The organism is Psychroflexus sediminis, from assembly GCF_900099815.1.
Lineage (GTDB): Bacteria > Bacteroidota > Bacteroidia > Flavobacteriales > Flavobacteriaceae > Psychroflexus > Psychroflexus sediminis.
The window spans coordinates 172,705-276,209 of sequence record NZ_FNCW01000005.1; the positions used below are offsets into that span (position 1 = coordinate 172,705).

Genomic DNA, 103,505 nt, shown 5'->3' on the forward strand with positions numbered 1-103,505 from the left:
AAAACCAACCCTAATAGTCGCAGAATGATGGTTTCAGCTTGGAATCCAAGCGTGATGCCTGATACTTCAAAGTCTTTTGAAAACAATGTAGCTAACGGAAAAGCTGCACTTCCGCCTTGCCATGCCTTTTTTCAATTTTACGTAGCAGACGGGAAATTATCCTGTCAATTATACCAAAGAAGTGCCGATGTTTTTTTGGGTGTTCCTTTCAATATTGCTTCTTACGCCTTATTTACGATGATGGTTGCGCAGGTTTGTGATTTGGAATTAGGTGATTTCATACATACTTTTGGTGATGCTCACATTTATAACAATCATTTTGAACAGGTTGAACTTCAGCTTTCCAGAACGCCCAGAGCCTTACCAACAATGAAGTTAAATCCCGAGGTAGAGTCCATTTTCGATTTTAAATTTGAAGACTTTACGCTTGAAAATTATGACCCTCACCCACATATCAAGGGTAAAGTCGCTATTTAAATTTTGGTTAATTGTTCAGTGTGAACTATATCAACTACAGACTTTTTTAGTAAATTCAAAAAATAACCTATTTCATGATTCAGGAATTTATTGAAACAAGGGCATATTCAGAAAAACTCTGTAAACCTTTGCAAACCGAAGACTTTGTCATACAGCCTGTTGAATTTGTATCTCCTACTAAATGGCATTTGGCGCATACTACCTGGTTTTTTGAGGTATTTATCTTAACTCAATTCAAAACAGATTATAAGCTTTACCATAAAGATTATCCTTACCTCTTCAACAGCTACTATGAAGCCAAAGGAGATCGAGTGTCCAGAGCTCATCGCGGAAACTTATCTCGCCCCACTGTAGACGAAATTTTCCAGTACAGAACCTATGTCACCAAAGCTTTGAAGGAACTACTTAGCTCTTCAGAAGAAAAAGAACTTTTAAACCTTGTTGAAATTGGTATTCACCATGAAAAACAACACCAGGAACTCCTTTTGATGGATATCAAGTATTGTTTTGGTCATCACCCCCTTCACCCTGTTTATGACAGCAATTTTGATGAAAAATCCTCTGAGGATGCTACACAAAACTGGCTGAGTATAAAAGAGGGACTTTACAAAATTGGTCACCAGGGAGACGGGTTTTGCTATGATAATGAGACTGAAAGGCATCAGGTATTTTTACAGGATTTTGAAATAAGTAAGCGTTTGGTAAACAACGGGGAGTTCCTGCAGTTCATGGAAGACGGGGGCTATAAAGATCCCCTGCTATGGCATGCGGAGGCCTGGGACTGGCTTCAAAATGAAAACATAGAACATCCGCTCTATTGGCATAAATCCGAAGGAACCTGGAAAGAATTTAAATTAAGTGGTCTAAACCCGCTTGATCTGAAGGAGAACCTGAGTCACGTCTCTTATTATGAAGCGGCTGCTTTTGCCCAATGGAAAGGCTGCAGACTTCCAACAGAATTTGAGTGGGAAGTTGCTCAGGTTCAGTTTTCCTGGGGAAAACGCTGGGAATGGACCGAAAGCGCCTATCTCCCTTATCCCAACTATAAAAAAGCGCCTGGAGCCCTTGGAGAATACAATGGTAAATTTATGGTCAACCAAAAAGTACTCCGGGGAGGTTCGGCATTCACCTCAAACAACCACACCAGAAAAACATATAGAAATTTTTTTCATCCCTATATGAGATGGCAACAAAATGGTGTAAGACTAGCTAAATAATTCGACAAAAACTACATGGAATCTACGAGAAAACCAACCACCCTTACCGCATTTGAAAAAGATGTCATCTCAGGACTTAATGATTATCCGAAGCACCTGTCCTCCAGATTTATTTATGATCAAAATGGAGACAAATTATTTCAGGAAATCATGGCTATGCCAGAATACTATTTGACTGAATGTGAATACAATATACTAAAAAATCAGTCGGATTTAATTGCTGAAAAATTCAATCTAAAAAGCGGCTTCGATCTCATAGAACTGGGCGCCGGGGATGGAAAAAAAACAAAATTACTTTTAAGCCATTTATCTGAAATTGACGCAAACTTCACTTATCTGCCCGTAGATATAAGTCAGAATGCACTGGATGAACTTGGAACTGCCCTGGAAAGAGAACTTCCAAAAGTGAATTTTGAACTCTTGCAGGGAAGCTACTTTGACGTCTTAAATCAGTTATCCAGTTACAATAAAAGACAAAAGATCGTTTTGGTATTGGGCTCAAACATTGGAAACCTGATGCATAGTGATGCCATTGATTTTCTGAAAAAGATTCAGAAAAACATGTCTTCTGAAGATTTGCTTTTTATGGGGTTTGACCAGAAAAAGCATCCACAGATTGTACTGGATGCCTACAATGACTCCAAAGGCATCACTGAGGCCTTTAATAAAAATTTACTGGTAAGAATTAACCGCGAATTAGATGCAGATTTCAACCTTGAAGCTTTCTTTCACTGGGAAACCTACGATCCGGAAACTGGCACAGCCAAGAGTTTCCTGGTAAGCAAAGCAGATCAGGACGTGAGAATCGCCAATCTGGACCTTGATGTCCACTTTAAGGCCTGGGAAACAATACATACAGAAATATCTCAAAAATATGATGATGATACGGTAGAATGGCTGGCTTCTAAAGCCAGTCTGAATATTGACAAGATTTTTGAGAGCGAGAATGGGTTTTACAAAAATTATACCTTTAAAAAAATATAAGTATGAAAGCGATTTGGAATGGAGAAATCATAGCAGAAAGCGAAGATACCATCGTTATTGAAGGAAATCATTACTTTCCGCCTCAAAGCATCAATACCTCTTATTTTGAAGCATCAGATTACCACACCCATTGTCCCTGGAAAGGAAAAGCATCATATTATACAATTTCGGTAGGTGGTAAGAAAAACGAAAATGCAGCCTGGTATTACCCGGACCCAAAACCGTCAGCAGAGGAAATTAAAGATTACGTGGCCTTTTGGAAAGGTGTCGAAGTTAATGATTAATCAAATCAACTGAGTTCCTTTAAAGCTTTAAGCAAAGTCTCCAGGTCTTTATCAGTATTGAAATATTGAAAACCAACCCGGATTCTTCCGCCTCTAAAAGCTGATAGAATTCCTTTGTCTTTCAGTTTATCGATATGGGATTCTTCTCCCTTTAAGCTAAATATATTTTGATGAGCCTGCTTATCAATTATTTCCATGTCTAATAGATTTCGATTTATAAATTCTGCTTTTGCAAGTATAGAAAGCGCTTTGATTCTCGACTCTATAAAATCTATTCCAAGCGTTTTATAATGAAATTCCAAGGCAAATTTTAAGCTTGCCACAGCAATCACATCATGATGACCAGGCTCTAAGAATCCCATAACTCTGGGCTTGCCATCTGGTTTAATGCTTAACGAGTTACTGCCAATTGTTCTGAACTCGTACCTTTCTAAAAAACTGCTTTTGAATAAGAAAAAAGCATTGCCAAGTCCGGCGTTTAACCACTTATAGCCACTGGAACCAAAGACGTCGAACGGGGAATTGCCGAAATCGAAGGCTTCACTTCCACAGTACTGGGTCGCATCGGCAATAAAACTGATGTCTGGAAATTCATCCTTTAATTCTTTTAAAGCTTTTACATCGAGTTGTAAGCCACTTATATATTGCGTCATGCTGAATATGAAGAAATCAGGCTTAACTTCCGCAAACGCTTGCCTTAAGTTTTCATAAAGCTTGAGATCGATATCAACTTCAAAAACCTCAAAATTTCTGGATTTCACCGGTAAATTGACCGAGGGATAATCCTGAGCTAGCAAGACTACCTTGGACTGTTCGGGAAGATCATTCAATATAAAATTAAGTCCGGTTGAAAAGTTATTTAAAAGGCCAACAGCATCTTTTTTAGCATTATAAATTTCAGCAATGAGTTGTTTAGTATCCTCGACCAAAGACTCTTCATATTCATTACTAAAAAGACTCCCACGCAATCTGAAATCTTCTTCCAGTTCATGTATTTTAGACTGAACACTTGAAGACAGAATCCCGGTAAAAGGAGTATTGAGATAGGTGTAAGAAGATATGATCGGAAATTCTTTTTTTAAATTTGTCATGGGTAAGTAAACAAAGTATTAGTAAATTTGAACTTCTAATATACTTTAAAATGGACTCGAAAAAAACGATTGACCCAGAGATTAAAGAACTTTACGAAAATGCGCATCAGCGTGTTAAGCAAAAGAAAAAATTAATGACCCATGTGGTGATTTTCATTGCTGGGGCTGTTATTTTCATCGTTTTAAATGTTCTAATAGGCTACAAATCTGACTTTAGACCACTTGGTATGGATTGGTTTGTAACTGCCATACTCATCTGGCTATTCTTCCTTATCATTCATGCCATAAACGTTTTTATGGTCAACAAATTAATGGGTAAAGAATGGGAAGAGAAGCAAATGAATAGACTTGTAGAAAAACAACTTGAAAAAGTAAGCAAACTTCAAAAAAAGGTAGACAAAAAACATCCCATAGAAACAGAAAAAACCAAAAAGGAAGCAGAATAAAGAATATATGAAAATAACGATGGTTGCTGCAGCAGCAGAAAATAATGCCTTAGGCAAAGACAATGAATTGGTGTGGCATCTTCCAGACGACTTTAAGCGTTTTAAGGCCATTACTTCTCACCACCATATCATTATGGGTCGCAAAACTTTTGAAAGCTTTCCAAAATTATTACCCAACAGAAAACACATCGTTATTACGCGCCAAAAAGATTATGAAAAAGAAGGGGCGGAGGTTGTACATAGTCTCGAAGAAGCCTTGAAATTTAGCTCTGATCAGGATGAAGTGTTTATCATAGGTGGCGGTGAAATATACAAACAGGCTTTACCTTATGCGGATAAAATTGAGCTTACCCGAGTTCATGACACCTTTGAGGCTGATGCTTATTTTCCTGAAATTGATGAGTCCAACTGGAAACTTATTCACTCTGAATACCATGGAAAAGACGAGCTTCATAAGCACGACTTTACTTATTTAACCTATATAAAATCCAAAAATCAACCCCAGCCTATCTCGACTATTCAAAATTAAATATTAAAATACCTCTAAAACCTGTTAAGAAGTTTTTATAAGTTTCGTCTTAAAACATTAAAAAATTAGTTTTGACGAATATTTCTAACTTATGAAAAAAACTTACGTATTTCTCATATTCTTAGCTTTCACCTTCAATATAAACGCAATTGCTCAAGATGAAGAGCCTGACAAGGGCACTTTTCAATTCCTGAAAGATTATGTCAATAGAATTGTAAACGATACCGTTTCACAAGAAAAATCTCAATTTTTCTTGTATCCAGTGGTTGGTTATAGACCAGAAACCGGAGTAGAGTTTGGAGTTACTTCACTCTATGTGTACTATGCTAAAGAAGATACAAGTAATCGCTTAAGTGAAATCAATGCTTATGGATTCTTCACATTAAAATCTCAGTTCGGATTACGTGCTGATCATGCCATATATTCACATAAAGATAAGTGGTTTTTTTTAGGTGATCTTAATTTTGAGAAGTTTCCCATAAAATATTACGGTATTGGTAACAATGTCCCCGAAGATAACATTGCTCTGGTAGATGCCACGCAAATAAAAATAAGAGAACGCGTTTTAAGAAGACTCTTCAAAGATTTCTATATTGGTTTGGAAACAGATTTTGTAAGCCTTCGCAATGTCAAATTTGAGGACCCGGACGATAATAGTCAAACTGTCGATTTTTCACTTCCATTTGGTGCGGAAGGAACTACAAACTTCGGAATAGGTGCCGGGCTTGTTTATGATGAGAGAAGAAATGTCCTAAATGAAAGAAATGCCTTTTTTAGTGAAGTTGCTTATTTAAATTACAACACGTTTTGGGAAAGCGAAGTAGAGTACAATAGCATTATTTCGGATACACGATTTTTTAAATCGATGAACAAAAGAGATGTTTTAGCCATGCAACTTTTGGGTGAATTCAATTTTGGAGGTAAAGTTCCCTTCAATCAGCTTTCGAAGATGGGGGGGCAATATATGATGCGCGGCTATTTTCGCGGAAGATTTCGCGATGAAAATCAGATTGCTGCTCAGGTAGAGTATCGATTTCTACCTCTAGATCTTAGTTTTTCCAATCGATTAGGGGCAACTGTTTTTGCAGGAGTCGGAGAGGTATTTTCAGAATGGAATGAACTCCAGGTAAAGGATATCAAATGGTCTGCCGGGGTTGGAGCTAGGTTTTTACTCTTCCAGCAAAAAGATGTATACTTAAGAGTTGATTACGCTATTACACCCGATGAAAACGGATTTTATATTGGCGTTGGTGAGGCTTTCTAGAAAACCTTTAGTCTTTGCCTTCTATCCAGTCGGTGATTTCCTGATCCAGGGGCGAAGTTTGTGGTGAAATCATTTTTTCTAACTCACCGCTTTCATTAAGCAGATATTTTTGGAAGTTCCACTCCACCTGGCTGTCCATTTTTTGATTCCAGGATTTATCAGTCAAAAACTGATAAACATCGTGCTTGTCTTCTCCTTTGACTTTGATTTTACCCATCATTTGAAAAGAAACCCCATAATTATCTACACAAAATCTTGAAATTTCTTCATTGCTTCCAGGCTCCTGAGCCATAAAGTCATTACTGGGAAAGCCGATGATCTTAAAGTTAGTATCTTTAAAAGTATCGTAAAGCTTTTGCAAATCCTCATATTGTGGTGTAAGGCCACATTTAGATGCCGTATTAACAATCATAACTTTATTTCCTTTTAAAGTTGAGAAATCCAAGGTTTCTCCTTTTATGTCTGTAGCGACAAGCTGGTGTATGCTGTTATTCATGTTTTTTTATTCAAATGTAGAATAATCTAGCAACCTCAGTCAAGTGTTTACTTTAATTTATCAATTGTAGCTCGAACTGTTTTGCTGTACCAGTTGGCAGCACCTGTTTTTTTTATGATGATTTCACCTTCAGCATCAATTAGAAAAGTGGTTGGCAAACTCGAACTTTTCAGCACATCCGGCGGACTCGACAAAAAATAATAAACAGGCAAATCGTATTCATTTTTTTTTAAAAAAGAGGTGACGACTTCAGGTTTTTCTGAAGTAATAAAGTAAAAATCGACCTCATCTTTATAATCTGTGTAGAGTTTTTGAAGATCCGGCATTTCTGCAATGCAGGGCGCGCACCAGGTTGCCCAGTAATTGATTAAAACTGGCTTTCCCTTGGATTGTACCAAATTTACAGTGTTGAGGTTTTGGTTTTTGAAATACCAGTCATAATTTTTTAGCTTTTCACGATCCGATTCATCGATTTCGGTAGGACTAAAAGCGATTATTCGATTGAGAAACACCTGTATGGGCTGACGCGTCTGAGGTATGATGATCAATACAATCAGTATCCCAAACAGGATATTGCTCCAGTGTTTCTGTAAAAAATTCTTTTTCTTCTCTGGCATAAGTGGAATAAATAAAAAGGGTCATCTTAAACAGATGACCCTAATAAATATAGTGAAAACTTGGGTATTAAGCCTTGTTTTGCTTTTTAATCATATTTAAGGCAGAACCTTCTCTGAACCAGCCAATCTGAGTAGCGTTGTACGTATGATTCGCTTTGATGCTATCTTTAGACCCGTCAGCGTGAACAATTTCGATTGTCAATGGTTTACCATCTGCGAAATTTTCCAGATCTACAAAGTTGAATGTATCATCTTCCTGAATAAGATCGTAATCGCTCTCGTTATCGAATGTGATTCCTAACATTCCCTGCTTTTTGAGGTTGGTTTCGTGAATTCTGGCAAAGGATTTCACCAGTACCACTTTTACACCAAGATGTCTTGGCTCCATAGCTGCATGCTCTCTGGAAGAACCTTCGCCGTAGTTATGATCACCAACTACTACTGTAGGAATGCCTTTAGCTTTATAAGCCCGTTGCGTTTTTGGCACGGCATCATATTTTCCATCCAGCTGACTTTTTACAAAGTTAGTTTTCATATTAAAGGCATTGACGGCTCCAATCAAACAGTTATCTGAAATATTATCCAGGTGACCTCTGTACTTCAACCAGGGTCCGGCCATAGAAATATGGTCTGTTGTACATTTTCCATGGGCTTTGATAAGCAACTTCGCACCCATCAAATTATCGCCTTTCCAGGGATCAAATGGATCCAGTAATTGGATTCTGTTTGAATTTGGATCTACTTTTACACTGATAGTGCTACCATCTTCCTTAGGAGCTAAAAATCCGTTGTCTTCCACGTCAAAACCAAGCTCTGGTAATTCAATGCCTTGTGGAGCGTCTAGCTTGACTTCTTCTCCGTCTTCGTTGATCAAAGTATCATTCATAGGATCGAAATCCAATCGGCCTGCAATAGCAATAGCGGCGACCATCTCTGGCGAACCTACGAAAGCATGGGTGTTTGGGTTTCCATCGGCACGCTTAGAAAAGTTTCTGTTGAAAGAATGAACGATGGTATTTTTCTCATCGCCTTTTCTATCACTTCTATCCCATTGTCCAATACATGGTCCACAGGCATTGGTGAATATGGTTGCTCCTAAATCTTCAAAAACTTTCAGAAGGCCATCGCGTTCTGCAGTAAATCTAATCTGCTCAGAACCTGGATTGATACCGAAATCTGATTTGGGTATTAATTTTTTATCAACGGCCTGTTGAGCAATAGATGCTGCTCGGGTCAAATCTTCATAAGAAGAGTTGGTACAGGACCCGATGAGTCCCCAGTCTACTTTGATTGGCCAGTCGTTCTTCTTCGCTTTTTCTCCTAATTCTCCAACTGGTGTTGCCAAATCAGGCGTAAATGGACCATTAAGATGCGGTCTTAGTGTACTTAAATCTATTTCAATCACCTGATCGAAATAGTCTTCCGGGTGATCATAGACCTCCTGATCCCCGGTAAGATGTTCTCTTATTTTATTGGCTTCATCTGCTATTTCATTTCTATCTGTTGCTCTCAGAAAACGCTCCATAGAATCATCATAACCAAAAGTAGAGGTTGTCGCTCCTATTTCTGCTCCCATATTACAAATGGTACCTTTACCAGTACAGGATAGGTTTTTAGCACCTTCACCAAAATACTCTACAATACATCCTGTACCACCTTTAACGGTAAGAATTTCAGCAACTTTTAAGATGACATCTTTAGCTGCAGTCCATCCTTGCGGAGCTCCTGTTAACTTCACACCAATCAGTTTTGGAAATTTAAGCTCCCAGGGCATTCCCGCCATCACATCCACGGCATCCGCTCCACCAACACCAATGGCTAACATTCCCAGTCCACCAGCATTCACAGTATGAGAATCCGTACCGATCATCATTCCTCCAGGAAAGGCATAGTTTTCTAAAACCACCTGATGAATAATTCCAGCACCTGGCTTCCAAAATCCGATACCATATTTGCTGGAAACTGATTCTAAAAAGTCAAAAACCTCGTTACTCGTTTCGTTCGCTCTCTTCAAATCTTTAACTGCTCCCTGTTTTGCCTGAATCAAGTGATCACAATGCACCGTTGTAGGTACAGCTACATTTTCTTTACCCGCCTGCATAAATTGCAACAAGGCCATCTGTGCGGTGGCATCCTGGCAAGCGATCCGGTCCGGAGCAAAATCAACATAGTCTTTACCTCTGGTAAATTTTTGGTCAGGTTTGTTTTCCCACAAATGAGAATAAAGAATTTTTTCTGAAAGTGTAAGTGGTTTGCCAACAACTTCACGAGCTTTATCAACGCGTTCAGACATTTGGCTATACACTTTCTTTATCATATCGATATCAAAAGCCATAGTATATATATTTTAGAGTGCAAAAATAAGGTTTTTGCTCGAGTTTGGAAAATATGTAAGATTAAAGCGAAATTTCTAACAATTTTTCATATCTCTGTCATTTTAAATAAACATAATTATCATATTTATATTTTTTTTAAAGCAAAGTTGATGAAATGATAAAAACAGATGCGAAGTAAGACTGCGTAAAAGATTCAGATCAGTAATTTAGACTGAATATCAATAATCATTACATTAACTTTTTGATAATATCTTCGATGGAAATATGCTCAGCCTCAGCTTTGTAATTTCTTACCACCCGGTGCCTTAAAATAGCGATGGCAACCGCCTGGATATCTTCTATATCTGGGGAATATTTCCCTCGGGAAGCAGCATGGGTCTTGGCCGCTAAAACAAGATTTTGTGAAGCCCTGGGTCCAGCACCCCAGTCGACATAGGTATTTATGAATTCTGAGCTTTGTTCTGAATTGGGTCTTGATTTACCGACCAATTTCACAGCATATTCTATCACGTTATCTGCAATAGGCATTTTCCTGATCAGTTTTTGAAGTTGAATGATTTCTGAGGCCGAAAATAAAGCTTCAATGTTTACCTCCCGGTTTTGAGTGGTAGCTTTTACAACCTCTACTTCTTCCTGAAAACTAGGGTAAGTCAAATTCACTTCAAACATAAACCGATCCAATTGAGCTTCCGGCAAGGGATAAGTTCCCTCCTGCTCTATCGGATTCTGTGTAGCAAGAACAAAATAGGGATTGGAAAGCAAATAATTCTTTCCACCAACAGTCACCGCTTTTTCCTGCATGGCTTCCAAAAGTGCCGCTTGGGTTTTGGGTGGAGTCCTGTTGATTTCATCTGCCAGTAAAATATTGGTAAACACAGGACCTTTTAAAAATTTAAAGGCTCTGTTTTCATCCAAAATTTCAGAGCCGATAATATCGCTAGGCATAAGGTCTGGCGTAAACTGAACTCGCTTGAAGTCTAAGCCTAAAGCCTGAGATATAGTATTTACCATTAAGGTTTTAGCGAGTCCCGGCACACCCACTAATAATGAATGTCCCCCGGAAAATATTGATAACAACAAGGTATCCACGACCTTGTCCTGACCTACTATAATTTTAGCAATTTCAGATTTTAAAACTTTGTATTTCTTAACAAATTTATCTAAATCAGCTACATCAGACATATTATTGTTTTATCCAAGACTTAGCAAATTCACAAGCCTTGTAGTCTCCATTTACTTTGATATACGTGTCTTCCGCGTTTTCTGCTTTCCACGCATTGATTTCTTTTAACTTTTTTTGCTGAAGAGCCAACTCGCGAATACGTGTATAATCTTTACTAAATTCAGCTACATGCTCTGGTATTTTTTTAGTGACAGTTATCACTTTAAAAAAGACTTTTGCAGTTCTTGGCTCCGTATCTTTAATAACTGGAGATACTTCATTTTCTTTCAAATCTACAACTTGACCGTAAATTGCAGGATCTATTTTTGTCAGTTCAAATCTTCTATCGCCAGTTGCTGAGTTGATGAGCTGACCCCCGCTTTCTTTGGTTTCTTTCTCGTCGGATACTTCTCTGGCCGCATCTTTAAAACTCACTTCCCCATTCACAATCTTCTCGCGAACTATTTCGATTTCTTTTCTTGCTTTTTCAATAGCTTCTGAACTGATCTCAGGGTAAAGCAGGATATGTCTTACATCCACCTGCTGACCTCTAATCTTATCTACCGTAAGAATATGCCATCCAAATTCAGTTTCAAAAGGCTTACTGATCTCACCTTCTCTTAAGCTAAAGGCTGCATCTTTAAATTCTTTGACATACGGATCTTCTCTGGTAAGTGTAATCTTACCGCCGGAACTTCTTGAACCTCTGTCTTCAGAGTATAATACAGCTTTTGTTGCAAAACTCCCTCCGGCTAAGACATCATCTCTAAAAGAATTCAGCTTATCCACAACGGCTTGTCTTTCCTTTTCTCCAACTTCCGGCTTTACAATAATTTGAGCTAATTCAACCTCATCATTTATCAAAGGGATTTCATCCTCAGGAATAGATTCAAAAAAGTCTCGTGTTTCTTCTGGAGTAATTTCAACCTCATCCACGATAGCCCCCTGCATTTCTTCTGCTAGCATACGTTGAGTATTGATTTCGTTGAGTTGCTCTCTAAGCTCATCTTCAGTATCAATTTTATAAAAGCTAAGCAGCTTGTCCATACTTCCTACCTGACTCACAAATTGATTGATTTGCTGGTCTGTAAAGCTTGCAACGCGTTCTGGATTAAAGGGCAAACTGTCTAGTTTGGCATGATGAGCAAACAACTTATTTTCCATAATCGTTTCTGCAACATCACAATAGGTAATTTCACCTATTTGCTGATTTCTCATATCCAAATAAGCCTTGGAAATATCGCTTTCCAAAATCAAATAATCTCCGACGACTGCCGCCACACCGTCAATTTTAACCCGACCATCTTTGGTCACTTTGGTAGCCGCTAAAATCTCCGGACTAAATTCAGACTCTTTTAAAAGGTTATCCTTTTCATCGATGGTAACCTGCGCTGAAGTCATGATACTCATGAATAAAACACTTGATAAAATACTTAGGTTAATAGACTTCAAATTCATTATTTTTTGTAGCATCTTTTGTAATCTCTTTTTCAATTTTCTTAGAAATATTTGTCTTTTTTCTGTTGAGCAAAATTTGCTCAATCGTAGGCCTCACATAGCTTAAAGGCGCTTCTTCATTGCGTTTTAATATCGAATTTATATAGATAAAATAAATATCATTTCCATCCTCACTTTCAAACTCCAGAAAGTTCCTTTCCTTCAATAACTCAGACTTTTCTAGCTCTATATTTTTGTTTTCTTTGAATTCTGTCATTACGTCTGAAATGCGAACCCAAATAGAATCTTTCAAAGATAAGGATTTGAATTCCAAAGATTTCTCCTGCAATGATAGCATATCTTCAGGATTAAAACGTAAAAATTGGCGTTTTATGTCGCGCAAAGATTTCATTTTCTTATCAAGTTGCAAATAACGCAATTGGACTAAGTCTTCGTTCAATTTAAAATTAGCACTATTGTTTCGATAATACGCTAAAACGCTTGCCGAATCAATCTCCTTGGTCAATTCCCTTCTAATTAGAGCATCTTTATAGGCCTTTTTAAACAACTGCTCCTCGTACCGCTTGGATAATTCTCTGAAATCATTTTGCTGATCTTCTGGCAAATTCAGCTTTGCTCTATCGAGCAAAAGCTTATCTGTAGCCCAGTTTTGAATATAGCTCTTGGCGGTTATAGCACTATCTTCATAAGAAAGATTGTTTGAAATATGATTTCCTAATTCTTCAAACGTCAAATAATGATCATTAACTCTAGCCACATAGTTCGTGTTTTCTTTTTCAGAGAAAAAAGAACACGAAGTGAAAGCCACGGATATTAAAATCAGGATTAAAAAATTTTTAGTTTTCAAGTTTATCTTTTAATATTTTTAAAACGTCATTATTGATAATAACAGTGTAATTTTTTCTCAATTCTGAAATCAATTGTCGTTCCTTTTTTTCTTGTAGAATACTTATAATTTCCCCACTTACTTGATCAAATTCAGGAATTTTAGCCTTTTCAACTTCATTAACCTGCATCATCAAAAACTGATCCGAATGTTTGTAAATTTTACTCAAGCCTTCTTCAAACTTAAAATTTTCAGGAAGTTTTAAAGAAGATTTCTCTAAAAGTACTTCTTCTGAAATAATTTCCTCTGGCAATTGAAATAAACTGTCATTAGTACTTCTGCTTTGTAATTCGGACGCTAAAGATTCTAAGGTTTTTTTGCTTTTCGAAGTATAGAGCTGACCTCTCACTTTTTGTGGAATCTTAAAATCCGACGCATTGGCAGAATAATACTTTTTTTGCAGAAGTGTATCCTCTGCCACAGGTTCCCAGATTTTTTCTTTCATGTAATCAAAAATCAAAACGCCATTTTTATAGCCTTCAATTCGGTCTCCAAACTCTTTGTCAGTTTCTGGTAACCTTGTTTTGTGATAAGCCAAAAGCTCGCTATACACCAAATCGTCAATAGCATTTTCAACAACTACTTTAAAAGCTGGCAAATCTGAAAAGCTACGCTGCTGTCTTTCTAAATAAGCTCCAAAAGTCGCATAATCCACAGTTCTGTCCTCGACTTTTATAATGTACCTGGAAGCTGATTTTTTCTGAGGCTCATATGTCCATTTACCCTGGGTAAAACTGGAATCGATTAAACTCAAGAAATGATCCTTAGCATCTTCATTTATTTCGACCTCATACAAGCTCTCCAGGTCTTCTTTAATCTTAGTAATCAAATATTTAGATCGTGAAGAACTTTTTAACCTTTTCTTGTAGTCTTCCTTTACCTCATCATAAGGTTTTAAGGGAATGCTTTCAATTAATTTGACAATATGCCATCCAAATCGGGTTTTGAAAGGCTTCGTATAATCACCCTCCTTTTCCAAATCATAAGCCTTGTTTTCATATACTTTTGAATTTAATCCCCCTAAACTAAAAACCGGAACATAACCTCCATCACCAGCCGTATTAGGATCTTGACTGTATTGCTTAGCAAGCTCATGAAAATCATCACCTTCTTCTAGCCGCTTATAAATTTTTTGAATTCTCACCTCGGCATCTTGAAGCGAATCACTGGCTAATACCATAATATGAGCCGTTTTGAGCTGACCTTTAGAGAGGCGCTCCCCGGTCTTCTTTATGATATGATAGCCAAAATCTGTTCTTACTGGATTTGAAATTTCACCAACGTCAAGCTTATAAGCCGTATCTTCAAATTCATAAACCATTTTAAATGCATTGAACCAGTTCATATCACCAGCATTGGATTGAACAGAAGGATCATCGGAATACTGTTTGGCTAAAGTTTCAAAATCCTCTCCATTCTCCATGCGTTTCCTTATCATCAATGCCTTCTGATAGACTTCAGTAGTATCTTCTTCATACTTAGGCAAATTCAGTAAAATATGACTTGCTCTAACTTCGGTTTTAGTCCTGTCATAGGTCTCTTTAACCATAGCTTCAGTAACTTCACCATTGGAAATATAACTGTCTGCAATTTGTTTATAATATCTTCCAAATTCCTTTTTGAAAGACGAAAGCGTATCTAATTGAATAGCGTAAGCCGACTTTAATTTTAAATGGAAATTGACATATCGCTCCAGATGTTTTTCGACAGACTCAGAAGAAGCAGAGACGATATCAGAATTCTTTTGGTAGGATGTAATAAACTCATCCACCTTATATTCTTGCCCATCGATTTGGAAAAGAGTTTGGCCCTCAATTTGGGCATTTGCTGCAAAACCAATACATAATGCGCTTAGGCAAAAACTTAAAAGGGACTTCATTTTTTTATTTTGAACGCAAAAGTAAGAAAAATGCTACTGCTCACAACGTTTAAGTTTTGTTTAAAAGATTGAGTTCTTGTTTTGTACTTTTCAGATTAAGATTAAACTTGTAGCATGACATACACGACCGAAATTATCATCGATAGGCCCAGAGAAGAAATCATCAAAGTCTTTGAAGACAGCAGCCTCCTTCCCCATTGGCAACGCGGTTTAAAGCGGAGTCGTGTCATTAGCGGTAAAGAAGGTGAAGTAGGTAGCAAGCGAAAACTCTACATCAGCATTGAAGGCCAGTCCATCAAAATGACAGAAACCATCATTAAAAAGAATCTCCCAGAAGAATGGCATGGCAACTACACTGCTAAAGGGATGGAAAGTATTCAAAAAAATTATTTTGAGGCCATTGAAGACCATAAAACCAAATGGACCTCCTATAGTGAATTCAAATTTTCTGGCTTTATGAAACTTATCAGCAAACTCCTTCCAGACATCTTCAAAAAACGCTCAGTTCTGGTGCAGCAGGACTTTAAAGCTTTTATCGAAGAGGGTAAGAGTGTGAAAACAAATTAAGTAAGGTTTGATTTATAATTAATATTGACTTTATTTGTAAAAAATTTTAAAAATGAAACACTTTATTTGGATTGCATTACTCACAATGAGTCTAACTTCTTTTGCACAGACCAAAGTAGGAACCGTCAATAACGAATACATTCTTTCTAAGATGCCAGAAATTAAGGATGTTGAGGAAAAACTTAAGGTTTATAGTGCTAAGCTTGATAGTACCATTCAGGTGAAATATGAAGCCTACCAAGTAGTTGTAGAAGAATACAACCAAAAAGAACAGGAAGGCATGAACGATGTGATGAAAAAAATTAAACAGAAAGAAATCATCGATCTTGAAGAAGACCTTAAAAATTTACAGCAAAATTCTTCTAAAATGCTTCAAATTCAGCAAGATGAATACTTAAGGCCGCTGTACACTAAAATAGGCAGAGCTTTGGAAGCTATTGTTAAGGAAGAAGGTTATACTCAAATTTTTGATGAAAACAACAGTATTATTTACATCGATCCAAAATTTGACCTAACACTGAAAGTTCTCGAAAGACTGGGTATAGAAGTCCAAGAAAACGCAGAAGTTGTTCCAGAAGAAAAACCTGGAAACTAATAATACCACTTGTGTTCTATAACTTAAAAAGGCTCGAAATGTAAATTTCGAGCCTTTTTAAGTTATATCAATTGTTTAATCGGTGCTTATCGGCTGTAATTGGGTGCTTCTTTAGTGATGGAAACACTATGCGGATGACTTTCCATGATTCCCGAAGCTGTAATTTGAACAAAACCACCAGTTTCCTTAAGGGTTTTGATGTCTTTTGCTCCGCAATAGCCCATACCCGCTCTTAAACCACCTATAAACTGAACCATGCTTTCTACCAGTTCGCCTTTATATGGCACACGGCCTACGATGCCCTCCGGCACTAACTTCTTAATATCGGCTTCCACATCCTGGAAATATCGGTCTTTAGATCCTTTATCCATTGCTTCTATAGAACCCATTCCTCGGTAAGATTTGAATTTTCTGCCTTCGTAAATAATGGTCTCACCCGGGGATTCTTTAGTTCCAGCCAGCAGTGAACCCAGCATCACACAATCTGCTCCTCCGGCAATAGCTTTTGGAATGTCACCCGTATAGCGAATGCCACCATCAGCTATCACAGGAACTCCCGTGCCTTTTAGGGCTTCAGAAACTTCCATTACAGCAGAAAGTTGAGGAAATCCAACACCTGCGACAATTCGCGTTGTACAAATAGAGCCCGGACCAATACCTACTTTTACGGCATCTGCGCCAGCATCCACCAAATACTTAGCAGCTTCAGCAGTGGCTATATTCCCAACTACAACATCGAGTTTTGGAAATTCCTTTTTGATGCGTTTTAAAACATCGACCACACCTTTGGTATGCCCGTGAGCTGTATCGATGACCACAGCATCTACTCCGGCATTAACCAAAGCAGAAGCTCTTTCTACTATATCACTGGTAACACCCAAAGCTGCTGCAACCCGTAATCTCCCGTAGCTATCCTTGTTGGCAAAAGGCTTTTGAGTGAGTTTGGTTATATCTCTAAAGGTGATTAAGCCAACGAGCTTGTTGTCTTTATCGACCACTGGTAATTTTTCGATTTTATGCTTTTGTAAAATAACCTCAGCTTCTTTAAGCGAAGTGCCTTCACTTACGGTGACCAGGTTTTTGGCCGTCATGACTTCTTTGATGGCCCTATCATTCTTCTGCTCGAAACGCAAATCACGATTGGTTACGATACCAATCAATCTATAGGCATCGTCTACAATAGGGATCCCACCAATGCTGTGTTCTCTCATGCTGTCGTTGGCATCTTTTACCGTAGCGGTAATAGGCAGGGTGACCGGATCTATGATCATACCGCTCTCAGCACGCTTCACCCGTCTTACTTTGAGCGCCTGCTCCTCGATTGTCATGTTCTTATGAAGTACACCAATTCCACCTTCCTGAGCAATTGCAATGGCCATCCTGGATTCTGTAACCGTATCCATGGCTGCAGAAACTATTGGAACATTTAGTGTTATGTTTTTGGTGAATTTGCTTTCAATACTTACGGTTCTCGGCAGAACGTCTGAATAAGCAGGTACTAAAAGAACATCGTCATAGGTAAGCCCCAGTCCTTTTACTTTTGAATTTGTCATTGCAATTAGATTTAATTGCGTGCAAATATACATGATTTGTAATTAAGTAACTGAGACTTTAAGGTTTAGTTTAGAAGGTGGAAATTTTGATTCCTTTTTGGATTATTTCCTCTGATTACAATTTCTAAAAATTAATCATAAAATTTGATTTAAAAGGAATTTTCAACATTTAAACTAATGTTGTCTAAGGAGCTTTTCTGCTTACACAAAAGCTGGAATTAAGTATATTTTCCAATTCTGCTGAAAAACCACAACTAATAAAATAGCTTTCCTGACAGATATTTATTTTTAAACCAATGCATTGATTTGCGAAGAGTCCAAACAAAAAAGGCCTGAGATTCTGGATGAATTCACGAGCTCAACCATATCTTCAATTTTCATATCCTCAAATGTGGTAAAAATATTAATATCTGCGCTCCGCCCTCTGGCAACATGCTCTTTCAAATCCCCTTGCCTCACGTCCAGATTTGTATTTTTCGGAAATCTCACCATATAATTTAATCTCTTTATATCATCTGAAGTAAAACAATTCTCCTCTTCACAAACGACATGAACATTGAGCGTTCCTTTCCAGTTTTGAGACATGAGAATTGATGTCAAAATCGACAAATTATTATTTCCAATGTCAAAAGATTCTTTCCAGTCTGACGGAATATTTTTTAACCAAAGGTGAATACTTTTCTCTATAGCCAGGCTTGCCGTAGAATAGGGAATATACAAAAGCATACCGTAGTCATTCTTGCGCGTATCCTGATACAACTTATTTATATTTTCTGGCACATAATCGGAAGAATCCAAACTTACAAAGATTGTATTTGGTTTAAAAAACGCTGCATTTAAGGATTGCATACTTGCATTTACGGTGGGATTAAAGCCTTCATTATCGACCATGGTATAAGAAGCCGATAATTTCAGCTCAGAAAATTTTCTGACTGATTTTATGACAAATGACTGGAGATACCTCTGCTCTTTTTCATCTGTATTTTTCAGCAGCAAAATCTTTGCCGACCCTTGAGGCTTTATGATAGAATAAATGAGTTTAAATGAACTTCTTAAGTCCTTAGCTCTTATAACAGGAACCAACAGGTCCGGCCGCCAGGACCTTACCTCCTTCTCTTTTCTTAGCTCGTTGCTCTTCTTTGTAGCCCATTCTGCTAAAGCTGTAAACAAACCACTTCTGGAGTCACCAGCTTCAGATTTAAGCCTCAGGCTCATCAGGTATAAATAAAAAACAATGATGAATACCAGCGAAAAAATAGCTACCATAACGTTTAAAATAAACATCATAGCAATAGAACCCAAAGCTCCCAGAGCAGGAATAATCATACTCAGCCTGAGTGTAGGCCTAAAGCTAGGTAAATTGAGAGATTGCTCTATCAAAACTATAACATTGACCATAGCGTAAGTAATCATGAAAAACATAGTAATTAAAGGAGCAATGGTATTAAGATTTCGAAGTGACAATCCAATAATAACAATGACTGTTGTAATCAACATGGCATGTACAGGCTCACCTCTTCGTGATGATCGTTTAGCTATAAATTTACTTTTGGGTAGAATATTTTTTTCGCCTAAAGCAAGTAAAATTCTTGGTGCTCCCACAAATGAGCCAAGTGCAGAAGATAAAGTTGCACCCAGTAAACCGGCTAAAACAATAGGAGGATATAGTGATTTTTCAATGAAAATATTATAATTATTCACAAGTTCCTCTGGACTTGCAATTAAAGCTGCTACAAAAGCAAGAGAGATGTATATTATCGTAGTCAAAACCACTGATGTAAGTGTACCATATGGAATGCTTTTTCGGGGATTGGTCAGGTCTCCAGACATATTAGCCCCTGCCATGACACCTGTAACAGCCGGAAAAAACACCGCAAATACTATCCAAAAAGAATCACCTCCCGTACCATCGTCAGAGCCTGCAAAATCTCCGATCCATTGAAAGTCATAATTTAAATCATGAATAAAAAGTGATCCAAAAATAGAAACCAGAGAGAACACTATAATTCCTAAAATAATATACTGGATTTTAAATGCGAAACTTGTGCTGATAAAAGCAATCCCCATGATTACCGAAAAAACAGCTGCATCAAGTATCAAAGGATTAAACTCTGGTAAAAGCATTTGTAAACCTTCTCGAAACCCGAAAACATACATAGCAACAGCAATGGCCTGAGCAAAATAGAACGGTATACCTATGGCACCGCCTATTTCTACTCCCAAAGATTGAGAGATTAAACTAAACGCTCCCCCACTCCCAATACGCACATTGGTTGTAATAGAGGACAAACTCAGCGCTGTGGTGAAAGTGATTGCAACTGCAAGTAAGACAATACCAATAGCACCGCCAACCCCTGCATTACCTACCACCCAGGAATATCGAATGTACATTATCACACCTAAAATTGTGAGCGTAGTTGGTGTAAATACACCAGCAAAAGTGCCAAAGGTTTTTTTAGGTTTTTTACTTTGTTCCAAATTCAAATCAGTCTTTATTTAAGCATATTTTATTCAAGGTATTGCATATACAATACTTATCAGATTATTAAAATTATGATTTTTAACCTAAACCCAAATAGTGAAAACAATAAAATCTGTTTTATTTTAAATCTATTGAAAAACTCTGTGTGAGGGATTGCAGTGGTTAACCATAAAAAAAGCCTGCCCCTGACAGATATCATCAGGGGCAGGCTTTTTTATAAAATATCGAAATCACTTTGTTCATCGGTATAAGTGAATAGCACCCATTTTGCAAGCTTAAGCTTGTAAAACCAAAGTTTCAATAAACTCATCCCGAATCCACTGCGTTCATCGGGATAAGCGATCCGAACACCTTCCAATGCCAAAGCTTTGGGCATTGGAAGATGGCTCACTGCTTACATATTTCTACGGTACTGGCCACCGACCTCAAACAAGGCTTCGGTGATTTGTCCTAAAGAACAGTATTTGGTCGCTTCCATCAATTCTTCGAACATGTTCTCATTCTTGATAGCAGCTTCCTGAATGCGTTTCAGCTGATCCTGAGCTCTGTCTTCATAAACATGATGCAACTTGGTAAGTGTGTTGATCTGGTATTCTTTTTCCTCTTCAGTAGCTCGGATGACTTCCCTTGGTTTTACCGTTGGCGATCCCTTGGAACTCAAAAACGTATTCACCCCGATAATTGGGAATTCTCCCGTGTGTTTAAGGGTTTCGTAATGCAGACTTTCTTCCTGTATTTTGCTGCGCTGGTACATGGTTTCCATAGCACCGAGCACCCCGCCACGCTCTGTAAGCCGGTCAAATTCCAGCAATACAGCTTCCTCGACTAGGTCTGTCAATTCCTCGATGATGAAGGAACCCTGGATTGGATTTTCGTTTTTGGCCAAGCCTAATTCTTTATTGATAATCAGCTGGATAGCCATAGCACGTCTTACGGATTCTTCGGTTGGTGTGGTGATCGCTTCATCGTAGGCATTGGTGTGTAACGAATTACAGTTATCGTAAATCGCATATAGCGCTTGTAGGGTCGTACGGATATCATTAAAGTCGATTTCCTGGGCATGAAGCGATCTTCCTGAGGTCTGGATGTGATATTTCAACATCTGTGCTCTAGAATTCGCGCCATACTTATCTCGCATAGCCTTAGACCAGATACGTCTGGCCACTCTGCCAATCACCGCGTATTCCGGATCGATTCCGTTGGAGAAAAAGAAACTCAAGTTAGGTCCGAATTTATTGATGTCCATGCCTCGGCTCAGGTAATATTCAACGTATGTAAACCCGTTGGAGAGAGTCAGAGCCAGTTGCGTAATTGGGTTAGCCCCAGCTTCAGCAATGTGGTAACCCGAAATAGAAACCGAATAAAAGTTTCTTACTTTGTTTTCGATAAAATACTCCTGGACATCTCCCATCAAGCGGATCGCAAATTCGGTGGAGAAAATGCAGGTGTTCTGGGCCTGATCTTCTTTAAGGATATCGGCCTGAACCGTTCCGCGAACCACTGCTATGGTTTCCATTTTGATCTCCTGGTAAACATCTGCCGGCAGGACCATATCGCCGGTCACGCCAAGCAGCATCAAACCCAGTCCGTTATTGCCTTCAGGAAGTTTGCCCTGATAGGTGGGACGCTCGCTGCCGTTTTCTTGGTATATCTTTTTGATCTTGGTTTCAACTTCTTTTTCAAGACCGTTTTCCTTGATGTATTTCTCACACTGCTGATCGATGGCTGCGTTCATAAAAAAACCGAGCAACATCGGCGCTGGTCCGTTTATAGTCATACTCACAGAGGTCATGGCATCAGCCAGGTCGAATCCTGAGTAAAGTTTCTTGGCATCGTCCAGACAGCAAATAGAAACTCCTGCATTCCCGATTTTACCATAAATATCTGGTCGGTGATCGGGGTCGTTTCCATACAGGGTCACAGAATCGAATGCTGTAGACAGTCGCTTGGCAGGCAGACCGGCACTCACATAGTGAAATCTGCGATTCGTACGTTCCGGACCGCCTTCACCGGCAAACATTCTAGTAGGGTCCTCTCCTGTTCTTTTGAATGGGTAGAGTCCCGCCGTGTAAGGGAATTCGCCTGGTACGTTTTCCTGCAGTAACCACTTGAGCAGGTCTCCCCAGGCTTTGTATTTCGGCAAGGCTACCTTTGGGATTTTTAAATGGGAAAGAGACTCCGAGTAGGTATCAATTTTGATTTCTTTGTCTCTTACTTTGAAGGTGTAAACATCGTCGGTATATTTCTGAACGACATCTTCCCAGCCTAAAATCTTCTCCCAGTTGTAAGGATCGAAATCCATTTTAACCCGGTCAAATTCTTTTTTAAGCAGATCGACTAATGTCTCATTTTCCGGAATAGTCACCTCTTCCAAATGGCTTTCTTCGATGCCATTTTTATCCAGCTGAAGTTTCGAATTGGTGGCACTTTCCAGGGTTTTAAAAATACCGTAAAGCCTTTGAGCGACTTCTACCTGTGCGTTTGCTTTCTCATCGTAAGAGCGGTTGCTTTCTGAAATCTCTGACAAGTAACGTGTTCTTGCAGGCGGAATCACAAATATTTTCTCTGACATCTCATCGGTAATCTGGTAATCACTCTTAAGGCTTGTAGATGTTTTTTCAGACAATTGATCCATGATTCTTTTATAAAGAATGTTCATCCCTGGATCATTGAACTGAGAAGCAATAGTTCCATACACCGGGAGCGTTTCCGGTTTCGCATCCCACAGATTGTGATTGCGCTGGTATTGCTTTTTCACATCTCTCAGGGCATCTTTGGCACCGCGTTTATCGAATTTGTTGATTGCTACCAAATCAGCGAAATCCAGCATATCGATTTTTTCCAGCTGCGTCGCCGCACCAAATTCCGGGGTCATGACATACAGTGAAACATCGGAATGGTCCAGGATTTCCGTGTCGCTTTGTCCAATACCCGAGGTTTCTAAAATGATAAGATCGTAGTTGGCTGCTTTCATGACTTCCACAGCTTCCTGAACATATTTAGATAATGCGAGGTTGGATTGTCTAGTTGCTAATGAACGCATATACACTCTGGGTGAGTTGATAGCGTTCATACGAATTCTGTCCCCTAGCAGGGCACCGCCTGTTCTCCTTTTGGAAGGATCTACTGAGATAATTCCGATTTGTTTGTCATCAAAATCCACTAAAAATCGACGTACTAACTCATCGACTAAAGAGGATTTTCCTGAGCCTCCGGTTCCTGTAATTCCCAAAACAGGAACTTTATTCGTATTCTTCTTTTGGATGGGTTCGAAAACGGCTTTGAATTCATCGTGCCTGTTTTCTGCTAAAGAAATAAGCCTTGCAATAGTATTGACATCTTTCTGGTCTAAATTCTCTTTGGTCTTTTCTGGAGCTTTAAGTTCCGGCGTAGGAAAGTCAGATTTTTTGACCAGATCATTAATCATCCCCTGAAGTCCCATTTCACGCCCGTCATCCGGAGAATAAATTCTGGTAATGCCATAGTCCATCAACTCCTCGATTTCTTCAGTAAGGATAACGCCGCCACCACCGCCGAAGATTTTAATATGTCCGGCGTCTTTCTCCTGAAGCAAATCGTACATGTATTTAAAGTATTCGTTATGCCCTCCCTGATAAGAGGTCATGGCAATGGCATTTACATCTTCCTGAATAGCGGTATTAACGACTTCCTCAACACTTCTGTCATGACCGAGATGAATCACTTCCACGCCTGTGGACTGGATGATCCGACGCATCACGTTGATGGCCGCATCATGACCATCAAACAAAGAGGCGGCAGTAACAATTCGTATTTGGTGTTGTGGGGTATATGGTTTTTGTTGCTCCATTATGATATTAAATTATATATAATTTTTGAGGCGTGAAATTACGAAATATTCAATTTAAAGCTGAGGATTTAAGCTTAGAATAACGAAAAGTTGGATGGATAACGGCTTTAAACATCGTATATTGAGATTTAATGCAAAATAAATTCCATGAAACCTTCCATTTTATTAGTCATAATTGCTTTTTTTGTTTCTTCCTGTGCAGAACTCGGACAAATTTCAAGGGAAATTGCAAAGTCCGGAATGCTGAGCGAGCAGCAGATTGCAAATGGTTTACAGCAGGCTTTATCAAAAGGTGTAAAAGAGCAGGTTTCAAAATTAACTGAAGAGAACGGCTTTTATAACAATGCTCTCGTCAGGATCGGACTCCCGGAAGAATTGTCCACGATAGAAAGTACAATGCGAAGCTTTGGCCTTGATAACCTGGCAGATCAAGGTATTAAAGCTCTTAATGAAACTGCTCAGGAAGCTGTAAAAGAAGCTACCCCCATTTTTTTGAGCGCCATTCAAGACATGAGTTTTGAAGATGCCAGACAAATAGTTTTAGGAGACAAAACAGCAGCAACAGCTTATTTAAGAGAAAGAACAAGAACTGAACTGTATCAAAAATTTAAGCCCATCGTTCAAGAAAACTTTCAAAAAGTGGGTGCCGATCAAATTTGGGATAATTTGATAACTCAGTATAATCAAATTCCATTCACCGATAAGGTGAATCCTAATCTGACTGACTATGTCACCAATGAAGCTTTACAAGGGGTTTATAAAATGATAGAATTGGAAGAAATACAGATCAGAAATGACTTAAATGAAAGATCTACAGAATTGATGAGACGAGTGTTCGCCTTACAAGATTAGCAGGTCTTAAGCGGATAAGACTGATGCTGTAAACTTTTGATGAAATTTATAACCTGTGTATTAAATATAGTGGGCTGCTCTACATTTACAACATGGCCGCAATTTTTTAAAACAAATAACTTGGCTTCTTTGTGGGTTTCAGAAATTTTCCTCACTGCTGGTAAAAACAAATAATCCTGTTCACCCATCATGTATAACGAAGGAATATCAATAGCTTTCTGCCTAAAGAATTTCAGTAAGGGATTGATTTCGGAAGTCAGTTTAAACCAGCGAATAAATTCTTTCTGGTATAGTTTTTTAGCCTCATTCACAAAAAGATTCCTGGATTTCTTATGGTTTTTCCTGGGCATAATAATAAACGCAAACAGCTTATACAAAATCATATAAGGAACAACTGACTTGAATATAACACCCACATTCATCAGAAATCGAGATCTGACGTTCATTTTCATAATCGCCCCACCCATAATCATGCTGGAAACCCGTTCCGGGTAATTCTCTGCTAAATTTCTGATCAGGATTGTTCCTAGAGAAATCCCTACAAAATGGGACTTTCGAATGTTATTGACATCCAAAACTTCAATGATATCGTTGGTGATTGCGTCAAACGTGTAGTTTTCATCCAGGGAATCCTGAAGCTTAGGGTTGGAATTCCCATGCCCTCTCAGGTCGAGAAGCAAAACATTAAATTGAGACTTAAAGGCTCTCAACTGCTTAAACCATATCGAAGAGCTTCCACCAGCACCATGTACAAAAGTCACCCAGTCCTGGGATGATTTATGAATATAAATGGAATGGTGTATCAAGCTTTAATTTTCGCAAATATACACAGATATCTGATTACTGGAATAAAGTCTCCGAATCCTAGCAAAACTTTATAATTTGTCCCTAAGCTGACCGAAGTAATCAAAAGCTTTGAGCAACCTTGACCCATACCAGCTGAAATATTCCCCATCTACAATGTGGATCTGATCAGGATTCATTTCAAACTCCTTTTTATGCTGGTCTTTAAAGGGAAAGGGCTCCGAGGAAAGAAAGATGTAATCCACTGGCTTTAATTGATGGATATCCACTTCAGGATAGCGTGCCGAGTCATCATACACATTATCAAAATTGTTCAGTTTCAGCATATAATCGATAAAAGTAGACGAACCGACAACCATCCAGGGATCTCTCCATATGAAATAAGCTACTTTCAATGTTGGCTGATGCCGGGTTTCTCTGCTGAACTTGATAAAGCTGGTTTGGATGTCATCCGCAAGCTGACTGGACCTTTCCGGTATAGAAAAGAGTTCCCCCAGGTCTCGAATCAACTGAAGTAAATCTTCAATAGAATTAATATCACTGACATATACAGGATGAGATTCAGATAACTGTTCTATATCCTCCAACTCATTTTCTTCCTTATTGGCTAAAATAAAATCAGGACTTAGCGCCTGTATGGAATCGTGTTTGATGTTTTTAGTACCCCCGATGACCTCGGCATGGGTTCGTATATCCTGAGGATGCACACAAAATTTTGTGACGCCCAGCAGTTTATGCTTCACTCCTAAGTCAACCAGCATTTCGGTAAGACTCGGCACCAGGCATACAATGCGTTCGGGAATAGTGTCAACATCCAGGGCTCTGTGTAATTGGTCTTTCATAAATAAACTAAAAAAAATACCAGCAGAAAGTGATCTGCTGGTATAAGTTCAATGCTTTTTACTGAATTATGCTGTCGGTGCCCAGGAAGAACATAACATTCCGGGAGCCGCTTTGGTAGGATGTGCACAAGTTGAAGTGCCATGCTTTTCACAATTCGAACAGCTTCTTTCATTCTTAAGTTCTGCTTTCATATCAAATAAATCGCAGGTATATTTTTGAGACACCAAAACCTCATGCTTACTGCAGAACGTCCCTTCAATTAAATTTTTACAATTGCTGCAATTATTCGCGAATCTAATAGCCATATGATTAAGTTTTAAAGATTATTTCAATTTTTTTACCAATATAAAGAGAAGCAAAAGTAATTCTGTTAAAAATTGAGTAAATCCCTATAATACATTATTAGACTGATTAAAAATAAAAAGCACCTGTTTATCTAAACAGGTGCTTTTCAATTGCGATAATAAGTTAGAATTTATTTGACTTTGTCGACTACGGCTTTAAAAGCTTCTGGATTGTTCATAGCTAAATCCGCAAGGACTTTTCTATTCAATTCGATGTTGTGAGCTTTCACTTTTCCCATAAACTGAGAATAGGATAAACCATGTAATCTCGCAGCTGCATTAATTCTTATGATCCAAAGTGACCTGAAATTTCTTTTCTTGGTCTTGCGGTCTCTGTAAGCATATAACATTGCTTTTTCGACTGCATTTTTGGCTACTGTCCAAACGTTTTTACGACGTCCGAAATAACCTTTAGCTTGCTTCATTATTTTTTTACGTCTGGCTCTGGAAGCGACAGAATTTGTTGATCTTGGCATATTTTAAAGTTTTTTGTAGCAGGCAGTTACGAGTAACATTTTATGAGCCTAACTCCATGGATTAATAATTAACCTTGTTTGCTTATTTTAAGCGTAATTGAGTTTTGATGCTGTGCTCATCGGCTTTGTCTACTAGACCGCTATGAGTTAGCTTCAATTTTCTCTTTTTTGACTTTTTGGTCAAAATGTGACTTTTGAATGCATGTTTACGCTTTATTTTACCTGTTCCGGTAAGTTTGAAACGCTTTTTAGCACTCGACTTGGTTTTCATTTTAGGCATCTGAATGTATTTAGGATTATCGCAATTATTTTTTGGAAACCGGAGCAAGAATCATAATCATTCTTTTACCCTCCAATTTTGGCATCTGCTCTACTTTAGCTATATCTTCTAGATCCTGAGCTAATCTTAAAAGCAAGATCTGCCCTTTATCTTTAAAGACTATAGAACGCCCTTTAAAGAAGACAAAAGCTTTTAGCTTGGCACCATCTTTAAGAAACTTCTCTGCATTTTTCTTTTTGAATTCGTAATCATGGTCATCTGTATTGGGACCAAAACGAATTTCTTTAACCACGACCTGAGTCGTTTTTTGTTTGAGCTGTTTTTCTCTCTTTTTCTGTTCGTACAAGAATTTCTTGTAATCCATAACTTTACAAACAGGAGGATCTGCCTTAGGAGATATCTCTACTAAATCCAGCTCCTGTTCTTCGGCCATGGCCAAAGCTTCTTTGAGTGAATAAATATCTACTTTAACATTCTCACCAACGACACGAACCTTTGGAGCTCTTATCTTCTCGTTGATCTTGTGAGGGTTTTCTTTAATCTGCCTCGGGGCCTGTCTTGATTTTTTTCTACGTATTGCTATGGCTATCTATTTTTTAATTAAACTTCAAATTTATATACTTCTTTATCGGTTTCGACTTGTAAGATCTTGGCAAAACTTTCTATGGGCATTTCTCCCAGATCATCTCCCCCATGCTTTCTTACGGAAACGGTTTCGTTTTCAACTTCCGCTTCCCCTATGATCAGCATATAAGGAATTTTATTCATCTCAGCTTCACGGATTTTCTTACCCATGGTTTCACCTCGATTGTCGAATATGGCGCGAATTTCGTGTTTTTTCAGTAAACTTAAAACTTTTTTAGAATAATTTTCATATTTCTCACTGATTGATAGGATAATAGCTTGTTCTGGCATTAACCATAAAGGGAAATTCCCTCCTGTATGTTCAAGCAAAATCGCTATAAAGCGTTCTAAGCTGCCAAATGGCGCTCTATGGATCATCACTGGTCTGTGCATTTCATTGTCACTTCCCTTGTATTCCAGTTCAAATCGCTCCGGAAGATTATAATCCACCTGGATAGTTCCCAGCTGCCATTGTCTCCCCAAGGCATCTTTGACCATAAAATCCAGTTTTGGTCCGTAGAAAGCAGCTTCGCCGGTTTCTACTTTATAATTAAGCCCTTTTTCTTCGGCTGCATTTAAAATGGCCGCTTCTGCTTTTGTCCAGTTTTCATCGGAACCGATATATTTTGAAGGATTTTCAGGATCTCTCAACGAAACCTGAGCTGTAAAGTTTTCGAAGCCTAAGGCACCAAATACATACAGAACCAAATCGATTACTTTTTTGAATTCTTCATCCAGCTGTTCAGGCATGCAGAAAATATGGGCATCATCCTGGGTAAAACCTCTAACTCTGGTCAGTCCATGAAGCTCTCCACTTTGCTCATAACGGTAGACCGTACCAAATTCTGCATAACGCTGTGGCAAATCCCGGTAACTCCAGGCCTGTGAATTGAAAATCTCACAGTGATGTGGACAATTCATCGGTTTTAAAAGGTACTCTTCTCCATCCTGAGGTGTTTTGATAGGCTGGAAACTATCCTCTCCATATTTTTGATAATGTCCAGAAGTCATATATAATTCTTTCTGACCAATATGCGGAGAAACCACGGGCTGATAGCCTGCTGCTTCCTGAGCGTCTTTCATAAATTTCTCGAGACGGTCTCTAAGCGCCGCTCCTTTTGGCAACCAAAGCGGCAGACCCTGCCCCACCTTCTGAGAAAATGTAAATAATTTTAATTCTTTCCCCAGTTTTCTATGATCGCGTTTTTTGGCTTCTTCAAGCAGCGCGAGATACTCCTTTAATTCTTTTTGTTTAGGAAATGATATTCCATAAATCCGGGTCAACTGTGGATTATTCTCATCACCTCTCCAGTAGGCTCCAGCGATATTCATCAGCTTTACAGCCTTTATAAAACCTGTGTTTGGAATATGTCCGCCTCTGCATAAATCAGTAAAGTCATCATGATCACAAAATGTAATCGTGCCCTCTTCAAGATTCTCTATCAACTCAACTTTAAAAGGGTTGTTTTTGGATTTGTAATACTCTAAAGCTTCAGATTTCGTCACTTCACGCATTTCAAAATCATGCTTGCCTCTGGCGAGCTCCAACATCTTAGCTTCAATCTTAGGAAAATCATTTTCAGAAATAAGCTCCCCGTTAAGATCCACATCATAATAAAATCCATTTTCAATAGAGGGTCCAATGGTGAGATGAACATCCGGATATAATTTTAAGAGCGCTTGCGCCATCAGGTGCGAGGTGGAGTGCCAAAAAGCCTGCTTGCCCTCGTCATCATTGAAAGTCAATAGCACCAAATTACCATCGTCTTGAAGAGGAGTCGTGGTTTCAACAATAGTATCATTAAATTTTGCTGAAATCACATTTCTGGCTAAGCCTGAACTTATGCTTAAAGCAACCTGAAGAGGCGTTGTGCCCTTCTCATATTGCTTTACACTTCCGTCTGGTAAGGTAATATTGATCATTGATATTGATTTTGAGCAAAGATACTAGGTTAATATTTCTTTGCAACATGAAATCCTGTTTGTTTGGGGTTTTGTTGTCTTAAATATTTGATTAGTTAAAGCCTGAATAAGCCTTCTAAAAAGTTAGGATTTGTCAGCTTGAGCCTCTGGAAATTTTAGAAGTCTATTTAATATAAAGTGACGCTTTATACATGTTTTAACATCGAGCCTTTCGGCTTCGCTCAGGACAAGCTAAGTCGAGATGTATTTGGTTCTCGACTCCGCCTGCCTGCGTTCCGCTTAGGAAGGCAGGCTCGAAGTGTCAGTTCTAAATATCATAAAAACACAAAACCACTTCGCTAAAGTGGTTTTGTGTTTCGAAATAATGCTTTTGCTTATTTGATCAGTTTGAAACTTCTTTCTACAAAATTGGTGAGCTCCTCACCTTTTAAGAGATTTTGAGATAGCAACGCTAAATCTAAAGTTTGCTTGATCAGCGTTTCTCTTTTGGAATCTTCTTTTGCTTTCAGAATTTTAGAAATCAATGGATTGTTGGTATTGACAACCAAATTATACATCTCTGGCATATTGCCCATACCAAACATTCCTCCCCCACCGGTTTGCTGCATCTCTTTCATTCGACGCATAAATTCCGGCTGAGTAATCATCACAGGAGCTGTATCAGAATCTAAAGCTTCGAGTTGCACGCTGTATTTTTCCTTAGGTACAACCGTTTCAAAACTAGTTTTGACCGTTTCTTTTTCTTCATCAGAAAGTTTAGAAACCTGCTCAGATTCTTTTTTGATCAAGTTTTCAACATGATCGCTGTCTACTCTCACGAAAGAGACCTTTTGCTCGTTTTCCTGCTCCAGTTTTTGAATCAAGTGAGACACAATTGGGGAATCTAAAAGCAATACTTTATAGCCTTTTGCTTCTGCTCTTTTGATATAACTGTGTTGCTGATCTTTATTGGAAGCATATAAAACTACCAGCTTCCCGTCCTTATCGGTCTGCAGATCCGTTATTTCATTTTTAAGTTCATCAAAAGTGAAATACGTATTGTTTGTGGTTGGATACAATGCAAATTTTTGAGCCTTTTCAAAAAATTTATCTTCAGACAACATACCGTATTCAATCACCACCTTGATATCATTCCACTTCTTCTCGAAATCTTCTCTGTTGTCGTTGAAAAGCGACTTTAGTTTATCTGCTACCTTTCTGGTGATATAACTTGAAATCTTCTTCACAGCAGAATCTGCCTGTAAGTAAGATCTAGACACGTTGAGCGGAATATCCGGAGAATCGATAACACCTTTCAGCATAGTCAAAAATTCTGGCACAATCCCTTCTACATTATCGGTTACAAATACCTGATTCTGATAAAGCTGAATTTTATCTTTCTGAATCGACAAGTCATTTGTCAATTTTGGAAAATATAAAATACCGGTCAAGTTGAACGGATAATCTACATTCAAATGAATGTGAAATAAAGGCTCTTCAAATTGAGTTGGATATAACTCTCTGTAAAATGAATTATAATCTTTCTCCTCAAGTTCAGTTGGCTGTTTAGTCCACGCCGGATCTGGATTGTTGATTATATTATCAACCTTTATCTTTTTTGGTTCCTCATCTTCCTTGGCATCCTCCGCTTTTGGAAGCTCTTTTTCTTTAGTTCCGAATTTGATAGGAACTGGCATAAACTTGTTATACTTAACCAAAAGCTCGTTGATTCTGTGCTCTTCAAGAAACTCTTTCTCATCATCATTGATGTGAAGAATAATTTCAGTTCCTCTTTCAGTTTTATCGCCTTCTTCTAAAGTGAACTGTGTCGTTCCTTCGCAGGTCCAGTGCGCAGCAGGCTCGTCTTTCCAGGATTTAGTCTTGATTTCAACTTTGTTAGCGACCATAAATGCCGAATAAAACCCGAGTCCGAAGTGACCGATGATTCCTGTATCCTTAGCATCAGAATCTTTGTATTTTTCCAAAAACTCTTCAGCGCCGGAAAAAGCAACTTCATTGATGTATTTTTCAACTTCTTCCTTTGTCATCCCCACACCTTCATCAATTATATGAAGAGTTTGGTTGTCTTTATCTATTTTAACTTCAATCTTAGGTTGACCTACGTCAATTTTAGCTTCACCTATTCTCACCAGGTGATTCATTTTAAGAGTCGCATCGGTTGCGTTGGAAATAAGTTCTCTTAAAAAAATCTCGTGATCGCTGTAAAGAAATTTTTTGATCAGTGGAAAAATGTTTTCCACCGAAACATTAATATTACCTGTAGCCATATGAATTGTATTTAATTTTAAACATTAATAACAAACCGAATACCGCATATCGGTTTATGACAAACTGACAGAGATCTGTACATTTAACAAAAGATTTCGTTTAAAGTTGAGGTTTGAAGGTTAAACAATAATTATATTTGTGTATAAAATTTTAATTATGGCAGCTAAGACAAAAACTGAAAAAAAAGTATCCAAGATAGATATCATTACATATTATATGAATCATGTTTTAGAACATGAGCATAAACCGAAATCAGTTTACAAATTTGCTAAAGATCATAAGTTTGAAGAAAAAGATTTTTATAAGTATTTCGGAAATTTTGAGGCCTTAAGAGAGGAAATTTGGGAAAGCTTTTTCGAAAATGCACATACTTTAATGAGTCAAAATGAAGAAGTGGAACATTACAGTAGCAGAGAAAAAATGCTCACGTTTTTCTACACCTTTTTTGAAATATTGACAGCTAATAGAAGTTATGTCCTTTATGTCATTGAAGAAAATGAAGGTCAGCTAAATAATCTAAAACAACTTAAAGGTCTTAGACGACATATTAAATCCTTTGCCAAAGATTTAATTGAAGATGACAATGATGAAAAGAATTACAGTTTCTTAAAACGAAACGAAAGAATTTATTCTGAAGGCGCCTGGATTCAATTTTTGTTTTTGCTCAGATTTTGGAAAGACGACAAATCCGCTGATTTCGAGAAGACTGATGTGGCAATAGAAAAATCAGTAAATACAATTTTCGATGTCTTCGATAATACACCTCTGGAGAAAGTTTTTGATTTTGGAAAATTTCTCTACAAAGAAACAATGAAGTAATAGATGAAAACAATAGATAAAATCCCAACGGGAAAGTTTAGCAGAACCTCAAAACTTATTGGTACTGGCACGAAAGTCGGTGCGAATTATTTAAAATATTATTCTAAGAAGGCTTTTAATCCTGATCTAACCAGAGAAAGTCTGGATGAAGAAAACGCTTCTGATATATACGACGGTTTAAAAAACCTCAAAGGAAGTGCCCTGAAGGTAGCGCAGATGTTATCCATGGAAAAAAGCATACTCCCAAGTGCTTATGTGGAAAAGTTCAGCCTGGCGCAGTTCAGTGTCCCCCCACTTTCAGCACCCCTGGTAAGAAAGACCTTCAAAAAATACAACGGTAAATACCCGGAAGACATATTTGACAAGTTTACATCAGAATCCGTAAATGCAGCAAGCATTGGTCAGGTTCACCGGGCCGAGAAGGATGGCAATAAATATGCTATCAAAATTCAATACCCGGGTGTTGCCGACAGCATCAGTTCAGACCTGGCAATGGTAAAGCCTATAGCTACAAGGATGTTTAACCTGAAGGGCAAAGACTCTGAAAAATATTTCAGAGAGATAGAAGATAAGCTGATTGAAGAAACCGATTATATCCTGGAAGTTGAGCAAAGTAAGCGCATTTCTGAAGCCTGCGCCCTTATTCCGGGTCTTAAGTTTCCAAAATACTATGAAAATCTGTCCAGTGAGCGTATCATTACCATGGACTGGATGGAAGGCAAGCATCTCAGTGAGTTTGTAAAACAGGACTTTACTGAAGAGACTGGAAATGAAATTGGTCAAAGCCTCTGGAACTTTTATATGTTCCAGTTTCATAAATTGAAAGAAGTGCACGCAGATCCACATCCGGGTAACTTTTTGATCGATAAGGACAAGCATTTAATCGCTATTGATTTTGGATGTATCAAAAACATTCCAAATAAGTTTTATACCCCTTATTTTGAATTAGCTGAACCCGAAAACATCAATGATCCAGAGTTTTTCCTTCAAAAACTCAAAGAATTAGAGATTATAAGACCTGATGATTCAGAAAAGGAAATCCAGTATTTCTCCGCTTTGTTTCACGAAATGTTGAGTCTGTTTACGAGTCCTTTTCACAAGGAAACCTTTGATTTTGGAGCTGAAGAATTTTGGAGTAAGGTTTCCGGATTAAGCGAAAAATACAGCAGTGATAAGGAGCTGAGAAAAATGAATGGTAACAGAGGAAGTAAACATTTTCTTTATATCAACAGAACATTTTTCGGACTGTATAATTTACTGCATGATCTAAAAGCAAAAGTCGATATCAACGATTATAAAAAATATATGTAAGGCATTTAAGATGATTGGTTAGGTTGGTTGGAAAACGCTCTTTGAAATTAAGTAAAAGAGCGTTTTCTTTTTGCTTTTAAGATTATGAAATACGCAATAATACTTATCTTGCATTGATAAATACTTAAAAAAATGTATCAGTCTAAAATTATAGGATTAGGGAAATATGTTCCCGAGCAAGTGGTAACTAATGAGGATTTATGCCAGCTCATGGACACCACAGACGAGTGGATCCAGGAGAGAACAGGAATAAAGGAACGCAGGCACATCAAAAAAGGAGATGGCAACTCAACTGCCATCATGGGACTGAAAGCTGCAAAACAGGCCATTGAAAGAGCTGATATTGATAAAGATGATATAGAATTGATTGTCTTTGCAACCCTAAGTCCGGATTATTATTTCCCTGGATGTGGCGTTCAAATTCAAGAAAAACTTGGTATTAAAACCTGTCCGGCATTGGACGTCAGGAATCAATGCAGTGGATTTGTCTACGGACTCTCTGTGGCAGACCAGTTCATCAAAACAGGAATGTATAAAAATGTACTTGTCATTGGAAGTGAGAATCACAGCGGTGGTCTGGATATGACTACACGAAGCAGGCATGTATCTGTAATCTTTGGTGATGGTGCCGGTGCTGCCATTTTGACCAGAAGTGATGATGATTCAGGAATATTATCATCTCATTTACATTCTCAGGGAGAGTATATTGATGAATTATCGCTTAGAGGGCCATCAACAGAGAAGTGGGTGCCAGAAATAATAGCCGAAAACCCACAGGAAGACATCCCCTACTATCCGAAGATGAACGGACAGCTGGTCTTTAAAAATGCGGTCGTCCGGTTTTCTGAAGTCATTCAGGAAGGCTTAGACTTCAATGCTCTTAAAAAAGAAGATATTGACATGTTTATTCCCCATCAGGCCAACTTAAGGATATCCCAGTTTATTCAAAAGAAACTTGGCCTGGAAGACAGTCAGGTCCACAATAACATTCAGAAATTCGGTAATACCACCGCGGCCTCCATCCCCATCGCGCTTACCGAAGCCTGGGAAGAGGGTAAAATCAAAAAAGGTGACTTAGTTGTGCTGGCCGCCTTTGGAAGTGGATTTACCTGGGGCAGTGTGATTATACGCTGGTAAATTCCATAACCCGCTTAAATAAAAAAATCCTGTGAATTGAATTCACAGGATTTTTTTTGTTGGAGGTTTAGACGCCTTTATAGACTTACTTCACCTTCAGGGTCTTCCATTTTTTTGTCAGAAAGATCAATTCCTTTTTTCTTAACCGAGTCGAACATTACAGGAGTAGCTATAAAAACAGATGAATAGGTACCTACTAGCACACCAATGATAAGGGCGAACATAAATCCTCTGATACTGTCTCCGCCAAAAATGAATATAGCGATCAAAACAACGAGCGTGGTTAAAGAGGTATTGATGGTTCTGCTGATAGTTGAACTCACCGCTACATTGATCAATTTGTCCATTTTCCAGGTAGGATGATCATTGAAGAATTCACGAATTCTGTCAAATACAACCACGGTATCATTTAAGGAGTAACCAATCACCGTAAGAATTGCAGCGATAAAGGCCTGGTCAATCTCTAAACTAAATGGCAAGACATTGTATAACAAGGAGAATATACCTAACACTATAATCACATCATGAACAACCGCCGCCACTGCTCCTAGGGAGAATTGCCATCTTCTAAATCTTATCAGGATATAGAGAAACACAGCGATAAGCGAACCTATCACAGCGTAAAATGAAGCGGTCTTGATATCATCTGCAATGGTAGGATTCACTTTCATAGAGGACATGATTCCGTATTCTTTTTCCAAACTACTGTCACCTACTTTGAATTCATCTAAAGCAATTCCGTCTGGAAGGTAAGGCTGTAAATCATTGTATAAAATCATTTGTATTTCATCATCGATGATGGTACCTTCTTCCTCGATTTTATAGTTGGTTGTTATCTTAAGCTGATTGGAAGATCCATAGGTTTTGGCCTCAACACTTTGAAGATTGCCTACCAAAATAGATTCAACCTCGGTAGGATTGACAGCTTGCTCAAACCTAACGACAAAGCTTCTGCCTCCTACGAAATCAACCCCCTCATTCAGGCCTTTGGTAGCTAAGGAACCAATACTGATAAGGATAGCCACAGCAGATATGATATAAGCAACTTTTCGTTTCTTTAGGAAGTTAATATCGATATTAAGGAACCACTTTTTCGTCAGTGCTGTTGAGAATGGAAGTGATTTCCCTTTCTTTCCTCCACCGGCGATAAATAAACGGGTTAAGAATATAGCACAGAATAAAGAGGTTACAATACCTATTAATAAGGTGGTTGCAAAACCTTTAATCGGCCCGGTACCAAACGTGAAAAGGATAAGACCTGTAAGACCTGTCGTGATATTGGCATCTAAAATGGAAGATAACGCATTCTTAAAACCATCACTAATCGCTTCCACCTGGGTTTTTCCTTTGGCGATTTCTTCCCGTATTCTTTCAAAAATAAGAACATTCGCATCTACAGACATACCTATGGTAAGTACAATACCCGCAATACCAGGTAATGTCAGTACCGCTCCAAGTCCGGATAAAACGCCAAAAATGAAGAGTATGTTGACTACTAAGGCAATATCGGCATAAAGACCAGCCTTCCCGTAGTAAAAAATCATGTAAGCCAGCACAAAGATCAAGGCGATCACGAAGGATAAGATTCCACTATCGATAGCTTCCTGTCCTAAGGAAGGTCCTACGATTTCACTTTGAACAATATCAGCAGAAGCAGGTAGCTTACCAGCTCTTAAGACATTAGCTAAATCCTGGGCTTCTTCAATGGTAAATTGTCCGGTAATCTCACTTCTCCCCCCAGTAATAGCACCTGTTGAAACGCCTGGAGCTGAATAGACTAAATTATCTAGAACGATAGCGATTTGAGAACCCTGTGCAGAGGCTCTTCCGGTCATATCTTCCCAGATTTTTGCGCCACGACCATCCATTTGCATGCTTACAGCAACTCTGCCCACCTGGTCGTAGGTTTGTTGCGCATCTGTAATCACAGCACCACTTAACTGTGGTTCATCACTTCTATTTCCTTTTAGTGCATAAAGTTCAATAATTTCTGAATCCTTTGGCGGTTTACCCCATACAAATTCAGCATATTTCTTATCAGAAGGCAACTGCGATCTCACCTGTGGCATAGACAAGTACCTGTTGACCTTAGCTGTATCTTGAATAGCAAAATAAGCGATAACCGGACCCTGTGGTTGTCCAACAGACTGAACAAGACTAAGCAAAGGATTGGTTTTTGAAAAGTCTTCTTCTGCATCTTCCTCGGTAGATAATAAATCTTCCAAATCATCTTCCTTGGTTATTTCCTCATCCTGATCTGTCGATGCAGCGGCTTCATCCTCAACTTTTTCAGTTTCACCTGAGATATTTTCAGCTATAATGGCATCTGCCGTGACTAAGAAATCAGAGAATTCATTTGATTTATACACATCCCAAAACTCAAGTTGAGCTGTACTCTGAAGCAAATTTTGAATTCTGCTGATGTCTTTTGCACCAGGTAATTCAATAAGAATTCTTCCTGAATCTCCTAAACGCTGGATGTTAGGCTGAGTTACCCCAAACTTATCGATACGCTCTCTCAAGACTTCAAAAGCAGAAGTAATGCTTTCATCAATTTTTCTATTGATGATAGGTTTTACCTGGCTATTGGTCATATCAAAACTGATCTCATCAGCAAGAGCTTTGGTTCCGAAAATATCTGGAGAAGCTAATCTAGCACCCTCCTTACGGTCGAATGCTTCAAAAAACAGCTCTAAATAACTATCCTGACTGCTTTTTCTGGCTTCCTGAGCTTCTGCCAGAGCCTGATTAAACGCCGGGTCTTTGGAGTCATTAGCTAAATCTTCTAAAAGATCCTGAACTGAAATTTGAAGGATAACATTTATACCTCCTTTTAAGTCAAGGCCTTTGTTAAGCTCTTTGTCTTTGGCTGTATCGTAAGTTATACCAGCAAAAATGGGCTCATTTCCAATAGAGTCTAAATATTGTTCTACAACAATTGCTCGTTTTTCGGGGAAGTCCTCAACACTTTGAGGAATTTGTCTTTCGGCGTAAGCTTGCGCTTCCTGTTCAACATTATTAGCTATAAATGTAAAGGAGAGTTGGTAAATACTTACCAGTCCAAACAAAATAGCAAATAGCTTAATAAGTCCTTTATTCTGCATTCTTTAAATTATTAGTGGCTGTTATAAAATCAGGCAAATATAGGTTTTCGATATAGAAATGACAATTTTTTTAATAAAGATAATTTTAACTTTTAAAACCTTATTTACACCTGTAAAAATGAGTATTACTGTCATAAAAACATAAACCCGACCTAAGTCGGGTTTATGAAAATTGAAATATTTCTAAGGTTTACAAAAGCGCATTCGTCTTTTTTACAGCTTCTGCACTTTCTTTTAATTTTGCTTTCTCCTCATCGTTAAGATCTATCTCAACGATTTTTTCTATACCGTTTTTACCGATAATCACCGGAACTCCAATACATAAATCTTTAAGACCATATTCACCTTCCAGCAATGTCGAACAAGGGAACATTTTTCCCTGGTCACAGGCTATAGACTGAACAAGAGATGACACCGCAGCGCCAGGTGCATACCATGCACTAGTGCCTAATAATTTGGTTAAAGTTGCTCCTCCTACTTTTGTATCTTCGCTTACCTGAGCCAGTCGCTCTTCTGACAGAAACTCTGTCACACGAACACTATTTCTTGTCGCTAAACGCGTCAAAGGCAACATACCTGTATCACTATGACCTCCGATAACCATACCATCGACATCTGATGCGGGACAGTCCAAAGCCTCACTCAACCTATACTTGAATCGTGCACTATCCAAAGCACCTCCCATTCCGATAATTCTGTTTTTAGGCAGATCCAGTTCTTTATGCGCAAGATAAGTCATCGTATCCATCGGGTTGCTCACTACAATAAGCGTCACATTTGGTGAATGCTTTACCAGCTGTGCAGAAACGTCTTTAACGATTCCAGCGTTTATACCGATCAATTCTTCCCTGGTCATTCCTGGTTTTCTTGGGATACCCGAAGTGATTACTGCTATTTCAGAATCTTTTGTTTTGGTATAATCTCCTGTAGTTCCTGTAATTTTAGTATCAAATCCATTCAGCGTTGCTGTCTGCATTAAATCCATAGCTTTACCTTCTGCAACACCTTCTTTGATATCCAAAAGCACAACTTCAGAAGCAAAATCCTTGATTGCGATATACTCTGCACAACTAGCACCTACGGCACCAGCACCTACTACTGTAATTTTCATCTTAAATTTATTTTATAATTAATAATTAAATTCCAAAATTGATTCCAACATTCAAACTATTAAATTCTTGGAAACTATAATCGATATTAAGTCTAAAAAACGCTAAAGTCAGTTTGGTTCCCAGCGTTGCTCTAAAGCCATCGACAGAAGAAGTCGTACGCAACGGATCTACAATTGACGTTCCTGCTACTTCAGAAACTCCTGTGTTTATAACATATTCACCTTTTAATCTTGTATCTGCAGAACCCGACACAGTCCCTATACTTCCATAAAAATTAATTACAGGAAGTTTTGTGGATGCTACTAAAGCATAGTGCCAGGAGTCAATATCTGTCACAACAGACTGATTCGACCCGGAAATCAATGTTGATTGTTCTGAAAATCTATATTCGCTTTCAAATTTATTATAACCGACAAATCCAGAAATAGCTATTGGCAAAACTTTAAAACCCGGTATCCAGTTGGTGAATTCATGTTGTAAGCCAGCCCCGTAAAATTGAGCGGTCACATCTTTGGTTTCGACTTCTGGCAGAAATCTCAATTTTAATTCTGTACTGAACAACAAACCGACACTCCCCTGTAACATCAGGTTAGGTAAATAGTCAATATTCTCTGAAGCTAAGCCTTGAGGCAAAGTCAAAGTCGCAATGTTTTGATTGGCTTCTATAATATTCATCCTCACATCCGGTGAATTCTGCCCAAAGACAGTGCCTACCTGCTGAATAGCCGGACCGGACTCAAAGCGTAAAGCATTATAATCATTTTCATTTAATGCAAAGGATGTATTATTTTCCCTTATTTGTGAAATACCACCAATAATGGAAATTTCAAAACCGCCAAGACTTTTCACCTTAGCTGTATTATACCAGCCATTGCTCAGCCCATAAATTACAGCATCAGAACCAGGTTTTGTGTAAGCATTTGTAAATCTGTTTGCGTCTTCTAAACCAGCAGATAACAAGCTTTCAATTCCAGATTGAGAATAGGAAGTCAAAAATGAAATTAGCAAACCAATCGAAAAATAGAACTTTAGGGCTTTCATGGTCAACTATTAAGCATCAATATTTGCATAAACTGCATTCTGCTCGATAAATTCTCTTCGAGGTGGAACTTCGTCTCCCATCAGCATGGAGAAAATTCTGTCGGCTTCTGCCATATCATCTATAGTAACACGTCTCAAAATTCTGTTCTCCGGGTTCATGGTCGTGTCCCAAAGCTGTTCAGCATTCATTTCACCAAGACCTTTGTAACGCTGAACGCTCACACCTCCTTTATATTCGTTTGCAATTTCATTTCTTTCTTTTTCATTCCAGGCATAACGCTTTTTACTTCCTTTTTTGATAAGGTATAAAGGAGGTGTTGCGATATAAATATGACTGGCTTCAATAAGCTCTTTCATATATCTGAAAAAGAAGGTCAGAATTAATGTAGCAATGTGACTACCATCGACGTCGGCATCACACATGATGATAACTTTATGGTATCTTAATTTGGAAAGGTTCAACGCCTTACTATCTTCTTCAGTCCCGATGGTAACACCCAGGGCTGTGTATATGTTTTTAATCTCTTCGTTTTCGAAGACACGATGCTGCATGGCCTTCTCAACATTCAAAATCTTACCTCTCAGAGGCAATATGGCCTGAAAATTACGATCTCTGCCCTGCTTGGCGGTACCACCCGCAGAATCTCCCTCCACAAGGAACACTTCACAGGAACCGGGATCGGTCTCTGAGCAATCGGAAAGTTTACCGGGCAAACCACCTCCGCTCATCACCGTTTTACGCTGCACCATTTCACGTGCTTTTTTAGCAGCATGTCTGGCCTGAGCAGCCAAAATCACTTTTTGAACTATGGTTTTGGCATCATTAGGGTTTTCTTCCAAATAAATATCAAGCATTTCTGTAACTGCCTGTGAAACCGCTGAGGTGACTTCCCTGTTTCCTAATTTAGTTTTGGTTTGACCTTCAAATTGAGGCTCAGCCACTTTTACAGATACGATTGCTGTAAGGCCTTCTCTAAAGTCATCTCCGGTTATTTCAAATTTCAATTTATCCAGAAGTCCGGAATTATCGGCGTACTTTTTTAAAGTCGCTGTAAGCCCTCTTCTAAATCCCGAAAGATGGGTTCCCCCTTCGTGAGTATTGATATTATTGACATACGAATGGAGGTTTTCTCCATAGGAATCATTATAGATCATTGCCACCTCAACAGGGATGTCATTTTTCTCCCCCTCCATAGCAATCACTTCCGAAATAATAGGATCACGGTTGGCATCAATAAATCGTATAAATTCCTTTAAACCTTCTTCGGAATAAAACTCGTCATGCCTGTACTCTCCCTTTTCATCAACCTGACGCTTATCGATAAGTGAAATCCTGATGCCTTTGTTTAGAAAAGCCAGTTCTCTTAAACGCTTGGCCAGGGTTTCATATTTGAATTCAACAGATTCCTGAAAGATTTCAAAATCCGGTTTAAAGGTTATTTCAGTTCCGTTCAGTTCTGTATCTCCTGTCGATTTTACAGGGTAAATAGCCTTGCCGCGCTCGTACTCCTGCTCCCAGATTCTACCATCTTTAAAGACACGGGCATGAAGTTTTACCGAAAGTGCATTTACTACAGAAACCCCCACACCGTGGAGACCACCGGACACTTTATAGGAATCTTTATCAAACTTACCACCTGCTCCAATTTTGGTCATGACCACCTGCAGGGCAGAAACGCCTTCTTTTTTATGAATATCGATAGGGATACCACGACCGTTATCTGATGTCGTCAGTGATCCGTCCTCGTTTATAATTAAGTCAATTTTGTCACAATAGCCGCCCATAGCTTCATCGATAGAGTTATCTACGACTTCGTAAACCAAATGATGCAAACCGCGTTCACCAACATCACCTATATACATAGACGGACGCATTCTTACGTGCTCCATCCCTTCCAAAGCCTGAATACTGTCGGCCGAATAATTATGTTTTTTGACTTCTTCGCTCATGATTTATTATTAGTTTAACAACAAACAAATATAGTGAATTGATGTGTTTTTTTGATTGTTTAACGCTTTTAAATCCATTTTAATGTAGTTAAAATTAAAAACGGTAGTTGAAACTCTAGAATTATATTTCTAGCTTAGAATCCCGTTTATGCAACAGCATAATAATTAGTTTAACAAAAATTAAACTAATTATGACAAAACTTAAAACTAAACTTGTTCAAAAAATGAGACTCATGAAATTATTTAAAATTTGCCTAATCCTTTTATTAGCTTCGTTCTCAACTTCGGCTCAGGATTTTTCTGATATCGATAAAAGCCCAATGGATGCCGTCATCACGCGAAATCAGGATAATTCTCCTTTGGCTAGAATAATCTACAGCAGACCAAAAAAGAAAAATAGAGCGATTTTTGGAAAATTAGTTCCCTTCAATAAAGTTTGGAGAACTGGAGCTAACGAAGCTACAGAGATAACCTTTTACGAAGATGTACTTGTAAACGGCACAGCGGTTGAAGCTGGAACTTACTCTCTTTACACCATTCCTGAAGAAGAAAAATGGACTATTATCATCAATGAAAGGATAAATGAGTGGGGAGCTTACAATTATGATGACTCTATGGATCTTTTAAGAACATCTGTGCCTGTAAAAAATACTGCAGCTACGGTTGAAAATTTCTCTATTACCTTTAAACCTACCAAAGATGGTTCTGATTTATTGATGGGCTGGGATGATACCTTTGTAGAAGTCCCTATTCGTAAAGCCAATTAGGCTATTTAAAACAACGACTATCTCATAATGCTGCTCCAGTCTTTGATTCTAAGTCAGTCAAAACTGGAGCATTGTTTTTAGCCTGTTCTGTAAAGCATGTGTCGCTATAAACTTAGGTTTTCTCAGGCAAAATCAAATTAAACCAGACACATCATTAATAGAAGTTAGACTTATTTCATAGATTCCAAAATCTCTTTAATGTCTTTCTCTGTGGTATCCGGATTTATAAAACAGAATCTGGCACAGGTAATTTCACCTTCTTCCAAAGTCCACTTGGTAGGGGTAACCAGGGCAAATCCGCTATCGTGATTTTTGTAGGTCCATTCTCTGTAATCCTCTGCTGTCCAGCCAATTCTTGAAAACAAGACACAGGAAAGACCAGGTTCGCGTATAAGTTCGACGTGAGGTAATTGCTTTATCTGCTTGGCTGCATTATTAGCGAGTTCCAGTCCTCGCTCAATAGCTGTGGTGTAGCGATCTGTACCATGCATGGATAACGAAAACCACAGAGGTAAACCACGCAGCCTTCGGGTTAATTGAATTTGGTAATCCGACGGATTGAAGCCTTGCGCCCCTTTATCTTTGAAAATATCTAAATACGCCCCTTTCTGGGAATGTGCATTCTTCGCCAACTCCATGTTTTTATAAATAATAGCCCCGCAATCGTAGGGAGAAAACATCCATTTATGCGGATCGATGGTCACACTATCAGCTTTTTCAATACCGTTAAAAAGATGCCTTACCGATGGTGCCGCTAGAGCTGCTCCTCCATAGGCAGCATCGACATGAAACCAAAGTTTTTCTCTTTCAGTCACCTCGGCGATACCTTCCAGGTCATCGATAATCCCCGCATTGGTAGTCCCTCCGGTTGCTACTACAGCAAACAAACGCTTTCTGTCAAAATCCGATAAACCCTTGATTTCACTTTCTAAACATTCTTTGGTGAGTTTATACTCTTCACTATCTTCTACGGTAATGATGTCTGCATCTATCACCTGCGCCATCGCTTTAACTGAAGAGTGGGCTCCACTGGAAGTGATGATTAAACCCTTGAGTTTTTTATTATCGTCATTGAGTGATCTCCAGTATTCTCGGGCGGTTACAATAGCAGAAAGATTGGCTGCTGTCCCCCCACTGGTAAACACACCAAATGTCTCATCTGGCATTCCCGTGAGAGAAACCAGCCATTCCATAGCTCTGTTTTCACAAAAAATTCCACCACCACCAGTCATCCAATAAGCCCCGTGAATACTAGCCGCAGAGGTCACCAAATCAAATAAAACTGCCGCTCGGGTTGGTGCTGCAGGAACAAACGCAAGATGACGAGGATGATCTACAGGAACTGAGGCTTTAACCAAAATATCCCGAAACAATTGAAAAGCCTTCTCTCCACCTATACCTTCTTTGGTAACTGTATCTCCAACTAACTCCAATAACTCGTGCTCTTGTTTAGGTTTACCCAGTTCTGGAGATGTATTGGATATTCTATTGATCGCATATTTCATGATGTCGAGGGTCATCTCGACAGTCTCCATGTCAATAGCGTGCATGCTTTTCATAGCTTATGATTTTGTATTGTAAATAGTTAATTCTAAACAGAGAAATTCAAATTGAAAGGGATCTAATTCCTCCATTAATTCAGGAATAAGCCGATCGCCATAATCCACATAAATTTCACTGAAATTGAGTATTCTTTCCTGTAAAGATCGGTTGGGAAATAACAGGGCCTGCAGCTCCAAAACACGATCATTTTCCTCCTTTAGTTTGCGTTTCTGAGCATTTAATAAACGTTTTTCCAAATGATCCAAACCATTCTTTTGCTTTTTCTCCTGTGCAGCAACAGCTCCGTAAAATGATGGATCTGTTTTGGCAGCCAGCTCATATAAATCGTCAAACTGCTTTTCTAAATGCTTTTTCTGACTTTCGAAATCAATTTCAATGGAAGAATTTTTCTTGGTTTGTTTGGCTTCCAGAGCTTCAGGAGACAGGAATAAATCCTGAATGGAAGTCTCTAGTTTTTTTAGCTTCCTGGATATTTTATCAGAATAGAGTAAAACTGAATTTCGCAACATCAACATGGGAAAGGCTACATTTTCAGCTTCAAATAAAGACTTTAACTCCAGCCAATAGGCTAATTCCCCTCCTCCACCAATGTAGGCTAAATTAGGCAAAATCACTTCTTGATAGAGAGGTCGCATGACGACATTTGGTGAAAAACGCTCAGGGTACTCATCGACCAAATTTAAAATTCCCTGTTCAGAAAACCGGAGTTCTGTCTCCAGAACGCAATAGTCATCGTCTTGCTTGACAATTCGCTTTCTGATTCCCTTATGCATATAAAACAAGTTAATCTCTCGCGGATTCACTTGAACATTATAGCCCAACTCGGCTAATTTTCCCGCTTGTTTTTCAGTTTGACGAAAGGCGGTATGGTATAGCAGGTCGTTTTTTATGTGACTGGAAAACATGGATTTTACTCTGGCATCATCAGCATCCAGGATCACAAGTCCATAATCTCCAAACAGCTCATTAGCCAAAAATCGGGTAGCACTGGCTAAGGTTTCATGTTCTAAATAAGCCACTTTAAAAAGCCCCTTCAGGTACTCTGCGTTTTCGCTTTTTCCAAATTCTTTTTCTAGGCTTTGAGCTAATTCTTCCAAGCCTGAAGTGGATAAATGCCCAACCGCACCTTCTGCTTCTCTTTTCCATTCAAGCTTCTGTTCTTTGAAATTGAAAAAATTGATTTCATCAAAATCATGATCTTCAGATGCCATCCAGTAAATAGGAACAAAATTGGAATCGGGATAGTTTTCTTTGAGTTGTTTTGCCGCGTTGATTGTGGAAACAATCTTGTATAAAAAGTAAAGCGGACCAGTGAATAAATTCAGCTGATGACCTGTAGTTACGGTAAATGTGGAATGCTCCAAAAGCAAATCAAGATGATGCTGAGTCGCTTCTGAAGTTGATAAAGCTTCATATTGTAATTTTAGCACTTCGACTAAACCCGGCCGATGATCATGGCTGTAAGATTTACTTTTCTCTTCAATTTGACTTTTAAAATTACCAACGGAAGGAAATCTGTTGTAGTATGGCTTTAAACTTTTCTTTTCTTCAATATAATCTAAAATAAGATCGCTAAAGAATCCTGTGGATCGAAAAGGTAAACAGTCAGCCATGTTTTAAAAGTTTAGAATAAACGCAAATATAGAAGAGGTTAACCAAAAAGCTTTAAAAGATACGTTAATATGAAAAATCACTTTTACACCAGCAATATAAAATGACTTAAAGAATTTTAATTTTGTCTTCCTGAGCCCTTCGACTATGCTCAGGATAAACTAAAGTCGAAAAATTGACAAAATATCTCAATTATACTCGATTTGACGTTTTTTATCAACTACCGGCATAATAGCGTAGCATCAGTAAGTTAATTCAGGATAGCTTCTACAGAAACCGGCTCTCCATACAAATCGAAGTCTCCAGCATCGGTAATTTTAATTTCAGCAAATTCACCTGTCTTCAAGTAGTGTGCTTTAGCATCTATCAACACTTCGTTATCCACATCCGGAGAGTCATATTCTGTTCTTCCCACAAAGTAACCCCCTTCTTTTCTGTCGATGACACATCTGAAGCTTTTTCCTATTTTCTGCTGATTCAATTCCCAGGAAATCTGAGACTGAATCTCCATGATTTCGTTTGCACGCTGAATTTTCACATCCTCAGGCACATTATCTTCCAGGTTATAAGCATGGGTATTTTCTTCATGAGAATAAGTAAAACAACCCAATCGCTCAAAACGCATTTCACTTACCCAGTCTTTCAGTTCCTGAAAATCCGCTTCGGTTTCCCCGGGATAACCAACAATCAAGGTGGTTCTTATGGCCATATTAGGCACCTCTTTTCTGAATTTATAGAGCAAGTCATTGGTTTTCTTATGTGTAGTTCCCCTTCGCATCGATTTCAGTAAATGATCTGAAATATGCTGAAGCGGAATATCAATATAGTTACAAACTTTTGGCTCTTCTCTTATCACGTCGAGAACATCGGTTGGAAAACCTGTGGGGAATGCATAATGCAAACGAATCCATTCGATGCCTTCCACTTTAACGAGTTCTTTCAGTAATTCTGCTAAATTTCTTTTTTTGTATAAATCTAAACCATAGTAGGTCAAATCCTGAGCGATCAAAATAAGTTCCTTGACGCCTTGTTTAGCAAGATTTTTAGCTTCAGTGACCAAGTCTTCAATCGGGGTGGATTTGTGTCCGCCACGCATCAGTGGAATCGCACAAAAAGAGCATGGCCTGTCACAACCTTCTGCAATCTTCAGAAAGGCATAGTTTTTTGGGGTCGTTGTTAAACGCTCTCCGATAAGCTCATGTTTATAATCTGCTCCCAAAGCTTTGAGCAAAGCTGGGAGTTCAGTCGTTCCAAAGTACTGATCTACATTCGGAATTTCTTTTTGTAAATCTGGTTTATAACGCTCAGACAAGCAACCCGTCACAAATACCTTCTCGACGTCACCATTTTCTTTCTTCTGAACGTAGTCTAAAATCGTATTAACAGACTCTTCCTTGGCATTATCAATAAATCCACAGGTATTGATCACCACGATATCCCCTTCGGTTTCGTGAGCAACATCTTTACCGCTGGCTTTGAGCTGACCCATTAAAACCTCAGAATCGTAAATATTTTTACTGCAGCCTAAAGTGACAACATTGATTTTATTTTTCTTAATTGACTTTGTTCTCATGTATTTTAAAAAAATTGAACTGCAAAGATACGATCTCTGAAATTGACTGAAGAGCATGTTAACTTAAAGCTTATGTAAAAGACGCAAAGCAACTCATTTGCCTTTATGAAACAAGATTGTGGATCCAAATCGTCAGGTCTTGCTCGTAATACCGCATGACAGAAACCAGCACAATACTACCAATAGCATAAATCCAGTTGGTGGTATTGGTTTTTAAGAAATAATATCCAAGCAGACCTAAAAGGACCAAAGGCAAAGCCACCAATAAGTTGGTAACCACCCAGCCTCCCTGTATAATCGCTGAAATTTTCAACACCAAAAAGAAAGCCGAGTAAATCACGATTATTTTGGTGATGATCAGTTTGTTTTTTTCAGCTGTAAACGGCTTCGGTTTTTGTGCGGTCATGAATTATTTATTTGAAAAAAATGAATCAACAAATTCGTATTTATTAAAGATCTGAAGATCATCCACGCCTTCACCTACTCCGATATACTTCACAGGGATTTTGAATTGATCGCTTATTCCAATAACGACTCCTCCTTTGGCTGTACCATCAAGTTTGGTAATCGCCAAAGCTGTAACTTCGGTTGCAGCAGTAAATTGCTTGGCTTGCTCAAAGGCATTCTGCCCCGTAGAACCATCCAAAACCAAAAGCACTTCGTCAGGAACATTTGGGATCACTTTCTGCATCACACGCTTAATTTTGGTAAGCTCATTCATCAAATTTACTTTATTGTGAAGTCGGCCTGCAGTATCTAGAATAACCACATCAGCCTCCTGCTTAACAGCACTTTGAACCGTATCAAACGCAACTGAGGCGGGATCGCTTCCCATCTTTTGCTTAACGATAGAAACGCCTACCCGATCTGCCCAGATCTGAAGCTGATCGACGGCAGCTGCTCGAAACGTATCTCCAGCCCCTAAAACTACTTTTTTTCCTTTCGATTTGTATTGTTTAGCGAGTTTACCTATCGTGGTTGTTTTCCCAACACCATTCACACCAACCACCATAATCACATACGGCTTTTTGCCTTCGGGCAACTCCAAACTTTCTAACTCACCAGTTTCGGATTCACTCAGCAAGCCTGCTATTTCTTCCCTTAAGATGAGATTGAGTTCGTCGGTGCCCAGGTATTTGTCTTTAGCAACCCGGGCCTCAATTCTGTCTATGATCTTGATCGTAGTTGTGACACCTACATCGCTAGAAACAAGAATTTCTTCAAGATCATCCAGAACGCTTTCGTCAACTTTGGATTTTCCGGCAACGGCCTTGCTCAGCTTTCCAAAAAAGTCAGTTTTAGACTTCTCCAGACCTTCGTCCAGTTTCTCTTTTTTCTCCTTAGAAAATATTTTTTTAAAAAAACTCATCGTTACTATGTATCAAGGTTATAATCAAGCGCACTACAGAGTGAACAAAGATAGACAAAAACAAAAAAGCCATCGCATAGTTAGCGACGGCTTCATGTATAATAAAGTCTTAAATTTATTTGCTCTTTAAAAAATCATTGACATCCTCTGGAGCCATAATTTTTTCTTCAAAGACATATGCACCAGATTTTGGTGATTTTACCATTTTGATAGCTTTGGTAAGTCTTTTTGTTCCTGTCTGTATTGTACCAACCGATTTCTTTGCCATAACTTATTTAATTTCTTTGTGAACAGTCATTTTCTTCATGATAGGATTGAACTTTTTAAGCTCTAGTCTATCCGGAGTATTTCTTTTGTTCTTAGTTGTAATATATCTTGAAGTTCCAGGAAGTCCAGATTCTTTATGCTCTGTACACTCCATTATTACCTGAACTCTATTGCCTTTCTTTGCCATAATCTTAATGCTTTATAAAATCTTATTTAGTCAAGAATCCTTTAGCACGAGCTTCTTTCAAAACGGCATGGATTCCTTTTTTATTGATGGTTTTTAAGATGGAAGTCGATACTTTAAGGGTGATCCATTTATCTTCTTCAGGGATATAAAATCTCTTCTTAACCAAGTTGACGCTAAATTTACGTCTAGTTCTATTTAATGCGTGGGAAACGTTATTTCCAGACAATGCTCTTTTTCCAGTAAGCTCACAAACTCTTGACATTATATATACTTTTAGGTGTTATTAAAAACAGGATGCAAATTAACGACTTTTTTCTGAATTAGAAAAAATAAATTTCGCTGATTTTTATTTTTTTAAAATAGACTCATAAATCAGTTCCAACGCCTTATTGACCGCCTTTTGAGTCACGCGTTCCCGATGCTTACCAAACTGGAATTCGTGTACCTGGGTCTCCTGCGGGGTGGCAACAGCAATAAATACAGTCCCAATTTCAGCATCGCTATCGCCCTTGGTTGGACCGGCATTTCCAGTTGTAGCAATGGCGAAATCAGATTCGAACATCGTTTGCGCTTTTTCAGCCATAGCCTTCGTGATTTCTGAACTTACAACAGAATATTTTTCAACCAGTTCTTCTGAAATTTGCAAAACATCATTTTTTGCTGAGGTAGCATAACTTACCACAGAACCTGTAAAATACTTTGAGGCTCCGGGAATTTCAGTAAACTTAGCTGCCAGTCTTCCTCCTGTACAGCTTTCGGCAGTGACTAAAGTTTTGCCTTTCGTCGTAAAAGCTTCAGCGATTCGTTCCTCAAGCGTCTGTTCATCTTCATAACCTTTAATGATATCCCCAATAATCCTGTTGAGACTTTCGACAGCTTCATCAAGACCAGATTTCAACTCTGCTTCATCTTCTCCTCTTGCGCTCAACCTCAGCCTCACTCTACCCAAACTTGGCAGATAAGCAAGTTTAATGAAAGGCGGCAATTGATTTTCCCAGTCTTCTATTCGATCTGCAATAGCGCTTTCGCCTAAACCATAGGTCAGCACCGTTTTATGGATAATGTATGGCGTTCTAAACCTGTCCTGAAGCCTGGGCAGAGCCTGTTCCGTAAAAATAGCCTTCATTTCATAAGGCACACCCGGCATAGAAATATAAACAACGTCATCATTTTCAAACCACATTCCCGGGGCAGTACCATATTCATTATGCAGAGGTATAGCCTGAGAGGGCATCCAGGCCTGAGACTTATTCGTCTCCAGAATAGGCGTGGAAACATACTTAGCAAAAATATCTTCAACGTGGGCCAGAACTTTTTCATCCAGCACCAGTTCGTCATTGAAATACTCGCAAAAGGTATGCTTGGTAATATCATCTTTGGTTGGACCCAGTCCTCCCGTAATAATAACAATATTAGATCGGGCGGAAGCTTCTTTTAGAGCATTGAGTATGTGAGTTTTTTCGTCTTGAATAGAAGAAATCTGATACACATCAATGCCGATCTTGTTAAGCTGTTTAGCTATGAAGGCTGAATTGGTATCGATGATTTGACCGATGAGTATTTCATCGCCTATGGTGATTATTTCTGCTTGCATAATTTATTTTACCTGTATTGTAAAACAAGAAGACTCTTCTATAAAGCCCTCCAAAACATCTCCTTCTTTCACTCGACCAACTCCTGAAGGCGTTCCTGTAAAAATGATATCGCCTATTTTTAAAGTAAAGTACTGGGATACATACGCGATGAGCTCATCGATCTTCCAAAGCATTTCTGAAGTAGATCCTGCCTGAACGATTTCCTTGTTTTTTTCTAATCTGAATTGAATGTTGTTGACCTCCTGAAACTCAGTTTTTGAGATCCAGTGTTCTCCAATTACCGCCGCACCGTCAAAGCACTTTGCCTTTTCCCAGGGCAGACCTTTATCCTTCAATTGATTTTGTATATCTCTGGCTGTAAAATCAATCCCTAATCCTATTTCGTCATAATACTTAGGAGCAAATTTAGACTGAATGTGTTTCCCTACTTTTTTGATTTTGACCAAAACCTCAACCTCATGGTGCACCTCATCAGAAAAGGAAGGAATAATAAAGGGGTTATTTTTCAGTAAAACGGAAGAATCCGGCTTAAGAAAAACAACGGGATGTTCAGGTTTTTCATTTTTTAATTCAGAAATATGGCTAGCATAATTTCTTCCGATGCAAATCAACTTCATAGGTAAATGATTTATTTAGTCGCTAATTTTCTCAATTTGATGGCTGTCAAAACTTTCTTGGTATACAGAGGAAAATCAGAATTTTGAATCCAGCCGAAGTAACCGGGTTCTTTTTCGAGTATATCCTCTACTTTTTTACCTCTAAACTTGCCAAATCCAAAAACTTCTTCATCTTTTTTATTAAGAATAATAAAACCAGCGAGATCAGCAAATTTCTTGTGTGCGCTATAGGCAGAAAGCCATTTGGTATCATTTTCCAAATCTGGATAGCGATCCAGTTGAGATTTTAACACCTCGTATGTCGCATTGGTATCTGCCTCAGCACTATGCGCATCGGTCAGGTCTTTATCGCAATAAAATTTATAAGCAGCTTCCAGAGTTCTTTTTTCCTTTTTATGAAAAATAGTCTGCACATCTACGGCATTCACTTTTTTTAGATCGAAATCGATGCCAACACGCAGCATCTCTTCTGCCAGGAGAGGAATATCAAAGCGGTTGCTGTTATACCCTGCCAAATCACAGCCTTTAATCATGGCATTGATTTTTGGAGCCAGTTCCTCAAATTTTGGTTCATTGGCCACATCTTCATCACTAATGCCGTGTATAGCTGTAGTTTCCTTTGGAATAGGAATTCCGGGGTTAACCTTCCACGTATAGCTCTCTTTATTGTTGTTTTCAAAAACCTTCAAAATCGAAATCTCTACAATTCTGTCTTTTGAAATATTAGTCCCTGTGGTTTCAAGATCAAAAAAACAGATAGGACGCGTCAATTTTAATTCCATTGCAAATATTTTTTTACAAAGTTAGTGTTTGAAACTAAAGAATTCTCGAATTAACTTAAATTTGAAGTTAAGACGTGAAGCCCTAGACGCAAAACCCCATCACATTTCAAAAAAAATACTAAATTACGTGCTAATCAATCAAGACCGGAATGTCATTAAAATTTGTATCCTATATGAGTTCTCAATCTCGTATTATGTCCCAAGAAAGTATTGAGGAATTTTTATTTCAAGTTAGAGAGAAAAACAAACACTTAGCGATTACAGGGATTCTACTGCTTATTCAAGGAAAATTTGTGCAATATATAGAAGGTCCTGCAGAAGAAATCGATAAAGTTTACCAGTCCATAAGCAAAGATAAAAGGCATACGGATATGATCCTGCTTGATTCCGGAGATCTTAACGAACGTCAGTTTAAAAACTGGTCTATGGCTTATAAAGAAGTTAATAATAAGCAGATCAAAGCCATTGTCGGAAAAGAAGACCTCAGTCTGGAAGACGCATTCCTGAAAGGCAAAGACGTTAAAAACCATCCTGTTCTTAGCGTCCTTTACGATTTTGTCAAAATGCTTTCGAGCTAAAATTTCTATTTAATGCTATCTGACATTTTAAATGCTTAAGCATCGAGCCTGCCTTCCTAAGCGGAACGCAGGCTCGACCCTAAACAAAACAATTTGAATATCATCAAAGCAAACAAAAGCGTCATTGGCTGACACTTTCATTTGGATTTATTCCTTTCTCAGAATAACGGCTTCCGCTTTTTCTGCAATCGCTTTAGCATTCAATCCATATTTATCGAGCAGCATAAGCGGCTCACCGCTTTCTCCAAAGGTATCTTCGGTCGCGACAAACTCTTGTGGCGCTGGATGATTGAGGGCTAAAGTTCTAGCTACACTTTCTCCTAAACCACCCAGAAAATTATGTTCTTCTGCCGTAACCACACATTTTGTTTTTCTGACTGATTTCAATATAGCGGTTTCATCCAGGGGTTTGATGGTGTGAATATTAATCACTTCAGCTGAAATTCCTTTTTCATCTAATTCTTTGGCGGCTTCCAGAGCTTCCCAAACCAAATGACCAGTAGCTATAATGGTGACATCGTTGCCTTCAGTGAGTGTTACCGCTTTTCCAATTTCGAATTTTTGGTCTTCAGGAGTGAAGTTAGCTACTTTAGGTCTGCCAAATCTTAAATAGACAGGGCCTTCATGTTCTGCAATAGCAAGTGTAGCCGCTTTGGTCTGATTGTAATCGCAGGTATTGATAACTGTCATTCCAGGCAGCATTTTCATCATTCCTATATCTTCCAGGATTTGATGCGTTGCGCCATCTTCACCTAAAGTTAAGCCCGCATGAGAGGCACAAATTTTTACATTTTTTCCGGAATAGGCTACCGATTGCCTAATCTGATCGTAAACTCTTCCCGTAGAAAAATTGGCGAATGTTCCTGTAAACGGAATTTTTCCGCCAATGGTCATCCCTGCTGCAATACCAATCATATTCGCTTCCGCAATTCCAATTTGAAAAAAACGCTCAGGATGATTCTTTTTGAATTCATCCATTTTTAGCGAACCTGTAAGGTCTGCACAAAGTGCCACTACATTCGGATTGGTTTGACCAAGCTCTGTCAAGCCTGCTCCAAATCCAGATCTCGTATCTATATTTCCAGTATTTTTATATGTTTTCATAAGCCTCCCCTAGCCCCCCTCCAAGGGAGAGGGAAATTCCGGGGTTATTTTTTAATTAATAATTCGTTTTATCATATTTTTAAAATTACTCCACTTCCAAGTCCCGATAGCTATCCGGGGAAATTGAGAATCTTAATAATCGCCAAGGGTTTCCGGGTTCTGAGCCAGAGCGGTTTCCAGTTGTTCGTCATTAGGAGCTTTTCCATGCCAGGCATGAGTTCCCATCATAAAATCAACACCATTCCCCATTTCAGTGTCCATCAGTATGACGATAGGCTGATTATTACCTGTCAGTCCTTTTGCTTCTTCCAGGGTTTTCCTGATTGCTTCAACATCATTTCCTTCCTTAAGCTCCAGAACTTTCCAGTCGAAAGCTTCAAACTTTTTCTTTAAGTCACCGAGCGGTAACACATCATCTGTAGCGCCATCAATTTGCTTTTTATTGTAATCGATTGTCGCTATAAGATTATCCACCCCTTTAGAGCCAGCATAAAGTATGGCTTCCCAGTTTTGTCCTTCCTGCAGTTCACCATCGCCGTGAAGACTATAAACCAAATGAGAGTCCTTGTTCATTTTTTTGGTATGTGCAGCACCTATAGCTACAGACATTCCCTGCCCCAGAGAACCCGAAGCTATTCTGATTCCCGGAAGCCCTTCATGCGTGGTGGGATGACCCTGAAGTCTGGAATCGATCTTTCTAAACGTACTGAGTTCCTCTACTGGAAAAAATCCAGATCTAGCTAAAACGCTGTAGAATACAGGCGAAATGTGACCATTGGACAGAAAGAATAAATCTTCGTTTTTACCATCCATATCGAAGTCTGTAGAGTATTCCATAACCTCCTGATAAAGAACCGTAAAAAATTCTGCACAGCCCAAAGACCCTCCAGGATGGCCGGAGTTTACCTGATGCACCTGACGAAGAATATCTCTTCTTACTTGTGTGACAAAATCTTGCAAATGTTGTGTTGTTGACATGAGATAAATTAAAAATTTAAAATTCCTCAAAAGTAAGGATTTATTATAAGATACTCAGCTGGAGAAGAATCAATCCTAATATCTTTGAGTCTGGGAAATTGTTTTGATAGAGTTGAGTATCTTTGCAGGCTATTTAGGATGCATATGAAATTTGAATTACTGAGCAAAGACCCGAATTCCAAAGCACGGGCAGGGAAAATCACAACAGACCATGGCGTTATAGAAACGCCTATTTTTATGCCTGTAGGGACCATTGCTACTGTAAAAGGCGTTCACCAAAGGGAATTGAAAGAAGAAATAAACCCGGATGTTATTCTTGGAAACACCTACCACCTTTACTTACGCCCCGGAACCGATATCCTAAAAAAAGCCGGAGGACTCCACAAATTCATGAACTGGGACAGGAATATCCTTACTGATAGCGGAGGCTACCAGGTATATTCCCTTTCAGCTAATAGAAAAATAAATGAACAGGGCGTCAAATTTAAATCCCATATAGACGGCTCCACTCATCTGTTCACTCCAGAAAGCGCTGTAGATGTGCAACGAGAAATTGGAGCTGACATCATCATGGCTTTCGATGAATGCACACCCTACCCCTGCGATTACAACTATGCCAAGCGATCTATGCACATGACACATCGCTGGCTGGATCGCTGCATGACTCATATGAAGAAAACCTCCCCTCTATATGGTCATGATCAGACTCTGTTTCCTATTGTACAAGGAAGTACTTATAAAGATTTGAGAAAACAATCTGCGGAGTACATTGCCAATGTGGGTGCAGAAGGAAATGCAATTGGAGGGTTATCTGTTGGAGAACCCAATGATGAAATGTATGCCATGACCGAAGTCGTAACTGAAATTTTACCTGAAGACAAACCCAGATACCTCATGGGAGTTGGCACACCTTCCAATCTTTTGGAAAATATTGCCTTAGGCGTGGACATGTTCGATTGTGTTATGCCTACGAGAAATGCAAGAAACGGGATGTTATTTACTGCTGAAGGCACCATCAACATCAAAAATAAAAAATGGGAAGACGATTTTTCTGTTCTCGATCCTGCGGGTTATACCTGGGTGGATACAGAATACTCCAAAGCTTATCTCAAACATTTATTTTCCGTAAAAGAATTATTAGGCAAACAAATTGCAACTATTCATAATTTAGGATTTTATCTTTGGCTGGTGAGGGAAGCAAGACGACAAATTCAGGCAGGAACCTTTAGAGCTTGGAAAGATATCATGGTAAAAAAATTATCGGTAAGATTATAAACTTTGGCTTTTGAAAATAATTGACTGGTACATACTGAAAAGATACTTAGCCACATTTGTTGCGCTGTTACTGATGTTTATCCCGATAGGCATCATCGTAAATCTTTCAGAAAAAATCGATGATATAAAAGAAAACGAGGTCCCTTTAGACGAAGTTTTGATTTTTTACGGAAACTTTACCATTTATTTCGCCAATTTACTTTTCCCTATATTTTTATTCCTTTCAATTATTTGGTTTACTTCTAAACTCGCTAACAATACTGAAATTATAGCCATCTTGAGTTCGGGGATCTCCTTCTGGAGATTTTTAAGGCCTTACCTGATAGGAGCAACTTTGGTTTGTGGTATAGCTTTAATTTTTACTATGTATCTCGTTCCCAATGCCAGTCAGGGTTTTAACGAATTCAAGTATAAATATTTCAAAAAAGGAAGACAGGCTCAGGAAACTACAAATGTTTACAGGCAGGTCAATGATAACGAATTCATTTTTGCAACTAACTTTCAGCCTAAAACGAGAACGGCAAGAAATTTCACTTTGGAACATTTTGAAGACAATGAAATGAAATTTAAAATTTCGGCTTCCAGATTGAAATTTAACCCTGCAGACTCTACTTACACGCTTAATAATTTTGAAAAAAGAATCATTCAAGATCGAGAAGACCTCATCTATAGAAAAACTTCTCTGGATACGGTTTTACCTTTTGAATTTGATGAACTTACCCCCGTAGAATACATTGCAGAAACCCTAGATTACGGAGAGTTAAAAGATTTTATTGCTACCGAAAAACGGAGAGGCTCCTCCAACATAAGCAATTACCAAATCGTTGCTTACAAACGCTGGAGTGTGCCAATTTCTGCCTTTATACTTACCATTATTGCTGTATCGGTTTCAGCGATGAAAAGACGTGGCGGCATGGGTGTAAATCTGGCGATAGGAATCGTTATTGCCTTTGGCTATATCTTTTTGGATAAGGTGTTTGGAACCATTGCAGAAAAATCTACGTTTTCACCGCTGATCGCGGTATGGTTTTCTAATATCTTGTTTGGAATTCTCGCTATTTATTTGCTCATCAAGGCTAAACGCTAGTGAGTCGTGAGTCGTGAGTCGTGAGTCGTGAGTCGTGAGTCGTGAGTCGTGAGTCGTGAGTCGTGAGTAAATTAGAAAAATTGAAATTCTTGATTCCAATATTCTTTGTTTTCTTTATTCTGCATTCGGTATGATTTGTAACAATAGCCAGGACAAGATTAAAGATTTTAACGCCTCATCTCCTTATTCTCAATTCCGACTCCCTGTAACCTAATTCTTAGTACAGATCGCACTTTCAATATCTTACTTTTAATATCCTACTTCCTAATCTCCTCTTCTAATATCAAAATCCGGTTTTTTTCGCTCAATTCTTTACTTTTGACAAACAATAATGAATATCAAAATAAACAGATATATCTTTTATATATTTGCCAACTGACTTTTAAAGAAATACATTGTATTCATGGAATATTTAGATTTTGAATTACCGATAAAAGCCCTGCAAGAGCAATACGAAAAAGCTTGCGAAATAGGAGAAGATAGCGAAGTGGATGTGACCGATACATGCCAACAAATCAAACAAAAACTCGATAATAAAAAAAAGGAAATTTATTCCAACCTCAATGCTTGGCAGAGAGTACAATTATCCAGGCATCCCAATAGACCTTATACTTTAGATTACATCAACGCCATTTGTGGCAGTACGTTTATGGAACTGCATGGAGATCGAAATTTTGGTGATGACAAAGCTATGATAGGCGGACTTGGAAAGATCAACCAACAAAGCTTTATGTTCATAGGTCAGCAGAAAGGTTATAATACAAAAACGCGTCAGTACAGAAATTTTGGTATGGCCAATCCTGAAGGCTATCGCAAAGCTCTGCGCTTGATGAAAAAAGCAGAAAAGTTTAATCTTCCTATTGTAACTTTAGTAGATACTCCAGGGGCTTTCCCGGGTCTTGAAGCTGAAGAAAGAGGACAAGGAGAGGCTATTGCCAGAAATATCATGGAAATGAGTCAGCTAAAAGTTCCTATCATTGTTATCATAATTGGTGAAGGAGCCAGTGGTGGTGCCTTAGGAATTGCCGTTGGGGACACAGTCATGATGTTAGAGAACACCTGGTATTCTGTGATTTCTCCAGAATCTTGTTCCTCGATATTGTGGAGAAGCTGGGAATACAAACAAACTGCAGCGGAAGCCTTAAAACTGACAGCTACCGACATGAAGAAATTGAAAATAATCGATAAGATTATTAAAGAACCGATAGGTGGGGCACATAGCAATAGAGAGAAAGCTTTCGAAATAGTTACGGAGTCTATTCTCTCAGAACTTGAGGAATTAAAAAAGTTATCCCCAGAAGATTTGGTGGAAAAAAGAATGCAAAAATATATCGATATTGGAGTTTATTCAGAATAGACCCTGTAAACCTTAATTTAACTCAAAAATCCAGAGTCGACTCTTCTGGATTTTTTTAGTTATGCACATTTTATTTCAGTTATCAACATTGCTTTGTGGAAAACCAAGAGTGTTAAGCTGTATCATTTCTCTCAAATTTCATAAGCTTTTATATACATTCGTAGAATGGAAAACGCGACTCAATCTTCATATAAAAATTCGCCTAAGAGCGAAGTTATCAGCCTTCAAAAAGGAAAAATACCACCACAAGCCATTGATTTGGAAGAGGTTATACTCGGAGCGATGATGATCGACAAAAAAGGAGTTGATGAAGTTATCGACATTCTTCATCCGGATGTCTTTTATAAAGAAGCTCATAAAAATATTTATGAAGCAATCATTTTGCTTTTTGAAAAAGGGGATCCGATCGACTTATTAACGGTTTCCACAGAATTAAAGAAATCCAAAAAATTGCAAGCCTCTGGAGGTGAATACTATCTGATTCAATTGACTCAAAAAGTTTCCTCTTCAGCTCATATTGAATACCATTCTCGTATTGTTCTCCAGAAATACATCCAACGCTGCTTGATCAAAATCTCCAATGAAATCATTGAGGAATCTTACGATGAAAGTGCAGACGTCTTCGACCTTTTGGATCATGCAGAATCCAAACTTTATGAAGTTACCCAAGGAAATATAAAGCGATCTTCTGAAACTGCTCAAAACCTGGTGATGCAAGCCAAAAAGCGTATTGAAGAAATTTCAAACAAAGAAGGTTTAAGCGGCGTGCCTTCTGGCTTTACAGATTTGGATAAATTAACCTCAGGCTGGCAACCTAGTGATTTGGTCATTATTGCCGCCCGTCCTGGGATGGGTAAGACCGCACTTACACTAACTATGGCAAGAAATATCGCTGTAGGCCAAAACATTCCTGTGGCTTTCTTTTCACTGGAGATGTCTTCGGTACAATTGATAACACGACTTATTTCTTCTGAAACTGGATTGAGCTCAGAAAAACTGAGAACCGGAAATCTCGAACCACACGAATGGGAGCAACTAAACGTGAAAGTAAAATCACTAGAGCAGGCTCCCTTATTTATAGACGACACCCCCTCACTTTCAATTTTTGACTTACGAGCAAAAGCCAGACGACTTTCTTCTCAGCATGGTATAAAACTCATCGTTGTGGATTATTTACAACTGATGACTGGAGGCGGATCTCAGAAAGGCGGAAACAGAGAACAGGAGATTTCGAGTATTTCCAGAAATCTTAAAGCCTTAGCAAAAGAATTGAATATTCCTGTACTAGCGCTTTCACAACTTTCTAGAGCGGTGGAAACTCGCGGAGGAAGTAAAAGGCCACTACTAAGTGATCTGAGAGAATCCGGAGCTATTGAACAGGATGCCGATATTGTCTCTTTCATTTATAGACCGGAATATTACGATATTGATGAGTGGGATGACGATGCACAAACCCCTACTCAGGGTCAAGCTGAATTTATCATTGCTAAACACAGAAATGGAGGCTTGGATAATATTCGTCTGAAATTCATAGGCCATCTTGGTAAGTTTGAGAATCTGGACAATTTTGATTCGCCTTTTGAAATCAATTCCAGCATGAATTCAGGAAAATCTGATTCACCTTCATTCCCAAGTGCTGAAGATGTTTTTGGATCGACACCTCCAAACCAGAACTTTGGACGTGAAGATGATGATGAAGTTCCTTTTTAAACTTAAAGATGAGAATTCTGATATTTGTAGCCCTTATACTGACAGGCTGGAATGGACATTCCAATTTCATTCTAATCCCTATGGATTTTGAGACTCAGGACAACCATTTAAAAGCCTATGGAATTTCTTACTGGCTTCTGGAAAAAGACCAGAAGGTGCAGTGGTTGCTCAATTACAGAGGAGGTTCATTTCTTTCTCCTTTTTCTGAAGAACTTCAACGAGAATGTACCATTCGAGGCGTGTCTTTTGAAGTCATATCCGATTCTAAATCAGAAGAAATCTTAAGGACAATCAACAGTCCATCGCAAAATATGGAGGCTGTTTTACTGGAAAAAGCACCGAAGATTGCGGTGTATTCCCCTCAGGGAAATGCACCCTGGGATGATGCGGTGACTATGGTTTTGGAATTTGCTGAAATCCCTTACAAAACGATATACGATAAGGAAGTGCTTAATGGAGAATTGCTGCTTTATGACTGGCTTCACCTTCATCATGAAGATTTTACGGGACAATACGGCAAATTTTACAGTGCCTATAGATCCGCGCCCTGGTACATCCAGGAAAAAAAAGAAGCTAAAGCCCTTGCCCGTTCATTAGGCTTCGAGAAAGTATCCGAGGAAAAACTGGCGGTAGCCAAAAAAATAAACGATTATGTGATTGGAGGAGGTTTTATGTTTGCCATGTGCAGTGCTACAGACTCTTTCGATATCGCTTTATCTGCTGATGGAGTTGATATCTGTGAACCTATGTTTGATGGGGATGCCTCCGACCCGGGATATCAAAACAAACTTGACTATTCCAAGACCATGGCATTTACGGATTTTATTCTGGAGAAAAATCCTCTGGTTTATGAATATTCATCCATCGACATGACACAGAAAAGAACTGTTCCAAAATCTCAAGATTATTTCACATTGATGGATTACTCAGCAAAATGGGATCCTATTCCGACCATGCTATGCCAAAACCACACGGCGGTGGTTAAAGGTTTTATGGGGCAAACCACTGCGTTTAACCCCGATCAAATCAAATCTAATGTTCTGGTCATGGGGAAAAATAAGCTAAATGAAGAAGCCCGATATATACATGGTATAAAAGGAAAAGGATTTTTCACTTTTTATGGCGGACACGATCCTGAAGACTATCAGCATCGAGTGGGAGACCCTAAGACTGAACTGGAATTGCATCCAAAATCACCTGGCTACAGGCTTATTCTTAACAACATCTTATTTCCAGCTGCAGAAAAAAAGAAACAAAAAACTTAAGCGATTATTTGAATATTTTTTTCTTACGCAGTTCGAAGTTTTGACCTAGATACACTTTCCTCACCATTTCATCATTAGCTAAGTCTTCGGGTTCGCCGTGTTTTAGAATCCCACCTTCAAACATAAGATAGGTTCTGTCTGTGATAGCCAGCGTTTCTTGAACATTGTGATCGGTAATCAAGATTCCGATATTTTTATCTTTAAGTTGAGCGACAATTTTTTGAATATCCTCAACGGCTACAGGGTCTACTCCGGCGAAAGGCTCATCCAGCAAAATGAATTTTGGATCTGTAGCCAGAGCGCGGGCAATCTCAGTTCGACGCCTCTCCCCACCAGAGAGCAGATCTCCTCTGTTAGTTCTGATATGATTCAGGCCAAACTCACTGATAAGGGCTTCCATTTTTTCTTCCCGCTCATCTTTATTCAAATCGGTGAGTTCAAGAACACTCATAATGTTATCTTCAATACTCAATTTTCTGAAAATAGAGGCTTCCTGGGCTAGATAACCAATACCATTTTGAGCTCTTTTGTACATAGGATATTTGGTGATATTGGTTTCATCCAAAAATATATGACCTCCATTTGGTTTTATCAAGCCCACAATCATATAAAATGAGGTTGTTTTCCCGGCGCCATTAGGGCCTAAAAGCCCTACGATTTCCCCCTGGGTAACTTCTACACTGATGCCTTTTACAACTTTTTTGCTCTTATAGGATTTAACTAGATTCTCTGCTCTTAAAGTTGCTTGATTTGTGCTCATTAATCTATTTTTCTTGACGATTTTATTCCAAAGATAATCATCTCAACAACACCGATGAGTATAATTGAGTATGCTAACAGTTCGATACTCTCTTCAGAAGCATCTTTTACAGGCCTCATAAAATCTCTAAGCGGTATAATTTTCTCTCCATTCTCCTCTACAACATACTTATCATGCGTCCCTCTTAATAAGTCTATCCACATCAGTTTTCGGCCATAAAGCCTGGAGAAAACATGTAAAATGATGAGTCCTGAAAACAAAAAAGCAAAGCCATAGGTTTTTGAAATCGACGTAATTTCTAAAATCAGCCGTTTCCAATTTCTTATAATCATAATGACTAAAAGCACTAATATGATCAGTGCGATGACTTGCCACGCCTTATCAAAAAGCCGCGTATTAAGCCAAAAATCAAATTCCCTGACGAGGTGAATCCCTAAGAATCCTCCCAAAGCTAAATTGAAAATTTTAAAATTTTTAGCTTTGGAACTAAATCCAATCAACAGTAAAGAACCAATCAATAAAAGGATTTCCTGTGTGATTTCGATTAAGGAGTCCTCTTTAACTTCACCTTCGGCAAAATCAAACTGTATGACCAGAGACATGATAAACATAAGACCTGCGTAAGCGAAGAGTCTTATAAATAATGGGATTAAAGATTTCATAGCGCTTATTTAAAATTACTCTGTTTTACCAAACTTGTTTTCTAGGGCTTCCCAGTATTCAAAAGCTCTTCTCAGGTGAGGAATTACAATGGTTCCTCCTACTAGCGTTCCGATGCTTAAGGCTTCTACAACCTGGTCTCTTTGAAGACCTTCTTTATAAGAAGACTCCAAGTGATATTTCACACAGTCATCACATCTTAAAACCAGTGAAGACACCAGGCCCAATAGCTCTTTGGTTTTTACATCCAAGGCACCTTCTGTGAAAGAATTGGTATCCAAGTTGAATATGCGTTTTAAAACTTTATTGTTTTCACTTAAAATTTTACCGTTCATTCTAGCTCTATAAGCCTCAAATTCATCTACTAAATCAATCATAATTATTTATTTATTTTTTTGCTTTTCTTTTTTGCGTTGCTTTCTCACAACAAATCTGGATATAAAAATACTCACTTCATACAAAACCAAAACCGGAATAGCTACAATTACCTGACTGGCGATATCGGGTGGAGTAATTAATGCAGAAATTATTAAAATAAAAACCAGTGCATACTTTCTGTTTTTCCTCAAAAATTCTGGCGTGACCAGACCTACTTTGGTAAGGAAATAAATAATAACAGGCAATTCAAAAATAAGTCCACTGGCAATTACTGAAGCTCTGACCAGCCCTATATAACTACTCAAGTCAAAGTCATTAAAAACGACTTCACTTACTGTATAACTGCCTAAAAAATTAACTGATAATGGAGTGATGACGTAATAGCCAAATAAAACCCCAAGGAAAAACAAAAAGGAAGTCACAAAGATGAAACCTCTGGCAGATTTCTTTTCGGTAGATTGGAGTCCTGGCGCTATAAATGCCCAAAATTGATAGATCACATAAGGAAAGGCAAGTATAAAGCCCGCGGTGATGGAGGTCCAGATATGAGCACTAAACTGCCCTGCCATAGTTCTGCTTTGAATTCTAAAGGGAAGTTCGTCAAAACAGAAACTTTCCTGCATATTAAAAAACTCAGATATTCTGCAAAGTAAATCGTAGGTATAAAAATCAGCTCGTTTTGGTCCAAATATAACCACATCAAAAATGAAAGATTTCATTGCAAAGGCTATCGCACCTCCTACTAATATAGCCAAAGTTGCCCGCAACAAATGCCATCTTAAATCTTCAAGATGGTCTAAAAAAGACATATCATCAGGGTTCTTTTTAGTCTTGGATTTTGCCATACTATATAATACCTTCTTTTACAAGATTATGAAGGTGAACGACACCAGCATATTTTCCAGAATCTAAAGCTATAAGTTGAGTAATATCGTTTTTTTCTAAAAGTTCTAAGGCATCAATCGCCATCGCAGAGTTACTTATAGTCTTGGGATTTCTGGACATGATGTCTTCAGCCTTGAGTTTGGTAAAGTCCTCTGTAGAACTCAGCATTCGTCTGAGATCACCATCAGTAATAATCCCAACCACCTTATCCTGGTCTAGAACTGCCGTAACTCCAAGCATATTTTTGGAAATTTCAACGATAACGTCTTTAAGTGGTGTATTTAATGTAACCTGGGGCTTCATGTTTTGAGAGGTAATATTACTTACTCTCAGATAAAGCGTTTTACCTAAAGCACCTCCAGGATGGAATTTTGCAAAATCATCACTGGAAAAGCCTCTTAATTTCAATAAACAAACTGCTAAAGCGTCTCCCATAACCAATTGAGCGGTTGTACTTGTGGTTGGAGCCAAATTATTTGGACAGGCTTCTTTCTCCACGAAAGAATTTAAAACAAAATCGGCTTGCTGACCCAAAAAGGATTCCTTATTCCCTGTGATAGCGATCAATGTATTTTTGAAATTCTTTATGAGTGGTGCCAATACTTTTATTTCAGGAGTGTTTCCACTTTTGGAAATACAAATCACAATATCGTCTTCAAGAATAGTTCCCAGATCTCCATGTATAGCATCAGCAGCATGCATGAAAATTGCTGGAGTTCCTGTAGAATTCAGAGTAGCTACAATCTTACTTGCAATAATAGCACTTTTGCCAATTCCCGTTAGAATTACACGGCCTTTAGACTGAAAAATAGCATGCACTGCATCAGAAAAAGACTTGTCAATTAGGCTCTCTAGATTTGCTATTGCTTTGGCTTCAATTCGAATGATATCCCTAGCATAAGATTGTATTGCTACATCTTCCATAAATTATTATATTTAAATACTGTACGCCTTTAAAGAATGCGTATATTTAATTTTGCAAAGGTAAATAAAAGTAAATAGTAATAATTCAATTGGAACAAATCAATTTACATCACGAATTAAAAAAATACTTTGGTTTTAGCGAATTCAAAGGATTACAAGAAAGGGTCATAAAAAGCATCATTGCTAACGAAGACACATTTGTCATCATGCCCACAGGCGGAGGAAAATCCTTGTGCTATCAACTTCCAGCTCTGATAAAGGAAGGCACCGCTATCGTTGTTTCTCCACTTATTGCGCTGATGAAAAATCAAGTGGATGCCATAAGAAATATTTCAGAACACGAAGGTGTAGCTCACGTTTTAAACTCCTCCCTGAATAAAACTCAGGTCAAGCAAGTCAAGGAGGATATATCAAATGGAATCACAAAATTGCTTTACGTAGCGCCAGAATCCCTCACAAAACCTGAGTATATAGATTTTCTAAAAGATGAGAATATTTCTTTTTTAGCGATAGATGAGGCGCATTGTATTTCAGAATGGGGACATGATTTCAGACCCGAATATAGAAATCTTAAAAATATCATTGAGCGTATAGGTGACGATATTCCTATCATTGGACTTACAGCTACGGCTACGCCCAAAGTCCAGGAGGATATTCTCAAAAATTTGAGAATCCCTAATGCAAATACATTCAAAGCCTCTTTTAACAGACCTAATTTGTATTACGAGATTCGTCCTAAAACTGAAGAGGTAGATTCTGATATTATAAAATTTGTCAAAAAAAATTCCGGCAAAAGTGGTATCATTTATTGCCTAAGCAGAAAGCGAGTGCAACAACTTTCTCAAACCCTTCAAGTTAACGGAATTAAAGCAGTTCCTTACCACGCTGGCTTAGACGCTAAAACAAGAAGTAAACATCAGGACATGTTTTTGATGGAGGATATTGATGTTGTTGTGGCCACCATTGCCTTTGGGATGGGAATTGATAAACCCGATGTTCGGTTTGTGATTCATAATGACATTCCTAAAAGCATTGAAAGCTATTACCAAGAAACGGGAAGAGCAGGAAGGGATGGTGGCGAAGGACATTGCATCGCCTACTACAACCATAAAGATATTGAAAAGCTTGAAAAATTTATGAGCGGTAAACCTATCGCTGAACAGGAAATTGGTCATGCTCTCTTACAAGATGTAGTCGCTTTTGCTGAAAGCTCAATTTCTAGAAGAAAGTATATCCTCCACTATTTCGGTGAAGAGTTCGATACTGAAACTGGTGAAGGCGGTGATATGGATGATAACGTACGTTATCCTAAAACTAAAAAAGAAGCAAAAGAGGACGTTCAACTTATCCTTAGAGCAGTGAAGGAAACCGGACAGCTTTTCAAGTCCAAAGAAATTGTACATACCCTTACTGGCAAAACCAATGTGCTTATTAAATCGAACAAGGTTGAAAGCCTTGATATTTTTGGTGCCGGAAAAGATAAGCCTGCAAGCTACTGGACCGCTCTATTAAGACAGGTCATCATCTCAGGTCTCCTTAAAAAAGAGCTGGAGTCCTACGGTGTTGTCAAGATACTTCCCAAAGGGGAAGAGTTTTTGAAAAATCCATCTTCTTTCATGATGACCGAGGATAATGATTTCAGTCAGTCAACTTCAAGCAGTTCAACTCCTCAACCTTCACGGGGAACCGATGAAAAGCTATTGAAAATGCTTAAGGATTTGCGCAAGAAAATTGCCAAAAGAAAAGAAGTGCCGCCATTTGTGGTTTTTCAGGATCCATCTTTAGAGGACATGGCTTTAAAATACCCCATAAGCACGGAAGAACTTGTCAATATTCATGGTGTTGGCGAAGGAAAAGCCAAGAAATTTGGAAAAGAATTCATTTCTCTTATTCAGGATTACGTAGAAGAAAATGATATTCTAAGACCCGATGATCTCGTCGTAAAAAGCACGGGGGCAAATAGTGCCAATAAGCTTTACATCATACAAAACGTGGATAGAAAGCTACCCCTTTCAGATATTGCACAGGGTAAAGGTTTCGAAATGAAAGATTTTATCAAAGAAATGGAGGCCATTGTTTACAGTGGAACCAAACTCAATATCAATTACTGGCTGGACGATATCCTGGATGAAGAGCAACAGGAAGAAATTCACGACTACTTTTTAGAGGCTAAAACAGACAGTATAAATGAGGCGATAGATGAATTCGATGGCGATTACGACGAAGAAGAATTGCGGCTTTATCGAATAAAATTTATCAGTGAAGAAGCGAATTAAGCAAAAAGCCATCTGCCTGAGGCAGATGGCTTTTTTTTCTCTCATCCATTTTTATTGAATCGCCTTAGGGATAAAAACTTCGGCAAGCATACATCTAGCACTGCCCCCGCCATGGGTTTCGATAGTTGAAAGATCACTGCTCAAAATTTTACAATGCTTTTCTATCGATTGAATCTGCTTGTCGGTCAAAGCCTCATGAGCCGCTTGACTCATAACTAAAAACTTTTCGGATGCGCCCTGAACCTGAAGCATATTTCCTGCAAAATTATTCATTTGTTCCTCAGAAATCGTAATGATTTCTTTACCGTCCTGAGTGAGGCTGTCTGCCACAAGTTTCAATTCCTTTTTATCATCTATGGTGTCAAGGCAAATCACAGCGAATTCTTCTGCGATACACATCATCACATTGGTATGATAAATAGGTAAACGCTTTCCGTCGTGACTCTGGAAAGCATTAAAAATTATGGGTGTATATTCAAAATCCTCACAGAATTCTATGATCAAATCTTCATCAGCCCGAGGAGATAAGGCGCAGTAAGCTTTTCTGTTTTCTCTATCCAAAATCAAACTTCCCGTACCCTCTAAGAAGATGTTTTCTAATTCTGCCGAGGTATAGTCCACGAAATTTCTGATAAATCGGCCTTCGGATTCTATCTTTTCAAAAAGATCTTCCCGGCGTTCTTTACGTCTGTTTTTAGCAAACATTGGATACAAAGCCACATCTCCATTTTCATGAAATGAAACCCAATTATTAGGAAAGATAGAGTCTGGTGTATCCTGGCTGGCAATATCATCTATGACAATAACATGAACTCCAACGGCTTTAAGTTTATCTGCAAAAGCATCGAATTCTGCTTGCGCTTTCTTATTTACTGTTTCCTGAAGATCTTCGGTAGATCTTTGGAAATAGTTATTCACAGCTGTTTCTTCATTCATTCTGAAATTAACTGGACGAATCATCACTAAAGTATCTGTAATCTGTTTCATGGGTTTATTTTTTTGAGGGTCACATCCGCCTGAATGATACAGTCGGGCAGGTGTCGACTTTCATGGTTAAAATAATCATTAGACTGTGTGCTTAAGGCTTATTTTAATCATGTCTGTTTCATTTATTCTCTTATCAAAGGCAATGTAGAGCATCTCAGCAATCCTTCTTGTTTTGCAATTTCTCTGTAATTGACAGTTTCTACCTGAATCCCTTTGGATCTCAACCAGTCATTCAAACGTGTAAAATGCACATCGGAAATGACAAGGCTTTCAGAAATAGAAAAAATATTGCTGTTCATATCAAACATCTCCTGGGAATCGATTTCCAGTACATTCTCTTTTCCAAAAAGGCTCACTAACCACTCGTATTCTTCTTCTTCCAAAAATCCGTTTCTGTGGATTATCGCATACTTGTCACCAACCGGCTGAAAGCAACAATCCAAATGAAGCGCATTGGCTTTAGGGTCTGTATTAGATTTTCTGAGATTAAAAGACTTTACAGTTTTATGTGGAAACAAGCGCTGCAGTTCTTCCACAGCTTCTACGTTGGTTCTTGCTGTAATATAATCTGCGTAATCTTCTCCCCTGTAAGTTCCAACCAAAATAAAATCGCCATACGGCATAACATCTCCTCCTTCTACGTGACAGTTGTCCGGGAGTTTTATTTTTTTGTCGGGATCGATTGTCTCCAGGACGAAATCGATGGCCTTGATTTCTTTTTCTCTATCGGGTAAGATATTGGCACGTATAAATTTATCTTCGATTACAAAACCGATATCTCTGGAGAAAATCTGATTGTAATTTTCGATAATTCTAGGTCTCAAGACCTCAACATTATGCTTTTTTAAAATAGAAGCAACCTCTTCCAACTCCTCAATCATATCTGATTCTTCAGGATAAGTCCCTTCTTTGATATGCTTGATGGATTTGGGATCGTAAGCCTCTTCAAGTTTTGGCTGTGGGCCATTAGAATTGGCGACGCCTAAAATCACAGATTTTAGCTTAGACGTCTCGTTGTTAATATGTAGTTTCAAGTCTTTTTAATTTTTTTGCAAATATACTCAAAATCAAAGGCTTTAACTAATGTTGAATTTTAAGTTTTAAAATTGAGTAATAGATTCGGATCCGGGCAGTTAGCCCTGTAAAAATCTAAATCAGTTTCAGAAGAAACTCCCGGGTAATCACCTATATAATCGCCCACATCAAAAATAAGTTGAAAATGTAAATGCGGGGCATAATTACCATTGACTTGGTTTGTTCCTAAATATCCAACCGGATGTTTCAAGGAAATCTCCTCACCAATTTTATGAATGCGTAAAGTCTCTCTAGAGAGATGACCATAGAGAGAATACAATTTGAAATCACCGATATCATGCTCAAGAATTAAGGTTGGTCCATAATCTCCAAAATTCAAGTTATCCTTTTGGCTGTGAATTTTACCAGGCAACGGACTGTAAACTGGAGCTCCGGCGTCTACCCACACATCTAAACCAAGGTGAATATTTCTTTTATGTGAACGCGAACTCTCGCCAAAATAAGAACTTCTATCGTAAAGACTTCTTTTTTCCAGATAACCGCCATAAGCTGCTTTACCCCCTTTGGATTTGAGATAATCAGCCAAATAGTCTTGCAGAGCAAATTCAGTGGATAAATCCAGATTGAGTTCTGAGGTTTTTTTATCAGACAGGTCTAAGGAAACATAAGCCGCTTCAGAATAAGAAGGGCCAAGTATGGAAAAAAACGAGGGGTTAAAGTGATCTTTTATCAGATTCAGCATAAAAATGAGGCCTTATGTTCTTAACTAATAAAACCCCAACTTAGATCGGGGTTTTTAAAAATTTTATTTAATCCAAAACTTATTCGTCTCTCAAAACATTGAGCGTAACATCTATATTATCTCGAGTTGCTCTGGAAAAAGGACAAATTTCATGAGCTTCATTTACCAAAGTTTCAGCTGTTTCAATATCACTTACACCTGGCATGTAGGAGTCTAAAACTGCTGAAAGCAGTAGGTTTCCGTCATCTTCTTTATGGATACTGATATGCGCTGTGACGCTATAATCTCCCAGGTCAACTTTGTGTTGCTGGGCAACTAAATTTAGGGCGCCTCCAAAACAGGCAGAATAAGCAGAACCAAAAAGCTGCTCTGGATTCACACCATCGCCACCGTCGCCACCAAGACCTTTAGGCATACTTAAGGGCATATCTATTGGACCATCTTCAGTTTTGACATGGCCTTTTCGACCTCCTGTAGTAGTAGCTTTAGCTGTATAGAGTGTTTTCATAATTATATTTTTAATTCCATCGAATATACTAAGTCCAAGAGCTTAGTGAAAGAATGAATTCATAAATTTGTACTAAATGTAAATTTATGTCTTCGTCCAAAAACAAGAAATCTGCTCTGCAAGAAACCAAGAGTGACCCTGGTTTAAATCTAAGTCAATCTTCAGCAGAAAAAATAAAGGCTTTACGACGGAAATCTAAAGATATTCAAAAGCTAACCCAGGGTATTTTGAATGGCAACAAAACAGATCTGAGCCAGGCGATTACACTCATAGAAAGTCAAAGCAAAAGGCATACTGAAGATATCAAAACCGTAATTTCCACCTGCCTACCCTACTCCAATAAGTCACTGAGAATTGGTATAACCGGTGTCCCCGGCGTTGGCAAAAGTACATTTATAGAGCAGTTGGGCCTGCTCTTGGTTAACCAGGGCCATAAAGTGGCGGTATTGGCAGTGGACCCCTCTAGCTCGGTAACCAGAGGCAGTATCCTCGGGGACAAAACGCGCATGGAAAAACTGGTTCAACATCCACAGGCGTATATCCGGCCAACGGCGTCTGGAGAATCCTTGGGTGGAGTAGCGAGAAAAACACGAGAAAGTATTTTGCTTTGCGAAGCGGCTGGATTTGATATTCTTTTAATAGAGACGGTAGGCGTGGGACAGAGTGAAACGGCTGTACATAGCATGACAGACTTCTTTTTGCTTTTAAAACTCGCGGGTGCAGGGGATGAATTACAGGGTATAAAACGTGGGATTATTGAAATGGCAGATGCCATTGTCATCAATAAGGCAGATGGTGAAAACATACAAGCTGCCAAAAAAGCTAAAGTTGAATTCAACCGAGCTTTACATATGTATCCCTCAAAATCTAACGGCTGGACCCCTAAAGTGAAACTTGCCAGCGCTTTAAAAAACGAGGGAATTGAAAACACCTGGAACATGCTTTCTGATTATTTCACCAAAGTGAAATCCAATGGATTTTTTAAAGAAAAAAGAAGTAGCCAAAACAAATTTTGGCTCACCCAAACCATCGAAGATTCATTAAAAAAAGAGTTTTATCAAAACGAAAATATCAAAGCTGAATTTCCTGAAGTTCTAGAAAAAATTCACAGTCAGGAGTTAAGCCCTTTTGAGGCAGCTGACTATTTACTGAATAAGGCTAAATCTTAAGACTTTTGCTTAAAATCATTATTGAACTTACCCATCAAATAGTGATGGAATTTGAAAAATAAAAACCCCGTTACGATACCCATCAAAGCACCTGTTATAATATCTCCGGGATAATGTACTCCGACATAAATCCGGCTATACGTAACCAGTATGGCCCATGCAAACATCCAGTAAAATACATTTTTGTAATAGGGCTTAAGAACACTGGAGATCAGAGTAGCTACAGCAAATGAGCTGATAGCATGGCCAGAGAAATAGCCATACTTTCCGCAACGTTTCGCGAGATATCTCCCATATTCTATAAAAGCTTCATTGCAGGGCCTTAATCGTTCAAAAGAGTCTTTGAAAAAATTGGCTAACTGATCTGTGAATGTAATCATTAAAGCCACTACCAACATGGTAATCACGAGACCCCGTAACTTTATTTTTTTATAAATTAAAATGAGAAGAATTAAATAGAGAGGATATGATACTTCTTTTTCGGTAATCATTACCCAAAACCAGTCCCATTCTTTGGTGCCAAGATTATTGAGAAAAAGAAATAATTCCCTGTCTAACTCCTGAAGTTGTTCTAGCATAGTTTATTTATTGGTATCGATCGACTTCTCTATCGTAAAATTCCGAAGCTTCTTTGATTAAATTATTGGTTTCTTCAACCAGTTCTTCTTCATTTTCAACATCGAAATCCTCAAACCACTCGATGTCATCGGTTTTCAAATCGATGATAAATCTCGGGAATTCCGTATGAATTATGAATATGGATTCTGGATAATCCGTATTGTCACCCAGTATAAATCTTGGTAATTTCATGATGATGTTAGTTTTGTTTCCCCAAAAGTATGAATTTGTTTTTTGGAGAGCATATTAAATCTGATATACAACATAATGGCTGAAGCTGAAAGTCCAGAAAGCAAACCTAACCATATTCCTGTGCTCCCCAAAACGTCGGCTTGTCCAGTAAGATAAGAAACAGGAAAACCTATAAGCCAATAAGCTATAAAACATATGACCGTTGGAACCTTCACGTCCTGGAGTCCTCTTAAGGCCCCAAGGATAGCGACTTGTAAACCATCGCTTAATTGAAAAAGGGCTGCTATAATCAAGAGCTGAGAAGCCAGCATAATCACCTCCGCATCATCTATATATAGGGTAGGTAAAAATCCTTTCAAAAGAATAAATCCAAGGGCAAAAACACCTTCGATCAAAAACACCTGTAAAAAAATTGAAAAGGCTACATCTCTCAAAGTCTTAAACTGACGTTTGCCTTTTTGATTGGACACCCTTATCGTGGCAGTTACTCCAAGCCCTACGGCAATCATAAATGTCATAGAGGCCAGGTTCAAAGCGATCTGGTTGGCAGCCTGTGCTTTGGTTCCTAAAGTTCCAGCCAGCAGAACCGTAGCCGTAAAAATACCTCCTTCAAACAGCATTTGTAAGGCTGTAGGAAAACCCAGGTTCAGGAGCCTTCTGAAAATAGCTTTGTCCAGAGATTTTTTCATCAATACAAAATAGGTTTCTAATTTCGGTCTTTTGCTCAAGATCAAATACAGCATAACCAGCATAAAGACTCTTGATACCAGCGTTCCTATGGCAGCACCTTCCAATTCGAGCCGAGGAAAAAACCAAATGCCATATATCAGAAAATAATTGAAAATAATATTCACAACATTGGCCAGAAGCGTAGCGTACATCGCATATTTAGTCAAAGACAGTCCGTCAGCAAATTGCTTAAAGCCTTGAAAAATCATAAGCGGAATAAGCGAAAAGGCAACGATATCGAGATAAGGCAATGCCAGGTCGACCACGTCTTCTGGCTGGTCAAGATGATATAAAATAGGTTTTACCAATAGAAGTAATAGGAATAAAACGATGCCACTGACCGTACACATCACAAGACCATGTTGAAAATATCTGCGTCCCTTTTTAGCATCGCCTTCACCATCGGCTTCCGCAATAAGTGGAGTGATGGCAAAACTGAATCCTATCCCTAAAAAAAGAGCAAAAAAGATTAGTGTATTTCCAAGAGAAACTGCTGCCAGAGGAGCTGCACCTAATTTGCCTATCATCAGATTATCGACAAAGCCCACGAGAACATGGCCCAACTGGCCCAACATTATTGGAAGAGCAAGGCTAAAGTTTTTGGAAAATTCCCTGGTGTAAGTCGATAAAGTCAAAAGCTGCTTTTTTGGAGGCAAAAGTACACTTTGAGAATAGAATATAGAATCGTCACTAAAAATTTAATCAAAACTAAAAGCTAAATTATAACGACTTAAAACCTGGTATAAGCCAAGATTTAATTCTCAAGAAGTTGAATTTACTTTATATTTGGAAATTAATTCTGAAAATACAGCCACTTGAAAAAAGATTTTGACAAGGAAGAAATCATTCAACATGTATCCACATTGTTGCAAGAGATTCCTACATCGATGGAAATCGTAAAAGATGATTCTAAAAAGCAACAAAGATTTCTTTATTTAGCCAGACATATGGTGGAAAAAGCCATCAAAAAGGATGCGCTTTTGGTTTCAGATGACGGAAGAGGTATTGCTATTTTCTTTAAAATGGATGGCCAGGGCGATAGTTTCTGGTCGGAATTAATTCAAGATCTTAAACTGGCAATCCATGTTACCGGGCTTAAAAAAGGCCTTAAGGCTCTAAAATCTCAAAAGTTTGTAAAACAGCAACGGCCTAGCGAAGGTGAATTTTTGTATTGCTGGTTTTGGGGTATATTACCGGATGCCAGAGGAAATACCAGCGACAAGACCCCTTACAAAATGAAAGATGAGATGTATCGCATTGCCAAAGCCATGCAACTTCCTATTTACGCAGAAACCCGTATCAGAAAAGTAAGCATAGCTTACAGAAGGTATGGTTTTGAAGTGCTTAAAGAATGGAAACATCCCAGTGGTGACACCATGTATTTTTTAAGATACACCCCGCCAAAAACCGATTCTAATTAGTCTTTATCTGCACAAAGCTTTTTACATCGTCCTTAGTAATCTGTTGATCACCTAAGATGATAAGCCGTTCTACGACATTTCTCAGTTCTCTAATATTACCAGTCCACTTGTGCTTTTCCATTAATGAGATGGCCTCAGGATCGAATACCTTGGGTTTGGTTCCTTGTTCTTCTGCAATTTTTTCTGTGAAATGCTGAATAAGTTCAGGAATATCTGCTCGCCTGTCTTTAAGAGCGGGAACATGAATAATGATGACTGCTAATCTGTGGTATAAATCCTCACGGAATTTTTTCGCATCGATTTCTTCCTTTAGTTTTTTATTGGTAGCAGCAATAACCCTTACATCAACTTTAATATCTTTATCGCTACCTACGCGTTGAACTCTGTTTTCCTGCAGGGCTCTTAAAACTTTTGCCTGTGCTGAGAGGCTCATGTCTCCTATTTCATCAAGAAAAATAGTACCACCATTGGCAGCTTCAAATTTTCCCGCCCTGTCTTTATTGGCAGAGGTGAAAGCTCCTTTAACGTGACCAAACAATTCACTTTCGATCAGTTCTGAAGGAATAGCAGCACAATTCACTTCTATAAAAGGACCTTTATTTCTGTCGCTTTTTTCATGCAGCCAGTGCGCAACGAGCTCCTTACCTGTGCCATTTTCTCCGGTTATCAAAACTCTGGCCTCTGTAGGAGCCACTTTATCGATCATTGATTTGATCTGATCGAGTTCCTCGGACTTTCCAACCATTTCAAATTGCCTGGAGACTTTCTTTTTCAGCTGTTTGTTTTCCTGGGCAAGCTGGGTATGGTCTAAGGCAATTCGCACCGTGTTTAATAATCGATTAAGGTCCGGTGGCTTAGAAATATAATCGAAAGCTCCCATTCTCATCGTTTCAACCGCAGTTTCAAGATCACCATGACCTGAAATCATAATGACAGGAAGCTCAGGCTTAAGTTTTTGGCAGGCAGACAATACCTCTAAACCATCCATTTTGGGCATCTTTATGTCACAGAGTACCAGATCATAAGTGTTTTTCTTAATCATATCTACTCCTTTCAAGCCATCCTCAGCTTCATCTATGACATAATTATTCTCTTCTTCTGATAAAATTTTCTTGAGCACTCGTCTTATCGCATCTTCATCTTCAATAATGAGTAGTGTTGGCATAAATAATTATTTTGAATTAAATATAAGTTATATAGGAAGTTAAATGGAGTCTAAGGAGTAGTTTTTAGAATATTTTATAGACTCGGGGCGATCTCAAAACAAAAAACCCACCCTGCTTTAAGCAGGGTGGGAAAAAAAATTGCTATGAAAAAAGAAAAAACACCGCTAAGAAAGCGGTGTTCAAATATATATAATATTATGTTAACTCAATTAAGAAAACATGTCTTTTACTTTTTCAAAAAAGGATTTATCTGAAGTATTGGGATTAGGCTCAAAATTGGAGTCATCTACATTGGATTCAAAAAACTCTTTTTGTTCCTTAGATAAAGTTTGAGGGGTCCATACATTGATATGAACCAATAAGTCACCTATTCCATAACCATTGAGATTGGGCAGACCTTTGTTTCTTAGCCTTAATATTTTGCCGCCTTGCACACCTGGTTCCACCTTAATTCTAACTTTACCATTAACCGTCTGGATTTCTTTGCTCGCTCCTAATGCAGCTTCAGGGTAGCTGATATAAAGATCATAATGCAGATTTTCTCCATCACGCTGTAAACTTTCGTGTTCTTTTACTTCTATAAGAACGATTAAATCCCCAGGAACTCCATCTCCTACAGGCTCGTTGCCTTTACCGGAAACTTTCAACTGCATACCGTCTTCTACCCCGGCTGGAATCTTTATGGAAACTGTTTCTTCTGTCACCTTTAAGCCGTGAGCATCTGTGCCTTGACCTTTTTTATCTATGATTTGACCAGACCCTCCACAAGCTGTGCAGGGGGAAGCGGTTTGCATTCTACCCAAAATTGTATTGGTCACTCGGGTAACCTGACCCGATCCTTTACAGGTTGGGCATGTTTTAAAAGTGGTGTCTGAAGGTTTTTTCTTACGGGAAACTTTAACTTTTTTCTCTACCCCTTTAGAGACTTCTTCCAAAGTTAAACTCACTCGTATTCTTAAGTTGCCGCCTTTGGCTCTTTGTCTTCCACCAAAGCCTCCTCCGAAGCCGGAGAATCCTTGATTTCCGCCAAAGCCTCCTCCAAAAATATCACCAAACTGACTAAAGATATCATCCATGTTCATACCTCCGCCACCGAAGCCTTGAGAGCCGTCGAAAGCACTATGACCAAATTGATCATATTTTTGCCTTTTCTCTTCATTGCCTAGAACTTCATAGGCCTCTGCAGCTTTCTTGAATTTGTTTTCAGCTTCAGTGTCATTCGGGTTCTTATCGGGATGGTATTTGATGGCCATCTTTCGATAGGCCTTTTTAATATCAGCCTGAGAAGCACCTTTGGATAAACCTAATATGTCGTAATAATCTTCTTTCATAATTTATTATTTACCAGTAACTACTTTTGGATAACGTATAATTTTATCTCCCAGAGTATATCCTTTCTCTAAAACATCTATAATTTTCCCTTTCATGTCTTCGCTAGGAGCTTGAATTTGAGTTATGGCTTCATGCAGTTCGGAATCGAAAACATCTCCTGCCTTGACAGGCATGACTTCCAGACCTTTATTCTTAAGCGTTTCCCTTAGCTTATTGCTTATCAGTTTGATCCCTTCAACAAGGGAATCATCAGATGATTTTTCAACTTCAAGCATAGCTCTGTCAAAATCATCAAGAACAGGAAGCATAGATTGCATGACGTCCTGACTTGCTGTTTTAAACAACTCTATACGTTCTTTGGATGTTCGTCTTTTATAATTTTCAAACTCCGCAAATAGTCTCAAATATTTATCGTCTTTCGCATCGAGTTCCTGCTGAAGCTGCTCTTCCCGAGATAAGTCTTGGTCTGCAGCTTCAGTAGTATCATTTTCATGATCCTCAGTGGAAGATGAATTTTCTTCCTGTGCTTTAGAAGTTTCCGATTGATCTTCGTTAGCATGAACTTCAGCTTGTTCTTTATCCTCTGGTGTTATATTTTTTTCACTCATGTCTTAGTATTTTCATTACAATTGGCAAATGTGCTGCCAATTCTGCTTTAGTGCCATAATGACATATTGCATTTTTGGAATGTTTTTAGATATGATTTCTGTGAAAACAAATAAACATAAAATGAAAAAAAAAGTTATTAATTCCATCTTGGTTTTGTCATTGGTAGCATCTGCGATGAGCTGTAAAAGTGATAAAAAAACAGAAACCTCCGAAGTCGAAGAAACAACAGAAACTTCAGACATGGCAACAGCCTACAATATAGATGTAGAGCAGTCTAAAATCAATTGGCTGGGTTCTAAACCTACGGGACAGCATAATGGCATAGTTTCCTTATCTGGAGGTGAGTTACTGGTTTCGGATGCTGAACTCGTTGGTGGTGAAGTCATCATTGACATGACAAGTATTGAAGTTCAGGATCTCGAAGGTCAGGACAAAAAGGATTTGGAAAATCATTTGATGGGCTATTCTAATGGAAAAGAAGATCATTTCTTCAATGCCACCAAATATCCTGAAGCAAAATTTGAAATTACAGGAGTAGAAACCCTGGAGGGTCAAACCATGCTATCTGGAAATTTAACTTTAAAAGAAACTACAAAAAACATCACTTTCCCGGTTATAGTTTCGATGAACGAGGCAGATGCTTCCTTGGTCTTAACCTCAGATGAAATTGTCCTGGACCGAACTGAATGGGGAATCGAATTTATGTCAAAATCATTTGTAGAGAATCTTGGAGACAACTTTATAAATGACGAGATAAAAATCGCATTTGATTTAAAAGGCTTTAAAGCAGAATAACCGCTAAGTCTTATAAACAAGAAAATCCCTCAAATTAAGTTTTGAGGGATTTTTTTATATTCAGACTTAAAGAAGACGATTAAGCTTCTCCTGTAGGTCCGCCAAAATTCAATGGAATATTGGTTTTTTCTTGTTCTTTAATTGAACCCTGACTTTTCTCAAAACGATTGATATTATCATTTAATGCTCTCAGCAAACGCTTGGCGTGTTGTGGAGTAAGGATAATTCTCGATCTCACTTTGTTCTTTGGAGATCCGGGCATGATGTTCACAAAATCCAAAACAAACTCTGTTTGTGAATGATTGATGATCGCCAGGTTGCTATAAACCCCCTGTGCGACATCATCATCTATCTGGATATTGAGCTTTTGCTGCTTTTTATCGTCCTGATCACTCATAGTTAATTAAAGTTTACATTCACTTCTTGCTTCTTCTCCATCATTGAGGCCAGTTCTTCTTTAGAACCTACAATGATATCGTCAAATTCTCTCAATCCTGTACCCGCTGGAATTCTATGTCCAACGATTACATTTTCTTTTAAGCCTTCTAAGTAATCCACTTTTCCGCTTACAGCAGCTTCGTTTAATACTTTGGTTGTTTCCTGGAAGGAAGCAGCCGAAATGAAAGACTTGGTCTGTAGAGAAGCTCTGGTAATACCCTGTAAAATCGGAGCTGCGGTTGCAGATTCTGCATCTCTGGCGGTAACCAGCTGTTTGTCTTCGCGTTTTAAGATTGAATTCTCATCTCTCAATTCACGTAAAGTCACAACCTGACCAGGCTTTAGAGTAGAACTGTCGCCGGCATCTTCAACAATCTTTTTGCCGAAAATATTATCGTTTTCTTCAATGAAATCCTCTTTGTGTACCAATTGGTTTTCTAAGAAAATCGTATCACCAGAATCTTGAATTTTCACTTTTCTCATCATTTGTCTTACGACAACTTCAAAGTGCTTATCATTAATCTGTACCCCTTGTAGTCTGTATACTTCCTGAACTTCGTTCACTAAGTACTGCTGAACTGCACTAGGTCCTTTAATGTTTAAGATATCCTCTGGAGTTACAGAACCGTCTGACAATGGCATACCTGCTTTTACATAATCATTTTCCTGTACCAGAATCTGGTTAGAAAGTTTGACCAGGTATTTTTTGACTTCACCAAGCTTAGATTCTATAATGATTTCACGATTACCTCTTTTTATTTTACCAAAAGAAACCACACCATCAATTTCACTGACTACAGCTGGATTTGAAGGATTTCTCGCTTCAAACAATTCTGTAAGACGTGGAAGACCACCTGTTATATCACCAGCTTTAGATGATTTTCTAGGTATTTTCACCAAGATCTTTCCGATTTTGATTTCTTCATCATCGTCTACCATCAAGTGAGCTCCAACTGGTAAGTTATAGGATCTCATGATTTCATCATCATTGTTCTTGATGTGAAGTGTTGGAATCTTACGTTTGTTCTTGGATTCAATAATTACTTTCTCCTGGAATCCTGTTTGCTCATCACTTTCAATTTCAAAAGTTTGACCTTGAGTGATATTTTCGAATTCAATTTTACCAGAGAATTCTGAAATAATCACACCATTATAAGGATCCCATTTACAGATGACATCGCCTTTTTTGACTTTATCGCCTGGGCTTATCATCAGTTCAGAACCATAAGGAATCACATTCGTGCTTAAAGCAATTCCAGATTTCTTATCGATGATTTTGACCTCTGAAGTTCGGGAAATAACGATATCCGTTTTCTTTCCTTCGCTGTTTCGGCCTTCAACCGTTTTAAGATCTTCGATTTCTGCTACACCGTCAAACTTAACTTCAAGTTTGTTTTCTTCTGAAATGTTACCTGCAATACCACCCACGTGGAAGGTTCTTAAAGTCAACTGTGTACCTGGCTCACCAATAGATTGAGCAGCTACTACACCAACAGCTTCCCCTCGCTGAACCGTTTTGTTAGTAGATAAATTTCTACCATAACATTTCACACAAATACCCTGTTTAGCTTCACAACTCAATGGTGAGCGTACTTCAACAGAATTTAAAGCAGAAGCTTCAATTTTGTCGGCTGCATCTTCGTGAATTTCATCGCCTGCATTCACAAGAAGTTCCTGAGAAATAGGATCGATAACATCATTCAGTGCTGTTCTACCTACAATACGTTCTCCAAGGCTTTCTACAACCTCGTCGTTTTTCTTCAAAGCAGATACCTCAATACCTCTCAAGGTTCCACAATCTTCTTCTCTTACGATAACATCTTGAGAAACATCTACCAGTCTACGGGTTAGATATCCCGCATCGGCTGTTTTCAATGCTGTATCGGCAAGACCTTTACGAGCACCGTGAGTAGAAATAAAGTATTCTAGAATAGATAAACCTTCTTTAAAGTTAGAAAGAATAGGGTTTTCAATAATTTCACCTCCTGCAGACGTCGATTTTTTAGGCTTAGCCATCAATCCACGCATACCTGTAAGCTGGCGAATCTGTTCTTTAGACCCCCTTGCACCAGAGTCAAGCATCATATATACCGAGTTGAAGCCTTGCTTATCTTCACGAATACGCTTCATAGCGAGTTCGGTTAAGTTAGCATTGGTGGCGGTCCAGATATCAATCACCTGGTTGTAACGCTCATTGTTGGTAATCAGACCCATGTTATAGTTGCCTATAACGCCTTCCACCTGCTCGTTGGCATCATCAATCATCGTCTGCTTTTCTTCAGGGATGATAATATCACCTAAAGAGAAAGACAATCCACCTCTAAAGGCGAAGTTGTATCCAAGACTCTTGATTTCATCAAGAAATTCAGCTGTTTCTGGAACAGATGTTTTCTTAAGTACACGGGCAATAACATCACGAAGTGCTTTTTTGGTCATCACATCGTTGATAAACCCAACGCTATCAGGAATAGATTCGTTAAACAATACACGTCCAACTGTGGTTTCTATGTTTTTCTTAACGATTTCACCATGTTCATCAACGTCATTAGTTCTAATCGTAATCAGTGCATTTAAGTCAACTTTCTTCTCATTGTAAGCGATGTTAACTTCTTCAGCTGAGTAAAACTTAAGACCTTCCCCTTTCACTTTATGCTCTGGAGTAGATGATCTTGGTTTAGTCATATAGTATAAGCCAAGAACCATATCCTGGGAAGGTACAGTAATTGGAGATCCGTTAGCCGGATTCAAAATACTGTGAGATGCAAGCATCAATAGTTGCGCTTCTAAGATAGCTTCTGGTCCTAAAGGTAAATGAACCGCCATTTGGTCACCGTCAAAATCGGCATTAAAGGCAGTACAAACCAGTGGGTGTAACTGTATAGCTTTACCTTCAATCAATTTTGGCTGAAAGGCTTGTATACCAAGTCTGTGAAGAGTTGGAGCACGGTTAAGTAACACCGGGTGTCCTTTTAGCACGTTCTCTAAGATATCCCAAACAACAGGCTCTTTTTTGTCTATTATTTTCTTAGCGGATTTTACAGTTTTTACAATTCCTCTTTCAATCAGTTTTCTGATGACGAAAGGCTTGTAAAGTTCTGCAGCCATATCTTTTGGCAATCCACATTCAAACATTTTCATTTCCGGTCCAACGACGATTACAGAACGGGCAGAATAATCCACACGCTTACCAAGAAGGTTTTGTCTGAAACGTCCCTGTTTTCCTTTTAGGGAATCAGAAAGTGATTTCAATGGTCGGTTAGAATCCGTTTTAACAGCAGAAGATTTTCTGGTGTTGTCAAATAAAGAATCTACGGATTCCTGAAGCATACGTTTCTCATTTCTAAGAATAACTTCCGGAGCTTTTATTTCCATCAATCGTTTTAAACGATTGTTTCTGATAATTACTCGTCTGTAAAGATCATTCAAATCGGATGTTGCGAAACGTCCTCCATCAAGAGGCACAAGAGGTCTTAATTCCGGTGGTGTTACCGGGATCACTTTCATGATCATCCACTCAGGATTGTTTTCTCTGTTGTTTTTAGAATCTCTAAGGGCTTCAACAACCTGAAGGCGTTTTAAAGCCTCTGTTTTTCTTTGCTTTGAGGTTTCATTATTTGCTTTATGTCTTAGGTCATAAGAAAGCTCATCCAAATCCAGACGCTTTAGAATTTCCAATAGACATTCAGCTCCCATTTTTGCCAGGAACTTGTTAGGATCGTCATCGTCCAGATACTGGTTTTCCTGAGGAAGTTCATCTAAAATGTTCAGATACTCTTCTTCGGTTAAGAAATCCATCTTTTTAAGAGGCTCTCCTTCTTCATTCTTCGCATTACCTGGCTGAATAACGACATATCTTTCATAATAAATGATCATGTCGAGTTTCTTGGAAGGAATTCCAAGAAGGTATCCAATTTTGTTTGGTAAAGATCTGAAATACCAAATATGAGCTACAGGAACCACTAGGTTGATATGTCCAACGCGGTCTCTTCTTACCTTCTTCTCGGTAACTTCAACACCACAACGGTCACAGACGATTCCTTTGTATCGTATTCTTTTGTATTTTCCACAAGCACATTCATAATCTTTGACAGGGCCAAAAATTCGTTCACAAAACAGTCCATCTCTTTCTGGCTTGTGTGTTCTGTAATTAATAGTTTCAGGTTTTAAAACTTCACCTCTGGATTCGGCTAGAATACTTTCCGGAGAAGATAAACCTATAGAGATTTTATTAAATCTCTTTTGTGTATTCTTATCATTATTTCTTGTCATAATACAAGTGCTAAAGAATTATTGTAATAAATGTGATAACATCTCCTGCCCGAAGGCAGGATTGTTATTACTCTTCTAATCTGATATCTAATCCTAGACCTTTCAATTCGTGCATCAATACATTGAAAGATTCTGGTAATCCTGGTTCTGGCATAGGTTCACCTTTTACGATAGCTTCGTAAGTTTTGGCTCTACCAATCACATCATCAGATTTTACCGTCAAGATCTCTCTCAAGGTAGCAGAAGCTCCGTAAGCCTCGAGTGCCCAAACTTCCATCTCACCAAAACGCTGTCCACCAAATTGTGCTTTACCACCAAGAGGCTGCTGCGTAATAAGAGAGTATGGTCCGATAGACCTGGCGTGCATCTTATCTTCAATCATATGTCCTAATTTCAACATATAGATTACACCAACGGTTGCTCGCTGGTCAAAACGCTCACCAGTACCTCCATCATAAAGATAAGTATGTCCGAATCTTGGAATACCAGCTTCGTCTGTCAGTTCGTTTATTTGATCTAAAGTAGCTCCGTCAAAAATTGGCGTCGCAAACTTTCTGCCTAACTTTTGTCCGGCCCATCCAAGAACGGTCTCATAAATCTGACCAATGTTCATACGGGATGGTACACCAAGTGGGTTCAATACGATATCAACCGGAGTTCCATCATCCAGGAATGGCATGTCCTCTTCTCTTACGATTTTAGCAACAATACCTTTGTTTCCGTGACGACCCGCCATCTTATCTCCTACTTTCAATTTACGCTTCTTAGCCACATAAATTTTAGCAAGTTTTAGAATACCGGAAGGGAGTTCGTCTCCAACAGTAATCGTAAACTTCTCTCTTCTCAGGTTACCCTGAAGATCGTTTTGTTTAATCTTGTAGTTGTGTAAAAGATCGGCTACCAATGCGTTGGTTGCTTTATCTGTAGTCCAGGTCCCTTTGGTTAGGTGACTGAAGTCTTCTACAGAATTCAGCATTTTAAGCGTATACTTTTTACCTTTTGGCAAGGTATCTTCACCTAAATCATTCTGAACACCCTGTGCCGTTTTACCGCCTACGATACTGAATAATTTTTCAATCAAACGGTTTCTTAGTTCTTCAAACTTCACCTGGTACTTGGCTTCCAAAGCATCAATCTCTTGCTTATCCTGAGCTCTCTTACGCTTATCCTTTACTGCTCTGGTAAACAATTTCTTGTCTATCACAACCCCGTTAAGCGATGGAGAAGCTTTTAAGGAAGCATCTTTTACATCACCAGCTTTGTCACCAAAAATAGCTCTCAATAATTTCTCTTCCGGTGTAGGATCACTTTCGCCTTTAGGCGTAATCTTACCAATAAGGATATCTCCAGGCTTGATTTCTGCACCAATTCTGATCATACCATGCTCATCCAAATCTTTTGTAGCTTCTTCAGAAACGTTTGGAATATCGCTGGTTAATTCTTCATTACCAAGTTTGGTATCTCTAACTTCTAAAGAATACTCATCGATATGAACTGAAGTTAGAAGATCGTCTTTAACAACGCGTTCTGAAATAACGATAGCATCCTCAAAGTTGTAGCCTTTCCATGGCATAAAAGCCACCTTCATATTTCTACCAAGAGCTAATTCACCATTATCTGTAGCATAACCTTCACAAAGAACCTGTCCTTTAGTCACTCTATCTCCTACTCTTACAATAGGTTTTAGGTTGATGGTGGAACCCTGGTTGGTTTTTCTGAATTTGATCAAGTCATAAGTTTTATCATCATCATCAAAACTTACCAGCTGCTCATCCTCTGTTCTGTCATAAGAAATAATGATTTTTCTAGCATCTACATAACCCACAGTACCAGCACCTTCAGCGTTGATCAAAACTCTGGAATCCTGAGCAACACGTCTTTCCAGTCCGGTTCCCACGATAGGTGCATCCACTCTCAATAAAGGAAGTGCCTGACGCATCATGTTGGAGCCCATCAAAGCCCGGTTGGCATCATCATGTTCCAGGAATGGAATCAATGAAGCCGAAATCGATGAAATCTGATTCGGAGCAACATCAATATAATCCACTTCTTTTGGATCTACAACAGGGAAATCACCTTCCATACGGGCAATAACACGTTCTGATGTCATTGTTCCGTCTTCAGCAACAGGAATATTCGCCTGTGCGATTAATTTGTTTTCTTCTTCTTCCGCAGAAAGATAAAGCGGCTCTGATTTAAAATCAATTTTACCATTTTCAACTTTACGGTAAGGAGTTTCAATGAATCCCATACTGTTTACTTTTCCGTAAACCGACATTGAGGAAATCAATCCGATGTTTGGTCCTTCAGGAGTTTCAATAGGGCAAAGTCTTCCGTAGTGAGTATAGTGAACATCACGTACTTCGAAACCAGCTCTTTCTCTCGATAAACCACCAGGTCCTAATGCCGAAAGCCTTCTTTTGTTGGTAAGCTCTGCCAAAGGATTGGTTTGATCCATAAATTGAGATAACTGGTTGGTCCCAAAGAAAGAATTAATTACAGAAGACAGGGTCTTCGCATTAATCAGGTCAATAGGTGTAAAGACTTCGTTATCTCTTACGTTCATTCGCTCTCTAATGGTTCTAGCCATTCTAGCCAGACCTACACCAAATTGCTGAGATAGCTGCTCACCTACAGTTCTAACACGACGGTTGGAAAGGTGATCAATATCATCAACTTCGGCCTTGGAGTTAACCAATTCGATAAGATACTTGATAATAGTAATGATGTCCAGCTTAGTAAGTACTTTGCTTTCCATGCTAATATCAAGACCTAGTTTTTTATTCATTCTGTAACGACCAACTTCACCTAAATTGTAACGTTGATCTGAAAAGAACAATTTATCGATAATACCACGAGCTGTCTCTTCATCTGGCGGCTCAGCATTACGCAATTGTCTGTAAATATGCTCTACCGCTTCTTTTTCAGAGTTGGTAGGATCTTTTTGCAAAGTGTTATATATAATAGCATAGTCACCGGTCAAATTATCTTCCTTATGCAGTAAGATCGTTTTTGAACCCGTTTCTAAGATCTCCTCTATATGATCTTTTTCCAGAATGGTATCACGGTCTAATACGATTTCATTTCTCTCAATAGAGACCACTTCTCCGGTATCCTCATCTACGAAATCTTCATACCATGTATTCAATACTCTGGCAGCCAATTTACGGCCAAGATATTTTTTCAATCCGGTTTTAGACACTTTCACCTCTTCTGCAAGGTCGAAAATCTCTAAAATATCTTTATCTCTTTCGAAGCCAATAGCTCTGAAAAGAGTGGTTACAGGTAATTTCTTCTTACGGTCTATGTAAGCATACATCACAGAATTGATATCTGTAGCAAATTCAATCCAAGATCCTTTAAAAGGAATTACTCTAGCTGAGTATAGCTTGGTTCCGTTGGCGTGAAAAGACTGGCCAAAGAAAACACCCGGGGATCTGTGTAACTGGGAGACAACAACACGTTCTGCTCCATTGATTACAAAAGTTCCGCTTGGGGTCATGTAAGGAATAGTTCCTAAATAGACATCCTGCACGATCGTCTCAAAATCTTCATGTTCTGGATCGGTGCAGTAAAGTTTTAATCTTGCCTTAAGAGGCACACTGTAGGTAAGCCCTCTTTCGATACATTCTTGTATAGAATAACGGGGAGGGTCTACAAAGTAATCTAAAAATTCAAGTACAAATTGATTTCTCGTATCTGTAATTGGGAAATTTTCTTGGAAGGTATTATATAATCCTTCGTTGGATCTTTCTTCTGGTTTGGTTTCAAGCTGAAAAAAATCTTGAAAAGATTTTACTTGGATATCCAGGAAATCTGGATAATCTGGCTTGTTTTTAACGGAAGAAAAACTAATTCGTTCATTATGCATTGCTAACATCTAAGAAAGATTTTAATGCTTTGAATTCAATGAAAATTCATCAGCAATATTAACTTATAAAAAGTAAAATAAACACGTCGCGTATAGATACGCAAAATGGTTTAGACCTACAAGACTAAATCTTGTGGTCTAAACCTGGTATTCTAAGTGTGAGTGAGCTTACTTAAGCTCAACCTCAGCACCTGCTTCTTCTAGTTGTGCTTTAAGCGCTTCAGCTTCGTCTTTAGCAACACCTTCCTTAACTGGAGCTGGTGCACCGTCAACCAATGCTTTTGCATCTTTAAGACCTAAACCTGTCAATTCTTTTACAAGTTTAACAACTGCTAGTTTAGAACCACCTGGGGCTTTCAAAATTACGTCGAATTCTGATTGCTCTTCAGCTTCTTCACCACCACCAGCAGCACCGCCACCAGCAACAGCTACTGCAGCAGCAGCAGGCTCTATACCATATTCTTCTTTTAAAATATCAGCTAACTCATTTACCTCTTTAACAGTAAGGTTAACCAATTGTTCTGCGAAATCTTTTAATTCTGCCATTTTCTATCGTTTTAGTGTAATTTAATATTAGTAATTAGTGCGTGTTTATTCTTCTCTTTGTGAAAGTGTTTTAAGGATTCCAGAAAGTTTACCACCACCTGACTTAAGTGCGGATACAACGTTTTTGGCTGGGGATTGTAACAATCCGATGATATCTCCTATAACTTCTTCTTTAGACTTGATATCTACTAAAGCATCTAGGTTTTCATCTCCAACGTATACGGATTCTGAAACATAAGCCCCTTTCAAAATAGGCTTTTCATTTTTCTTTCTAAAGTTTTTAATCACTTTAGCTGGAGCATTTCCAGTTTCGGAAAGCATGATCGATGTACTTCCTTTCAAAGTACCTGTCAGCTCACCAAAATCTTTATCTGTACTTTCCATAGCCTTGGCCAGGAGAGTATTTTTAACTACCATCAACTTAACGTCTGCCTTAAAGCAAGCACGTCTTAAGTCTGAAGTTAAGGATGCATTCAATCCTGAAATATCTGCTAAATATACATTTGATGAATCTGCTAACTTAGTAGTTAAATCTTTTATTACTATAGATTTCTCTTCTCTTGTCATAACTTAAAATTATTGCTCGGTAAATCGTTTCGTATCGATTTCAATACTTGGACTCATTGTAGAAGCGATATGGATACTTTTAATATAAGTTCCTTTCACTACCTGAGGCTTAAGCTTGACGAGCGTCGTTAGTAATTCTCTTGCATTTCCAGCAATTTTTTCTGCGTCGAAGGATACTTTACCAACAGCAGCATGAACGATTCCGGTTTTATCAACTTTAAAGTCGATTTTACCAGCTTTCACATCAGAAACTGCTTTGGCGATATCCATGGTTACCGTACCGGTTTTAGGGTTAGGCATAAGTCCTCGCGGACCTAATACTCTACCTAAGGGACCTAATTTACCCATAACACTTGGCATGGTGACAATCACATCAACATCTGTCCAACCGCCTTTGATTTTCTCCAGGTATTCGTCTAAACCGACGTAATCTGCACCAGCTTCTTCAGCTTCTTTAGCTTTATCCGGAGTAACAAGAGCCAAGACTTTGACATCTTTACCAGTTCCGTGAGGTAAGGTTACAACGCCACGAACCATCTGATTAGCTTTTCTAGGGTCGACGTTAAGTCTTACAGCCAAATCAACAGATTCGTCGAAATTAGCGTAAGCTACATCTTTCAATAAAGCAGAGGCATCAGCTACTGAATAAGTCCTTGACTCATCCACTTTACCTTGTGCTTCTTTTTGCTTTTTAGTTATTTTTGCCATGTTAATTTCGTTTTTTTAGAATGGTGCATTACCTTTTACAGTTATACCCATAGATCTTGCTGTTCCAGCAACCATCTTCATTGCCGATTCTGTTGTAAATGCATTTAAATCCTGCATCTTATCTTCAGCTATCGCTTTCACCTGATCCCAGGTTACAGAACCAATCTTTTTTGTGTTAGGTTCACCAGATCCTTTCTTTAGTTTTGATGCTTCCATCAACTGAACTGCTGCAGGTGGTGTCTTAATAATAAAATCAAAAGACTTATCCTTGTATACTGTAATTTCTACAGGAAGGATTTTTCCACTCTTATCTTGTGTTCTACCATTGAATTGTTTACAAAATTCCATGATATTCACACCAGCAGCACCCAAAGCAGGTCCAACTGGAGGGGATGGGTTTGCTGCACCACCTCGTACCTGGAGTTTTACTACTTTACTTACTTCTTTTGCCATTTTTCAAAATTTAGTTGAATTGTTTTCAGTGGGAAGCATTATGTTTAAAAACAACTCTATATTATATGTAACATTTAAATTTTCTCTACTTGCATATAGCTAAGTTCTACCGGCGTTTTACGACCAAAGATCTTAACCATAACCTGCAGCTTTCTCTTATCTTCATTGATCTTTTCAATAGTTCCTGTGAAACTGTTGAAAGGTCCGTCAACTACTTTTACAGACTCTCCTATGCTAAAAGGTATGGCGACATTTTCTTTCTGAACAGAAAGCTGATCTACTTTACCCAGCATTCTGTTGACCTCTGATTTACGCATCGGTACCGGCTCACCTCTCTTGGTTTCACCCAGAAAACCTATAACGCCATTCACGCCTTTGATCACGTGACCAACTTCACCTTCCAGATTGGCATTCACCATAATATAACCCGGGAAATAAACCTTCTCTTTGTTGATCTTCTTTCCATTACGGATTTGAACAACATTCTCTGTAGGAACAAGTATATCATCCACATAGTCACTGAGACCCTGGTGAGAAATCTCTTTCTCGATGTAGTCTTTAACTTTGTTTTCAGAACCACTGATGGCTCTGACGACATACCATTTTTTTAAACCTGTCTCAGACATGAATTATGATTTAACCCAATTAAAATATTGCTTCACTGCTGAACTAAACACTTCATCCACTCCCCAAATAGCAAGTGAAAAAAGAATTGAAAACACAGCTACAATCACCATGAGTTTTTGTCCTTCAGCCCATGTAGGCCAAGTCACATGATTCTTTAACTCATTGTAAGACTCGCTTACATAATTTATAATATTCGACATCTCTTTAAGATTTGCACGGGTTGAGAGGCTCGAACTCCCGACACCTGGTTTTGGAGACCAGTGCTCTACCAACTGAGCTAAACCCGTAAATATTTCATTTTTTAGAGCGTGCAAAGAAACAAAATTTCTTTCAGATAAAAAAGGAAATTTAAAAAGTTAAGGTATCCACCGATGGCGAACACCTTAACTGATTTAAAACTTTATTCTAAAGAATTAAAGTATTTCTGTAACCTGTCCAGCACCAACTGTACGACCTCCTTCACGAATTGCAAATCTTAAACCAACGTTAAGTGCAATAGGCTGAATCAAATCAACAGTAATTGTTAGGTTATCACCAGGCATTACCATTTCTACTCCTTCTGGAAGGTTGATAGTACCAGTAACATCTGTAGTTCTAACATAGAACTGTGGTCTGTAGTTATTGTGGAATGGAGTGTGACGTCCACCTTCTTCTTTTTTCAGGATATAAACCTCAGCTTTGAATTTTCCGTGTGGCTTGATAGATCCTGGCTTAGCGATAACCATACCTCTTGAGATCTGGCTCTTTTCAATACCTCTTAACAAGATACCTACATTATCACCAGCTTCTCCTCTATCAAGAATCTTACGGAACATTTCAACTCCAGTAATCGTTGATTTCAAGTTTTCAGCTCCCATACCGTTGATCTCAACAGGATCTCCAGTGTTAGCAACACCTGTTTCAATACGTCCGGTTGCAACTGTACCACGACCTGTAATTGAGAATACATCTTCAATCGGCATTAAGAAATCTTTCTCAACATCTCTTTCTGGAAGTTCGATATAGTCATCAACTGCTTCCATCAAATCAAGAACAGTTTTAGACCATTTCTCATCACCTTCCAAAGCACCAAGTGCAGAACCTGAAATTACAGGCGCATTGTCACCATCATATTCGTAGAAAGAAAGCAAGTCTCTTACTTCCATTTCAACTAGCTCAAGAAGCTCCTCATCATCAACAAGGTCAACCTTGTTTAGGAAAGTAACAATTCTTGGAATACCAACCTGACGTCCCAATAAGATATGCTCACGAGTTTGTGGCATTGGACCATCAGTAGCAGCAACAACAAGAATAGCACCGTCCATTTGAGCAGCACCAGTAACCATGTTCTTTACATAATCGGCGTGACCTGGACAGTCAACGTGAGCATAGTGACGATTTGCAGTTTGATATTCAACGTGAGAAGAGTTAATAGTAATACCACGCTCTTTTTCCTCAGGTGCGTTATCAATTTGATCAAAAGCACTAGCTTCAGAATATCCAGCATCAGCCATTACTTTTGTAATAGCAGCTGTAAGTGTAGTTTTTCCGTGATCGACGTGTCCAATAGTACCTATGTTTAGGTGCGGTTTGGAACGATCAAAATTTTCCTTTGCCATAGTAGTAATTATTTAATCTTAGTTATATATTAGTGTTAATGTTTATAACAACATAAAAAGCCAACAAAACCAGGTTTTGAGACTTAAAATTGAGCCAACGACGAGAATTGAACTCGTGACCTTTTCCTTACCAAGGAAACGCTCTACCCCTGAGCTACGTCGGCATTCAGAAATTTGCATCTTAAAAAATAGAGCGGAAGACCGGGTTCGAACCGGCGACATTCAGCTTGGAAGGCTGACGCTCTACCAACTGAGCTACTTCCGCTTATTTAATTCAATATGTCAATGCAAAGCCTGATGTTATCCGACTCGGTGGTGGGGAGAGCAGGATTCGAACCTGCGAAGGTAAAACCAACAGATTTACAGTCTGTCCTCGTTGGCCGCTTGAGTATCTCCCCAATTAATCTGATAAATGAACCTGCAAAGGGACTACCCTCATCTTCGTCCGGGAACGATTTCTCGCCCCAAACTTTTAAGCTCTAAATACCATTAAAGAATATAATGAACTTCACTACATCCTTGAGCCGATGGAGGGACTCGAACCCACGACCTGCTGATTACAAATCAGCTGCTCTAGCCAGCTGAGCTACATCGGCTTTTCAGTATGTCAAACGCTACTTTTCGTAACGGGTTGCAAATATAAAACGAATATTGGTATCTGAAAATTATTTGTTACTTTTTTTCTGAAATTTAATCGAAATGTTTTTCATCTGGAAAATCATTCCTCTTCCCGCCTTAAAGATCTGGGATGTGCCGCCGCATGTGCCCTGCTCAACTCCTTAAAATTGGAGTGCGTATAAACCTCGGTGGAGGCGAGGCTACTGTGCCCCAACAAATCCTTGATCGCGGTAATCTCAGCTCCTTTTTCAAGCAGATGGGTTGCAAATGCATGCCTTAGTAAATGCGGACTTAATTTCTCCTTGGTAGATACCTTTTTGAAATACGTATTCACCGTTCTATACACCAGATTCGGATAGATGGGCTTACCGCTTTGGGTCACAAATAACTTCCGGGTTTCAGGAGATAAAGACTGCCTTGCTTTTATGTAATCCCGGATCAAACCTAATGATGTCTGGAGCAAAGGAAGAATTCTTTCCTTATTGCGCTTTCCAAGTACTTTTATTTGATTTTGCGCAAAGTCAACTGAAGTAAGATTCAAATCTATCAGTTCCTGCCTGCGCATACCCGTTGAATAAAGCAATTCGATTATCAGGTGATCTCTCAAGCCCTCAAAACTGGAATCCTCAAAATAATCTGAAATCTTCTGAAGCTCAAGCACAGAAAAGCTGTCCTGTTCGCGCCTGGGCAGTTTTAAGGATTTATGCTGAAGCATCGGATTCACCTCTATCGCTTTTACCTTCAGAAGAAACCTGAAAAAGGTTTTTAAGCTTGACAGCTTACGGTTGATGGTCTTATGGGTCAGGTCTTTATCTACAAAACTGACAATCCATTGTCTTATCATGGGATAATTGACTTCTGTAAAATCATCTGTTTGGTACTTTTCAATAAGAAATGATTGAAACTGACTTAAATCTGAAGCATAAGACGTCAGGGTATGCTGAGCATACTTTTTCTCCAGCTGAAGATAATCCAGAAAAGCATTGATGTACTCCATAAAAAAACCATGTGCTGAAAAAACACATGGTTACAAATTTATTATAAATAAGTTTAGGTCGCAGGCTTATAGTCTTTATTATCGATCACCATTTTGGCTATGATTTCTTTTAAGATCTCTGAGGTTCCGCCACCAATTGGGCCTAATCGGCTATCTCTGAACATTCTTGCCAAGGGGTAATCTTCAACATAACCATAGCCTCCGAGCATTTGCAGGCAATCGTAAATAACCTCATCAGCAATCTTAGTCGACAGTAATTTGGACATCGTCGCTTCTTTTACCACATACTCCCCCTCATCCAGACGCTTGGCTGTTGTATAATTAAAGGCCTTGGCCATTTCAACTTCACTGCTTCGTTCAGCAATCTTATGTCTCAGAGCCTGAAACTTATCAATAGTCTGACCAAAAGCTTCACGTTCTGACATGTACTGAATCGCATATTCCAGAGCATATTCTGCTCTTGCGTGTGCATTCACACCCATAATCAATCGCTCCAGGGCAAAGTGCTGCATAATGTATGGAAACCCCTGATTGCGCTCTCCCATCAGGTGAGATTTCGGAATCTCCACATTGTCAAAAGCCAATTCTGCAGTATCGGAAGCTCTCCAGCCTAGTTTATTGAGTTTTGTTGCTGAAATACCCGGGGTATCTCTGTCTACAATAAAAATACTCATGCCTTTCCCGCCTTTCTCCGGAGCTGTTTTGGCTGCAACAACCAGATAATCTGAATAAACGCCGTTGGTGATAAAGGTTTTGGAGCCATTGATGACAAAAGAATCCTCTTTTTCCACAGCGGTCGTTTTCATTCCTGCCACATCCGAACCTCCAAAAGGCTCTGTGATGCAAAGACATCCAATCATATCTCCACTTATAGAAGCCGATAAATATTTTTCTTTGATTTCTTCACTGCCTTCTTTATTGACGTGGGTCATCGCCAAATAGGCGTGAGCCCATATAGCTGCTGCAAAGCCTCCTGAGTTGATCTTTTGAAGCTCTTCTAAAAAAATGATGGTATAAAACAGGTCTAAATCTAAACCGCCGTACTTTTCAGGATAAGCTAAACCGAAGTAGCCCATATCACCGAATTTCTTCCAAATAAACCGCTCAATAGTTCCTTCCTCTTCCCATTTGTCTATGTGCGGGACAACTTCCTTCTGAAGAAATTCCTGTAAACTTTTTCTGAACATGTCATGTTCTTCGCTAAAATACATATGATTCATATCTGCTATATCTAATTTTTGAATATTATTCTTTAATTTCCAAATATAATTGAATTCTATCTAATTTATACTTAGGAAAATCTTCAATTTTTGATAATTCTTCAAAACTTGAGATTCCTTCTCTCAGTTTAATGAAATTGACAATCGCTCTGGCCATTTCATAATCGAAATACGGGAGCTCGCTAAGTTCGAGTACGCTACTGCTGTTTATATCTCGCTTTTCGATCTCAACCGGAGTCTTTAAAACGATGCGCTCTTCCAGGTTTTGGATGACCTCGGCTTTCAGACCATAAACATCTTTCAACTGGATGATATCTACAAAACCACCCAGTTTTTCTCTATAAGAAATAATCCGTCCTGCAAGGCTTTCTCCAATACCAGAAACCTCGATTAAATCGGATTCTGTGACCAGGTTCAAATCTTTCTTTTCTGCGTAACTTAAAACCTGACGTTTGCTGAGTTTGGGTTTTCTATTTTCAGCAGCTAAAACCCAATCCGGAAATTTGAAGTATGGGCTGTATTCCGACATCCATTCATCAGAAACCTGCGTTACCTGCTGAAACTGAGCTTTAGAATTGATCCAGTAGCCCTGGGCCCTGAATTTCAAAAGTCTATCGATTTGCTCTACTGTCATCTCCAGCGTATATCCTTTGTAATCGGTTATAAAATTAGGATTAAAAGGATAAATACTCCTCTGATGATCAAGGCTTTGTTTATTTTTTAACGAATCTACAAGGCGCTGAAGCGAATCTTCAACTTTAGATAAGCGCGAGGAATTTTCAGAAGGAGAAATAGAATTCAGGTTCCAGTAATGCAGTGCTATACCGAGCATCAAAATCAGACAAAACACAAAAATTCCGTTTCGATCACCTTTGGTGTAACCGAAACGGAATTTTCTATTGGAATTCATCTGTTTAGTTTATTTCTTCAACACCTCTTTTTGGAAGATTTGACCAGACTTCAATTTGGACATATATTCCCTTAGATCGTCTCTGACTTCACCCGACATGATATATAAACCTATAATGTTAGGGAAAGACATCGCCAGAATCATCATATCTGAGAAGTCCAGGACAGCGCCCAAGCTTACAGATGCTCCTAGCACGACAAAGAATAAAAATATGACTTTATATATAATTTCAGAACGATTACTCTTTCCAAAGATATAGGTCCAGGCTCTCATCCCGTAGTAAGACCATGAGATCATGGTTGAAAAGGCAAAAAGGAAAACAGCTATAGAAAGCACATAAGGGAACCAGGAGATAACGCTACCAAAGGCATCGGTTGTTAACTGAACCCCGGACACACCATCCACTTCATGCATACCTGTAAAAATAAGCACGAGTGCTGTAAGCGTACATACCACTACGGTATCGATAAAAGGTTCCAGCAAAGCCACAAAACCTTCGGAAGGCGGATGGTTGGTTTTAGCTGCAGAGTGAGCAATGGCGGCAGAACCTACACCGGCCTCGTTAGAGAAAGCCGCACGCTGGAATCCTACCACAAGAACCCCTATAAAACCACCTTTAAGGGCCGTAGGCGTAAAGGCACCAGTTATAATGGCATTGAAAGCTGGTCCAACGTTTTCAATATTGATCCCTATAACAACCAGGGCACCAATAACATAAACTCCGGCCATAATTGGCACTACTTTACCCGTCACTTTAGCGATACTATTAATACCCCCTATAATGACAACACCTACTAAAATCGCCAGGAATATGCCAAAATAGAAACCACTGTCACTGTCTAAAAACGGAATCTGATTGGATAAAATTTCGAAAGACTGGTTGGCCTGGAACATGTTCCCTCCACCAAAAGAAGCACCGATAGCAAGAACTGCAAATAATCCGGCTAAAACTTTTCCCAGCTTACCGAGGTTACGCTTTTCAAGTCCGTACCTCAAATAATTCATAGGACCTCCAAAAATACGGCCCTCTTTATTTATAAATCTATATTTCACACCAAGCGTACACTCTACAAACTTTGAGGACATCCCCAGCAGACCTGCTAAAATCATCCAGAACGTGGCTCCCGCTCCACCAAGTGAAACAGCAATAGCGACACCGGCTATATTTCCTAAACCTACAGTTGCAGAAACAGCAGTAGCCAGGGCCTGAAAATGCGTGATACTCCCTGGAGCATTGGGTTCGTCGAATTTTCCCTTAGCCAGTTGTATGGCGTGTTTGAATCCTCTTAAATTGATAAAGCCCATTCTAAAGGTAAAAAATGCCGCACCAAAAATCAGCCAGATAACGATAAAAGGAATTCCTTTCTGTAATGGAGTCCCGTTTGGATTGGTTAAAGCTACAGGCTCATCATAGATTATTTTACCAAATTTATGAGCGTTTTGAGCAATGATATCTTCTTTGTTATTGGGATTGTAGATGTACTGTCCTGCAGGAGTAAGAAATTCTATTTCACCATCGACTTCGGCCTGTACGGTAAAAGCTTCTCCATCCACTTCAACAATAGCAATATCCTGGCCTTTTTCAACATGTTCATCTTCAGAAACCAGCCATTCTTTCAGCAAAAACTCACTTTCGGTATTGGGTTCCCACCTTGGTGAAAACAGGAGTTTTTCATCGGTATACACAATAGGGTCATATATCCCAATCGCTGCAAAAGGATCCCAAAACAAGACACTACCCATAGCATCTACCACAGGCTTAAAAGTTCCGTTGAAGGTCTCCACGATGGATTCCGGTTCAATGCTAAATGATTTTTCGACACTAGCTCCTGCTGCGTCGCTAACCTTTACGGAATACAGAATTCCTTCGGTAAGATCTCCAGCCGTATTAGAAGTTAAAGGAACTTCATTTTTAGACCATTGATAAGTGTAGGGAGGGGTTCCCCCTTTTACCTCCAAGTTAACTTGTGCATCATTTATCTTATCTGATGGATTAATGACTGTTTCTTCAACTTGCAGTTCTTGTGCAAAGGTGAATGGAATAGTAAATAATAGGAAAGCAATCAGGGTGATATTTCTTACCATAAGGCTATTTTTGATTTGATATTTCAAAGGAAAATAATTGTTTAAAACCAACAGGATTTTAAAATATCCCGCAATATGCAAAAAATATGGTTTGCATTCAAACCCTAAGCCTTAAAATCTTTAAGAGACTATTTTAAAAAGCCTAATACAATTAACAGGGCTTGTAAGCACGCATCATATGGCGTTTCCCGGGAGGCCCTTCAATGATATCTACTTCAAAACCAATAGCTTGAAGAGCTCTTCTTGCAGTCCCTTTCACACTATAGGTCACGAAGATTCCCCCGGGCTTTAAGGCCAGGTAAAAGCTTTGAAAAACTGACTTTTCCCATAACTCCGGCTGCACTCGTGGACCAAAGGCATCATAAAACACCACATCTGCCTCATTTTTAAGATCCAGGTCTGAAAAGAAAAGCTTTTGTTTCTTGAGCCGAAAAGATTTTGAAATTTCTGACCAGTCTTCCCAGGGAGCCTGATGGAGTTTTTTAAAAACCGATTCGATATCCTCTCCATCGATTTTTTGATGATACTCCAACGCCTGCCTTTCATCTTCGCTTATCGGAAAGGCTTCGATACCCCGGTAGTCGATTTGAATATCAGATTTCTGAGACCATGAATAAGTTAACAAAGCATTGAGTCCGGTGCCAAATCCTGCTTCTAATACTGAAATCGATTTGGCTTGTGTTCTGGCTGTAAAATAATTCAGCCCGGCTTCGATGTAGACATGCTGACTTTCCTGTATCGCTCCATGCGTGGAATGGTAATGCTCATCCCATTCTTCCAGGCGAATGGTTTTTGAACCGTCCTGAGTTGTGACCACTTTTCGTTTCATAGGTTGATTAAAGATCAAATACAGAGGTTCGTTTGGTATAGACCAAATCTTTCAATTTGAGCCAGAAAGCCAGGGTCAGGTACAATCCAAAGCCAAAACCGAAGGTGGCAAATGAAATATAAATAAAAAAGATCCGTACCGATTTAGCTTTCATTCCCAGGGTATCGGCAAGTCGTGAACTCACATAGAATCCATGTTTCTCAAAAAACGTCCTTAAATTGTATATAAAATTTTTCATGCGTGTATTAATTCTAAACCTACCTGGCATTTCAAACAGCGATTCAGATCACAATAGTGTGACTTCAGCTGAATCAAAGCCTGACTTTCTAAAGCTGACCTGGCCAGTTTGGGTTTCAGTTGCTCGAAGCCTTTGGTTATGCTATTCATCTCCGGCTTCAGCGTGGAGATTATCGGATAGATACTCTCCTCAAAACTCATCTGACCTTTGTAAGAGTCATAGGCAAACTTCAAAGGTAAGATCGTATTGATGATTAGTAAATCCTTGAAAGACCGACTTATTTTTTTGATTTTTGCTTTGCTTTTTTTACCAAAACTATAGTGCGATTCCCAGTAGCCTGAAGTCTTAGCCTCTAGTAAGTCGTATAGCTCGCGTTTGGTTTTACACTGAATAAGTTTGGCAAACACCCGTGGGGTTCTCGAATATAAGTCACAAAATTGCGATAACCTGATGCTCGGAAAATTGTCCGGACGCAGCCTAAAGTATTTTACCTGGCTGGTCAGGGGTATAGCCAACTGAAATTTTTGCTCCAGGAATACAAATTCCTTCTGAAGGGTATTGACATAAGCCTCCTCACTTTCAGCAGGAAGCATTCCACACAGGCCAAAACACAAAGCTTCTAATTGAAGAGGGTTCTGGAAGCATTTTTGAAATACTTTAAAATCAGCTGCAGAACTCATCTGCATAAAAGCGTCTCCATTGACGTTAAGTCCAAAGGCCTTTGCCATCAGTTTAAAGCCCACCTCATCCCAGTTGTTATTGGATACTCTCAGCAAATTCAGAATAAGTTCGTTCTTATCTTCCAGCCGCTCTATGTATAAGCGTTCTAACCAACTGATGAGTTTAAACTCGTCGACCTCACCGAAGTGCGTCTCACAGTTGATCCACTTATCGTATATATTTTCAAAAAGCTCATGATAAGCCTGTAATTGGGAGTTGGATATGTATGATTTCAACTCCAGACAGGGAATTTCCGTTTCATCTTTTCTGAAAATGCTCATGTCATCTTCCCACACCACGTGCAAAATCACATTATCGTAAGCCGGGTCAGTTTCGTGATGATGGGCGTACCAGTCTGAAGAGCGAAGGTGAATTTCGAGATTCCCCACCCAATGCTGACCACCAAGATTAATTTCAGCTTTAAAAAAATCGGGACCGGACTCCGTTTCGTTATGCAGACCCGTTTGTAATATCTGCAATTCTTCTCCACGCGTGGTCTGAAGCTGATTCAAATTCAGCTTTTTATATTTCCACAGGCTATGAAGAAAAGCTTCTTGCATTTTAGAAGTTATGTATTTGTTCAGTTACTTTTTCTTTAAAACTATCTACCCAAACCTTGTACTGCTTCCCGCTAGGGTGCAGTAAATCTTCAGCCAGCATAGATTTATCCGTATGCAAAGGTCTGCTCAAATCCTGGAGCGGATAATATGCTACATCATAACGCTGACTCATTTTTTGAATGTATCGGTTATACCGCTTCAATCGGGAAGATACTTTCTTTAGTTTTTCATCCTTTGCAAATTCAGACAGGCTATAGTCTGGTATACCCACAAGAAACACTCCTTTTTCATCTTTCGAACTCAAAGCTATCGCTGTTTGCAGTAAGTTTTCAAATTCAGTTTTAAATTGCTTAAACGGTTTTTTCTGATACTGATTATTAACACCGATTAAAAGAGAAACCAGATCAAAAGAATTGGGCTTATATTTTTGAGAAGCGATGGAATCCTGCAGCTCATCGGTTCGCCAGCCGGTCACGGCAATAATCTCCGGATCCTGAACAGAGATGCCTTCAGCTTCGAGATAAGCCGTCAGTTGAAATGGCCACGATTCAGATTCAGGGACTTGCTCCCCTAAGGTATATGAATCCCCCAGAGCTAAATATCGCAAAGAGTCCTGACTAAAGGCTTGAGACATGATTAAAAGAATTAACCCAAAAGTTACTGATTTCATCGTTTAAAATATACTCAAAAATAAGAAAGATTTTAGATATCAGAATGACTTATAACAAATTCGAAATCGCAGGTTTTAACTGCGCATACCTGAACTGAAATCCCGTTGACAGGATTTTTTTTGAGCTTACCAGCTGGCTTGCCAGCACAATAGTTGCCATTTCCCCCAGCATCAACTTGAGAACAAAAGCAGGAACATTGGGCAAAATAAGCGGCTTATCCAGTTTCTGGGCGATACATTCCGTCAATTCTTTATTGGTAACGGGATTTGGTGAAACTCCATTGAATACGCCCTCCAGTCGGTTTTCCATCACATGTTTAAACAGGCTGGCCAGATCTGAAATATGAATCCAGGATTGCCATTGTTTTCCACTGCCTAAAGGAGCTCCAATGTATTTTTCGATGGGGTCTTTTATTTTTTCCAGAGCCCCGCCTTCGTCTGAAAGCACCACGCCTATTCTTATTTTTGTGACTTCAAGCCCTAAATCACCAAGCTCATCGGCTGCAGATTCCCACTGCTCCACTACCTCTGCCAGGAAATTATCGCCTGTCTCAAAATCATCCTCCTCGTGGAATTTGGTCAATGAATCTTTATAAATCCCTACAGCACTGGCAGAAATGAGATGTTCCACCTGATGGTCGCGCTTAGCTAAAGCTGCTTTAAGCGTATTTAAACTATCGATTCTACTGTCTAAGATTGTTTGTTTGTAAGAAGAGGTCCAGCGTTTGGCCACACTCGCACCAGCGAGGTTGATAATCGTCGACACCCCCTCAAAACACTCCGGGGCTATTTCCGACGTAGAAGGATTCCAGTAAAAGCCCTGATAGTTGGCTTGAGATTCAATTTTAGAACGGCTGGTTGTCAAATAATTGACAGCAATATCTTGCTCATGAAACAGATCCACTAAGGCCTGACCCACTAAACCTGTTGCTCCGGTAATTAAAACTCGCATAATTTATTTTTATCTAAAATAGCCAGATTGTTCTGTCTATGCCTGGTGTTTAGTAAGGTTTTAACTAGTAATCAGTAGCTAGTGAATAGTAATCAGTAACAAGTAATCAGTAAAAAATATCAAGTCACTCACCACTGTTCACTCATCACTAGTATCTGGTGGACTCGGGAGTCAAGAGTCAGGAGTCAAGAGTCAGTAGTCAGTAGTCAGTAGTCATTAGTCATTAGTCATTAGTCATTAGTCATTAGTCATTAGTCATTAGTCATTAGTCATTAGTCATTAGTCAAATTTAAAATTCTTTATTCAGTATTCAGTATTCAAAGTCCGTTTATAGTTTTTCGTTTAGCGTTTATCGTGTATTAGGTAATAGGTAATGGGAAATTTGGAATATGACCTTCCCTAAATAGCGTTGACCGTTTTGGTTAATATACTAATTGATTATTTTCATAATCCTATCGGACAATTATGAGCCTGAGGCTCTTCATTTGGGTTTAAGCTATGGTGCTTCAATGCCTCTTTGATTTTATAATTACCATCAGCATATATGATCGTCATCGGTCTTTCTTGGCTATCCAAATTTAAAACATAATTTTTAAATTCTTTTGGGGTTTTCCCACTCAAACTATCATGTTGTCTTTTAGTGTTATAATGCTCTACAGCTTTCTTGGCTTTGGCTCGTAAAACTCTTAAGTTATCAATATGCCATAGGTTTAAATAT

General features: G+C 38.7%; 96 protein-coding genes and 5 tRNA genes (1 of these 101 running past the window's edge). 24 read left to right on the forward strand and 77 right to left on the reverse strand.

The window, feature by feature from the left end:
* The 4 genes from BLP81_RS06520 to BLP81_RS06535 form a co-directional block, all read left to right on the forward strand.
* A protein-coding gene (locus BLP81_RS06520) for a thymidylate synthase (protein ID WP_093367357.1) crosses the window boundary here: on the forward strand, window positions 1-477 show its 3' portion. 348 nt of this gene lie to the left of the window's left edge; 477 of the gene's 825 nt are visible here — the last part of the coding sequence; its start codon lies beyond the left edge, outside the window; it ends in the stop codon at window positions 475-477.
* Between the two features lie 74 nt (window positions 478-551).
* Window positions 552-1,694 (forward strand): ergothioneine biosynthesis protein EgtB, encoded by a 1,143-nt coding sequence (gene egtB / locus BLP81_RS06525; protein WP_093367360.1) that lies wholly within the window; start codon window positions 552-554, stop codon window positions 1,692-1,694.
* A gap of 15 nt (window positions 1,695-1,709) precedes the next feature.
* Complete coding sequence (locus tag BLP81_RS06530) at window positions 1,710-2,678, forward strand: L-histidine N(alpha)-methyltransferase (protein WP_093367363.1); 969 nt, start codon at window positions 1,710-1,712, stop codon at window positions 2,676-2,678.
* Window positions 2,679-2,680: 2 nt separating this feature from the next.
* A complete protein-coding gene (locus BLP81_RS06535; protein WP_093367366.1) occupies window positions 2,681-2,962 on the forward strand; it encodes a DUF427 domain-containing protein in 282 nt (93 codons plus the stop codon).
* Between the two features lie 5 nt (window positions 2,963-2,967).
* On the opposite strand, the gene BLP81_RS06540 is transcribed toward BLP81_RS06535, so the two are convergent.
* A complete protein-coding gene (locus BLP81_RS06540; RefSeq protein WP_093367369.1) occupies window positions 2,968-4,053 on the reverse strand; it encodes an aminotransferase class V-fold PLP-dependent enzyme in 1,086 nt (361 codons plus the stop codon).
* A gap of 50 nt (window positions 4,054-4,103) precedes the next feature.
* Between BLP81_RS06540 and BLP81_RS06545 the strand changes: the two genes are divergently transcribed.
* The 3 genes from BLP81_RS06545 to BLP81_RS06555 all read left to right on the forward strand — a co-directional run bounded on the left by BLP81_RS06545 (window position 4,104) and on the right by BLP81_RS06555 (window position 6,292).
* Window positions 4,104-4,499 (forward strand): 2TM domain-containing protein, encoded by a 396-nt coding sequence (locus BLP81_RS06545; protein WP_093367372.1) that lies wholly within the window; start codon window positions 4,104-4,106, stop codon window positions 4,497-4,499.
* A 7-nt stretch (window positions 4,500-4,506) separates the two neighbouring features.
* Window positions 4,507-5,028, forward strand: coding sequence for a dihydrofolate reductase (locus tag BLP81_RS06550; protein ID WP_093367375.1), 522 nt, complete (start codon window positions 4,507-4,509; stop codon window positions 5,026-5,028).
* A gap of 91 nt (window positions 5,029-5,119) precedes the next feature.
* The gene (locus BLP81_RS06555; RefSeq protein WP_093367378.1) at window positions 5,120-6,292 is read left to right on the forward strand and encodes a BamA/TamA family outer membrane protein; all 1,173 of its coding nucleotides are present in this window, start codon (window positions 5,120-5,122) and stop codon (window positions 6,290-6,292) included.
* Between the two features lie 7 nt (window positions 6,293-6,299).
* Here the strand turns inward: BLP81_RS06555 and BLP81_RS06560 are convergent, their stop codons facing one another.
* The 7 genes from BLP81_RS06560 to BLP81_RS06590 form a co-directional block, all read right to left on the reverse strand.
* Window positions 6,300-6,788: a glutathione peroxidase gene (locus BLP81_RS06560; protein WP_093367381.1), complete on the reverse strand. Its 489-nt coding sequence runs from the start codon at window positions 6,786-6,788 to the stop codon at window positions 6,300-6,302.
* 47 nt (window positions 6,789-6,835) lie between these two features.
* Window positions 6,836-7,405 carry a TlpA family protein disulfide reductase gene (locus BLP81_RS06565; protein WP_093367384.1) on the reverse strand — a complete coding sequence of 190 codons (570 nt, stop codon included), beginning with the start codon at window positions 7,403-7,405 and terminating at the stop codon, window positions 6,836-6,838.
* A gap of 67 nt (window positions 7,406-7,472) precedes the next feature.
* Entirely contained in the window at window positions 7,473-9,740 is a 2,268-nt protein-coding gene (locus tag BLP81_RS06570) for an aconitate hydratase (protein WP_093367387.1), read from the reverse strand.
* 229 nt (window positions 9,741-9,969) lie between these two features.
* The gene (locus BLP81_RS06575) at window positions 9,970-10,923 is read right to left on the reverse strand and encodes an AAA family ATPase (RefSeq protein ID WP_093367389.1); all 954 of its coding nucleotides are present in this window, start codon (window positions 10,921-10,923) and stop codon (window positions 9,970-9,972) included.
* Between the two features lies 1 nt (window position 10,924).
* Entirely contained in the window at window positions 10,925-12,361 is a 1,437-nt protein-coding gene (locus BLP81_RS06580; RefSeq protein ID WP_093367630.1) for a peptidylprolyl isomerase, read from the reverse strand.
* Window positions 12,342-13,208, reverse strand: coding sequence for a hypothetical protein (locus BLP81_RS06585; protein ID WP_093367392.1), 867 nt, complete (start codon window positions 13,206-13,208; stop codon window positions 12,342-12,344). The genes BLP81_RS06580 and BLP81_RS06585 overlap by 20 nt, the downstream gene beginning before the upstream one ends.
* Window positions 13,198-15,126, reverse strand: coding sequence for a peptidylprolyl isomerase (locus BLP81_RS06590; protein WP_093367394.1), 1,929 nt, complete (start codon window positions 15,124-15,126; stop codon window positions 13,198-13,200). Before BLP81_RS06590 ends, BLP81_RS06585 begins: the two co-directional genes overlap by 11 nt.
* Window positions 15,127-15,240: 114 nt before the next feature.
* Between BLP81_RS06590 and BLP81_RS06595 the strand changes: the two genes are divergently transcribed.
* Both BLP81_RS06595 and BLP81_RS06600 read left to right on the forward strand, forming a co-directional pair.
* Complete coding sequence (locus BLP81_RS06595) at window positions 15,241-15,693, forward strand: SRPBCC family protein (protein ID WP_093367397.1); 453 nt, start codon at window positions 15,241-15,243, stop codon at window positions 15,691-15,693.
* Between the two features lie 52 nt (window positions 15,694-15,745).
* A complete protein-coding gene (locus BLP81_RS06600) occupies window positions 15,746-16,288 on the forward strand; it encodes an OmpH/Skp family outer membrane protein (RefSeq protein WP_093367399.1) in 543 nt (180 codons plus the stop codon).
* 86 nt (window positions 16,289-16,374) lie between these two features.
* Here the strand turns inward: BLP81_RS06600 and guaB are convergent, their stop codons facing one another.
* The 4 genes from guaB to BLP81_RS06615 form a co-directional block, all read right to left on the reverse strand.
* A complete protein-coding gene (guaB, locus tag BLP81_RS06605; RefSeq protein ID WP_093367402.1) occupies window positions 16,375-17,841 on the reverse strand; it encodes an IMP dehydrogenase in 1,467 nt (488 codons plus the stop codon).
* A gap of 288 nt (window positions 17,842-18,129) precedes the next feature.
* Window positions 18,130-20,325 (reverse strand): amino acid permease, encoded by a 2,196-nt coding sequence (locus tag BLP81_RS06610; protein ID WP_143002819.1) that lies wholly within the window; start codon window positions 20,323-20,325, stop codon window positions 18,130-18,132.
* A gap of 212 nt (window positions 20,326-20,537) precedes the next feature.
* Window positions 20,538-20,714 (reverse strand): hypothetical protein, encoded by a 177-nt coding sequence (locus BLP81_RS13645; protein WP_176752693.1) that lies wholly within the window; start codon window positions 20,712-20,714, stop codon window positions 20,538-20,540.
* Between the two features lie 3 nt (window positions 20,715-20,717).
* Window positions 20,718-24,152 (reverse strand): methylmalonyl-CoA mutase family protein, encoded by a 3,435-nt coding sequence (locus BLP81_RS06615; protein WP_093367408.1) that lies wholly within the window; start codon window positions 24,150-24,152, stop codon window positions 20,718-20,720.
* A 147-nt stretch (window positions 24,153-24,299) separates the two neighbouring features.
* On the opposite strand from BLP81_RS06615, the gene BLP81_RS06620 reads away from it, so the two are divergent.
* Window positions 24,300-25,004 carry a DUF4197 domain-containing protein gene (locus BLP81_RS06620; RefSeq protein WP_093367411.1) on the forward strand — a complete coding sequence of 235 codons (705 nt, stop codon included), beginning with the start codon at window positions 24,300-24,302 and terminating at the stop codon, window positions 25,002-25,004.
* Here the strand turns inward: BLP81_RS06620 and BLP81_RS06625 are convergent.
* The 8 genes from BLP81_RS06625 to htpG all read right to left on the reverse strand — a co-directional run bounded on the left by BLP81_RS06625 (window position 25,001) and on the right by htpG (window position 32,565).
* Window positions 25,001-25,810 (reverse strand): alpha/beta fold hydrolase, encoded by an 810-nt coding sequence (locus BLP81_RS06625; RefSeq protein WP_093367414.1) that lies wholly within the window; start codon window positions 25,808-25,810, stop codon window positions 25,001-25,003. The two genes, BLP81_RS06620 and BLP81_RS06625, sit on opposite strands and share 4 nt — an antisense overlap.
* Before the next feature lie 69 nt (window positions 25,811-25,879).
* Complete coding sequence (locus tag BLP81_RS06630) at window positions 25,880-26,650, reverse strand: ABC transporter substrate-binding protein (protein ID WP_093367416.1); 771 nt, start codon at window positions 26,648-26,650, stop codon at window positions 25,880-25,882.
* Window positions 26,651-26,716: 66 nt separating this feature from the next.
* Window positions 26,717-26,956 (reverse strand): hypothetical protein, encoded by a 240-nt coding sequence (locus tag BLP81_RS06635; protein ID WP_093367419.1) that lies wholly within the window; start codon window positions 26,954-26,956, stop codon window positions 26,717-26,719.
* A gap of 170 nt (window positions 26,957-27,126) precedes the next feature.
* Window positions 27,127-27,471, reverse strand: a complete 345-nt coding sequence (rplT, locus tag BLP81_RS06640; RefSeq protein WP_093367421.1) for a 50S ribosomal protein L20 — start codon at window positions 27,469-27,471, stop codon at window positions 27,127-27,129.
* Between the two features lie 82 nt (window positions 27,472-27,553).
* Window positions 27,554-27,751, reverse strand: coding sequence for a 50S ribosomal protein L35 (gene rpmI / locus BLP81_RS06645; RefSeq protein ID WP_093367423.1), 198 nt, complete (start codon window positions 27,749-27,751; stop codon window positions 27,554-27,556).
* Window positions 27,752-27,776: 25 nt separating this feature from the next.
* Window positions 27,777-28,292 (reverse strand): translation initiation factor IF-3, encoded by a 516-nt coding sequence (gene infC, locus BLP81_RS06650; RefSeq protein WP_262501428.1) that lies wholly within the window; start codon window positions 28,290-28,292, stop codon window positions 27,777-27,779.
* A gap of 59 nt (window positions 28,293-28,351) precedes the next feature.
* Window positions 28,352-30,298: a threonine--tRNA ligase gene (thrS, locus tag BLP81_RS06655; protein WP_093367428.1), complete on the reverse strand. Its 1,947-nt coding sequence runs from the start codon at window positions 30,296-30,298 to the stop codon at window positions 28,352-28,354.
* A 374-nt stretch (window positions 30,299-30,672) separates the two neighbouring features.
* On the reverse strand, window positions 30,673-32,565 hold the full coding sequence (gene htpG / locus BLP81_RS06660; RefSeq protein WP_093367431.1) for a molecular chaperone HtpG: 1,893 nt from the start codon (window positions 32,563-32,565) through the stop codon (window positions 30,673-30,675).
* 157 nt (window positions 32,566-32,722) lie between these two features.
* Between htpG and BLP81_RS06665 the strand changes: the two genes are divergently transcribed.
* From BLP81_RS06665 to BLP81_RS06675, 3 genes are all read left to right on the forward strand, one after another.
* A complete protein-coding gene (locus BLP81_RS06665; RefSeq protein ID WP_093367434.1) occupies window positions 32,723-33,385 on the forward strand; it encodes a TetR/AcrR family transcriptional regulator in 663 nt (220 codons plus the stop codon).
* 3 nt (window positions 33,386-33,388) lie between these two features.
* Window positions 33,389-34,696 carry an ABC1 kinase family protein gene (locus BLP81_RS06670; RefSeq protein WP_093367437.1) on the forward strand — a complete coding sequence of 436 codons (1,308 nt, stop codon included), beginning with the start codon at window positions 33,389-33,391 and terminating at the stop codon, window positions 34,694-34,696.
* A gap of 132 nt (window positions 34,697-34,828) precedes the next feature.
* Entirely contained in the window at window positions 34,829-35,833 is a 1,005-nt protein-coding gene (locus BLP81_RS06675; protein ID WP_093367440.1) for a 3-oxoacyl-ACP synthase III family protein, read from the forward strand.
* Window positions 35,834-35,910: 77 nt separating this feature from the next.
* Here the strand turns inward: BLP81_RS06675 and secDF are convergent, their stop codons facing one another.
* From secDF to gyrB, 4 genes are all read right to left on the reverse strand, one after another.
* Window positions 35,911-38,937, reverse strand: a complete 3,027-nt coding sequence (gene secDF / locus BLP81_RS06680; RefSeq protein WP_093367443.1) for a protein translocase subunit SecDF — start codon at window positions 38,935-38,937, stop codon at window positions 35,911-35,913.
* Window positions 38,938-39,127: 190 nt separating this feature from the next.
* Entirely contained in the window at window positions 39,128-40,048 is a 921-nt protein-coding gene (locus BLP81_RS06685) for a malate dehydrogenase (protein WP_093367446.1), read from the reverse strand.
* Between the two features lie 25 nt (window positions 40,049-40,073).
* Window positions 40,074-41,090, reverse strand: coding sequence for a DUF6588 family protein (locus BLP81_RS06690; protein ID WP_093367449.1), 1,017 nt, complete (start codon window positions 41,088-41,090; stop codon window positions 40,074-40,076).
* Between the two features lie 9 nt (window positions 41,091-41,099).
* Entirely contained in the window at window positions 41,100-43,040 is a 1,941-nt protein-coding gene (gene gyrB / locus BLP81_RS06695; protein WP_093367452.1) for a DNA topoisomerase (ATP-hydrolyzing) subunit B, read from the reverse strand.
* A gap of 233 nt (window positions 43,041-43,273) precedes the next feature.
* On the opposite strand from gyrB, the gene BLP81_RS06700 reads away from it, so the two are divergent.
* Complete coding sequence (locus BLP81_RS06700) at window positions 43,274-43,807, forward strand: DUF2911 domain-containing protein (RefSeq protein WP_093367633.1); 534 nt, start codon at window positions 43,274-43,276, stop codon at window positions 43,805-43,807.
* A 170-nt stretch (window positions 43,808-43,977) separates the two neighbouring features.
* Here BLP81_RS06700 and BLP81_RS06705 read toward each other — a convergent pair whose 3' ends face one another.
* The 11 genes from BLP81_RS06705 to BLP81_RS06755 all read right to left on the reverse strand — a co-directional run bounded on the left by BLP81_RS06705 (window position 43,978) and on the right by BLP81_RS06755 (window position 53,371).
* Entirely contained in the window at window positions 43,978-45,366 is a 1,389-nt protein-coding gene (locus BLP81_RS06705) for a pyridoxal phosphate-dependent decarboxylase family protein (protein WP_093367455.1), read from the reverse strand.
* A gap of 3 nt (window positions 45,367-45,369) precedes the next feature.
* Window positions 45,370-46,983, reverse strand: coding sequence for a bacillithiol biosynthesis cysteine-adding enzyme BshC (gene bshC / locus BLP81_RS06710; RefSeq protein WP_093367458.1), 1,614 nt, complete (start codon window positions 46,981-46,983; stop codon window positions 45,370-45,372).
* 248 nt (window positions 46,984-47,231) lie between these two features.
* Window positions 47,232-48,554 (reverse strand): 30S ribosomal protein S12 methylthiotransferase RimO, encoded by a 1,323-nt coding sequence (gene rimO, locus BLP81_RS06715; protein WP_093367460.1) that lies wholly within the window; start codon window positions 48,552-48,554, stop codon window positions 47,232-47,234.
* A 103-nt stretch (window positions 48,555-48,657) separates the two neighbouring features.
* A complete protein-coding gene (locus tag BLP81_RS06720) occupies window positions 48,658-48,960 on the reverse strand; it encodes a hypothetical protein (protein WP_093367463.1) in 303 nt (100 codons plus the stop codon).
* Window positions 48,961-48,963: 3 nt separating this feature from the next.
* Window positions 48,964-49,923 (reverse strand): signal recognition particle-docking protein FtsY, encoded by a 960-nt coding sequence (gene ftsY, locus BLP81_RS06725; protein ID WP_093367466.1) that lies wholly within the window; start codon window positions 49,921-49,923, stop codon window positions 48,964-48,966.
* A gap of 115 nt (window positions 49,924-50,038) precedes the next feature.
* Entirely contained in the window at window positions 50,039-50,191 is a 153-nt protein-coding gene (locus tag BLP81_RS06730) for a DUF4295 domain-containing protein (protein WP_093367469.1), read from the reverse strand.
* A 3-nt stretch (window positions 50,192-50,194) separates the two neighbouring features.
* On the reverse strand, window positions 50,195-50,377 hold the full coding sequence (rpmG, locus tag BLP81_RS06735; protein WP_003440979.1) for a 50S ribosomal protein L33: 183 nt from the start codon (window positions 50,375-50,377) through the stop codon (window positions 50,195-50,197).
* A gap of 22 nt (window positions 50,378-50,399) precedes the next feature.
* Window positions 50,400-50,639 (reverse strand): 50S ribosomal protein L28, encoded by a 240-nt coding sequence (rpmB, locus tag BLP81_RS06740; RefSeq protein ID WP_093367471.1) that lies wholly within the window; start codon window positions 50,637-50,639, stop codon window positions 50,400-50,402.
* An 84-nt stretch (window positions 50,640-50,723) separates the two neighbouring features.
* Window positions 50,724-51,971 carry a competence/damage-inducible protein A gene (locus tag BLP81_RS06745; protein ID WP_093367474.1) on the reverse strand — a complete coding sequence of 416 codons (1,248 nt, stop codon included), beginning with the start codon at window positions 51,969-51,971 and terminating at the stop codon, window positions 50,724-50,726.
* A 3-nt stretch (window positions 51,972-51,974) separates the two neighbouring features.
* A complete protein-coding gene (locus BLP81_RS06750; RefSeq protein ID WP_093367477.1) occupies window positions 51,975-52,589 on the reverse strand; it encodes a fumarylacetoacetate hydrolase family protein in 615 nt (204 codons plus the stop codon).
* A gap of 11 nt (window positions 52,590-52,600) precedes the next feature.
* Window positions 52,601-53,371 (reverse strand): 3'-5' exonuclease, encoded by a 771-nt coding sequence (locus BLP81_RS06755; protein WP_093367480.1) that lies wholly within the window; start codon window positions 53,369-53,371, stop codon window positions 52,601-52,603.
* A 149-nt stretch (window positions 53,372-53,520) separates the two neighbouring features.
* Between BLP81_RS06755 and BLP81_RS06760 the strand changes: the two genes are divergently transcribed.
* A complete protein-coding gene (locus BLP81_RS06760; RefSeq protein ID WP_093367483.1) occupies window positions 53,521-53,949 on the forward strand; it encodes a BLUF domain-containing protein in 429 nt (142 codons plus the stop codon).
* 147 nt (window positions 53,950-54,096) lie between these two features.
* Here the strand turns inward: BLP81_RS06760 and BLP81_RS06765 are convergent, their stop codons facing one another.
* Both BLP81_RS06765 and BLP81_RS06770 read right to left on the reverse strand, forming a co-directional pair.
* Window positions 54,097-55,053 (reverse strand): transketolase family protein, encoded by a 957-nt coding sequence (locus tag BLP81_RS06765; protein WP_093367486.1) that lies wholly within the window; start codon window positions 55,051-55,053, stop codon window positions 54,097-54,099.
* A 132-nt stretch (window positions 55,054-55,185) separates the two neighbouring features.
* On the reverse strand, window positions 55,186-56,031 hold the full coding sequence (locus BLP81_RS06770) for a transketolase (protein WP_093367489.1): 846 nt from the start codon (window positions 56,029-56,031) through the stop codon (window positions 55,186-55,188).
* Between the two features lie 144 nt (window positions 56,032-56,175).
* Between BLP81_RS06770 and tgt the strand changes: the two genes are divergently transcribed.
* From tgt to BLP81_RS06800, 5 genes are all read left to right on the forward strand, one after another.
* Window positions 56,176-57,306, forward strand: a complete 1,131-nt coding sequence (gene tgt, locus BLP81_RS06775) for a tRNA guanosine(34) transglycosylase Tgt (RefSeq protein ID WP_093367636.1) — start codon at window positions 56,176-56,178, stop codon at window positions 57,304-57,306.
* Between the two features lie 10 nt (window positions 57,307-57,316).
* Window positions 57,317-58,393, forward strand: coding sequence for an LptF/LptG family permease (locus tag BLP81_RS06780; protein ID WP_093367492.1), 1,077 nt, complete (start codon window positions 57,317-57,319; stop codon window positions 58,391-58,393).
* 403 nt (window positions 58,394-58,796) lie between these two features.
* Entirely contained in the window at window positions 58,797-59,750 is a 954-nt protein-coding gene (locus BLP81_RS06790) for an acetyl-CoA carboxylase carboxyltransferase subunit alpha (protein ID WP_093367498.1), read from the forward strand.
* 165 nt (window positions 59,751-59,915) lie between these two features.
* Window positions 59,916-61,460, forward strand: coding sequence for a replicative DNA helicase (gene dnaB / locus BLP81_RS06795; protein WP_093367501.1), 1,545 nt, complete (start codon window positions 59,916-59,918; stop codon window positions 61,458-61,460).
* A gap of 8 nt (window positions 61,461-61,468) precedes the next feature.
* Window positions 61,469-62,725 (forward strand): asparagine synthetase B, encoded by a 1,257-nt coding sequence (locus BLP81_RS06800; protein ID WP_176752694.1) that lies wholly within the window; start codon window positions 61,469-61,471, stop codon window positions 62,723-62,725.
* A 4-nt stretch (window positions 62,726-62,729) separates the two neighbouring features.
* Here the strand turns inward: BLP81_RS06800 and lptB are convergent, their stop codons facing one another.
* Genes lptB through BLP81_RS06825 form a run of 5 tightly spaced genes read right to left on the reverse strand, consistent with a single transcriptional unit; the run spans window position 62,730 to window position 66,332 of the window.
* Window positions 62,730-63,485, reverse strand: a complete 756-nt coding sequence (gene lptB, locus BLP81_RS06805) for an LPS export ABC transporter ATP-binding protein (RefSeq protein ID WP_093367504.1) — start codon at window positions 63,483-63,485, stop codon at window positions 62,730-62,732.
* The gene (locus BLP81_RS06810) at window positions 63,485-64,147 is read right to left on the reverse strand and encodes a hypothetical protein (protein WP_093367511.1); all 663 of its coding nucleotides are present in this window, start codon (window positions 64,145-64,147) and stop codon (window positions 63,485-63,487) included. The genes lptB and BLP81_RS06810 overlap by 1 nt, the downstream gene beginning before the upstream one ends.
* 15 nt (window positions 64,148-64,162) lie before the next feature.
* Window positions 64,163-64,522 (reverse strand): carboxymuconolactone decarboxylase family protein, encoded by a 360-nt coding sequence (locus tag BLP81_RS06815; RefSeq protein ID WP_093367514.1) that lies wholly within the window; start codon window positions 64,520-64,522, stop codon window positions 64,163-64,165.
* Window positions 64,523-64,528: 6 nt separating this feature from the next.
* Window positions 64,529-65,368 (reverse strand): twin-arginine translocase subunit TatC, encoded by an 840-nt coding sequence (gene tatC, locus BLP81_RS06820; RefSeq protein WP_093367517.1) that lies wholly within the window; start codon window positions 65,366-65,368, stop codon window positions 64,529-64,531.
* Between the two features lies 1 nt (window position 65,369).
* Window positions 65,370-66,332: a KpsF/GutQ family sugar-phosphate isomerase gene (locus BLP81_RS06825; RefSeq protein WP_093367520.1), complete on the reverse strand. Its 963-nt coding sequence runs from the start codon at window positions 66,330-66,332 to the stop codon at window positions 65,370-65,372.
* 89 nt (window positions 66,333-66,421) lie between these two features.
* Here BLP81_RS06825 and recQ point away from each other — a divergent pair, with 89 nt between their 5' ends.
* Window positions 66,422-68,608, forward strand: a complete 2,187-nt coding sequence (gene recQ, locus BLP81_RS06830) for a DNA helicase RecQ (protein WP_093367523.1) — start codon at window positions 66,422-66,424, stop codon at window positions 68,606-68,608.
* A gap of 51 nt (window positions 68,609-68,659) precedes the next feature.
* Here the strand turns inward: recQ and ctlX are convergent, their stop codons facing one another.
* From ctlX to BLP81_RS06850, 4 genes are all read right to left on the reverse strand, one after another.
* Window positions 68,660-69,595 carry a citrulline utilization hydrolase CtlX gene (gene ctlX / locus BLP81_RS06835; RefSeq protein ID WP_093367526.1) on the reverse strand — a complete coding sequence of 312 codons (936 nt, stop codon included), beginning with the start codon at window positions 69,593-69,595 and terminating at the stop codon, window positions 68,660-68,662.
* Between the two features lie 122 nt (window positions 69,596-69,717).
* The gene (locus BLP81_RS06840) at window positions 69,718-70,629 is read right to left on the reverse strand and encodes a dimethylarginine dimethylaminohydrolase family protein (RefSeq protein ID WP_093367528.1); all 912 of its coding nucleotides are present in this window, start codon (window positions 70,627-70,629) and stop codon (window positions 69,718-69,720) included.
* Window positions 70,630-70,688: 59 nt separating this feature from the next.
* Window positions 70,689-71,372 carry a peptidoglycan DD-metalloendopeptidase family protein gene (locus BLP81_RS06845; RefSeq protein WP_093367531.1) on the reverse strand — a complete coding sequence of 228 codons (684 nt, stop codon included), beginning with the start codon at window positions 71,370-71,372 and terminating at the stop codon, window positions 70,689-70,691.
* Between the two features lie 79 nt (window positions 71,373-71,451).
* Window positions 71,452-71,880 carry an organic hydroperoxide resistance protein gene (locus BLP81_RS06850; protein ID WP_093367534.1) on the reverse strand — a complete coding sequence of 143 codons (429 nt, stop codon included), beginning with the start codon at window positions 71,878-71,880 and terminating at the stop codon, window positions 71,452-71,454.
* Window positions 71,881-71,966: 86 nt separating this feature from the next.
* On the opposite strand from BLP81_RS06850, the gene meaB reads away from it, so the two are divergent.
* Entirely contained in the window at window positions 71,967-73,049 is a 1,083-nt protein-coding gene (gene meaB / locus BLP81_RS06855; RefSeq protein ID WP_093367537.1) for a methylmalonyl Co-A mutase-associated GTPase MeaB, read from the forward strand.
* On the opposite strand, the gene BLP81_RS06860 is transcribed toward meaB, so the two are convergent.
* From BLP81_RS06860 to BLP81_RS06870, 3 genes are read right to left on the reverse strand one after another with little or no spacing between them, the layout of a single operon-like run.
* Window positions 73,046-73,627, reverse strand: a complete 582-nt coding sequence (locus tag BLP81_RS06860) for a phosphatase PAP2 family protein (RefSeq protein ID WP_093367540.1) — start codon at window positions 73,625-73,627, stop codon at window positions 73,046-73,048. The two genes, meaB and BLP81_RS06860, sit on opposite strands and share 4 nt — an antisense overlap.
* Before the next feature lie 7 nt (window positions 73,628-73,634).
* Complete coding sequence (locus BLP81_RS06865) at window positions 73,635-73,859, reverse strand: hypothetical protein (protein ID WP_093367543.1); 225 nt, start codon at window positions 73,857-73,859, stop codon at window positions 73,635-73,637.
* Complete coding sequence (locus tag BLP81_RS06870; protein ID WP_093367642.1) at window positions 73,856-75,223, reverse strand: MATE family efflux transporter; 1,368 nt, start codon at window positions 75,221-75,223, stop codon at window positions 73,856-73,858. Before BLP81_RS06870 ends, BLP81_RS06865 begins: the two co-directional genes overlap by 4 nt.
* A gap of 180 nt (window positions 75,224-75,403) precedes the next feature.
* On the opposite strand from BLP81_RS06870, the gene BLP81_RS06875 reads away from it, so the two are divergent.
* The gene (locus BLP81_RS06875) at window positions 75,404-76,009 is read left to right on the forward strand and encodes a hypothetical protein (protein ID WP_093367545.1); all 606 of its coding nucleotides are present in this window, start codon (window positions 75,404-75,406) and stop codon (window positions 76,007-76,009) included.
* Here the strand turns inward: BLP81_RS06875 and BLP81_RS06880 are convergent.
* From BLP81_RS06880 to BLP81_RS06890, 3 genes are all read right to left on the reverse strand, one after another.
* Window positions 76,002-77,174 (reverse strand): sigma-54-dependent transcriptional regulator, encoded by a 1,173-nt coding sequence (locus BLP81_RS06880; RefSeq protein ID WP_093367548.1) that lies wholly within the window; start codon window positions 77,172-77,174, stop codon window positions 76,002-76,004. The genes BLP81_RS06875 and BLP81_RS06880 overlap by 8 nt on opposite strands.
* Window positions 77,175-77,384: 210 nt before the next feature.
* Window positions 77,385-78,506 (reverse strand): molecular chaperone DnaJ, encoded by a 1,122-nt coding sequence (gene dnaJ / locus BLP81_RS06885; protein ID WP_093367551.1) that lies wholly within the window; start codon window positions 78,504-78,506, stop codon window positions 77,385-77,387.
* A 6-nt stretch (window positions 78,507-78,512) separates the two neighbouring features.
* Window positions 78,513-79,115 (reverse strand): nucleotide exchange factor GrpE, encoded by a 603-nt coding sequence (locus tag BLP81_RS06890; RefSeq protein WP_093367555.1) that lies wholly within the window; start codon window positions 79,113-79,115, stop codon window positions 78,513-78,515.
* Window positions 79,116-79,236: 121 nt separating this feature from the next.
* Here BLP81_RS06890 and BLP81_RS06895 point away from each other — a divergent pair, with 121 nt between their 5' ends.
* On the forward strand, window positions 79,237-79,911 hold the full coding sequence (locus BLP81_RS06895) for a YceI family protein (protein WP_093367645.1): 675 nt from the start codon (window positions 79,237-79,239) through the stop codon (window positions 79,909-79,911).
* A gap of 79 nt (window positions 79,912-79,990) precedes the next feature.
* Here BLP81_RS06895 and BLP81_RS06900 read toward each other — a convergent pair whose 3' ends face one another.
* The 25 genes from BLP81_RS06900 to BLP81_RS13650 all read right to left on the reverse strand — a co-directional run.
* A complete protein-coding gene (locus tag BLP81_RS06900; protein WP_093367558.1) occupies window positions 79,991-80,308 on the reverse strand; it encodes a DUF3467 domain-containing protein in 318 nt (105 codons plus the stop codon).
* A gap of 2 nt (window positions 80,309-80,310) precedes the next feature.
* The gene (gene rpoC, locus BLP81_RS06905; RefSeq protein ID WP_093367561.1) at window positions 80,311-84,618 is read right to left on the reverse strand and encodes a DNA-directed RNA polymerase subunit beta'; all 4,308 of its coding nucleotides are present in this window, start codon (window positions 84,616-84,618) and stop codon (window positions 80,311-80,313) included.
* 67 nt (window positions 84,619-84,685) lie between these two features.
* Window positions 84,686-88,498: a DNA-directed RNA polymerase subunit beta gene (gene rpoB / locus BLP81_RS06910; protein ID WP_093367564.1), complete on the reverse strand. Its 3,813-nt coding sequence runs from the start codon at window positions 88,496-88,498 to the stop codon at window positions 84,686-84,688.
* A gap of 159 nt (window positions 88,499-88,657) precedes the next feature.
* On the reverse strand, window positions 88,658-89,035 hold the full coding sequence (gene rplL, locus BLP81_RS06915) for a 50S ribosomal protein L7/L12 (RefSeq protein ID WP_093367567.1): 378 nt from the start codon (window positions 89,033-89,035) through the stop codon (window positions 88,658-88,660).
* Window positions 89,036-89,080: 45 nt separating this feature from the next.
* Window positions 89,081-89,602: a 50S ribosomal protein L10 gene (rplJ, locus tag BLP81_RS06920; RefSeq protein ID WP_093367571.1), complete on the reverse strand. Its 522-nt coding sequence runs from the start codon at window positions 89,600-89,602 to the stop codon at window positions 89,081-89,083.
* Window positions 89,603-89,611: 9 nt separating this feature from the next.
* Window positions 89,612-90,310: a 50S ribosomal protein L1 gene (gene rplA / locus BLP81_RS06925; protein ID WP_093367575.1), complete on the reverse strand. Its 699-nt coding sequence runs from the start codon at window positions 90,308-90,310 to the stop codon at window positions 89,612-89,614.
* A 15-nt stretch (window positions 90,311-90,325) separates the two neighbouring features.
* A complete protein-coding gene (gene rplK / locus BLP81_RS06930; protein WP_093367578.1) occupies window positions 90,326-90,763 on the reverse strand; it encodes a 50S ribosomal protein L11 in 438 nt (145 codons plus the stop codon).
* 74 nt (window positions 90,764-90,837) lie between these two features.
* The gene (gene nusG / locus BLP81_RS06935) at window positions 90,838-91,389 is read right to left on the reverse strand and encodes a transcription termination/antitermination protein NusG (RefSeq protein ID WP_093367581.1); all 552 of its coding nucleotides are present in this window, start codon (window positions 91,387-91,389) and stop codon (window positions 90,838-90,840) included.
* Window positions 91,390-91,392: 3 nt separating this feature from the next.
* The gene (gene secE / locus BLP81_RS06940) at window positions 91,393-91,590 is read right to left on the reverse strand and encodes a preprotein translocase subunit SecE (protein ID WP_093367584.1); all 198 of its coding nucleotides are present in this window, start codon (window positions 91,588-91,590) and stop codon (window positions 91,393-91,395) included.
* A 14-nt stretch (window positions 91,591-91,604) separates the two neighbouring features.
* Window positions 91,605-91,677: transfer RNA gene (locus tag BLP81_RS06945), tRNA-Trp, on the reverse strand.
* A gap of 126 nt (window positions 91,678-91,803) precedes the next feature.
* Complete coding sequence (gene tuf, locus BLP81_RS06950) at window positions 91,804-92,988, reverse strand: elongation factor Tu (protein ID WP_093367588.1); 1,185 nt, start codon at window positions 92,986-92,988, stop codon at window positions 91,804-91,806.
* Window positions 92,989-93,080: 92 nt separating this feature from the next.
* Window positions 93,081-93,152 (reverse strand) — tRNA-Thr (locus BLP81_RS06955).
* Between the two features lie 28 nt (window positions 93,153-93,180).
* Window positions 93,181-93,253: transfer RNA gene (locus tag BLP81_RS06960), tRNA-Gly, on the reverse strand.
* Between the two features lie 48 nt (window positions 93,254-93,301).
* Window positions 93,302-93,386: transfer RNA gene (locus BLP81_RS06965), tRNA-Tyr, on the reverse strand.
* A gap of 124 nt (window positions 93,387-93,510) precedes the next feature.
* Window positions 93,511-93,584: transfer RNA gene (locus tag BLP81_RS06970), tRNA-Thr, on the reverse strand.
* A gap of 122 nt (window positions 93,585-93,706) precedes the next feature.
* Window positions 93,707-94,603, reverse strand: coding sequence for a tyrosine-type recombinase/integrase (locus BLP81_RS06975; protein ID WP_093367592.1), 897 nt, complete (start codon window positions 94,601-94,603; stop codon window positions 93,707-93,709).
* A gap of 53 nt (window positions 94,604-94,656) precedes the next feature.
* Window positions 94,657-95,823 (reverse strand): acyl-CoA dehydrogenase family protein, encoded by a 1,167-nt coding sequence (locus tag BLP81_RS06980; RefSeq protein ID WP_093367595.1) that lies wholly within the window; start codon window positions 95,821-95,823, stop codon window positions 94,657-94,659.
* Between the two features lie 25 nt (window positions 95,824-95,848).
* The gene (locus BLP81_RS06985; RefSeq protein WP_093367598.1) at window positions 95,849-96,733 is read right to left on the reverse strand and encodes a ComEA family DNA-binding protein; all 885 of its coding nucleotides are present in this window, start codon (window positions 96,731-96,733) and stop codon (window positions 95,849-95,851) included.
* Between the two features lie 9 nt (window positions 96,734-96,742).
* Window positions 96,743-98,818 carry an amino acid carrier protein gene (locus BLP81_RS06990; protein WP_093367649.1) on the reverse strand — a complete coding sequence of 692 codons (2,076 nt, stop codon included), beginning with the start codon at window positions 98,816-98,818 and terminating at the stop codon, window positions 96,743-96,745.
* Window positions 98,819-98,969: 151 nt separating this feature from the next.
* Window positions 98,970-99,647 carry a tRNA (5-methylaminomethyl-2-thiouridine)(34)-methyltransferase MnmC2 gene (mnmD, locus tag BLP81_RS06995; RefSeq protein ID WP_093367601.1) on the reverse strand — a complete coding sequence of 226 codons (678 nt, stop codon included), beginning with the start codon at window positions 99,645-99,647 and terminating at the stop codon, window positions 98,970-98,972.
* Window positions 99,648-99,654: 7 nt separating this feature from the next.
* The gene (locus BLP81_RS07000) at window positions 99,655-99,885 is read right to left on the reverse strand and encodes a PspC family transcriptional regulator (RefSeq protein ID WP_093367605.1); all 231 of its coding nucleotides are present in this window, start codon (window positions 99,883-99,885) and stop codon (window positions 99,655-99,657) included.
* The gene (locus tag BLP81_RS07005) at window positions 99,882-101,165 is read right to left on the reverse strand and encodes a DUF2851 family protein (RefSeq protein ID WP_093367608.1); all 1,284 of its coding nucleotides are present in this window, start codon (window positions 101,163-101,165) and stop codon (window positions 99,882-99,884) included. Before BLP81_RS07005 ends, BLP81_RS07000 begins: the two co-directional genes overlap by 4 nt.
* Window position 101,166: 1 nt before the next feature.
* Window positions 101,167-101,835, reverse strand: coding sequence for an SGNH/GDSL hydrolase family protein (locus BLP81_RS07010; protein WP_245686427.1), 669 nt, complete (start codon window positions 101,833-101,835; stop codon window positions 101,167-101,169).
* 49 nt (window positions 101,836-101,884) lie between these two features.
* Window positions 101,885-102,787 (reverse strand): TIGR01777 family oxidoreductase, encoded by a 903-nt coding sequence (locus tag BLP81_RS07015; protein WP_093367612.1) that lies wholly within the window; start codon window positions 102,785-102,787, stop codon window positions 101,885-101,887.
* Window positions 102,788-103,231: 444 nt separating this feature from the next.
* On the reverse strand, window positions 103,232-103,505 hold a 274-nt coding region (locus BLP81_RS13650; protein WP_394330529.1), incomplete at its 5' end, for an integrase core domain-containing protein.

Excerpts from the sequence above, each read along its gene's own strand:
- egtB (WP_093367360.1), top strand. The coding sequence starts at position 552 with ATGATTCAGGAATTTATTGAAACAAGGGCATATTCAGAAAAACTCTGT.
- BLP81_RS06530 (WP_093367363.1), top strand. The coding sequence starts at position 1,710 with ATGGAATCTACGAGAAAACCAACCACCCTTACCGCATTTGAAAAAGAT.
- BLP81_RS06535 (WP_093367366.1), top strand. The coding sequence starts at position 2,681 with ATGAAAGCGATTTGGAATGGAGAAATCATAGCAGAAAGCGAAGATACC.
- BLP81_RS06540 (WP_093367369.1), bottom strand. The coding sequence starts at position 4,053 with ATGACAAATTTAAAAAAAGAATTTCCGATCATATCTTCTTACACCTAT.
- BLP81_RS06545 (WP_093367372.1), top strand. The coding sequence starts at position 4,104 with ATGGACTCGAAAAAAACGATTGACCCAGAGATTAAAGAACTTTACGAA.
- BLP81_RS06550 (WP_093367375.1), top strand. The coding sequence starts at position 4,507 with ATGAAAATAACGATGGTTGCTGCAGCAGCAGAAAATAATGCCTTAGGC.
- BLP81_RS06555 (WP_093367378.1), top strand. The coding sequence starts at position 5,120 with ATGAAAAAAACTTACGTATTTCTCATATTCTTAGCTTTCACCTTCAAT.
- BLP81_RS06560 (WP_093367381.1), bottom strand. The coding sequence starts at position 6,788 with ATGAATAACAGCATACACCAGCTTGTCGCTACAGACATAAAAGGAGAA.
- BLP81_RS06565 (WP_093367384.1), bottom strand. The coding sequence starts at position 7,405 with ATGCCAGAGAAGAAAAAGAATTTTTTACAGAAACACTGGAGCAATATC.
- BLP81_RS06570 (WP_093367387.1), bottom strand. The coding sequence starts at position 9,740 with ATGGCTTTTGATATCGATATGATAAAGAAAGTGTATAGCCAAATGTCT.
- BLP81_RS06575 (WP_093367389.1), bottom strand. The coding sequence starts at position 10,923 with ATGTCTGATGTAGCTGATTTAGATAAATTTGTTAAGAAATACAAAGTT.
- BLP81_RS06580 (WP_093367630.1), bottom strand. The coding sequence starts at position 12,361 with ATGAATTTGAAGTCTATTAACCTAAGTATTTTATCAAGTGTTTTATTC.
- BLP81_RS06590 (WP_093367394.1), bottom strand. The coding sequence starts at position 15,126 with ATGAAGTCCCTTTTAAGTTTTTGCCTAAGCGCATTATGTATTGGTTTT.
- BLP81_RS06595 (WP_093367397.1), top strand. The coding sequence starts at position 15,241 with ATGACATACACGACCGAAATTATCATCGATAGGCCCAGAGAAGAAATC.
- BLP81_RS06600 (WP_093367399.1), top strand. The coding sequence starts at position 15,746 with ATGAAACACTTTATTTGGATTGCATTACTCACAATGAGTCTAACTTCT.
- guaB (WP_093367402.1), bottom strand. The coding sequence starts at position 17,841 with ATGACAAATTCAAAAGTAAAAGGACTGGGGCTTACCTATGACGATGTT.
- BLP81_RS06615 (WP_093367408.1), bottom strand. The coding sequence starts at position 24,152 with ATGGAGCAACAAAAACCATATACCCCACAACACCAAATACGAATTGTT.
- BLP81_RS06620 (WP_093367411.1), top strand. The coding sequence starts at position 24,300 with ATGAAACCTTCCATTTTATTAGTCATAATTGCTTTTTTTGTTTCTTCC.
- BLP81_RS06630 (WP_093367416.1), bottom strand. The coding sequence starts at position 26,650 with ATGAAAGACCAATTACACAGAGCCCTGGATGTTGACACTATTCCCGAA.
- BLP81_RS06635 (WP_093367419.1), bottom strand. The coding sequence starts at position 26,956 with ATGGCTATTAGATTCGCGAATAATTGCAGCAATTGTAAAAATTTAATT.
- rplT (WP_093367421.1), bottom strand. The coding sequence starts at position 27,471 with ATGCCAAGATCAACAAATTCTGTCGCTTCCAGAGCCAGACGTAAAAAA.
- rpmI (WP_093367423.1), bottom strand. The coding sequence starts at position 27,751 with ATGCCTAAAATGAAAACCAAGTCGAGTGCTAAAAAGCGTTTCAAACTT.
- thrS (WP_093367428.1), bottom strand. The coding sequence starts at position 30,298 with ATGATCAATATTACCTTACCAGACGGAAGTGTAAAGCAATATGAGAAG.
- htpG (WP_093367431.1), bottom strand. The coding sequence starts at position 32,565 with ATGGCTACAGGTAATATTAATGTTTCGGTGGAAAACATTTTTCCACTG.
- BLP81_RS06665 (WP_093367434.1), top strand. The coding sequence starts at position 32,723 with ATGGCAGCTAAGACAAAAACTGAAAAAAAAGTATCCAAGATAGATATC.
- BLP81_RS06670 (WP_093367437.1), top strand. The coding sequence starts at position 33,389 with ATGAAAACAATAGATAAAATCCCAACGGGAAAGTTTAGCAGAACCTCA.
- BLP81_RS06675 (WP_093367440.1), top strand. The coding sequence starts at position 34,829 with ATGTATCAGTCTAAAATTATAGGATTAGGGAAATATGTTCCCGAGCAA.
- secDF (WP_093367443.1), bottom strand. The coding sequence starts at position 38,937 with ATGCAGAATAAAGGACTTATTAAGCTATTTGCTATTTTGTTTGGACTG.
- BLP81_RS06685 (WP_093367446.1), bottom strand. The coding sequence starts at position 40,048 with ATGAAAATTACAGTAGTAGGTGCTGGTGCCGTAGGTGCTAGTTGTGCA.
- BLP81_RS06690 (WP_093367449.1), bottom strand. The coding sequence starts at position 41,090 with ATGAAAGCCCTAAAGTTCTATTTTTCGATTGGTTTGCTAATTTCATTT.
- gyrB (WP_093367452.1), bottom strand. The coding sequence starts at position 43,040 with ATGAGCGAAGAAGTCAAAAAACATAATTATTCGGCCGACAGTATTCAG.
- BLP81_RS06700 (WP_093367633.1), top strand. The coding sequence starts at position 43,274 with ATGAAATTATTTAAAATTTGCCTAATCCTTTTATTAGCTTCGTTCTCA.
- BLP81_RS06705 (WP_093367455.1), bottom strand. The coding sequence starts at position 45,366 with ATGAAAAGCATGCACGCTATTGACATGGAGACTGTCGAGATGACCCTC.
- bshC (WP_093367458.1), bottom strand. The coding sequence starts at position 46,983 with ATGGCTGACTGTTTACCTTTTCGATCCACAGGATTCTTTAGCGATCTT.
- rimO (WP_093367460.1), bottom strand. The coding sequence starts at position 48,554 with ATGAGAACAAAGTCAATTAAGAAAAATAAAATCAATGTTGTCACTTTA.
- BLP81_RS06720 (WP_093367463.1), bottom strand. The coding sequence starts at position 48,960 with ATGACCGCACAAAAACCGAAGCCGTTTACAGCTGAAAAAAACAAACTG.
- ftsY (WP_093367466.1), bottom strand. The coding sequence starts at position 49,923 with ATGAGTTTTTTTAAAAAAATATTTTCTAAGGAGAAAAAAGAGAAACTG.
- BLP81_RS06730 (WP_093367469.1), bottom strand. The coding sequence starts at position 50,191 with ATGGCAAAGAAATCGGTTGGTACAATACAGACAGGAACAAAAAGACTT.
- rpmG (WP_003440979.1), bottom strand. The coding sequence starts at position 50,377 with ATGGCAAAGAAAGGCAATAGAGTTCAGGTAATAATGGAGTGTACAGAG.
- rpmB (WP_093367471.1), bottom strand. The coding sequence starts at position 50,639 with ATGTCAAGAGTTTGTGAGCTTACTGGAAAAAGAGCATTGTCTGGAAAT.
- BLP81_RS06745 (WP_093367474.1), bottom strand. The coding sequence starts at position 51,971 with ATGCAAGCAGAAATAATCACCATAGGCGATGAAATACTCATCGGTCAA.
- BLP81_RS06750 (WP_093367477.1), bottom strand. The coding sequence starts at position 52,589 with ATGAAGTTGATTTGCATCGGAAGAAATTATGCTAGCCATATTTCTGAA.
- BLP81_RS06755 (WP_093367480.1), bottom strand. The coding sequence starts at position 53,371 with ATGGAATTAAAATTGACGCGTCCTATCTGTTTTTTTGATCTTGAAACC.
- BLP81_RS06760 (WP_093367483.1), top strand. The coding sequence starts at position 53,521 with ATGTCATTAAAATTTGTATCCTATATGAGTTCTCAATCTCGTATTATG.
- BLP81_RS06765 (WP_093367486.1), bottom strand. The coding sequence starts at position 55,053 with ATGAAAACATATAAAAATACTGGAAATATAGATACGAGATCTGGATTT.
- BLP81_RS06770 (WP_093367489.1), bottom strand. The coding sequence starts at position 56,031 with ATGTCAACAACACAACATTTGCAAGATTTTGTCACACAAGTAAGAAGA.
- tgt (WP_093367636.1), top strand. The coding sequence starts at position 56,176 with ATGAAATTTGAATTACTGAGCAAAGACCCGAATTCCAAAGCACGGGCA.
- BLP81_RS06790 (WP_093367498.1), top strand. The coding sequence starts at position 58,797 with ATGGAATATTTAGATTTTGAATTACCGATAAAAGCCCTGCAAGAGCAA.
- dnaB (WP_093367501.1), top strand. The coding sequence starts at position 59,916 with ATGGAAAACGCGACTCAATCTTCATATAAAAATTCGCCTAAGAGCGAA.
- BLP81_RS06800 (WP_176752694.1), top strand. The coding sequence starts at position 61,469 with ATGAGAATTCTGATATTTGTAGCCCTTATACTGACAGGCTGGAATGGA.
- lptB (WP_093367504.1), bottom strand. The coding sequence starts at position 63,485 with ATGAGCACAAATCAAGCAACTTTAAGAGCAGAGAATCTAGTTAAATCC.
- BLP81_RS06810 (WP_093367511.1), bottom strand. The coding sequence starts at position 64,147 with ATGAAATCTTTAATCCCATTATTTATAAGACTCTTCGCTTACGCAGGT.
- BLP81_RS06815 (WP_093367514.1), bottom strand. The coding sequence starts at position 64,522 with ATGATTGATTTAGTAGATGAATTTGAGGCTTATAGAGCTAGAATGAAC.
- tatC (WP_093367517.1), bottom strand. The coding sequence starts at position 65,368 with ATGGCAAAATCCAAGACTAAAAAGAACCCTGATGATATGTCTTTTTTA.
- BLP81_RS06825 (WP_093367520.1), bottom strand. The coding sequence starts at position 66,332 with ATGGAAGATGTAGCAATACAATCTTATGCTAGGGATATCATTCGAATT.
- ctlX (WP_093367526.1), bottom strand. The coding sequence starts at position 69,595 with ATGAAACAGATTACAGATACTTTAGTGATGATTCGTCCAGTTAATTTC.
- BLP81_RS06845 (WP_093367531.1), bottom strand. The coding sequence starts at position 71,372 with ATGCTGAATCTGATAAAAGATCACTTTAACCCCTCGTTTTTTTCCATA.
- BLP81_RS06850 (WP_093367534.1), bottom strand. The coding sequence starts at position 71,880 with ATGAAAACACTCTATACAGCTAAAGCTACTACTACAGGAGGTCGAAAA.
- meaB (WP_093367537.1), top strand. The coding sequence starts at position 71,967 with ATGTCTTCGTCCAAAAACAAGAAATCTGCTCTGCAAGAAACCAAGAGT.
- BLP81_RS06860 (WP_093367540.1), bottom strand. The coding sequence starts at position 73,627 with ATGCTAGAACAACTTCAGGAGTTAGACAGGGAATTATTTCTTTTTCTC.
- BLP81_RS06865 (WP_093367543.1), bottom strand. The coding sequence starts at position 73,859 with ATGAAATTACCAAGATTTATACTGGGTGACAATACGGATTATCCAGAA.
- BLP81_RS06880 (WP_093367548.1), bottom strand. The coding sequence starts at position 77,174 with ATGCCAACACTACTCATTATTGAAGATGAAGATGCGATAAGACGAGTG.
- dnaJ (WP_093367551.1), bottom strand. The coding sequence starts at position 78,506 with ATGAAAGAAGATTATTACGACATATTAGGTTTATCCAAAGGTGCTTCT.
- BLP81_RS06890 (WP_093367555.1), bottom strand. The coding sequence starts at position 79,115 with ATGAGTGAAAAAAATATAACACCAGAGGATAAAGAACAAGCTGAAGTT.
- BLP81_RS06895 (WP_093367645.1), top strand. The coding sequence starts at position 79,237 with ATGAAAAAAAAAGTTATTAATTCCATCTTGGTTTTGTCATTGGTAGCA.
- BLP81_RS06900 (WP_093367558.1), bottom strand. The coding sequence starts at position 80,308 with ATGAGTGATCAGGACGATAAAAAGCAGCAAAAGCTCAATATCCAGATA.
- rpoC (WP_093367561.1), bottom strand. The coding sequence starts at position 84,618 with ATGACAAGAAATAATGATAAGAATACACAAAAGAGATTTAATAAAATC.
- rpoB (WP_093367564.1), bottom strand. The coding sequence starts at position 88,498 with ATGTTAGCAATGCATAATGAACGAATTAGTTTTTCTTCCGTTAAAAAC.
- rplL (WP_093367567.1), bottom strand. The coding sequence starts at position 89,035 with ATGGCAGAATTAAAAGATTTCGCAGAACAATTGGTTAACCTTACTGTT.
- rplJ (WP_093367571.1), bottom strand. The coding sequence starts at position 89,602 with ATGACAAGAGAAGAGAAATCTATAGTAATAAAAGATTTAACTACTAAG.
- rplA (WP_093367575.1), bottom strand. The coding sequence starts at position 90,310 with ATGGCAAAAATAACTAAAAAGCAAAAAGAAGCACAAGGTAAAGTGGAT.
- rplK (WP_093367578.1), bottom strand. The coding sequence starts at position 90,763 with ATGGCAAAAGAAGTAAGTAAAGTAGTAAAACTCCAGGTACGAGGTGGT.
- nusG (WP_093367581.1), bottom strand. The coding sequence starts at position 91,389 with ATGTCTGAGACAGGTTTAAAAAAATGGTATGTCGTCAGAGCCATCAGT.
- secE (WP_093367584.1), bottom strand. The coding sequence starts at position 91,590 with ATGTCGAATATTATAAATTATGTAAGCGAGTCTTACAATGAGTTAAAG.
- tuf (WP_093367588.1), bottom strand. The coding sequence starts at position 92,988 with ATGGCAAAGGAAAATTTTGATCGTTCCAAACCGCACCTAAACATAGGT.
- BLP81_RS06975 (WP_093367592.1), bottom strand. The coding sequence starts at position 94,603 with ATGGAGTACATCAATGCTTTTCTGGATTATCTTCAGCTGGAGAAAAAG.
- BLP81_RS06980 (WP_093367595.1), bottom strand. The coding sequence starts at position 95,823 with ATGAATCATATGTATTTTAGCGAAGAACATGACATGTTCAGAAAAAGT.
- BLP81_RS06985 (WP_093367598.1), bottom strand. The coding sequence starts at position 96,733 with ATGAATTCCAATAGAAAATTCCGTTTCGGTTACACCAAAGGTGATCGA.
- BLP81_RS06990 (WP_093367649.1), bottom strand. The coding sequence starts at position 98,818 with ATGGTAAGAAATATCACCCTGATTGCTTTCCTATTATTTACTATTCCA.
- mnmD (WP_093367601.1), bottom strand. The coding sequence starts at position 99,647 with ATGAAACGAAAAGTGGTCACAACTCAGGACGGTTCAAAAACCATTCGC.
- BLP81_RS07000 (WP_093367605.1), bottom strand. The coding sequence starts at position 99,885 with ATGAAAAATTTTATATACAATTTAAGGACGTTTTTTGAGAAACATGGA.
- BLP81_RS07005 (WP_093367608.1), bottom strand. The coding sequence starts at position 101,165 with ATGCAAGAAGCTTTTCTTCATAGCCTGTGGAAATATAAAAAGCTGAAT.
- BLP81_RS07010 (WP_245686427.1), bottom strand. The coding sequence starts at position 101,835 with ATGAAATCAGTAACTTTTGGGTTAATTCTTTTAATCATGTCTCAAGCC.
- BLP81_RS07015 (WP_093367612.1), bottom strand. The coding sequence starts at position 102,787 with ATGCGAGTTTTAATTACCGGAGCAACAGGTTTAGTGGGTCAGGCCTTA.